Source organism: Psychrobacter sp. CX97 (genome assembly GCF_057396285.1).
In genome coordinates this window covers 57,672-173,014 of record NZ_JBXYJE010000006.1, presented here as the reverse complement: position 1 = coordinate 173,014, position 115,343 = coordinate 57,672, and the positions used below count along the sequence as shown (strand labels likewise).

The 115,343-nt window shown below is 39.4% G+C and carries 81 protein-coding genes and 4 pseudogenes (2 of these 85 cut by a window edge); 41 read left to right on the top strand and 44 right to left on the bottom strand.

Annotated elements, in window-relative coordinates; all coding sequences use genetic code 11:
* From aceE to AC2SLL_RS06685, 3 genes are all read left to right on the top strand, one after another.
* Window positions 1-736: the 3' end of a pyruvate dehydrogenase (acetyl-transferring), homodimeric type gene (aceE, locus tag AC2SLL_RS06695; RefSeq protein ID WP_486530909.1), read on the top strand. 2,090 nt of this gene lie to the left of the window's left edge; only the last 736 of its 2,826 coding nucleotides appear in the window; the start codon falls outside the window, past its left edge; it ends in the stop codon at window positions 734-736.
* A 38-nt stretch (window positions 737-774) separates the two neighbouring features.
* Entirely contained in the window at window positions 775-2,538 is a 1,764-nt protein-coding gene (locus AC2SLL_RS06690; protein WP_486530908.1) for a 2-oxo acid dehydrogenase subunit E2, read from the top strand.
* A 524-nt stretch (window positions 2,539-3,062) separates the two neighbouring features.
* The gene (locus AC2SLL_RS06685; protein ID WP_486530907.1) at window positions 3,063-4,067 is read left to right on the top strand and encodes an ion transporter; all 1,005 of its coding nucleotides are present in this window, start codon (window positions 3,063-3,065) and stop codon (window positions 4,065-4,067) included.
* A gap of 106 nt (window positions 4,068-4,173) precedes the next feature.
* On the opposite strand, the gene AC2SLL_RS06680 is transcribed toward AC2SLL_RS06685, so the two are convergent.
* The 3 genes from AC2SLL_RS06680 to AC2SLL_RS06670 form a co-directional block, all read right to left on the bottom strand.
* Complete coding sequence (locus AC2SLL_RS06680; RefSeq protein WP_486530906.1) at window positions 4,174-4,854, bottom strand: TerD family protein; 681 nt, start codon at window positions 4,852-4,854, stop codon at window positions 4,174-4,176.
* 149 nt (window positions 4,855-5,003) lie between these two features.
* Complete coding sequence (locus tag AC2SLL_RS06675) at window positions 5,004-6,065, bottom strand: helix-turn-helix transcriptional regulator (RefSeq protein ID WP_486530905.1); 1,062 nt, start codon at window positions 6,063-6,065, stop codon at window positions 5,004-5,006.
* Between the two features lie 151 nt (window positions 6,066-6,216).
* On the bottom strand, window positions 6,217-8,691 hold the full coding sequence (locus AC2SLL_RS06670; protein ID WP_486530904.1) for a Lon protease family protein: 2,475 nt from the start codon (window positions 8,689-8,691) through the stop codon (window positions 6,217-6,219).
* A gap of 219 nt (window positions 8,692-8,910) precedes the next feature.
* Here AC2SLL_RS06670 and rsmG point away from each other — a divergent pair, with 219 nt between their 5' ends.
* The 8 genes from rsmG to AC2SLL_RS06630 all read left to right on the top strand — a co-directional run bounded on the left by rsmG (window position 8,911) and on the right by AC2SLL_RS06630 (window position 18,010).
* Entirely contained in the window at window positions 8,911-9,585 is a 675-nt protein-coding gene (gene rsmG, locus AC2SLL_RS06665) for a 16S rRNA (guanine(527)-N(7))-methyltransferase RsmG (protein ID WP_486530903.1), read from the top strand.
* A 47-nt stretch (window positions 9,586-9,632) separates the two neighbouring features.
* A complete protein-coding gene (locus AC2SLL_RS06660) occupies window positions 9,633-10,403 on the top strand; it encodes a ParA family protein (protein ID WP_486530902.1) in 771 nt (256 codons plus the stop codon).
* A 286-nt stretch (window positions 10,404-10,689) separates the two neighbouring features.
* Window positions 10,690-11,802, top strand: a complete 1,113-nt coding sequence (locus AC2SLL_RS06655; protein ID WP_486530901.1) for a ParB/RepB/Spo0J family partition protein — start codon at window positions 10,690-10,692, stop codon at window positions 11,800-11,802.
* A 159-nt stretch (window positions 11,803-11,961) separates the two neighbouring features.
* Window positions 11,962-13,803: a lipid A export permease/ATP-binding protein MsbA gene (gene msbA / locus AC2SLL_RS06650; RefSeq protein WP_486530900.1), complete on the top strand. Its 1,842-nt coding sequence runs from the start codon at window positions 11,962-11,964 to the stop codon at window positions 13,801-13,803.
* Between the two features lie 217 nt (window positions 13,804-14,020).
* Window positions 14,021-15,241 (top strand): tetraacyldisaccharide 4'-kinase, encoded by a 1,221-nt coding sequence (lpxK, locus tag AC2SLL_RS06645; protein WP_486530899.1) that lies wholly within the window; start codon window positions 14,021-14,023, stop codon window positions 15,239-15,241.
* Window positions 15,242-15,334: 93 nt separating this feature from the next.
* Window positions 15,335-16,180 (top strand): 3-deoxy-manno-octulosonate cytidylyltransferase, encoded by an 846-nt coding sequence (kdsB, locus tag AC2SLL_RS06640; protein WP_486530898.1) that lies wholly within the window; start codon window positions 15,335-15,337, stop codon window positions 16,178-16,180.
* Window positions 16,181-16,273: 93 nt separating this feature from the next.
* Complete coding sequence (locus tag AC2SLL_RS06635) at window positions 16,274-17,485, top strand: DNA polymerase III subunit delta' (RefSeq protein WP_486530897.1); 1,212 nt, start codon at window positions 16,274-16,276, stop codon at window positions 17,483-17,485.
* Between the two features lie 177 nt (window positions 17,486-17,662).
* A complete protein-coding gene (locus AC2SLL_RS06630; protein WP_486530896.1) occupies window positions 17,663-18,010 on the top strand; it encodes a PilZ domain-containing protein in 348 nt (115 codons plus the stop codon).
* 208 nt (window positions 18,011-18,218) lie between these two features.
* Here the strand turns inward: AC2SLL_RS06630 and AC2SLL_RS06625 are convergent, their stop codons facing one another.
* Window positions 18,219-19,538 carry an acetyl-CoA C-acetyltransferase gene (locus AC2SLL_RS06625; RefSeq protein WP_486530947.1) on the bottom strand — a complete coding sequence of 440 codons (1,320 nt, stop codon included), beginning with the start codon at window positions 19,536-19,538 and terminating at the stop codon, window positions 18,219-18,221.
* Window positions 19,539-20,691: 1,153 nt separating this feature from the next.
* Here AC2SLL_RS06625 and AC2SLL_RS06620 point away from each other — a divergent pair.
* The 4 genes from AC2SLL_RS06620 to AC2SLL_RS06605 all read left to right on the top strand — a co-directional run bounded on the left by AC2SLL_RS06620 (window position 20,692) and on the right by AC2SLL_RS06605 (window position 25,569).
* Window positions 20,692-22,092, top strand: coding sequence for a 3-oxoacyl-ACP reductase (locus AC2SLL_RS06620; RefSeq protein WP_486530895.1), 1,401 nt, complete (start codon window positions 20,692-20,694; stop codon window positions 22,090-22,092).
* A 322-nt stretch (window positions 22,093-22,414) separates the two neighbouring features.
* Entirely contained in the window at window positions 22,415-23,320 is a 906-nt protein-coding gene (locus AC2SLL_RS06615) for a MaoC family dehydratase (protein WP_486530894.1), read from the top strand.
* Between the two features lie 128 nt (window positions 23,321-23,448).
* Complete coding sequence (locus tag AC2SLL_RS06610) at window positions 23,449-23,949, top strand: protein tyrosine phosphatase family protein (protein WP_486530893.1); 501 nt, start codon at window positions 23,449-23,451, stop codon at window positions 23,947-23,949.
* Window positions 23,950-24,204: 255 nt separating this feature from the next.
* Window positions 24,205-25,569 (top strand): serine hydrolase domain-containing protein, encoded by a 1,365-nt coding sequence (locus AC2SLL_RS06605; protein ID WP_486530892.1) that lies wholly within the window; start codon window positions 24,205-24,207, stop codon window positions 25,567-25,569.
* Window positions 25,570-25,680: 111 nt separating this feature from the next.
* Here AC2SLL_RS06605 and AC2SLL_RS06600 read toward each other — a convergent pair whose 3' ends face one another.
* The 4 genes from AC2SLL_RS06600 to lipB form a co-directional block, all read right to left on the bottom strand.
* The gene (locus AC2SLL_RS06600) at window positions 25,681-26,916 is read right to left on the bottom strand and encodes a cation:proton antiporter (protein ID WP_486530891.1); all 1,236 of its coding nucleotides are present in this window, start codon (window positions 26,914-26,916) and stop codon (window positions 25,681-25,683) included.
* Window positions 26,917-27,211: 295 nt separating this feature from the next.
* Window positions 27,212-29,116, bottom strand: a complete 1,905-nt coding sequence (gene ilvD / locus AC2SLL_RS06595; RefSeq protein WP_486530890.1) for a dihydroxy-acid dehydratase — start codon at window positions 29,114-29,116, stop codon at window positions 27,212-27,214.
* Window positions 29,117-29,407: 291 nt separating this feature from the next.
* Window positions 29,408-30,478 carry a hypothetical protein gene (locus AC2SLL_RS06590; protein WP_486530889.1) on the bottom strand — a complete coding sequence of 357 codons (1,071 nt, stop codon included), beginning with the start codon at window positions 30,476-30,478 and terminating at the stop codon, window positions 29,408-29,410.
* Between the two features lie 3 nt (window positions 30,479-30,481).
* On the bottom strand, window positions 30,482-31,318 hold the full coding sequence (gene lipB / locus AC2SLL_RS06585; RefSeq protein ID WP_486530888.1) for a lipoyl(octanoyl) transferase LipB: 837 nt from the start codon (window positions 31,316-31,318) through the stop codon (window positions 30,482-30,484).
* Window positions 31,319-31,479: 161 nt separating this feature from the next.
* On the opposite strand from lipB, the gene AC2SLL_RS06580 reads away from it, so the two are divergent.
* From AC2SLL_RS06580 to AC2SLL_RS06570, 3 genes are all read left to right on the top strand, one after another.
* Window positions 31,480-32,892 carry a coniferyl aldehyde dehydrogenase gene (locus AC2SLL_RS06580; RefSeq protein ID WP_486530887.1) on the top strand — a complete coding sequence of 471 codons (1,413 nt, stop codon included), beginning with the start codon at window positions 31,480-31,482 and terminating at the stop codon, window positions 32,890-32,892.
* A 268-nt stretch (window positions 32,893-33,160) separates the two neighbouring features.
* Complete coding sequence (locus AC2SLL_RS06575) at window positions 33,161-35,068, top strand: glycine betaine ABC transporter substrate-binding protein (RefSeq protein WP_486530886.1); 1,908 nt, start codon at window positions 33,161-33,163, stop codon at window positions 35,066-35,068.
* 58 nt (window positions 35,069-35,126) lie between these two features.
* Window positions 35,127-36,002, top strand: a complete 876-nt coding sequence (locus AC2SLL_RS06570) for an ATP-binding cassette domain-containing protein (RefSeq protein WP_486530885.1) — start codon at window positions 35,127-35,129, stop codon at window positions 36,000-36,002.
* Window positions 36,003-36,169: 167 nt separating this feature from the next.
* Here AC2SLL_RS06570 and AC2SLL_RS06565 read toward each other — a convergent pair whose 3' ends face one another.
* Window positions 36,170-36,520 (bottom strand): hypothetical protein, encoded by a 351-nt coding sequence (locus AC2SLL_RS06565; protein ID WP_486530884.1) that lies wholly within the window; start codon window positions 36,518-36,520, stop codon window positions 36,170-36,172.
* Window positions 36,521-36,674: 154 nt separating this feature from the next.
* On the bottom strand, window positions 36,675-36,842 hold the full coding sequence (locus AC2SLL_RS06560; protein ID WP_486530883.1) for a hypothetical protein: 168 nt from the start codon (window positions 36,840-36,842) through the stop codon (window positions 36,675-36,677).
* Window positions 36,843-37,271: 429 nt separating this feature from the next.
* On the opposite strand from AC2SLL_RS06560, the gene msrAB reads away from it, so the two are divergent.
* Window positions 37,272-38,969: a bifunctional peptide-methionine (S)-S-oxide reductase MsrA/peptide-methionine (R)-S-oxide reductase MsrB gene (msrAB, locus tag AC2SLL_RS06555; protein WP_486530945.1), complete on the top strand. Its 1,698-nt coding sequence runs from the start codon at window positions 37,272-37,274 to the stop codon at window positions 38,967-38,969.
* 76 nt (window positions 38,970-39,045) lie between these two features.
* On the opposite strand, the gene htpX is transcribed toward msrAB, so the two are convergent.
* From htpX to xseA, 3 genes are all read right to left on the bottom strand, one after another.
* On the bottom strand, window positions 39,046-39,960 hold the full coding sequence (gene htpX, locus AC2SLL_RS06550; RefSeq protein WP_486530882.1) for a protease HtpX: 915 nt from the start codon (window positions 39,958-39,960) through the stop codon (window positions 39,046-39,048).
* 599 nt (window positions 39,961-40,559) lie between these two features.
* Window positions 40,560-40,814 carry an exodeoxyribonuclease VII small subunit gene (gene xseB, locus AC2SLL_RS06545; RefSeq protein ID WP_486530881.1) on the bottom strand — a complete coding sequence of 85 codons (255 nt, stop codon included), beginning with the start codon at window positions 40,812-40,814 and terminating at the stop codon, window positions 40,560-40,562.
* 53 nt (window positions 40,815-40,867) lie between these two features.
* A complete protein-coding gene (gene xseA / locus AC2SLL_RS06540) occupies window positions 40,868-42,385 on the bottom strand; it encodes an exodeoxyribonuclease VII large subunit (RefSeq protein ID WP_486530880.1) in 1,518 nt (505 codons plus the stop codon).
* A 566-nt stretch (window positions 42,386-42,951) separates the two neighbouring features.
* Between xseA and AC2SLL_RS06535 the strand changes: the two genes are divergently transcribed.
* Both AC2SLL_RS06535 and AC2SLL_RS06530 read left to right on the top strand, forming a co-directional pair.
* Entirely contained in the window at window positions 42,952-44,622 is a 1,671-nt protein-coding gene (locus AC2SLL_RS06535; protein WP_486530879.1) for a fatty acid--CoA ligase, read from the top strand.
* A gap of 597 nt (window positions 44,623-45,219) precedes the next feature.
* On the top strand, window positions 45,220-46,296 hold the full coding sequence (locus tag AC2SLL_RS06530; RefSeq protein ID WP_486530878.1) for a WG repeat-containing protein: 1,077 nt from the start codon (window positions 45,220-45,222) through the stop codon (window positions 46,294-46,296).
* Window positions 46,297-46,366: 70 nt separating this feature from the next.
* Here the strand turns inward: AC2SLL_RS06530 and AC2SLL_RS06525 are convergent, their stop codons facing one another.
* The 5 genes from AC2SLL_RS06525 to AC2SLL_RS06505 form a co-directional block, all read right to left on the bottom strand.
* Complete coding sequence (locus AC2SLL_RS06525) at window positions 46,367-46,996, bottom strand: glutathione S-transferase family protein (protein WP_486530877.1); 630 nt, start codon at window positions 46,994-46,996, stop codon at window positions 46,367-46,369.
* 10 nt (window positions 46,997-47,006) lie between these two features.
* Window positions 47,007-47,684, bottom strand: a complete 678-nt coding sequence (locus AC2SLL_RS06520; protein WP_486530876.1) for a type 1 glutamine amidotransferase domain-containing protein — start codon at window positions 47,682-47,684, stop codon at window positions 47,007-47,009.
* A 120-nt stretch (window positions 47,685-47,804) separates the two neighbouring features.
* Window positions 47,805-48,854, bottom strand: coding sequence for an NADP-dependent oxidoreductase (locus AC2SLL_RS06515; protein ID WP_486530875.1), 1,050 nt, complete (start codon window positions 48,852-48,854; stop codon window positions 47,805-47,807).
* A 102-nt stretch (window positions 48,855-48,956) separates the two neighbouring features.
* Window positions 48,957-50,183, bottom strand: a complete 1,227-nt coding sequence (locus AC2SLL_RS06510; protein WP_486530874.1) for an iron-containing alcohol dehydrogenase — start codon at window positions 50,181-50,183, stop codon at window positions 48,957-48,959.
* 425 nt (window positions 50,184-50,608) lie between these two features.
* Window positions 50,609-51,316 (bottom strand): TetR/AcrR family transcriptional regulator, encoded by a 708-nt coding sequence (locus AC2SLL_RS06505; protein ID WP_486530873.1) that lies wholly within the window; start codon window positions 51,314-51,316, stop codon window positions 50,609-50,611.
* 791 nt (window positions 51,317-52,107) lie between these two features.
* Here AC2SLL_RS06505 and AC2SLL_RS06500 point away from each other — a divergent pair.
* Entirely contained in the window at window positions 52,108-52,512 is a 405-nt protein-coding gene (locus AC2SLL_RS06500) for a hypothetical protein (protein WP_486530872.1), read from the top strand.
* 79 nt (window positions 52,513-52,591) lie between these two features.
* On the opposite strand, the pseudogene AC2SLL_RS06495 reads toward AC2SLL_RS06500, so the two are convergent.
* Window positions 52,592-53,806: pseudogene (locus tag AC2SLL_RS06495) on the bottom strand (IS3 family transposase).
* Window positions 53,807-54,420: 614 nt separating this feature from the next.
* Here AC2SLL_RS06495 and AC2SLL_RS06490 point away from each other — a divergent pair.
* A complete protein-coding gene (locus tag AC2SLL_RS06490; RefSeq protein ID WP_486530871.1) occupies window positions 54,421-59,295 on the top strand; it encodes an NAD-glutamate dehydrogenase in 4,875 nt (1,624 codons plus the stop codon).
* Window positions 59,296-59,686: 391 nt separating this feature from the next.
* Here the strand turns inward: AC2SLL_RS06490 and AC2SLL_RS06485 are convergent, their stop codons facing one another.
* The 4 genes and pseudogenes from AC2SLL_RS06485 to AC2SLL_RS06470 all read right to left on the bottom strand — a co-directional run bounded on the left by AC2SLL_RS06485 (window position 59,687) and on the right by AC2SLL_RS06470 (window position 66,890).
* On the bottom strand, window positions 59,687-63,757 hold the full coding sequence (locus AC2SLL_RS06485) for an AAA family ATPase (protein ID WP_486530870.1): 4,071 nt from the start codon (window positions 63,755-63,757) through the stop codon (window positions 59,687-59,689).
* A 509-nt stretch (window positions 63,758-64,266) separates the two neighbouring features.
* Window positions 64,267-65,286 (bottom strand): alpha/beta fold hydrolase, encoded by a 1,020-nt coding sequence (locus tag AC2SLL_RS06480; protein WP_486530869.1) that lies wholly within the window; start codon window positions 65,284-65,286, stop codon window positions 64,267-64,269.
* Between the two features lie 14 nt (window positions 65,287-65,300).
* Window positions 65,301-66,140: pseudogene (locus tag AC2SLL_RS06475) on the bottom strand (ABC transporter six-transmembrane domain-containing protein).
* 210 nt (window positions 66,141-66,350) lie between these two features.
* Window positions 66,351-66,890: an REP-associated tyrosine transposase gene (locus AC2SLL_RS06470; protein ID WP_486530868.1), complete on the bottom strand. Its 540-nt coding sequence runs from the start codon at window positions 66,888-66,890 to the stop codon at window positions 66,351-66,353.
* A gap of 407 nt (window positions 66,891-67,297) precedes the next feature.
* On the opposite strand from AC2SLL_RS06470, the gene AC2SLL_RS06465 reads away from it, so the two are divergent.
* Window positions 67,298-67,444, top strand: a complete 147-nt coding sequence (locus tag AC2SLL_RS06465) for a hypothetical protein (RefSeq protein ID WP_486530867.1) — start codon at window positions 67,298-67,300, stop codon at window positions 67,442-67,444.
* Window positions 67,445-67,474: 30 nt separating this feature from the next.
* Here AC2SLL_RS06465 and AC2SLL_RS06460 read toward each other — a convergent pair whose 3' ends face one another.
* Both AC2SLL_RS06460 and AC2SLL_RS06455 read right to left on the bottom strand, forming a co-directional pair.
* Complete coding sequence (locus tag AC2SLL_RS06460) at window positions 67,475-68,665, bottom strand: hypothetical protein (RefSeq protein WP_486530866.1); 1,191 nt, start codon at window positions 68,663-68,665, stop codon at window positions 67,475-67,477.
* A 50-nt stretch (window positions 68,666-68,715) separates the two neighbouring features.
* Window positions 68,716-70,371 (bottom strand): exonuclease SbcCD subunit D C-terminal domain-containing protein, encoded by a 1,656-nt coding sequence (locus AC2SLL_RS06455; protein WP_486530865.1) that lies wholly within the window; start codon window positions 70,369-70,371, stop codon window positions 68,716-68,718.
* A 375-nt stretch (window positions 70,372-70,746) separates the two neighbouring features.
* Between AC2SLL_RS06455 and AC2SLL_RS06450 the strand changes: the two genes are divergently transcribed.
* Window positions 70,747-71,946, top strand: coding sequence for a methyltransferase (locus tag AC2SLL_RS06450; RefSeq protein WP_486530864.1), 1,200 nt, complete (start codon window positions 70,747-70,749; stop codon window positions 71,944-71,946).
* A gap of 162 nt (window positions 71,947-72,108) precedes the next feature.
* On the opposite strand, the gene cysG is transcribed toward AC2SLL_RS06450, so the two are convergent.
* The 4 genes from cysG to AC2SLL_RS06430 form a co-directional block, all read right to left on the bottom strand.
* On the bottom strand, window positions 72,109-73,575 hold the full coding sequence (gene cysG / locus AC2SLL_RS06445) for a siroheme synthase CysG (protein ID WP_486530863.1): 1,467 nt from the start codon (window positions 73,573-73,575) through the stop codon (window positions 72,109-72,111).
* A gap of 313 nt (window positions 73,576-73,888) precedes the next feature.
* On the bottom strand, window positions 73,889-74,518 hold the full coding sequence (locus AC2SLL_RS06440) for a phosphoadenosine phosphosulfate reductase domain-containing protein (protein ID WP_486530862.1): 630 nt from the start codon (window positions 74,516-74,518) through the stop codon (window positions 73,889-73,891).
* Window positions 74,519-74,601: 83 nt separating this feature from the next.
* Entirely contained in the window at window positions 74,602-75,231 is a 630-nt protein-coding gene (locus AC2SLL_RS06435; RefSeq protein WP_486530861.1) for a DUF934 domain-containing protein, read from the bottom strand.
* The gene (locus AC2SLL_RS06430; RefSeq protein ID WP_486530860.1) at window positions 75,224-76,906 is read right to left on the bottom strand and encodes a nitrite/sulfite reductase; all 1,683 of its coding nucleotides are present in this window, start codon (window positions 76,904-76,906) and stop codon (window positions 75,224-75,226) included. Before AC2SLL_RS06430 ends, AC2SLL_RS06435 begins: the two co-directional genes overlap by 8 nt.
* Window positions 76,907-77,127: 221 nt before the next feature.
* Here AC2SLL_RS06430 and sat point away from each other — a divergent pair, with 221 nt between their 5' ends.
* A complete protein-coding gene (gene sat / locus AC2SLL_RS06425; protein ID WP_486530858.1) occupies window positions 77,128-78,387 on the top strand; it encodes a sulfate adenylyltransferase in 1,260 nt (419 codons plus the stop codon).
* A gap of 223 nt (window positions 78,388-78,610) precedes the next feature.
* On the opposite strand, the gene AC2SLL_RS06420 is transcribed toward sat, so the two are convergent.
* Window positions 78,611-79,294 (bottom strand): carbonic anhydrase, encoded by a 684-nt coding sequence (locus AC2SLL_RS06420; protein ID WP_486530944.1) that lies wholly within the window; start codon window positions 79,292-79,294, stop codon window positions 78,611-78,613.
* A gap of 589 nt (window positions 79,295-79,883) precedes the next feature.
* Between AC2SLL_RS06420 and AC2SLL_RS06415 the strand changes: the two genes are divergently transcribed.
* The 4 genes from AC2SLL_RS06415 to AC2SLL_RS06400 all read left to right on the top strand — a co-directional run bounded on the left by AC2SLL_RS06415 (window position 79,884) and on the right by AC2SLL_RS06400 (window position 84,504).
* Complete coding sequence (locus AC2SLL_RS06415) at window positions 79,884-80,999, top strand: sulfate ABC transporter substrate-binding protein (protein ID WP_486530857.1); 1,116 nt, start codon at window positions 79,884-79,886, stop codon at window positions 80,997-80,999.
* Window positions 81,000-81,581: 582 nt separating this feature from the next.
* On the top strand, window positions 81,582-82,466 hold the full coding sequence (cysT, locus tag AC2SLL_RS06410; protein WP_486530856.1) for a sulfate ABC transporter permease subunit CysT: 885 nt from the start codon (window positions 81,582-81,584) through the stop codon (window positions 82,464-82,466).
* Window positions 82,467-82,611: 145 nt separating this feature from the next.
* A complete protein-coding gene (gene cysW / locus AC2SLL_RS06405; protein ID WP_486530855.1) occupies window positions 82,612-83,640 on the top strand; it encodes a sulfate ABC transporter permease subunit CysW in 1,029 nt (342 codons plus the stop codon).
* A gap of 141 nt (window positions 83,641-83,781) precedes the next feature.
* A complete protein-coding gene (locus AC2SLL_RS06400) occupies window positions 83,782-84,504 on the top strand; it encodes a sulfate/molybdate ABC transporter ATP-binding protein (RefSeq protein WP_486530853.1) in 723 nt (240 codons plus the stop codon).
* 227 nt (window positions 84,505-84,731) lie between these two features.
* Here the strand turns inward: AC2SLL_RS06400 and AC2SLL_RS06395 are convergent, their stop codons facing one another.
* On the bottom strand, window positions 84,732-86,705 hold the full coding sequence (locus tag AC2SLL_RS06395) for a bifunctional metallophosphatase/5'-nucleotidase (protein ID WP_486530852.1): 1,974 nt from the start codon (window positions 86,703-86,705) through the stop codon (window positions 84,732-84,734).
* A 392-nt stretch (window positions 86,706-87,097) separates the two neighbouring features.
* On the opposite strand from AC2SLL_RS06395, the gene AC2SLL_RS06390 reads away from it, so the two are divergent.
* Window positions 87,098-87,910 carry a hypothetical protein gene (locus AC2SLL_RS06390; RefSeq protein WP_486530851.1) on the top strand — a complete coding sequence of 271 codons (813 nt, stop codon included), beginning with the start codon at window positions 87,098-87,100 and terminating at the stop codon, window positions 87,908-87,910.
* Between the two features lie 374 nt (window positions 87,911-88,284).
* On the top strand, window positions 88,285-89,106 hold the full coding sequence (locus tag AC2SLL_RS06385) for a M12 family metallo-peptidase (protein ID WP_486530850.1): 822 nt from the start codon (window positions 88,285-88,287) through the stop codon (window positions 89,104-89,106).
* Between the two features lie 262 nt (window positions 89,107-89,368).
* On the opposite strand, the gene AC2SLL_RS06380 is transcribed toward AC2SLL_RS06385, so the two are convergent.
* Together AC2SLL_RS06380 and AC2SLL_RS06375 are read right to left on the bottom strand one after the other, a co-directional pair.
* A complete protein-coding gene (locus tag AC2SLL_RS06380; RefSeq protein WP_486530849.1) occupies window positions 89,369-90,286 on the bottom strand; it encodes a universal stress protein in 918 nt (305 codons plus the stop codon).
* Between the two features lie 234 nt (window positions 90,287-90,520).
* Window positions 90,521-90,793 carry an ArsR/SmtB family transcription factor gene (locus AC2SLL_RS06375; protein WP_486530848.1) on the bottom strand — a complete coding sequence of 91 codons (273 nt, stop codon included), beginning with the start codon at window positions 90,791-90,793 and terminating at the stop codon, window positions 90,521-90,523.
* Window positions 90,794-91,157: 364 nt separating this feature from the next.
* On the opposite strand from AC2SLL_RS06375, the gene AC2SLL_RS06370 reads away from it, so the two are divergent.
* From AC2SLL_RS06370 to AC2SLL_RS06355, 4 genes are all read left to right on the top strand, one after another.
* On the top strand, window positions 91,158-92,447 hold the full coding sequence (locus tag AC2SLL_RS06370) for an arsenic transporter (protein WP_486530847.1): 1,290 nt from the start codon (window positions 91,158-91,160) through the stop codon (window positions 92,445-92,447).
* 207 nt (window positions 92,448-92,654) lie between these two features.
* Window positions 92,655-93,164 carry an arsenate reductase ArsC gene (locus tag AC2SLL_RS06365; protein ID WP_486530846.1) on the top strand — a complete coding sequence of 170 codons (510 nt, stop codon included), beginning with the start codon at window positions 92,655-92,657 and terminating at the stop codon, window positions 93,162-93,164.
* A 109-nt stretch (window positions 93,165-93,273) separates the two neighbouring features.
* A complete protein-coding gene (gene arsH, locus AC2SLL_RS06360) occupies window positions 93,274-94,047 on the top strand; it encodes an arsenical resistance protein ArsH (protein ID WP_486530845.1) in 774 nt (257 codons plus the stop codon).
* A gap of 241 nt (window positions 94,048-94,288) precedes the next feature.
* Window positions 94,289-95,056, top strand: coding sequence for a hypothetical protein (locus AC2SLL_RS06355; RefSeq protein WP_486530844.1), 768 nt, complete (start codon window positions 94,289-94,291; stop codon window positions 95,054-95,056).
* 399 nt (window positions 95,057-95,455) lie between these two features.
* Here AC2SLL_RS06355 and AC2SLL_RS06350 read toward each other — a convergent pair whose 3' ends face one another.
* From AC2SLL_RS06350 to AC2SLL_RS06335, 4 genes and pseudogenes are all read right to left on the bottom strand, one after another.
* Window positions 95,456-95,668: a hypothetical protein gene (locus AC2SLL_RS06350; protein WP_486530843.1), complete on the bottom strand. Its 213-nt coding sequence runs from the start codon at window positions 95,666-95,668 to the stop codon at window positions 95,456-95,458.
* Window positions 95,669-95,678: 10 nt separating this feature from the next.
* Window positions 95,679-96,044 (bottom strand): annotated as a pseudogene (locus tag AC2SLL_RS06345) (Glu/Leu/Phe/Val dehydrogenase dimerization domain-containing protein); the annotation flags it as partial.
* A gap of 256 nt (window positions 96,045-96,300) precedes the next feature.
* Window positions 96,301-97,728 carry a DHA2 family efflux MFS transporter permease subunit gene (locus tag AC2SLL_RS06340; protein WP_486530842.1) on the bottom strand — a complete coding sequence of 476 codons (1,428 nt, stop codon included), beginning with the start codon at window positions 97,726-97,728 and terminating at the stop codon, window positions 96,301-96,303.
* 391 nt (window positions 97,729-98,119) lie between these two features.
* Window positions 98,120-99,013, bottom strand: coding sequence for an alpha/beta fold hydrolase (locus AC2SLL_RS06335; RefSeq protein ID WP_486530841.1), 894 nt, complete (start codon window positions 99,011-99,013; stop codon window positions 98,120-98,122).
* Between the two features lie 418 nt (window positions 99,014-99,431).
* On the opposite strand from AC2SLL_RS06335, the gene yghU reads away from it, so the two are divergent.
* Together yghU and csdA are read left to right on the top strand one after the other, a co-directional pair.
* Window positions 99,432-100,295: a glutathione-dependent disulfide-bond oxidoreductase gene (yghU, locus tag AC2SLL_RS06330; RefSeq protein ID WP_486530840.1), complete on the top strand. Its 864-nt coding sequence runs from the start codon at window positions 99,432-99,434 to the stop codon at window positions 100,293-100,295.
* Between the two features lie 900 nt (window positions 100,296-101,195).
* Window positions 101,196-102,740: a DEAD/DEAH box helicase CsdA gene (gene csdA, locus AC2SLL_RS06325; RefSeq protein WP_486530839.1), complete on the top strand. Its 1,545-nt coding sequence runs from the start codon at window positions 101,196-101,198 to the stop codon at window positions 102,738-102,740.
* Between the two features lie 434 nt (window positions 102,741-103,174).
* Here the strand turns inward: csdA and AC2SLL_RS06320 are convergent, their stop codons facing one another.
* Window positions 103,175-104,668: an L-serine ammonia-lyase gene (locus tag AC2SLL_RS06320; protein ID WP_486530838.1), complete on the bottom strand. Its 1,494-nt coding sequence runs from the start codon at window positions 104,666-104,668 to the stop codon at window positions 103,175-103,177.
* A gap of 584 nt (window positions 104,669-105,252) precedes the next feature.
* Between AC2SLL_RS06320 and AC2SLL_RS06315 the strand changes: the two genes are divergently transcribed.
* A complete protein-coding gene (locus tag AC2SLL_RS06315; RefSeq protein ID WP_486530837.1) occupies window positions 105,253-105,390 on the top strand; it encodes an aldehyde dehydrogenase family protein in 138 nt (45 codons plus the stop codon).
* Between the two features lie 332 nt (window positions 105,391-105,722).
* Here the strand turns inward: AC2SLL_RS06315 and AC2SLL_RS06310 are convergent, their stop codons facing one another.
* The 4 genes from AC2SLL_RS06310 to AC2SLL_RS06295 form a co-directional block, all read right to left on the bottom strand.
* Complete coding sequence (locus AC2SLL_RS06310; RefSeq protein ID WP_486530836.1) at window positions 105,723-106,376, bottom strand: anthranilate synthase component II; 654 nt, start codon at window positions 106,374-106,376, stop codon at window positions 105,723-105,725.
* Between the two features lie 20 nt (window positions 106,377-106,396).
* Entirely contained in the window at window positions 106,397-107,806 is a 1,410-nt protein-coding gene (locus AC2SLL_RS06305; RefSeq protein WP_486530835.1) for an anthranilate synthase component I family protein, read from the bottom strand.
* A 110-nt stretch (window positions 107,807-107,916) separates the two neighbouring features.
* Complete coding sequence (trpR, locus tag AC2SLL_RS06300) at window positions 107,917-108,204, bottom strand: trp operon repressor (RefSeq protein ID WP_486530834.1); 288 nt, start codon at window positions 108,202-108,204, stop codon at window positions 107,917-107,919.
* 327 nt (window positions 108,205-108,531) lie between these two features.
* Window positions 108,532-110,805, bottom strand: coding sequence for an ornithine decarboxylase (locus tag AC2SLL_RS06295; RefSeq protein WP_486530833.1), 2,274 nt, complete (start codon window positions 110,803-110,805; stop codon window positions 108,532-108,534).
* Window positions 110,806-111,151: 346 nt separating this feature from the next.
* Here AC2SLL_RS06295 and AC2SLL_RS06290 point away from each other — a divergent pair, with 346 nt between their 5' ends.
* Window positions 111,152-112,396 carry a DUF819 family protein gene (locus AC2SLL_RS06290; protein ID WP_486530832.1) on the top strand — a complete coding sequence of 415 codons (1,245 nt, stop codon included), beginning with the start codon at window positions 111,152-111,154 and terminating at the stop codon, window positions 112,394-112,396.
* Between the two features lie 53 nt (window positions 112,397-112,449).
* Entirely contained in the window at window positions 112,450-113,229 is a 780-nt protein-coding gene (locus tag AC2SLL_RS06285) for a M90 family metallopeptidase (protein WP_486530831.1), read from the top strand.
* 261 nt (window positions 113,230-113,490) lie between these two features.
* Here the strand turns inward: AC2SLL_RS06285 and AC2SLL_RS06280 are convergent, their stop codons facing one another.
* Together AC2SLL_RS06280 and AC2SLL_RS06275 are read right to left on the bottom strand one after the other, a co-directional pair.
* Window positions 113,491-114,858, bottom strand: coding sequence for a DUF711 family protein (locus AC2SLL_RS06280; protein WP_486530830.1), 1,368 nt, complete (start codon window positions 114,856-114,858; stop codon window positions 113,491-113,493).
* 15 nt (window positions 114,859-114,873) lie between these two features.
* A pseudogene (locus AC2SLL_RS06275) lies at window positions 114,874-115,343 on the bottom strand (aspartate/glutamate racemase family protein); it runs 253 nt beyond the window's last position.

The following is a 115,343-nucleotide window of genomic DNA, read 5'->3' as shown; positions in this document are numbered from 1 at the left end:
GCCAGAAGGTGTGGAAGAGGGTATTAAACGTGGTATGTATTTGTTAGAAGATAATAGTGAAAACCAACTTAGCACCCATGTGCAGTTATTAGGTTCTGGTGTTATTTTACGAGAAGTTCAGAAAGCAGCTCGCATTCTTCGTGATGAGTTTAACATAAGCTCGAACGTTTGGAGCGTTACCAGTTTTAACGAGCTGACCCGTGACGGTATGGCATGTGATGATTACAATCGCCTGCACCCAATGGAAGAGGAAAAAGTGCCTTGGGTAACTGAGCAGTTAGCCAAACATGAGGGTGTGGTAGTTGCCGCAACTGACTATATGCGAAATTTCTCAGAGCAGATAAGAGCTTGGCTGCCTGATAGCAGACCTTATACTACTTTGGGTACTGATGGTTATGGTCGCTCTGATAGCCGTGAGCAATTACGTAACTTCTTCCATGTTAATGCTGAACACATCGTAGTAGCAACGTTAAAACGTCTTGCTGATGAAGGCGAAGTTGAAATGAGATTGGTTAAAGATGCCATTACAAGTTTAGGTATCGATACTGATCAACCCCCAGCTTGGCAAGTACAGCCACAATTCGATCACTTCCCTGATGCTCCACCTCCAGAAGTTGTGAACCCAAATCCTGTGCCAGAATTAGTTGAAGAAGATGACGAAGAGATTCGTAGTGAAGGTCGTGCTGAAGATAAAGCCGACGCCGAGATTCTAAATGATAAAAACATTGAAGAATAATAAAAAGAAGAATAACAACTAATTGTTGGAGAAATAGCATGGAAATTAAGACCCCAGATTTGGGTGTGGATAGCGCTGAGGTAAGTGAGATCTTAGTAGCTGAAGGTGATATAATCACTGAGAATGATAATATAGTTTTATTGGAATCTGATAAGGCATCTGTTGAAGTGCCTAGTTCAGCCGCTGGTAAAATCACGAAAATCATGGTATCGGTTGGGGATACAGTAAGTGAAGGAGTGGTGCTTGTTGAAATCGACAGCGAGGTTGGAGTTGACGAAGATACAGAAGGTCACTCTGCAACCGAAAAGCCGAACGATAAGACAGAAGAACCTATCAGCCACTCTGATATGGACTCTCAGTCAAGCCTAGAAACAAAAGAACCTGATGATAGTGGTCATACTCAGTCCGATGAGACTCAATCCGGTGGCTCACATACATATTCGCTGCCAGATTTAGGTGTAGATGAAGCGCAAGTTGCTGAAATCATGGTTGCTGAAGGCGATACAGTTGAAGCAGAGCAATCTATATTACTTATAGAGTCGGATAAAGCTTCTGTAGAAGTTCCTTCACCTGTGGCAGGCACAATCGAAAAAATCTTAGTGTCAGCGGGTGACACTGTGACAAATGGTCAAGACTTTTTGATTATTCTAAGCGCTGATTCAGCCAATAGTAATCGCACCTCTGTCTCAAAGGATAGGTCTGAAGGTGAGTCTGCTATCAATAAACCCGATAGCAATACTGTTGACAATAAGGACGAAAATAAAAACGCACAAGCAGCTCAGAAACATACAAGTACTCAAGAAAAACCTAGCTCTAACAGCACAACTGCTAATCAGCAAAGTAAGCTTACTGAGGCGCAAGTTAATAAAAAATTGATAGACGTTTATGCGGGTCCTGCCGTTCGTAAAATTGCACGTCAGCTTGGTGTTGATATTACCCAAGTTGAGGGCACTGCCCCAAATAAGCGTATATTAAAAGAAGACGTCTTTAGTTATGTTAAATCTCATATACAAACGGGGGCTTCATCTAAGCCGGTCACTACTGGGATAAGTGTTGGTTCAGGTTTACCCTCACTCCCTGATATGAGTAAATCTGAGATATGGGGCGAGATTGAGACTCAAGACTTAAGCCGTCTGCAAAAGGTATCAATACCTCAGCTGAATTACAATACTTATTTGCCACAAGTAACCCAGTTTGATTTGTCAGATATTACTGAAACTGAAAAGCTGCGTGGAGAGCTTAAAGGTGAGTTCAAAGCTCAAGGTATTGGACTAACCATACTTGCTTTTATTGTTAAAGCAACCGCCTATGCTTTGACACAGCATCCAAGATTTAACAGTCATCTAAGTGATGATAATACTCAAATTCACATACGTAAGACAGTTAATATGGGTATTGCGGTTGCGACTGATGATGGCTTGATAGTTCCCGTACTTAAGGATGTTCAAAATAAAGGTATTAAACAGATTGCCATAGAAATTGGTACGCTTGCTGGTAAAGCTCGAGATAAAAAGTTAACAACAAAAGATCTGCAAGGGGCAAGCTTCACCATCTCAAGTCAGGGTAATCTTGGCGGTACGTACTTTACTCCATTGGTCAATTGGCCACAAGTCGGTATATTGGGTATATCAGAAGCATCTATGCAGCCTAGATGGAATGATGCTAAACAGACCTTCGAGCCCCGTTTGATGTTACCGTTATCATTGTCTTATGACCATAGAGTTATCAATGGCGCTGATGCAGCTGTATTTACACGGTATATTGCCAAACTATTGGCTGATCCAAGACGCATCTTGCTTTAGAGTTAGTTAATTGAATAGATATACGTAATAATATAAGCACGCTATACATCATATAATAATCCCTGTCAGCAACTGGCAGGGATTTTATGTATAGTATATATAATCTTCAAACTTATTAATCGCTACGGTATTAACCTCGTTTAGCATACAATTGTACTACTTCCACTGAGTGGTCTTGTATCGATTTTAAAGTTATTTGACTATAGGATTCAACAGTAACAGTATTTGTCACATTAATAATGATTTTAGCCGGTTTCGAGCGAATGCTTAATAAATCCTTCTTACTTTTAAAAATTAAAGCAGTAAGGAGAATGAGTATAAGCGCTATATCGGATAGGCTAAGCTTGCTCTATGAAGCTGATCCTATATTTTAAAAGGATATTAGATTATCATTAGCAGCACAATCATCTATACCTAAAAATATATTTTTAATAATTTATTATAATATACTCAGCCAAAAATCAATCTTCCGACTTTAAAGAAAAATTAAGTGTAGTTAAAAATTAACTAAATATAAGCCTCTCATGATCAACTTACGAATTTACAGAAAACTACGTAGAAGAGTTTACGATACTATCGAAAACGATGCGTATCAAAGCCCGCTAAGTCAGTTTGTTGATAAGTTTTTGATATTTTTTATTATATTAAATGTTTCTGCAGTTATTGCAGAATCAGTCGATCGATGGTATTTTCCAAATCAACATGCTTTTCAAATGTTTGAGAATATCTCAATACTTATATTTAGTATTGAGTACTGGTTACGTTTATGGGTCATTGTTGAGAAGGATATTGAAGAGACAGAGTCTACAGGAATTGAATTACCCAATTGGAAGAAGCGTTTGCTTTGGATAAAGAGCCCAGGTGCAATTATTGACTTTATCTCAATTTTCCCAGCATACATGAACTTTTTCGTTTCGGTTGATTTACGTTTCTTGCGTGTTTTAAGGTTATTTCGACTGCTTAAACTGACCCGTTATTTTGCAGCAATGCGTATTTTATTGATCGTTTTACAAAAAGAGAAAGAGTCCTTTAAGGCAGTTATATTCATCTTGATTATTATGATAGTAACAGCTTCTAGCGGTATTTACGTCGTAGAGAATCAAGCTCAGCCAGAGGTTTTTGAATCTATACCTAAGTCAATGTGGTGGGCTGTAGTTACCTTGACGACGGTGGGATATGGAGATGTCATTCCAGTCACAACGTTAGGCAAGTTCTTGGGGGCGGTTATCACTATTTTAGGCGTGGGCTTAGCCGCATTACCTGCAGGTATCTTGGCCTCTGGTTTAGCCTCTGAGCTTGAACAACGTCGGGAGATTCTAGAACAAAGGTTCCGAGAGTTGTTGCTGAGTGAAGATATGGATTTAATAAATAATCAATTTAAAATTGATAAACTTAGGCGTGAGGTTGGTCTAGATCGCCAGCAAGCAGAAGAGGTTGTTAAGCATTTATTGCGTGAGCAGCACTATGAAAATAAATTAAAAGAAATTGAGAAGCGCAATTATTGTCCCCATTGCGGTGAAAAACTCTAACGCGCATCTAACTTGTCATAGACTAATTAAATATCAATAGTATTTGGTTATTTATTTTATCAGTTGGATGTTTACTAATATTTAAAATACTACATTAAATAATATTTTAATGTAGAGAGTACTCCGTTGAAAGCTCATTGATAATTTGTTGAGTCATATTTTCCATCTTGTTGCTTTCTAGGGGTAAGTTATTAATTGTAAAGCGCCATTCAGATAATTCTCGACTCAGTGTGGCCACGTATATGGCAGAAGTATCTGTGTTCAATAAGGTAAGGTCTGTAGTATAAACCTCATTACCTTCATCGTCACTGATATACATATCTCCTCTTTCAACACTTTTAATTGAGTGCCCATTATATGAAGACGCAATAAGGGCAATGTGGGTAATATTGTTAGGTAGCTGAGGCAGTCTCAACTCTATTGTTTCTACATCAAAGCTACGATCAAATTCAGCCATATCTCCACGGTCTCTACCATCTAAGCTATCACCAAGGTGGCGAATGGCTTCAGATTCATCCCGTAATTTTTTAAACCATACCGTATCAACAACATTAAGATTTTGATCGAGTAAAATGCATGATAAGTCTATATCTAAGGGCTGTGTCTTACCTTTTAGGCGGCTAATAACTCCCTTTTTTTCTACTTTAGTGTATTTAAAGTTTAATCCAAATAGTAAGTTATGCGTATGTAGTGGCAACTCGCTTAGAAGATGACTGCCATTATCTAGTATGTTGGATCTGATATTGTTCGTATTGTTTTGCAGCGTAGAGGATACTGGTGTTGACAAGAGATGCTCCAAAGGAAGATTCAAATATAAAGGTTTTGATAATAAATTTTATTTATATCGTATTAGATTTGAGGACTATATAAAAGGGTTTGGTTTAACCTGTCAATAGACATTATGAAATTAATATACTTTCATTTAGCTCGTCATATTCAGCTATCCATACTTACCGCTTGTGCTAGTATCTGTGGTTCTATTGAGATAATGTTATTGCCAAAACTTCGCAACCACCAAACCAATTGTGAGGTTAAGTTGACCGTTGCTTCAAAGGTTTGAGTATCCTCGCCCTCTATAACCACTTGATCTTCTGATAATCGGCTTTCGAGTAGGCTTGAGCCAGACTTTCCTTTGAATACAAGTTTTATTTTTGTATTTTTGCCACGATCAGGTAAATCTCTAAACAAATGGTGCGCGAATCCCATACCTCCAGCTTCAAGGTAAGCGGTTAAATCGAAATCTATAGGAATGTTGGACAAGGTGTCTTTGACAGTTACTTTGGAAAAGCGGTGCAGGGCAAAGGTTCTGATAATAGACTCTGGATCATCAACCCTAGTTGCCAATAAATAAATGACAACGCCACGCTGTACAATAGCAAGCGGGTTTAAAACATAGTCGCCTGCTACCTCTCTATTGCGTCTTTTATATTCTGCTGAAATTTGGCGTTCATGGAATATGGCTTCATAAATTGCATCTTTGCAGTCAATATCTATATCTGGCGCAATTAAGGGCTGAGTGGGGGGTTCGATACGTACCCTATCAAGCCAGTTGTGAGTGACTTTGCTGTCTTTAAGCTGTCGTCTAGCCAAGCTGAACCAAGGGAATAGCTCTTTTAATATAGCTGGAGGTAAAAGCTGAGTTAAATTTGCTTCTACCATATTAAATGCAACGGCTTGAGAGAAGTTCATGTGCGGCAGACTTTGCACAGGTGCATCTTCTTTCCAGCGCCAGCCTTGAGGATTTGCGTTATTTTTCTCAATCGGAAAGCGTTTTGACAATGCGTTTAAATCGCGTTGTACCGTGCGAAGACTAACATCGAAGTTGGCAAGACGCAGCTGTTCATGTAAATGATGAGTGCCTCTCCAACGTGTTCGTTCTAATTGATTTAATAGCTCCCACTGCCGAGCAGTAGTCGCTGAGCTGCTTGTAGAGCTTTGACTAGAAGCAGGTTCTAACGTAGCTGATGTGGCTTTATCCGTACTTTTTATATGAGACATGCTATTGCTTTCATTTAAGTATAGGTTAATATGGATAATAGGGTCTATTTAATAGCTTTTCCAAAATAAACCAACAGATAAAACTCAATAAACCTAGTTTTTGTCATGTTTAAGTGTTTTAGTCGTTAAATTAGCTGTTGTATGGTTATGGCTAATGCTTAGATTTTGATAAAGATTTATCTGTAGTTGGTAACACCGCCTCTTCTGCTGGATTCAATTGCTCATCCCATTTTTTTAAGTTCTTAATGACTTTACCAAATAATGAGGATTTACGATAGCGTCCTTTTTTAGTGACGGCATCAATGGGCATCTCTGATAAAATTGTTAGCGCTTCACTGAGGGTACGCACGGCATAAATGTGAAACTGATTTGAGTTGACCGCCTCAATAATATCATCTCGAAGCATTAATTGGGAAATATTTGCAGCGGGCAAGATAATGCCTTGATCTCCTGTTAAGCCTTGATGACAGCACACATCGAAAAATCCATTTACTTTAGCAGTAACACCACCAACCGCTTGCACCATGCCTAATTGATTCATAGAGCCAGTAATAGCCAAAGATTGCGATATAGGAACTTCAGCCAATGCCGATAGCAACGCACAAGCCTCAGCAAGGGTAGCACTGTCTCCATCTATGTGCGCATAGCTTTGCTCAAAAGCTAAAGATGCGGTAAAGTTTAATGGGTGGAAGGGGCTAAATAGCGCCCGCAAGTAGCTATTCATAATTAGCATACCTTTAGCGTGCAAACTACCGCCTAGCTCCACATCACGTTCAATATCTAAAATATCTCCTGAACCCATACTATGCTGAACAACAGCCGTCAAACGTGCTGGCATACCAAACTCTATATCTGCATAATTAATAACCGTTAAAGCATTTATCTGTCCAACTGCCATACCAGATGTGCTAATTAACTGTTGACCATCCGTCAGCTCTTGCCAATAAAGCTCCTTGAGGTAACTTGACCGGTATTCTATGTCAGTTAAGGCGTGCTTTACGTGCGTTGATTGTACGAACTGGGACTGTTGTTGACTAGCATGGCGATTCGCCTCAAGCATGAGTTGAGTCAGTCTATCAATATGTAGACTGAGCTTATTTTGGTCTTCAACTTGTAAACTTAAATTATCCAGAACTTCAGCTTGGGCAGAGCAATGAAATGCTAAAAGATCATGTTTTTTAATGATATCTGCCATTTTTGAGACCATAGCTAATTCATTGTCTAACGTTCTCTCTACTTGATCATGAAAGTCTGCTCGTATTTTGAATACGGCGTCAAACTCATCATCAAGCTCTATGAATTTATCATATAAGTCCAAATCCCCGAGTAATATGACTTTGATATTTAGGGGTATTGGTTCTGGCATTAAAGAGACAGACGCTGTTGATGACATCTGAGGCTTAACAAACTGAATTTGTTTCAGTTGTAAGGCGCGTTTTAGGTCATGCCATGCTTCGGGATTTTTAAGCAATCGATTGGCTTCGATTAATAGGTAGCCTCCATTTGCGTGATGCAAAGCGCCAGATCGAATCATACTGACATCGGTAACCACAGAGCCTGAGCGCGTTGCATACTCAATATGTCCAAGCAGATTCAACTGATTCGGTGTATCAGCAAACACAATTGGTGCCCCATCTACTGTGGTACTAAAATTAGTTTTAGAAGCATAGCGTGGCGATCTTGCAAAATTATGACTGGACTCACTCATCTGTGATAAGTGACTAATAACCGTCACAGAATATTCAGCTGGTATTGAATTCAAATTTCTAGTGGTACTATTATAGGTGCTATTAGCAGTGTTAGCGTATTGAATAGCAATATCATAAGCGTTATGAAGCATATGATTCATAACAGTATTTAAATAGTTTTTTAGTTTTTGATTATTACTATGCGCCTTTATTAAAATCTCAAATAAAGGCAGCAAAGTATGTTTAGCAGCTGCCTGCAGCTCGACTATCCCAGTTTGAGTATGGGTTTGTGGTATCGTTTTAGGTTTTAAATTACTAAGTGCAGAGCTGTAATGTAAAGAATGAGCATTTTGCAATTGCGCCTTTAAACATTGAGTTAGCTCATTCCATATATTGAACATGCTTTCTGCTAATGCAGGTGCTGTGCTTTTTTTAACAGGGATTGCGAGAGGGAAAAGAGGGTGGCTAAAATTATGGACATAAACCCAGTCGCTTAAGATAGCTTGGGCTTTACCTAACTCTTTTAAATAATTACTAATAAAAGTACGTTTACCAAGACCATTTTCTCCAACAGCGAAAACATGATATCCAGAGGCTTTTATGTCAAAGGCTGTTTCTAGTGCTTGAATTGCGCGAGGCTGACCAAAGCCTATTGGTAATTCTGGCACCAAATCAGTTGTTTCAGGTAGAGCTTGCGGATCAGTATGTCTTTTAAGCTGTGATAAAGATACTCTACAGTTTTTTTTAACTAAATCTGTCACGTTATCTGATAATCCATCCGCACTTATTATGGCGTCCTCTTGAATGTGGTCATGTGTAGATATTGCAGTAGTCTTTTTTGATTTATAGTCTAAATATGAATTTTTGCGTTTTTTGCTCTGTTTAGTGTTTGGTTGATTGAAACTTGATTTAATTGGTTTTTTAAGTTTATCAGACATAAAATACTCTAAAATATTTATAAGATTCTATAGGCCGAGTTAAGTGATGCAAAAACACCCAGATGAATTTTGTTGAGCGATATTCAGGTGTTTAATAATTTCTAGCATCTTTAATTCGAAGTGAACGTGTTATAATCTTGCGTTCAACTGCTTAGCTTTAAATAAAACTATAAGGTAAGCTTAGCATTTTGTCTTGCTATTATTAATGTTGGAATCGACATGAGCACGGTTAAATTTGTGGTAATATCAAATCAGCTGGATGAGTTTAAGAGTATCCTATCCAAGGTAGTCAAACAACTAAAAGTTGAAATTGATGCGAGTCAGCAGCAGCAGCTTTTACTATATTTAGATAAACTGCTATTTTGGAATAAAGCATATAATCTGACAGCAATAAAAGACCCTGAAGAAGCGCTTGTAAAACATATCTTTGATTGTCTAGCCATTATACCTCATTTACATTCGGGTAGACTGCTTGATATAGGTACAGGCGCTGGGTTACCGGGGGTAATTGTGGCTATTTGTGAGCCTAAACGTCCAGTGACCGTGCTAGATAGTAACAAAAAGAAGATTAGGTTTATTAAACAGTTGGCCAGTGAGTTAAAATTAACAAACTTAACACCCATTGCCAATCGTATTGAGGATTATAACCTTGAAGAAGATAAAAAATTTGATGTGGTAACCTCAAGAGCATTTGCGAGTTTAACTGACTTTGTGAGTGCCTCAGCGCCTAGGTTAGTAGAAAATGGATATCTACAAGCGATGAAAGGCTTGGCACCAGATAACAACGATTTACAAGGTTTAAAAGAGGATTGGAACATCACTAATCTGCCCATAGCTGTGCCTCAACTTAATGAGACAAGGCATATTGTTGAGCTGTCTAGAAAAACCACCTAACTTTTATTAATTTATACTTGTTTTATTTAGGTCATGTAGAGTATTTTATGGAAATTTTGGCAGTTGCAAACCAAAAAGGTGGCGTAGGTAAGACTACTACGGCAGTCAATCTGGCATCGAGTTTGTCTGCCAGACGCAAAAAAGTGTTGCTGATTGATTTAGATCCGCAAGGTAATGCAACAACGGGAACAGGACTTGAAAAACGTACCCTTAAACTAAGTATGGCAGATGTATTATTAGAAGGTGTTAGCTTGGCTGATGCGATTGAGCGCAGTCCAGCTGGTTTTGATGTTGTCGGTTCAAATAGAGATTTATCCGGTATTGATATTACGCTAATGGGTAAAAATGATAGCCACCTTTTGCTCAAAGAGGCAATGCAATCACTTGAGGGGTACGATTATGTCATTATTGACTGTGCTCCCAGCTTAAATCTATTGACCGTGAATGCTATGGTAGCGACTCAAGGTGTCATTATTCCAATGCAATGTGAATATTATGCCCTTGAAGGTCTTGCTGATTTGTCTCAAACTATCGATAGATTAAAAGATTTAAACCCAAAGCTGCATATCAGGGGAGTGTTGAGAACCCTTTTTGATTCACGAAATACACTGGCCAATGATGTGTCAGACGAGCTTGAGACACATTTTGGCGACTTGATGTTTAAGACAATCATCCCTCGTAATGTAAGGCTAGCGGAAGCACCTGCACATGGTATGCCTGTTTTGGATTATGAAAAAAACTCGAAAGGGGCGCAGGCGTACCGAAAATTTGCTTTAGAAATAATTAAACAAAGTCGGCAGTTACCCTTAAATCTATAGCTATTACATCTATAATAGCTTTTTTAATTTGTTAAGTTCTTAAGCATTGATTTGTGAAGTTATTAAGCAATTAATTTAGAGTAAAGTGTAATTTTACTTGCAAGTTATGTGCTTTTCATTAGAATATTCAACCCCTAAATCATATCAGTCATTGATAATTGATAAGCTTAGAGTAGTCATTGATAAACACGTAATATATATGCAGGTTTAGCTTTTGGCTTTTTCATCGTTTTATATTATAGTTAGTTCTTATTTAGATTTTATATGCAGGTAGAGGATAACCATCATGGCAAAAAAGCGTGGATTAGCCGCCAACCGAGGGTTGGATGCTCTGCTTGGTTCAATTAAAAAAGAAAAAGAAATCACAGCAGTCGCTTTACGTGATGATTTAGCAACAGACGATAGCCAAGTCAATGATGCTAAACCTAAAGGCGAAGCTAAAAAATCTAAATATAAATCAACACCCTCAAAATTATCGTCTAGGCAGACGTTAAAAAATAACAAAAGCGCTGCCAATGGTCATTATAAATCTGAAAAATTTGAAGAGGTTTCCGCATCAGTTAGTAAGACCAATAGAGATAATGTAGCTGATGAAGAAATGACATTGGTACAGATGGATGTTGAACGACTCCAAGCGGGTAAATACCAACCTAGGCGTGATATGAGTGAATCAGCATTGGCTGAGCTGGCTTCTTCTATACGTCAGCACGGCGTGATGCAACCTATTGTTATTCGTCCTTTGTTATCTGGGGAGGAAAAAGTTTCTGATAAGGTTACTCATGAAATTATTGCGGGAGAGAGGCGCTGGCGAGCAGCAAAAATGGCGGATCAATCTACCATACCAGCTATCGAGCGTGCCTTGTCAGATGAGCTTGCTATAGCCCTTGCACTCATTGAGAATATTCAACGTGAAGATTTATCAGTCATTGAACAGGCAGAGGCATTACAACGTTTTCACACCGAATTTGGTATGAGCCATGCGATGATTGCTGATGTGGTAGGTAAAGCCAGAACCACGGTTTCAAATCTATTGAGATTAAATCATCTTAATGAAGTCGTAAAAACTCACCTGAGTGAAGGTCGCATTGATATGGGACATGCGCGCGCTCTGTTGTCATTATCTTCTGAACAACAGCCAATAATTGCGGAGAAGATTATTGATGCTTCAATGACGGTTCGTGAGGCAGAAAAGTTAGTAAAATCAATTTTAAATCCTGATAAAAACTCTAAAACCATTAAGCCTCGATTAGATGGTGAGGTTGAAAAATTAAGTCAAAAATTATCAGATTTTTTAGGTACGACGGTAAAGTTCAAACAAAAAAAAGGCGGTAAAGGCAGTGTTGAGATTTTCTTTCACAGCCCAGAAGAGCTTGATGAACTACTAAAACATTTTGAGTAATCTCAACAAGTGGGTTTAGTGCCTTAATCACGTTTAATTTTATATATTTTTACTTTTTAAAAAACCTCACTGGATTAAAATTGCTAGATCTAGATGCTTTGGAAGTAATTTTAAAGTCGGTTTATTTGAAATAAAGGTTTCAACAACTAAGGGCAAAAGATGCCGCAATCATCGGATACTGAAAAATCATCCACTGCCAAATTACAAAATTCATCCACTGATGACGCTAATTTAAATTCTGAGTTTATTTCATCAGTCTCTAAAGTAACCAAACCAACAACGCCCTCACAGACTGCGACCTATTTAAGGCTATTAAGTTATATCAAGCCTTATTGGTGGGCTATTTTATTAACAATTGTAGGATTTGCTATTAATTCTGCTACAGAAGTGGGCGTTGCTAAATTAATTCAATTTATAACTGACGCTATTAATAACGGTAAGCAGGCAGAGTTAAATTTATTTCCATTTTTAATTGTGCTCCTGTTTTTTGTACGTGGGGTTGGTACTTTTTTAGGTAATTATTTTTCTGCGTTAATATCACGTAATCTTGTATATAAATTAAGGGTCGAAGTATTCAATAAACTCTTAAGTCTGCCAAGTGCATTCTTTTTAGCCAATCCTTCAGGTACTATCTCATCCAAGCTCATTTTTGATGTCGAACAAGTGACAGCTGCCAGTACGGATTCATTAAAAACCCTGTTAAGAGATGGATTAACTGTCATTTCATTATTGGGTTTTCTATTGTATTCGAACTGGAAGCTCACTCTAATATTGTTTCTGGTATTGCCACCTATCCTCATTTTAATTCGTATTGCTTCTAAACGTTATCTTGATTTGTCAAAAGGTATACAGCAAACGATGGGAGATGTTAGTCACATCAGCAATGAAGTCATAAGTGGTTATCATGTTGTGAAGAACTATGGCGGCGAAGAATATGAAGCCAACCGTTTTGATCGTGCTTCCTTGAAGAATTTGAAGCAAGGCATGAAGGTGGTTGTGACCAATAGCATAAACACGCCAGCCGTTCAGCTTTTGATGGCGATAGCGATGTCAGTGGTGGTATGGTTAGCAATACGTCCTGAGGTTATGTCAGGAACCACGGCTGGTGAGTTTATAGCCTATTTGACTGCAGCAGGGTTAATCAGTAAGCCTGTACGATCATTAACAGATGTTAATCAGAAATTGCAAAAAGGCATTGCTGCTGGTCAATCCATTTTTGCGTTACTTGATGAACCAGAAGAGGAAGATTTAGGAACACTCAATCCTACTATTGGCGGCTCAATACATTTTAATAATGTTTCCGTTGAATATGAGGATGGTACAAAAGCGCTTGAAGCATTTAATTTAACTATCAATAAAGGTGAAACGGTCGCTTTGGTAGGTAGAAGTGGCGCTGGAAAAACAACCCTAGTGAATTTATTGACCCGCACACTAACTCCAACCTCTGGTCAGATTTGTATTGATGGGCAGCCAATTGAGAATATATCTTTAAATGCTTTGCGATCTCAAATTGCTGTGGTAAACCAGCAAGTGGTTTTATTTAACGATACTGTTAAACACAATATAGCATATGGTGATTTAGCAGTTAAATCCGACGATGAGATTGTCGACGCTGCCAAAGCCGCTTTTGCTCATGATTTTATAATGAAACTGCCAAAAGGGTATGACAGCCCCGTTGGCGCTGAGGGGTTACAGCTTTCTGGAGGTCAACGTCAGCGCTTGTCTATTGCCCGTGCGTTATTAAAAAATTCGCCGATACTTATTTTGGATGAAGCAACCAGTGCACTGGATAATGAGTCGGAATACTATATCCAACAAGCCTTAAATAATGTGATGGTTGATAGAACCACACTGGTTATTGCACATCGTCTAACCACCATCGAAGCTGCAGATAAAATCGTGGTTTTAGATGAAGGTCGGGTTATTGAGACTGGTACTCATAGTGAATTGATGGCAAACTCTGGACATTATGCCCAGATGTACGATAGAGACTTTACCTAAAATATGGCTGTTCAATGCATTGATGATGATGCATTTTCTTTTTAAAAGGTTGTGAATTCCGTTGAGAGAGACTAAGTTAATACTTGGATTGTTTTTAAAAATAACCTAAGCAACATAATCATTATATAAATACTTTACAAATTGCTTAAAACTATTTAAAAGTGATTAAATAACTATCATTTTTATTTAAATACTTACCTTACCAGTTGGACTCTATATGACTCCACATCAAGACTCAACATCCAATCATTCTCAATCACGATTAGAAGAAATAGGCTCAAACGTTGAGTTGAAGATGGTTAAAGCGTGGCAATCTCAAGCTTGGTGGCTGTGGCTGTTGTTACCTTTAAGTTGGATTTATGGCCTGATTGGTTATATTAAGCGTTATGTTTATAGGCTTGGTGTTTTAAAGTCATATCATGCGCCAGTGCCAGTTTTGATTGTGGGTAATATCACGGTCGGAGGTAGTGGTAAGACACCGCTCATTATTCAACTAGTACATTTTCTGCAATCTCATGGTATTAAAATTGGGGTAATTAGCCGAGGTTATGGCGGTAATGGTGAAATTATGCCGTGCATGGTTACCAGCAATAGTATGCCGCGCGACGTAGGAGATGAGCCTTACTTGATAGTGAGTGAAACAGGTGTGGCAATGAGCGTGTGTCCTAATCGGCAACTTGCTATTGAGTGTTTATTAAAAAACACTCAAGGCATTCAGCTTATTATAGCCGATGATGGACTGCAGCATTACAAACTTAAGCGCGATATTGAATGGATAGTTGTGGATAGTTCACGTGGCTTTGGAAACAAACAGCTACTGCCAACTGGGTTTTTAAGAGAGCCTATTAGCAGGCTAAAGGGGTCGACAGTCATTTATCATCATTCAGAAGCTTCCTCTATTAATAACTCATTTTCCGATAATCCATTGTCAGAAAATAGCTCTGAAATACCAGGGCAGGGTAGCGATAAGCGACAACATAGCGGAACACATCATCAAAGTAAGCTAACCATGCATTTACTGCCAGGTCATTTAATACCTTTAGAAACAGAAAATGACATTAATTCAAAAGCTGAAATAGACTTTAAATTCAATGACCGAGTAAATTTTGTTAATTCTGTTCAAACAATTAAAACGGTATATGCGGTCAGTGGTATTGGATATCCACAAAGATTTTTTAATACACTGATTGAACTAGGGTTTGAGGTCATCGCAAAACCTATGCCAGATCATCATAAATTTGTTGTGAGCGATATATTGCAATTAACGGATTATCCAATCATTATCACGTCTAAAGATGCCGTGAAAATTGCTCCGCTTGTGAGACAAAACACCGAACTTAGTCGTTTATCAATTTGGGTATTGCCTGTTACTGCAGTTTTATCTAAAGAATGTTATACGACATTGATGGCTCAATTAAAATTACTTAAAGTGGTTTAACTCGCTCACTTGTTCTAAGTATGGTTATATATACTGATTTAATAATAACTTTGAACGTGACTTTAAATATTAGAATAAATATAAGGATGTGTCATGGGTAACCAACATTCACATAACCAAGTGAATCCAGCAGTGCATATAGTAATACCTGCGCGTTATAAAAGTACCCGCTTACCAGGTAAACCTTTATTGAATATACATGGTAAGCCGATGATATTGTGGGTAGCAGAGAAAGCACAACAGGCGACATTTGCCGATGACCTTTGTATTGCAACCGATGACGAGCGAATTGCTGAAGTGTGTACTAAAGCAGGTTATGATGTGGTTATGACAGATAAGAGTCACGAGTCTGGTACGGATAGACTGGCAGAAGTGGCTAATATAAAAGGCTGGGATAAAGATGACATTGTGGTCAATATGCAAGGTGATGAGCCACTGGTACCACCCGTATTGTTGCAACAAGTTAAAGATTTATTAATGCATCAACCAGAATGTGTCATGGCAACTCTATATGAACCAATTGTTAATCATGAAGAGTTTTTACGCCCTTCTGCTGTTAAAGTGGTTACAAACCCTCTTGGACATGCTTTGTATTTTAGCCGAGCCCCTATACCTTGCGATCGTGAGCATGCTCTTGCTCTGGCCAATCAGCACCAATGTAATAATGAGAGCTTGCTACAAGATGAAAAACAATTTAGCGTGCCAAAAAATGCCAATCGACACTTAGGTTTATATGCGTATCGCGTTAAGCTGTTGCAGGATTTTGTTAAGTGGACGCCAGGTGTGCTAGAGATGATTGAGTGTTTAGAGCAATTAAGAGTGCTTGAAAATGGTGGAAAAATTGCAATAGCTCAGGCATCAATGCAGCTACCTGCGGGGGTTGACACTGAAGAAGACTTGGCAAGATTAAATTCTATGCCAATTGACGCACTTCTATAAAGCAGATTGTTGAGTGCTGTCTTTTATTAGGTCTAGGCCACATCTTAAAAGGGGGTTCATGCACAAATTTAAAGTTAAGGTGGTAGCGGGGTTATGAGTGGTTCAGAACAGTTAAGGCAAATGTCATATTTTGCCCCTTTGTTACCTTGGCAATCTAAAGGTTGGGAAGACTTAGTTGCAAGAAGCGAGCAATTACCACATGGCATGTTGTTTTCAGGTATGCAGGGAATAGGTAAACGGGCTTTTGTGTGGCGATTTGTGGCATGGATGCTGTGTCCAAATAGACAAGAAAACACCCAGCGAGCTTGCGGCCATTGCCAAAGTTGTCACTGGTTAACAACAGGCACACACCCAGATTTTAGAGTGTTACCTGAAGCCAGTTTTCCTCTGCCTATGCATCCTGACGCTCCTAGCAACGACAATTTAGACAGGCAACTTAAAAGCGTCAAGTCCAAAACGCCCTCTAATAAAAAAAGTGTCGCTCTCTCCAAAAGCGAGGATAAGAGGAGTACCTCAATTAAGGTAGATGATATTAGGGCATTGCAACCGTTTATAAGCCAAAGTAGTCTAGGACTAAAAATTTGTGTTATTGATTATGCTGAAACCATGACTATTGCTGCTGCCAATGCTTTACTCAAAACGTTAGAAGAGCCAAGTGATGGTGTCTTGTTATTTTTAATAAGTGATGCCCCTGCAAAACTATTACCAACAATTAAAAGCCGTGTTCAAAAAGTAGCAATAGATCAAATTGAGCGTGATAAAGTAATAAGTTATTTAGCCGAGACTATAAAAAGTAGAAAACTTCTTAATAACCCTCGAGATAATAAGCAGGATAACCTACCAAGCAATACGCAATATAATCGAGAAGAGGTTAATGACATTGATCTGAGTATACAAATTACTCAACTGTTAAATCTGGCTAATGGCGCACCATTAGCAGCGCTTAATATGTTAACCAGTAACTGGTATCAACATCGTAATACGTGGTTGCAAACTTGGCTAGCATTACGCTCAGCAAAACGGAGTGGAATAGCGGCAAGCGATTACTGGCAAAGTAACTTGAGCTTAACCGAATTTATTACCTTATCAGAAGTGATGTTAATGGATTTGTGTCGATGCTGCATTGGTATGCCTACGTTACAACTTGATTTAGACTTACGTAGCTATCCATCAGTTTTAGACTTGGATATTGAAACCGTGCAGTGGGTAATGAGTCAGATAGATGATATTAAAACCGCGACTTTACAAAATGTACAGGATAAAGTGGCTTACGATAAGATAATGTTAGTACTTGAAAACTTATAGTTAGAGGATTTATAGTTAAATAGTTATAAACTAATATTTGCGGATGTGCAGCTTGTTACTAAGCGCTGTGTGCAGACTGGCGTTTATTTGTTGATGCATGAGTTATGCGAATTTAGCATTAACTTAATATCGTGATGAATAAAATTTAGTATTTTATGCACACTTAAGGAGTAAGGTATGGCTTTACCCAGTCGTGGTGGTATTTTACGCTGTCATATTGAAAATTTACAATCCCTATATGCCTGCTATTTACCCTTTGTAAAAAATGGGGCAATTTTTATCCCTTCAGAACACTTACAAAATCTAGGAGATGAGGTTTTTGTTGCAGTGACTTTACCCGGCTCGCATGAGCGACTGCCCCTGCATGGCAAGGTAGTTTGGATAAACCAGCGTAATCAATCGAATAGACCTTCTGGTTTTGCAGTGCAGTTTGAAAAGGATGAAGCTGGTTTGAGAATGAAAAATGAGATTGAACGGTTATTGGCTGGAATGATTAACTCAGCTGAGCCTACTTATACCATGTAAAGCAATATCGATTAAATGTGTCACTTAGACGTTAGAATGATACTTATACAATTATTACAATCTAGTTAGGCTATTAGGACTCCCCTAGAGTAGCTTATTTAATTGGCTTATAAACATAAATAGATATTATTAAACCATTTAACCTTTCGATAGCAAAAGAGCCACTAAAATTTGTAGTGGCTCGTTTAACATGTCAATGACCTATTGATTATTTTTCAAGAATACAGGTAACCCCTTGACCACCCGCAGCACAGATTGATATCAAGGCACGACCAGATCCCTTTTGATCCAGAAGTTTAGCAGCAGTAGCAAGGATGCGACCACCAGTTGCAGCAAACGGATGACCTGCAGCAAGCGAAGAACCATTGACGTTGAGTTTGTCACGATCAATCGTACCAAGAGGGGCATCAAGACCTAAGCGTTCTTTACAGAAAGTTTCATCTTCCCATGCAGCAAGCGTTGATAAAACTTGTGATGCAAATGCCTCATGAATCTCATAAAAATCAAAATCTTGCAGGGTTAGACCAGCACGCTCAAGCATACGTGGTACCGCATAAGCCGGTGCCATTAACAAGCCTTCTTTGATACCTTTTTTACCGACAAAGTCAACCGCAGCAGTTTCTTGATGGACCAGATAAGCCAATGGTTTAAGACCATGATCTTTGGCCCATGCTTCACTTGAAAGTAGTACGCAGGATGCACCATCTGTTAGCGGTGTAGAGTTTGCTGCCGTCATCGTTGGGTTGGCATTAAGCTTACCAAACACCGGTTTAAGTGTCGCTAATTTTTCAAGAGTAGTGTCAGGTCGAAGCGTATTATCACGGGTCAGACCTTTAAAAGGGGTAATTAAATCGTCAAAGAATCCTTCTTCATAGGCACGGGCTAGGTTATGGTGACTTTTTACAGCAAGCTCATCTTGAGCTTCACGGCTAATGTTCCATTCTAAAGCAGTAATGGCCTGATGTTCGCCCATGGATAAACCAGTGCGTGGTTCGCCATTTTGAGGAGAATCAATTAAATCTTTAGGATTAATACTGGTTAAGGCAGCAAAACGTTGTTTATTATTTTTAGCCGCCCCGAGTTTAATCAGTGCTTTACGGAGACCATCCCCCACCGCAATAGGGGCGTCTGAAGTAGTATCTACTCCACCAGTTATCGCTGAATCAATAATACCTAAAGCAATCTTATTTGCAGAAGCGAACGTTGCTTGTAAGCCAGTGCCACATGCTTGAGAAATATCATAAGTTGGTGTGTGTGGATCTAGAGAAGTATTTAAGGCTGATTCACGAGTTAGACTTAAATCGCGGCTTAACTTTAAAACTGCACCTGCGACGATCTCACCAAGACGTTCACCTTGCAACTCGTAACGCTCAACTAAACCATTTAAGGCAGCGCTCAGCATATCGATATTACTCGCATCGGCGTAACTACCATTTGAGCGAGCAAAAGGAATGCGATTACCCCCTAAAATAGCCACACGGCGAAGTTGATTGCTGTGATTGCTGGCATTATCTAACGACTTAGTCATTGGTGTTCCCTTATTATTTTTATTGTTTGGTTGAGTCTCATCATAGTTGTTTCTATCATTATCTGCCGAAGCCTGCGTTTTATTTTTTTTAGGCTTATCCGCCGCACTTACTTCATTATTAGATTTGTCGCCTGTATTATCATTCACGTTATTATCAACATTATCGACATTAATCTCTTGAGTCATAGCGTTATCCTCAGTCAATGCCGTCGTCATATCGTCTATTTCAGACTGTTCTTTACTATCTTCAATAATTCTTTGCTTGGCAGCTTTATCTTCACGGATAATTTTATCGGTATTGGTATTTGAAGAGGGAGAGATTTCTTCTTGCAACTCTGCAAACCCATCTATCGTTTCAGATTTACCGTCGTTTTTTTGATCGTTAATGGTTTCATCGAGTAAAGACTTACCAGATTTCATGACCTTAGTTTCCGTTACCGCAGTTGTTTTTTTTGAAGGTTTTTTAGAGCCACTCATAAATAGTCCTTAAATATTACAAAGTTAATAGTAGTTTGCTTTGGAATTGGAATTTTGAGGTAATTTAAAAATCAGTGATTATATCTAGATTACCAACATTGATTGTCTTTGAAAAAGTCTTACCCTGATCTGTAATGACAGCGCTCTAAAAGCAATCATAAATTTGTTGATGGTATTATATGACGACAATGCATAAAATAATAACCAATGTACTGATCAATCCAATAACCAATATAATAACAATGTCCCTAAATATATTAGTATGACGACATATATTAGTATGACGACGTTATATAATAAGTGAGTTTTATGAGTTAATCACTTTCTCATAACTTATTCTCATGTTTAGGTATTTATTTTAGCACAATCATTTAACAAGACCGTCATATAACGTTACAGGTTGTAAGAGTTTTTTTAATATAGAAACACAAAATATTCGAGAAGACTAATATTCAAACTTGAGCGTCTATGCTTGTGTTGTGGCTCAATAACAATTATCAAGGAGACTATATATGACTATATATGACTATGAATGCTAATAATGCTACCTTTATTTTGAACTGGGTAGTCGTGTCTATCTCTATGTAAATTTGAGTTTAGATTTGAAAGTTGATTCAATGACCTACATTAAGACAGTAAGAATTTCATTCATTTAATTACTAAAACTGGAGACATTATGTCAGATCGTTATGGAGAGTTTGTACAGTCATCACTTGGAAAGAAAGTTGCCAAAAACCTTGGATTGCCTTTACCTATTAGATTAGACCGCTACCAAGCTGGAGAAAAAGTCGTTCGTGGTAGTATATTATTTGGTTCAGCCGCGGGGGAAGATAGTCGTTTAAGTGATTCTATTGCTAATGTCTTAAATGAATTACATGCTGATGTGTATATGGCTAGTAATGATCCGCATAGTGATTCCTTTTCTGCTATAGGGTTAAATACCAAACAAAGCAATAGTAATACTGATAAATATAAGGTGCTGTTATTTGATGCCAGTAATATTAGTCATGCGCCAGATTTGAAGGAGATGTATGATTTCTTTCATCCAGTGGCTCGTCAAGTAGAGCAATCTGGGCGTGTTATTATTGTCGGACGTCCTCCTGAAGAATGCGACCGTATTGGTAAAACATTATCACAACGTGCATTAGAGGGTTTTGTTAAATCTGTTGGTAAAGAACTTAAAAAAGGCATTACCACCCAATTGATCTATGTGAGCGAAGGTCAAGAATCGAATCTTGATTCAGCTCTACGCTTCTTCATGTCAGCACGTTCTGCATATGTATCTGGACAGGTGGTTCGTATTGGAGAGGGTAGCGCCGTCGATGTTGAATGGTCAAAGCCCTTAGCGGGTAAAACCATGCTAGTGACCGGCGCAAGTCGTGGGATTGGAGAGGCTATTGCCCGTGTTCTGGCTCGGGATGGGGCACATGTTATCTGCCTAGATATTCCAGCACAACAATCTGATTTACAAAAAGTCGCCGGTGAAATCGGAGGGTCTACTTTGGCTGTAGATATTACTGCTGATGATGCTGGTAAGAAAATTGCTGAAGCGGCTGCTAAACGGAGTGGACTAGATGGTGTTATTCATAATGCTGGGGTAACTCGTGATAAAACCTTAGCTAACATGGATGAAAATCAATGGAATATGGTTATAGACATTAATTTGCAAAGTATCGCTATGATTAATGATTACTTATTTGATCATGAAGTGCTAAATGACAATGCTCGAATTGTATGCGTATCATCCCTCTCCGGTATTGCAGGCAACTTAGGTCAAACCAATTACGCAACTTCTAAAGCGGGGGTTATCGGTTTGGTACAAGCCACTGCTAAGAAGCTAAAATCAGAAGGTAAAGGCATTACTATAAACGCTGTAGCGCCAGGATTTATTGAAACGCAAATGACGGCGGCAATCCCATTTGCAATTCGTGAGGCGGGACGACGAATGAATTCAATGAGCCAAGGTGGTTTACCTGTTGATGTTGCTGAGACCATAGCATGGCTCGCTTCTCCAGCGTCAGGCGGTATAAATAGCAACACTATTAGAGTGTGTGGACAGAGCTTGCTAGGGGCATAAAAAGGTGTAGAAAACGAGCATTAACTGGTTCAATACACAAAATAAAATTATGAGCTGTCTACTGATGGCTCATATATAAGACAAGTATAGTCAAATACCTTTTAAGACAGTTAAGGTCTTCTACAACAGTTAAGGCCTTCTCTTTGTTTGTTTTACTAAAAATGTAGTATCTACAGTCAGCTGCCTTGTAGCTGAGTCAAAAGTATTTAACTATAAAGTATTTAGTTATAAAGGTATTCGACTATAAACGTATAAAAATTCATTAGATTAATCTGTTTAATCTTTTGTATGACAACCGTATATTACATGGGAATATTCAAGAATGACTACACGTGTCTATAAAGAATTACCAAAAGCCTATACTACATATCCTAAGATTATTAAGTCCATGTTACCTATTGTTGGTAAAGCCAATAAAGGGTCAAAAGATACGCTGCCAGTGGCAACCTACAGTGTCAATAAGTTTAAGTTAGATAAACTCAATTTAAAAGATTATCGCCACATATGTGGTTTTGCAGACGATGGACTAGTGCCCCCTACTTATTTTGCTGTGTTGTCCCAAACCTTGCAAATGAATATGATGGTCAATGAACCCTTTGCATATGCTATGTTAGGTTTGGTGCACATTGAAAATTCAGTGACGCAGTATCGTCATATAGCAGATACTGAGACGATCTCAATGTCGGTTAGCTTTGCGAATCTAGCAGATCATGCAAAAGGAAAGCAATTTGACTTTGTGACTAAAGTTCACAGTGGGGAAGAGCTAGTTTGGGAAGGCACATCAACTTATTTATCTCGTCAAAAGTCTTCTAAATTATCACCTGCTACGGCAAAGCGTAGCAAGTCTAAACCTACCGCTTTTAATGTGGAAGAAGATAGTGTACTCAATTACGTATTCGAGGTGCCTGAGTCTATCGGGCGTAGATACGCCAAAGTTTCAGGTGACTTCAACTTAATTCATTTGCATCCCTTAACTGCCAAGGCATTTGGATTTCCTAAAGCTATCGCTCACGGTATGTGGTCTAAGGCAAAATGTTTAAGTTTGATGGAGTTACCCGAAGCCTTTAAGGTGGATGTTCAATTCAAACTACCTATCTTACTGCCATCTGAAGTGAAACTAATGAGTAGTAATATGTCTAAGCTTAAAAGTTTTAATGACGCTGCTTTTACTTTAGTAAATGCTAAAAAGGATAAGCCGCACTTATTGGGTAAAGTTAGTAAAATTTAATACTCCTATCTTAATAAAATAAGAATATAAGTCTTAGGCATATATTGTCGACAAAGGGCGTATCAGCATTTATGATAGGCCCTTTATTCATTTAGTTATTGAAAAACGACTTAATAGGGCGACGTCAAATGAGTGAGGATAGCAATGTGGATTCAGGTAAAGCCAACGAAACCACCCTTGATATGGCATTAAAGCAAGTTATTACAGAGGCTAAGTTTCCTGATCCAAATACAGTAGTAACGGGCGCTTTAGATGCGAATAAAATAGTTGCAATTGCTGATGCAGGTATAGAGCATATTATTAACTTGCAGCCTAGAGATGAGTTAACATTTGATGAGAAATCATACGTTGAAGCTCAAGGTATAAAGTATACGCATTTGCCAATTAAAGGCGTAAATGATCTAAAACAGGTGAACGTACTAGAGTTTGATAAAGCTTTACGTACACATCACGGTAAAAAAACATTGATACATTGCGCAACTGGTAATTTTGTTGGCGCGTGTGTAGCGTTGAGAGCAGGCTGGTTACGTGGGCGTAAAATGGATACCGCTATACAACGTGGTGTGGAACACGGGTTACAAAGTGATTTAGAAGAAGATGTACGTATGCGCTTATTAGTACCACGCTAGCGCTAAACCTAGCGGCTGACAATAATTCATGTTAAGTTAATCATATTAAGTTAATAACGGTACTCTAAGGATACACTAAGGGATAAGGGCGTTAAATAATATAAGGTAAGACACTTATTTTCAAAATAGAGGCTTGTATCACTTGTATTAGAGGGTCTTTTTGAATTTAGCGCACTAATTTAATACAGCTCAATACAGTGATACAAATCTAATGGTATAAATCCCACTATAATTTAAATATATATGAGTGACATTATGCAAGAGTTGCAAACAAAGCTTTCACAATTAATGCAAACACTTCAACTCGAAAATGCGCCATCGGGTGGATCTCTAGTCATTTTTCATGAAGGCGAGCTCATATCGGAGTGTAACATTGGGCAAGCCACAAAAAACTCACAATGGGCTGCCGATACCTTATCGCTCAATTACTCTACGGGTAAAGGTGTCTTAGTCACTTTGATACATGTTTTGGTATCCCTAGGAAAACTTGATTTTGATACAGTAATTGCTGAATATTGGCCAAGTTTTGTCAGTCGAGATTTAGATCCAGAAGCGCATGATTTAAAAAGTAAAATCACACTTAGAGATGTATTAACCCATCGTGCAAATCTATTTAATATTCAGTCTATCACTGAACAAGCAGACGATATGCTGGATTGGGAGGAAATGCTTAAAAAAATTGAGCAAATGTCTCCAGAAGTGCCTAGGAATCAGTCAGTAGAAAGCTGTTACAGTGCATTGGTATCGGGTTGGGTACTGGGTGGATTAATCGAAAAAGTAACCGAAATGCCACTCAATAAAGTGTTAAACGATTATTTGGCAAAACCCCTCGGCGTAGAAGGAGAGATGATATTTGGTGTCGAAGAAAGCCAAGTCGATAATGTTGCGACGCTGATAAAATATTTTGATGATAAACCAGGGCAAAAACAGCATCTAGATAATGCCAGTCATGCTACAAAGAGCAATAAAAGTTCAAAACCAACATTAAAGCAAGATAGTGAGGCTGTTACTAATGCTTATAAAACACTACCCAGTTATGCTTGTTGGTATGAACTGGTTAAGCAAGAAAACAATTTGAAAGATGACTTTAAGCTAACCACTGCGGATATTACCAAGTTGTATTTTGAAATGGGTAGCGTAAATCTGATTGATTATAAAAATGCACTATGGCCTTCTGGAAAAGAGCCTTTAAATTATTATGAAGATAAGGCACTCATTGCAAAAATACCCGCTGCAAATAATGTGTCTTCTGCGCGTGCCCTTGGAAAGATGTATGCGATGATTGCCAATCAAGGCAAATGGGAGGGACAGCAGTTAATTAGTCCAAATGTCTTCAATGAGTTAACCAAAGTTTATGTGACGGGTAGTGATGCGATAATGGCAGCAACAGCACCATCAAGTATGCATTGGCGATTAGGATATCATCGTCTTTTTACGCGTTGTAACTTAGCCCCTAATGCGTTTGGACATATGGGGTATAATGGTTCAACAGCATGGTGTGATGTTGATAGAAAACTGGCGGTGTCCTTTGTGCATAATTATAGAACCATCATGAGTACAGACATTCGTCAATTTGCTATAAATGAAGCTATATTGCAGTGGGTTGATGAGTACATTTAACGCATCAACCTTGTTAGCCATTATATAGTTTAGAAATTAAGATTTTTTAAATGGTTTATACTTTAAATGCCCTGTTTTTAAATGCGATGTTTTTAATGGTTAGCTCGTTAATCACAAAGTCCGTTTTATCAGAGTTGGTGCACTCATACCATGTAAAAATATTGAAACTAACACCACTATAGAACAAATAATCCATAAGCTTGTTGCCTCATCCGTACTAAATACATTTTTATTTAGTGCATAAGCAAGATAATAAAACGTTCCGATACCGCGGATGCCTAGACTAGATATGATAAAGCGTTCCCTATTGGCTAATTGGAGTCCGCTTAAACCTACCCAACCTGCCAGTGGACGCACTGCAAATAAGCATAGCAGGCTAATTGCATATACTTGCCAAGGTAGTTCAACTCCTGAGCTTAGAGCTTGGCCTAACACAATGCCAAAACAAACTAATACCAATGACATGAGCAAACCCTCAGACTGCTCGGAAAAGTCGTGAAGCTCAGTATGATATTTATTACCGTGTTCTGAACGGCGAAATGAAAAGGCGGCAATAAAGACGGCGATAAACCCATAGCCATGAATAAATTCCGCTATCCCATATGCTAATAAGGTCAATGCTATAACGACATAGCCTTGCGAAATAACCGTTTCTCTAAAGCGTCGGTTAAATACTAATCGTCCGATGCTTTTACCAACGATAACACCAATGATGGTACCCGCAATAATTTTCCATAGAACATCATATGTAAACCAATCCCATATTAGGCCAGTCGTGATGCCATCAGCTTTGCCGTAATGCTCTGCAAACTTAATGGCTAAATAAACAAATGGAAAGGCTAAGCCATCATTTAAGCCCGCCTCAGAGGTCAGTGTAAATCGTGGCGTATCTTCTGAGCCAGAATTGGGTGGTCCGACTTGAATGCTTGAGGCTAAAACGGGATCTGTAGGAGCGAGAACAGCTCCCATAAGTAAAGCTGCCCCAAGGCTAAAACTAAATACATAGTAGCCCAGTGCTGCCATGACAGCGATGCAAATCGGCATAGTGACTAATAACAGCCTAATCGTTGGTTGCCAATATTTATATTTTAGGGGAGTGTCTAGTTTAATCCCAGCGCCTACTAAGGATATTAGGACGACAAGCTCACATAATTTTTCAACTGCTATACCATTTTCGATTGGATTTAAAAAAGGTAACGACGCCCAAAAATAACCCATTGCTAAACCGAAGCTAACTTGCAGCATGGGGAGTGAGAAAGGTAAGCGTTTGAACAAAATGGGTGCAAATGCGCCAAATAAAAAAGCAATACCGCAAACTAATAAAAATCCATTATAGTTATCATTCATTATTTTTGCACCACTTGAAACAAAAGGTAGAAGTTTAAGTTAATTTAGGGTCTAAAATAGATTGCCGCTATCTTAAAAAAGCGGGTAATAATGCCTGATTTTGGCATAAATAAAAATTCTGGTTTAGTAAAAGTTTCATCGTAATCGTTGTAATTTAGTAATAGAAATGGTTTGCCAGTACTTACTCATGAGGTCACTCATAAAAATTGTATAAAAATAAAAAAGCCAGCCGAAGCTGACTTAACTCATCAAGCTTAACCTACTAAGCGCTAATACTATTATTTATGACCTAGAATCAATGTTCCACTTGACTCACATCACGCACCGCGCCAGTATCTGCGCTGGTGGTCATAGCCGCATAAGCACGTAACGCTTGACTAACGTGACGCTCACGATCAACGGGCTTCCAAGCTTTACTACCACGAGATTCCATCTTTTCACGGCGATTGGCAAGCTCACTGTCTGACACCTCTAAATTGATACTACGATTGGGAATATCAATATGAATGGTGTCGCCTTCATTGACCAGTCCAATCGCACCACCTTCAGCCGCTTCTGGGCTGGCATGACCAATTGAAAGACCTGAAGTACCGCCAGAGAAACGACCATCTGTTAATAGTGCACAATCTTTGCCCAAACCTTTAGACTTGAGGTAGGATGTTGGATAGAGCATTTCCTGCATACCAGGACCACCTTTTGGACCTTCATAGCGAATGATGACAATATCCCCCGCTACGATTCTATCAGCCAGTATGGCTTCTACTGCATCATCTTGTGATTCAAAGACTCGGGCACGACCAGTAAAGGTAAGAATGCTATCGTCGACGCCAGCAGTCTTAACCACACAACCACGCTCAGCAATATTACCAAATAGTACAGCAAGACCGCCATCGGTTGAATAAGCATTGTCTACTGAACGGATACAGCCTGATTCGCGGTTTAAATCTAAATTTGACCAAGCTTTGTTCTGTGAGAAAGCTTGGGTAGTACGTACACCACCTGGCGCCGCTATGTATAAATCACGTGCTGCTTGATGGTTTGGGTGGTCCGTATTCATCACATCCCACATCTCCAAGGCTTCTTGTAGGGTCTTGCTATGCACTGTGGGTAAGTCTGTCGTTAACAGACCTGCACGATTTAGCTCTGCTAAAATTGCAAATACACCACCTGCACGGTGTACGTCTTCCATATGATATTTTTGAGTAGCAGGTGCCACTTTGGACAAACAAGGCACACGGCGACTTAGCTCATCAATATCTGCCATTTTAAAGTCAACTTCAGCTTCATGAGCGGCAGCCAATAAATGTAAAATAGTGTTGGTTGAACCGCCCATAGCAATATCAAGGCTCATGGCGTTTTCAAAAGCGGCTTTGGTAGCGATTGAACGGGGTAGGACAGAATCATCATCCTGCTCATATCGGCGTTTGGCTAAGTCGACAATACGGCGACCTGCTTCTAAAAACAGTGCTTCACGTTTTGCATGAGTCGCAAGTAATGAGCCGTTACCGGGTAGGGATAAACCAAGTGCTTCGGTTAAGCAGTTCATAGAGTTTGCGGTAAACATACCAGAGCATGAGCCACATGTAGGGCAAGCAGAACGTTCAATTTCAAGTACATCTTCATCACTGACATTGTCATCAGCTGCATCAATCATGGCATCGACTAAATCAAGCTTACGAATGGCCTTACCCTCTTCATTAACTGGGGCATCTAAATTGTGGCTAGGTGCTAAGTCTGAAGCCAATACTTTACCCGCTTCCATTGGGCCACCAGACACAAAGATAACTGGAATATTTAAGCGCATCGCTGCCATTAACATACCGGGTGTAATTTTGTCACAGTTTGAAATGCATACGAGCGCATCAGCACAATGAGCATTGACCATATACTCTACAGAGTCGGCTATTAAATCGCGGCTGGGTAGCGAATACAGCATACCGCTGTGACCCATAGCAATCCCATCATCTACAGCAATGGTGTTGAACTCTTTTGCGACACCGCCAGCTCTTTCTATTTCTCTTGCAACCAATTGACCCATGTCTTTTAAATGAACATGACCTGGAACGAACTGGGTAAACGAGTTTGAAATGGCAATAATAGGTTTGTCAAAATCACCATCAGTCATGCCAGTAGCACGCCATAAAGCACGTGCGCCAGCCATATTCCGGCCTGAAGTAGACGTTTTAGAGCGATATTGCATAGGTCGTCCTTCTCATCAATAGGAGTTAAATGTAATAATCTATTGTAACGTATAAAACCAATTTTAATTAAAGGAAAAATTATTGCTCAAGTATAAATAAATATTATGATTAACGCGCTATAACTAACGATTAACTGAAAAATAATCAGTGTGAATGGCTAGAGTCATATAATATCACCCGTTAATCTAGATTATTGAAACTTAAAGTTTCGTGTCAACGTATTTATAAACAGATTCTTAATAAAGCGATTTAAATGTTTTGTATGGATATGAACCCGGATGCTGAAGCTGCTAAATAAGTCTTATTTTGATGGCCTCATCTAACTGAGGTAGGGTATCTATATGCGCTTCTAATAATGCTAAAGTCGCCACTGAATATGACGCGGGTAATGCTTGATAGTCGTCTAGACGGGGAATCGACATCCATTCATCTTCTAACATTATAATGAGAGGTTGGCTGTTTTTATTAAGCATAAATACATCGCCATAAAAATGCCATTTCTTCATAGAAAGTAGTAGAGCATCTTCTTTAGCCTCAGTATAAACAGGATCTCGTTGTTTTGCCGTATTGGTAAATTTCAAGCGTAATGCAATTTGTAGAGGCTCACAAAACATGACTAACGTGCCAGTAACTTTGACTTGCCAAGGTGTTTTAATCAGGTCTTCGGATAGGTGTAGGTGTTGAGCCGCTTCGTTTGCAAACATAGGTGTCTGAAACTGTTTTAACAATTGTCCTTCCAATGGGTGCAGACTTTTAATCTCTTCGTCCAAAGCATCATAATGATATATAAATGGTAGTTTTTCACTTTGCGTGAGCGTTTTATCTATAATTTTACAGTTATGTACTTGCCAACGTGTGTTTACATCAGCAATGATTTGATTAAGGATCAAGCTGTTAGAGTCTAAGCTATTAAATTCTAAGCTATTACTATTACTGAAGATATTGGAGACTTCTGTTTGCTTGTCAGAGGGTTTTTCAATTTGCTTTGGGTAGCCTTGACGGGCGTTGACCTGTATATAAGCCGCACCACTAAGATTAGCCTCTTCACTGTTTTCACTGACGTTCACTAAGTTTATGTCTATGTTGTCGCTTTGAGTAACGATATCGCTTTCGTTGTTAATAATATAGGCATTATTTTGGTTGTGTTCATAGGGCTTATGAAGCGTGTGTCTGTCGTTGGTATTAATATTAGTGTTGATATTAGTGTTGATATTCGTATTGGTATGAATATTTGCATTTGGATTATCATTATGGTTTAAGCTGGGATTTACTTGTAGGCTATGCTGATTGACGCTATGTTTATCCGAGCTATGTTTATCCAAGCTAAATTTATTCACAAAGTAATTGTTATGTATCGTCATAAACTATGTCTCATTGTCATCTTTTAATGCACGTAGTTTGATATTACCTGATTGTCGCTGCATTATATTACGAACGAGCTTTGCCGTAACCTGTAATTCAGTAACTGTACCAGCAGCTATATCAAGACCAGAAAGTGGTGGTTTAACCCAATAGGCCTTCTCATCCCCATTAGCCTTATTAATCTGAGCTAACGAACCAACGTTAGTTAAATTTACAAAGTCAGCCAGCTTAAGCATTTGCATACCGGCATAACCACAAGGGTTGATGGCATTAAATACCTTTAAATCACAAGTTAAGTTCAAAGCGATGCCATGATAGCTAAACCCGTGCTTGATTTTAAAGCCCAGTGAGGCAATTTTACCCAGCATTAAATCGTTATTATTATAAATATATACGCCCGGTGCATCTTTACGTGCCTTAGCATAAAACTGTTGCGTTGAAACATGTGACTTAAGTTCTTGATTCAAGACATCTTCGATGCTTTGTTCGGCATGAGATACTAAATTACGTACGGTCCAGCCCAGAGCTTTTAAATCAAATAAGAAATATATAACCAACTGACCTTTACCATGCCATGTGACCTGACCGCCACGGTCAGTTTTTATAATAGGGGTATTACCCCGTTGTAAGATATGCTCTTCTTTACCTGCTTGCCCTAAGGTATAAACGTCATTATGCTCTACGACCCAAAGTTCGTCAGGGGTAGAGACACCTTGCTTTTTTTTGTCAATACGATCTAGGGTAATTTGTAGCATATCGGCATGCGTACTTTGATAGTCTGCATCTATTAAGGTACGGAGACGTAATGTGTCTACAAGGTTGTCATAGATTTTTGTCATAGAGAGCACTATGCTAATAATGAACGGTTAAGCCCATAACATAACACAAATTTAGGTTTTGAATATAGGTCGTTTAGCTATTAAAAACGACTGACAAAGTTACCAGAAAAAGTGTAAATCTAGCGATCGTTAAAATCTAATTACCTGTTAAGGATAATAACATGAGTCAGCATATAATAACGACAAAAGCTCAATTACAATCACAATTTGAGCACATGCAGCGACTAACAAGAAAAAAACCGTTAAATTCATGGGATAACAGGGCGTCATTGCTCGATAGCTTAGAAACTATGCTAAGTGAAAACAAGCAGCGGTTTGCAGATGCCATTAGTCAGGACTTTGGTAATCGCAGTCAAGTTGAAACTAACTTTGCTGAGCTAGTTCCAGTTTTCCAAGCTATTACACATGCCAAGAAGCATGGCAAAAATTGGATGAAAACCCGTCGCGCTAGTATTTCAGCATTATATCGCCCTGCACATAATGAAGTTCAGCCTCAGCCTCTTGGTTTAGTAGGTATTATGGTACCTTGGAATTACCCATTATTCTTATCAGTTGGCCCTATGATTGATGCTCTAACCGCAGGCAATCGAATATTTATAAAAATGAGTGAGTCAGCACCTTTGTTTGCCCAAGCATTTGCTGAAGCGGTGGCTAAGCATTTTTCTGCCGATATGATAGCCGTTGTGGTGGGAGAGGTGGAGTTAGCCATTGCTTTTAGTGAGTTGCCATTTGATCATCTTCTCTACACGGGTTCGACTAGTGTGGGCAAAAAAATAATGGCTGCTGCTGCACCAAACCTTACCCCAGTAACCCTTGAATTGGGTGGTAAGTCTCCCGTAGTTGTGTTGAAAGATGCAAATCTTAAAAATGTGGTCAATCGCGTGATGATGGGTAAAACCCTTAATGCGGGCCAAACTTGTATTGCACCTGATTATGTATTGATTCATTCATCCCTGCATAGAAAATTTGTCGAACTTGCCAAAGAGTGGGTAAAGAAACACTATCCTAACATCAGAGATAATAATGACTACACCTATATTATCAACGACAGCCAGTTTAAGCGTGTAACAAGTTATCTTGACGAATTACCAAAAGAGAAAGTTGTTCCTTTAACAGAGTTCGAAGCCGATGCTGAAAGTCGATTAATGCCGCCGGTCATTGTCGTGAATCCTGAGACAGATTCGCAAGTTATGCAAAATGAACTCTTTGCGCCAATTCTACCGTTGGTTCATATTGATGATGTACGTGATGCCGTTGAGTTTGTTAACCGCCGTCCACGTCCCCTTGCTTTATATGTATTCGGTAAAGATAGCAATAATATTGATTATGTCCGCAACCATACGGTATCCGGTGGTGTCGCTGTGAATGAAGTTATTGTGCATGTGGCTCAAAATGAATTGCCGTTTGGTGGGGTGGGGCATTCAGGCATAGGCGCATATCATGGCAAGTGGGGGTTTGAGCGTTTTAGTCATATGAAACCTGTTTTTGTACAATCTAATCTGAATGCTATGAGTGTTATGCTGCCGCCCTACAGTCAGTTGTTTAAGAAAGGGCTGAAGCTTTTAAGTAAGTAAACTCAAACGGTGTGGATTAAAGTAAAAAACTTGGTTTCAAGTTGAGCTTTCTAAACTTAAGCCGGTGTAAAGAAAAACAAAGCCTCTACTAGATGATAGGGGCTCTTTTATAGGGTTTTGTTGCAGAATAAGGAACACTATTCGCAATTAAATATAGATAACGGTAAACTAAAAAGTGAACAGGTTTTAAATAACCCAAACATTAATAATTAATCTGGGCAGTCTTGTGCATCTCATTATAAAAATTCGACAGTGGTTGGTATTAAGCTTGATTTTTTTATCTTCACAAGTTTTTGCAGCTTGTGGAGATGATCAGTCAGCGCCAGTTAGATTTGGCTCATTGACTTGGGAGAGTGGTCAGTTTATTTCTGCTGTATTACAGGCCATTACTGAAGAAGGTTATGGGTGCGAGACGATCCTTGTACCAGGCGCTGGACCCGCATTAGAAACGGCATTATCACAAAATGATATTGATGTAATAGGCGAGCAATGGGTAGGACGTTCACCTATTATGGAAGATGCCATTAAAGCAGGCAAAGTAGACGTTATTGGAGATACGTTGAAGGGCGGTGCCACTCAAGGATGGTATGTACCCCAGTATGTATTAGAAGATAATCCTGAGCTTAAAACCTACCAAGACCTGCCTAAGTTAGCTCATTTATTTACTGATCCAGAGAGTCCGAGGCGTTCCCGTTTTCTAAACTGCCCTACCGGCTGGACATGTGAAGTTTTTAATACGCATCTCCTTAAAAATACTGGTCTAGATAAACACTATAATAACGTATTGCCAGGTACAGGTGCGGCACTTGATGCCGAGATATCTTCAGCATTTGAGCAACGCAAACCATTGCTGTTTTATTATTGGCAGCCAACAGGGCTTATGGCTAAGTATGAGTTTGCTCCGATTCAGTTTCCAGAGTACGACAGTGACTGCTGGGATAAATTACTGGATGCTAATAGTCAAACGGACTGTGTCTCTGGTTTTCCAGTATCTGAGTTAGGTATTGCCTTATCTAGCCCCTTTATTGCTAGTAACCCTGAACTTGTCGATGCGTTTAAAAAGGTTCAATTTACGCCTGACACACTTAACAATGCTATTTTGGAGATGAGTGAAAATAAGCGTAGCGGCGAGGAGCAGGCAAGGCTGTTTCTAAAACAAAACCCTCAAGTTTGGCAAAATTGGTTAAGCCCTATCGCGTCACAAAATCTTGCAAACTCACTTGGTGTGTCCATAACTGATTCAGCAATAGACAGCAATACTCATCAAAGCAACGATGCTTCATTAACTGAAACCAACAATGTTTTAGAGTGGTTTCCCGTCTGGTCATTTGAAAATTCATTAAATAATACACTGAGCTATGTTGTCCAAAATTTTGGAGATATTTTTAGGTCTATTAGTCAGGTCACGTTAACTTATCTGCTACTACCCATCGAAAAGCTTCTGAGTATGACGCCGCCATGGCTAGTGATTGCCTTTATAGGGTTGATTGGATGGTTTGCTACTCGTAAATTATGGTTTGCTATCGCCTGCGTTGTTGGGTTGTTTCTGATCGGTGCGTTTGGATTATGGGTTGCATTGGTACAGACCTTGTCTCTGCTGATAGTTTCTGTACTGATTACCATGGTCATTGGTATTCCAATTGGAATTTTAATGGCGAGTAGTCAGTTGCTGCGGCGAACCATAACACCTGTACTTGATGTGATGCAAACCATGCCAAGCTTTGTCTATCTTATTCCTGTATTAATGCTATTTGGTATTGGTAAAGTGCCCGCGTTATTTGCCACGGTTATTTATGCGTTGCCACCGCTTATTAGGCTGACGATGCTGGGTATTAATCAAGTACCTCACGAGATGGTAGAAGCCGGCCGCTCGTTTGGTAGTAATCATAAGCAGCTGTTGTTATGGATTAAGTTGCCACAAGCACTACCCAGTATCATGGCAGGAATCAATCAAGCGGTCATGATGTCACTCTCTATGGTGGTTTTAGCTTCAATGATTGGAGCACCTGGACTCGGCGAAGATGTGCTGCAATCTATTCAAACTCTTAATATCGGTCAAGGCTTACAAGCAGGAACCGCTATTGTGATTATGGCAATAATCATAGATCGTATTACTCAGGCCTTTGGTAGAGGGAGGCGTAAAAGAGATGAGCTACTCAATCATAATAAAAATTAATACGTATAACTTTCTTCAATGTCTTGATTTAAAATAAATTTTGTACAAGAGTCCTATCATGAGCCATATACATTTAGAGAATGTGAGCAAGGTGTTTAATGCGAATCCTAAGCAAGCCAGCCAAGTGCTGATTATGCTTGAGGATGGACTGACCAGCACAGAAGTACGTGAGAGGACAGGATATTCTGTAGGATTATATGATGTCAACCTCTGCATTGATAAAGGGGAGCTCCACTGTATTATGGGGTTATCTGGATCGGGTAAATCAACATTAGTGCGTCATATTAACCGATTGATTGACCCAACGGTAGGCAAGATTTGGGTGGATTGTGTTGATGAAATAGACGATTCTGAGGTCTCAGTAAATGGAAGGATAAACAATAAAAATGTTATTAATATACTGAATTTAAACGATAAAAAACTACAGAAATTTCGTCAAGATAATATCAGTATGGTGTTTCAGCATTTTGGTTTAGTACCCCATATGACGGTAGTACAAAATGTAGCTTATGGGCTAAGAGTTCGAAAAATACCCAAAGCAGAACGACATGATATTGCTCGTTACTGGCTTAATGAAGTGGGGTTAGAGAGTATTGAATCCAGTTATCCTGATGAATTGTCTGGCGGTATGCAGCAGCGGGTGGGCTTAGCACGTGCTCTAGCGGTTGATACTCCGATTATATTAATGGATGAAGCTTTTTCAGCACTAGACCCTTTAATACGTGGACAGCTCCAAGACCAGTTATTAAAGCTGCAAGAAAAACTCAATAAAACGATCGTATTTATTACGCATGACATTGATGAGGCCATAAAGCTTGGTAATAGAATAAGTGTTTTAAATGGGGGGCGTTTAGTACAAACGGGTACATTAGATCAGCTTCGCGATAGTCCAGTTGATGAGTATGTAAAACGTTTTATTATGGTCGATCATTAAACCGTTATATCCGTAGTTCTCTATGCAGGCAATGTCACTATCGTTATTAATCCATTATTCCATTATTTAATAGGCCAATAGGCCAATAGGTAAATAGGTCAATAGACTAGATTTGATTCAGTTAAATTGACACTTTATCGCTTGCTTATAAGATGGGGTTATCGAGCTCAAACTGACGAATCCAGTCTTCTAGGGTCTAGAGCGACTATGGCTAGTTTAATGACTTCAGTACTGTTTACAGCCTTAATGGTTGGGTAAATTTGCTCTCCATAGCCTGAGATATGGCAGTCACATTGCCAAGTCATGTCAAATTGTTGAGGTTGATACAATATTGTTGTTAATTCATGCTCTATCGCTTGTTCATCGGTAAAACGATATATCTGAGAAGCAACGATGGTTTCGGACATTGGTTTATAAGGAATTGGTTGATAAGGGGCAAAGCCCAAAAACTGATTGCAAACTGCCATAGCGTCATTATAAGAGCTTGCTAAATAAGAGCTTACTGAAAAGACAAACATGATAGGTTCGCTATAAAAACGGAACGGATTGTACAAAAGGTTGTCAGGTTCACTCGGAATGATTAGCACTTTGGCTTAGTCGATGAGAATCAGCTTCTATTTCAAGTAGGTTACTTGGTTTTTTTAGCTCATCCGAAACACTTTTTAAAATCATCTAGTCATTGCCATAATCTATTTTAGCTAATTCGTTCTCTGGTGTATTCGGATCATCAATTAAGCGCTGCATAGCCTCAATACGGAAATGAAGTGCGTCTTGCAAAATGTCGATAAATTTAGCGGGTAATTTAAAAATAAGCGTTGAATTCGAAGATATGTAAGCCATAATACCCTATTATAAAATCTTTAAACCTTGTAGGCTTACATTCAAATGACTTCTTTATTCAGTCGCTTATAGCCTTATATTCAGATGCTTATAGCCTTATTTAACTCAAAGCTTATTAAACCGGCCTGTACCTTTGGGATATATCCCGTAAAGTTTATGCAACTGACTACTATTTTATAAATGTATATAATATAAGCCTGTCTGTTATAAGGTCATAAGACACTACCTATCATAACTTATGATTCATAGCCTAAGATAGCGCTACTCGTATTACCCTTCTGATTTAGTGAGATTTCTATGCCAACCCAGCAAAAATTGTACTCAAAAAAAATGTACTCAAAATTGACTTCTATGCCATCTAAAACCTCATCATTGCAAAAAAAAACGCTTTCGCTAAATGCGCCATGCCAGATTGGGCTTTTTGGCGTAATGGCAATATCATTAATGGCTTGCGGGCAAATAAGCAGCGCAGACAATGGTAAAAATAATACCGCTCAGGCGACTACTGAGTTAAATCAAGGCATTACCAATAGCCGCGATATGTTGCCGAGTGAGTTATTGAATCAATTAAAAACACTTCCGCAACTAACGGCTGGTTTAGGCGATACAGGTGCGACGGTAATAGACCCTAATAAGCCAACTTTAGTGAAGTTTTGGGCAAGTTGGTGTCCACTGTGTCTGGGGACTTTAGAAGAGACAGAAAGTTGGCGAAATGATAAAGCTTTTGCAGGTTTAAATGTTATTACCGTGGCCAGTCCTGGACATTTAAATGAACAAGAAACTGCCGAATTTAAACAATGGTATTCCGGTGTGCAGGCTGATTATCCCAAGCTTCCTGTACTCATTGATGACTCTGGAAACCTCATTAAGCAATTGGGCGTTCAAGTCTATCCAAGTTGGGCTATCTTAGATAGGCAGGGTAATTTAGTACGCTTGATCAAAGGTAATCTAACTGAACGACAGGCTTATGGTCTGGCTGAAAATGCAGCAAATGACTTTAAGGATTTAAAAAATAGTAAAGCCAAGCCCGACGCTGGCAATACCGTGACAGCGACTGCAATGCCAGAAAACACAAAAAGTAAAAATGGCGTTTACTATAACTCTGAGGGCGCCCCAATAAATACCAAAACCATCTACCTTGCTGGGGGCTGTTTTTGGGGATTAGAAGCTTATATGGAGCGTGTTGATGGGGTAGTCGATGCCATTTCAGGCTATGCTAATGGTAACCCCAGCATTGCAGACCCGAGCTATGAGCAAGTGATTGCTGGCTCTGGACATGCTGAAACTGTGAAAGTAGTTTATGATGCCGATAAGATTGACTTAGAAACTCTGCTCAAGTATTACTTAAGAGTAATCGATCCTACCAGTTTGAACAAACAAGGCAATGATAGGGGCGTTCAGTATCGTACAGGGATATATTATACCGATGCCTCAGATAAGGCAGCGATAGACAAAGCCCTTCAGCAGATTAAGCCTAAATACAATAAGGCCATCGTCGTTGAAAATAAGCCTTTAAATAATTTTTCAATGGCGGAAGAGTATCATCAAGATTATTTGGCTAAAAACCCCAATGGGTATTGTCATATAGACTTAAGCTTGGCTGATGATAAAGTACAGTCTTCAGGTAGCAGTAGTGCGCCTAAATTAGCACCAGCCAATACAATCCAAGCTGCTTTAGATCCTAAGCGCTATGCAAATTTTGATAAAAATGCCCTAAAAAATACGCTGACCAAATCGCAGTATGAGATTACTCAAAAGGCAGGGACAGAACGCGCTTTTAGTCATGAATACGATCATTTATTTGCGCCAGGTATCTATGTGGATGTGGTAAGTGGTGAACCCTTGTTCTTATCCACCCATAAGTATGATTCTGGCTGTGGTTGGCCGAGCTTTTGGCAGCCCATAGACCCGCAGGTTATTACCGAGCATAGAGATATGGCGTATAACATGGTGCGTACAGAAGTGCGTTCTCGTGTGGCTGGTTCTCACTTAGGACATGTATTTAACGATGGTCCAAAAGATAAAACTGGTTTACGTTATTGTATTAACGGTGGTGCGCTACAGTTTATTCCTGTCGATAAGATGCCACAGTCTGGTTATGGCGTTTTTGTTGATAGAGTAATATAAGGTTAAAAAAATACCGCTAACCATTTAGCGGTATTTTTATAGAGATTCAAACTTCGTCATGCTAATTAAGTTTAGATTAGGCCTTACTTGGATTATATTTCTTTAAAGCGTCAATGCGATCATCTAATGAAGGATGAGAGCGGAATAAATTAGCAATGCTGAATCCCTGAGCTCGACCGGTAGAGATAGCAAAAGCTTTCATATTGTCAGGCATTTGGTCTGGAAGCTGTTCAGCAGGACGGAGGGCGTTTAGTGCGCCAATCATTTTATCTCTACTGGCCAGTTTTGCGCCCATCTCGTCAGCGCGGAATTCTCGTAAACGTGAGAACCACATAACGATAGCAGACGCTAAAAACCCAAGTAGAATATCCATGACCATACTGGTCACAAAGTAACCAATGCCAGGGCCATTGCCTTCATTTTTAAATACTGTTCTATCAACAAAACTACCAATAATACGAGCAAAGAACATAACAAAGGCATTGACCACACCTTGGATTAGTGCAAGAGTAACCATATCTCCATTTGCCACGTGACCAATCTCGTGCGCCAATACTGCTTCAACTTCATCCGGCGTCATGCTTTGCAATAAGCCTGATGAGACAGCAACTAGGGCTTTATTTTTATTCCAACCTGTGGCAAAAGCGTTTGGTTGTGAGTTATTAAAAATCCCTACTTCCGGCATATCAATTTTTACAGCTTTTGCTTGCCTTGCTACTGTATCAATTAACCATTTTTCAGTAGCATTACTCGGTGTTTCAATAACAACGGTACCCGTTGACCTTTTAGCCATCCATTTCGAGATAAACAATGACACCATTGAGCCAACCATGCCATAGATACCGCACATTATGGCTAAGCTAGTGTAATTTAGTCCACCTGCACTGTGTACACCGCCAATACCAAAAAATTTGGATAACACACCAAATACGATGCTAAAGACAACTATTACTGCTAAGTTTGTCAATAAAAATAATCCAATACGCATCATTACGCTAATTTCCTTTTAAATTTTGCAGGTAACATTATAAAAATGAGCCTAGCTGTTGAAATATATAGAGTATATCGATGGGGGGATAAATCAAAATATCAAATTAATTCTACTATTTGATGAAACAGGAGGAGCCTCATCGAATCAGTAACACCCTATTTTAATTAAATATCATCGTTAAGTTATATCACTAAATCATATTACTAACTTAAGAAACCAAACAAAATATATGACAATTCTTAGAGGTCTATCGGTCAAGTATCTTTAATTAACTGATTAGACAACCTTTTAATTAAACTTACCTTAATTAAACTTACCGATTAAAAGTGTCTGGTCGTAAAAAACACACCTATACTGAGCAACAAAAAAGCCAGCAAGAGTAGCTTAGTAAACCATGGCCAAAGCTTAAGTTTGGTAAGAGTGTCATCGCTGGTTAAATATCCGAAAAAACAGATAAGGCTTAATACAAAGGTAATCATACCCAGACCAATCGGAAGTATAGCAAGGTATAAAGTGCTTTGCATTGAGAGTACCCTTCATGTCATAAGCTTATAAATAGATAACCTCAGCGATAAATATATCGCTTAGGGTTGCTCAACTTAATTTTCACTGTTATTTAAGGTATTGCTGCTACTTTCAGTTTCAATATCTTCATTAAAAGCGGCATCAAGTGCTTGCTGAACAGCTTCAATGCGAGCTTGGCACACTTTATAGGCAGCAATGGACTGCTCGACCGTGGTCATTAAATTATCGATATCTGGTTCATTTGAGTTTTGCAGCTCTTCAGCATTATTCTTTAAAATTGCATAGGCTGCTTTAAAGGTTTTAGGGGCTATTTTTTTTCGTGATGCCATAGGGGAATCCTTATATATTGACAGTGATAAGTTTGTGTGTTTGGCAGACAAGGTCACTTAGCGTTATGAGGCGTAATATGCACGCTGGTCACTACTGCTGAAAATTGCCCATCTTTCATCATTACATTGACAAAATCGCCTTTATTAATGCTTTGGATACCGCTTAGATAAGTATTGTTATTATCTTTAACTAAGGCATACCCTTGATCTAATTGGCTGTTAGGGTGCTGAATAAGTATAAATTGTTGATAATGGCGCAACTCATTTGCGGTACTAGACACTAGCTGATAGCTATTTCTTCTTATTGAGTCATGATATAAGTTAAGGTCTGATTGGTACTTCTCAAGATTTGCGTAAGCTTGTTTTTGAATGTGATTTAAATAATTACTAGAGTTAACAGATACCTCGCGCAGTTGAAATTTAGCATGCTGTTTAACGGTATTAAAATGCGTGTCGCTCAAGTGTTGCCATCGTTGCAAGCTATGAACACTTGAGTTTTGAATGGTGCTAAATTGACGTTCTGAGGCACGATTGGCATTTAATAGTTGTTGGTGGCTCAATCGGTAAATATTATCAACATAGCTTTGCGTTTGATGCATCAGTTGCGCTAAGTGATTGATAATACCAGCGATAACTTTTGAGGGGGTGTCAAAGCTTGTGTGAGCCACTTCATCTAATATAACATTATCTCGTTCATGGCCGATGCCCACCCAAACGGGTACAGGCTGTTCAGCCACTAAGGCGGCAAGTTCATAATCATTCAAATAGGCTAAATCGCCAACAGCACCGCCGCCCCGTATGATAACCATAAGATCAGGTAGCCTATCATAGTCTTTTTTAAACGTTAACATTCCTCTGGTTATGGCATGGCGAATTTCTGTAGGTGCAGTGTTACTTTGAAACGTAGCGTAATGATAGTGAAAATGACAAGCTGAGCTTGCTTGTAATCTATCGGCATCTGCCCGAAAGTCTCCAAGACCGGCTGCCTTTTCGGGCGCTATGACTAAAACATGTTCAATATCAAAGGGGTCAGGAAGCTGCTTATTTAGGTTTAATAAACCCTCGCCGCCGAGCCGCTCAAGCATTGCCGCATATTGTCGGGCTAGGTCGCCAATGGTGTAACTTGGATCGATATCATTGATAGCAAGTGAAAAGCCATAAAGAGAATGAAAGGTAGCCGTTACGTTGAGTAACACAGTAACATCGCGCTCTAGTGGCATACCAGTCGCACGCTCAAATTTACTAAGAACTCTAGTGGCTTTGAATTTCCATAAGTTACCTCGACAACTAGCGACGACTTTACCGCTATCATCTTTTTCTGCCAGCTCAAAATAGTAATGTCCATTCTTACTTGATAAATTACGTATCTCCGCTTTGACCCAAACGCTGTGGTTAAAAGTTTCTTTTACCACAAGCTCAATAGCTGCTAGGTAATCACTGAGTCTTAAAACCGTATTTTCGAGGTCATCATCTAAAGAAGGGCTCAAGTCATCTAGGGCATAATCTTCTGAGTCAAATGCAGTATCCGCAGATGAAAGTGAGTTAAGGCGTGATAAATCTGGCTTTGGCATAAAAGGCTAATTAATATAAAAAATGGGTTATGAGAAATAAGGGTTTTAGTAAGGTAAAATTTAAATAAATGACAAAATAGTTTAATACCTTTACTTATCCCAAAGTCTTAATTCGTATATGATTTAAGTGTTAAAGAAGGTCAATAAAGGTTGCATAGTAATCATTAATTTAATATAAGTCATTAAATAAATATCAGTCATTATGTATTATAAATGAGCATACTATACTATATGGGTAGTGATTATCAGTAGTCATTTAATGAGTCACTAAACTGTAGCTTAGTCGTAGATATTTAATACATTTAACCCTTGTAACTCAAAGAAAGATGATAATATCAAATAGAATCATGGGATAATAGATACTATCTAGTAAATTAGGCGGCTTTACATCATAGTGGTAGTTCATTATGCTAATTAAACAATAAAAGGATTTTGGCGATCCTTTCGATGTACTACTGATTCAAATTGAACGTTCAAAACGAATGCTTTAAAACAGCCCGCAATCCTCTAAAGCGCTTTTTTCTATAATCAATCTAAGCTCAATTTATGAAATAATGGACTATATCATGAATATTAATTATGCCCCAGCGTCACAAGCCTATCACTTTCCCCTTACCATTAAACAACTCCTAAATCGCTGCAAGCTTACCTCACAAAACCAAGAAATTATCTTCGCTGATAAGCAGCGAATGACTTATAGCCAATTCTTTACGCGTATAGCAAAATTAGCCAATGTACTTGATAGTTTAAATCTTGAAAAAGGTGATATTATTGCCGTGATGGATTGGGATACACCAAGGTTCTTAGAAACCTATTTTGCAGTTCCAATGTCGCAATATGTTTTGCAAACTGTCAATATACGCTTATCTCCAGAAAAAGTATTGTATACCATTAATCATGCTAAACCCAAAGTTCTGCTGTTAAACTCGGAGTTCGCCCCTTTAGTAAAAGACTACCAATTTGAGAACTCATCCATTGAGCATATTATATGGCTTGATGACGATGGTGTGAGCAGTGATGGTTTTTTTGGCAATAATCAATCAAGGGTGGTTGGCGAGTATGAGGCGCTACTTAACACCGCAAGTGATACGTTTGAGTTTAAAGATTTTGATGAAAATAGCATAGCGGTTAACTTTTATACATCAGGTACTACCGGTAACCCCAAAGGGGTCTTCTTTAGTCATCGGCAGCTTGTTTTACATACATTAGCGGAAGCCGCCACTTTAGGGTCACTACCGCAAAAGCAAGGGGTGGTACTTGGAGATGTCTATATGCCAATGACACCTATGTTTCATGCGATGGCATGGGGGTTTCCGTATGTTGCGACTATGCTGGGTTTAAAACAAGTCTATCCTGGCCGATATACACCAGAGAAGTTGATGCATTTAATTGATAAAGAAAACGTTAGTATTACTCATTGCGTGCCGACGATTTTGCAAATGGTGCTTGAGCAGGCAAGGGTGGAAGGTAAAAAATTCAATGGTCTTAAAATGATTATTGGTGGTTCACGTTTGACTGAAGGACTTGCTAAAAGGGCCCTGTCAGCGGGTATTGAGGTTTATACGGGCTATGGTATGTCTGAGACTGCTCCTCTTATTAGTATTACTGAGTTTACTACTGATGACCCTGAAATGAGCTTGGAGGAAGATATAAAACGCCGTTGTTTAACAGGTAAACCGGTCATGATGGTCGAAGCTCAGGTTTGGGATAATGATGGGAATGAGCTGAAGCGGGATGGCGAACAAACTGGCGAATTAGTATTGCGTGCACCTTGGTTAACCCAAAGTTATTTTAAAAACCCCGATGCGGGAGATGAGCTTTGGGAGGGTGGTTATATGCATACCCAAGATATTGCCTTTATAACAAAAGCGGGTATGCTCAAAATTACGGATCGCCTAAAAGATGTTATTAAGACAGGAGGAGAGTGGATTTCTTCTTTAGAAATAGAAACTATTTTGTCCTTACACCCTTCAGTGGCTGATGTGGCTGTGATTGGGGTGCGTGATGCCAAATGGGGAGAGCGTCCACTTGCGGCTATTGTACTAAAGCATGATTGTCAGGACACCAAGCCTGAAGATATTAGAGCCATAGCAGAGCAAGCTGCGGCAAAAGGTATGATTCCAAAGTACGGTATACCAGAGCATTTTAAATTTGTGGCTGAATTACCTAAGACCTCAGTCGGCAAACATGATAAAAAACTTATGCGTGAGTTATATGCTGGTCAAAGCGAAATATAAGTCGTCTTTTTATTTCATTTCATTTAATTGAAGTCATATACTGAGTCTTATTGATCTTCTCCAGCGACTCTATTTCTCAAAGAGCCATTATTTCAAAAAGTCGTAGCTGAATCATGTTGCGACTTTTTTTTGTAAATCATTAAAGTTCTTAATTTGAAATGTAGCAAGCTAAATCAATTGCTGACCTCAACATCCAATTACTGCCCTATAGGATAATATATAGACTCATAGACCTATAGAAATTCAAAGGTTGATGTCTGCGATTATAGTCATCTATAGGTGTTAATGCTTATGTTTATCATTTATTGATCTTAAAAAAAGGTGCTCCATATCTCTATAATATTTCTAACATGAATCAATAATGTAGTTTTTAGGGTTTTTCATTACTCATTAGAAGGGTTTCATCTAAATAATATGGTTATAGTGTCAAATATTTGCTATTTTCTACACCTCCAGTATTAGATTAGCAGTTGTTCTAAAGTAACAGTGGTTCTAATTACTAGTGGCTCTATATTAATACGTAATGAGTAAAATCACTTGGTTTTAGAATATTTTATGACAGATTTTAAAAATACAAATTAGTTGAATGAACATTCTATGAAAACTGAATTAGCTAAAAACACTGAATTAACGCCTAAAAAACACATAATGGCGTTTAAACGCAATCGCAACTTAAAATTCGCTAAATCATTTTTTTATAGTATTGCTGCGCTTCTTTCTTTACAGGCAGTAGCGATGCCAGCACATGCCTGCAATATTCCTAAGAGTTACTATAAAAATGTGTCGTGTACCGCAAGTAGTCGGTACTTTTTAGCGGTTAAAGATTCGGGCGCACCCGTTGCCTTAATCAATAAACAGGGAAACCGAGCGGTTGATTTATCCCGCTATTCACAAGTTGATGTGAGTAAACTGAAAAACGGTATCATGCCCGTACAGCGTGCAGGTAGGGTCGGTTATGTAAATATGTCTGGTCGTGAAGTTGTGCCTGCCATCTATGATCCGATCATGCAAGATCCTAATACTCAAGGATGGGCGCGTGCAGCAAATAACGATCGAATAATCGTTAAAAAGCAAGGTGGGTTTGGGATCATTAGTGCAAATAATAACGTCATATTACCCTTTTCATCCAGTTATAAGACCATTACTGATTTTAGTGCTGGTGTTGCAAAAGTGGTCAAAGTCAACGAAACTTTCTGGATTGATACCAATGCTAGAAGAACAGCAAATCCAAATATACGCCAACCCACTACCAAGACCCCATTAGAGACTCCAAATCTAACTCAAAACTCCCAAAATAAAAGTTATCAAAATAGTGATCGCCAAGTGATACCCAATAGCTCCTTAGGGCGAAGCGAAATTTGGCAGCCTGAGAAAAGAGATGGGAAGTGGGGGTTCATTGATCGAAACGGTGTGCCAATGATTACCTTCTCATTTGAGCAAGTTACCCCCTTTTCAGAAGGTCTCGCCGGTGTGCGTTTCGGAGACAAATGGGGCTTTGTCAATTTGGCAGGCGAGTTAATAATCCCGTTTCGTTTTGAAGAGTCTGGCATTGATCGTAAAGGGACTACTGGAGAACAGCCCTTCGTTTTCAAAGAAGGTAAAGCTTGGATAGGTAATTTAAAAAATGGCAAAAAAATGTGTATCAATACCAAAGGTAATGGAGTGAGTTGTTAGCCAATAATGACTCAAAACAAAAAACAGCTCACTAGGAGCTGTTTTTTTATAAATGTGACAGTGAGTAGGGCTACTTTGAGGTATCGTACTTTTCCTCAAGTGCCATAGCTCGCTGGAAGCTGGCAAGTTTAGTCAAGCTCTGAACATAGGCTTTGATGTTCGGATAGTCCTCTAACTGGCCATGCTGGTTTAACATGATAAGGTCAAAGGACAACATAAAATCAGCACCACTTAGCTTATCGCCAACGATAAAAGATTTACCTTCCACAGCATCATTGAGATAGCTCAGTAGTTTGTCTTTTTCTTGGGCAATATATCCTGATAAAAATTCATTATCAGTTACGCCAGCTTTTTCGGTAAACAGTTCAAGTAATAGCGGAACCATTAACGAGCTTTCGGCAAATTCAATCCACTGTACATACTTACTATATTCTTCAGTTTCAGGAGCAGGGCGCAAGCTATTCGTCGCAAATCGATCAATTAATATCTGAGTAATTGCACCAGATTCAGCAATAACCTGCCCATCAAGTTCAATGACAGGAGACTTACCTAAAGGATGAATCTCTTTTAGACTATCTGGAGCGAGGTGGGTTTTTTCATCTCGCAGGTAGCTCACGACTTCATAAGGCTGTCCGAGCTCTTCTAATAACCATAATATGCGTAGTGAACGTGACTGATTGAGATGGTGTAATTTAATCATTTAGGGCTCCTTAAGATTGAAGTTTATGAATAAGTCTTTTGGCAACTTCTTCAGATGAAGCAGGGTTTTGACCAGTTACTAGTAAGCCATCTTCTACAACGTATGACTGCCAGTCAGGACCTCTTTCGTAAAGACCACCATTTTCTTTTAAGGCATCTTCTAGTAAGAAAGGAACAACATTAGTTAGGCCAACCGCATCTTCTTCCGTATTACTAAAGCCCGTTACTTTCTTGTTTTTAACTAAAAATTCGCCATCAACTTTCACGTTTTTAAGGGCGGCGGGCGCATGGCAAACAAATGCAACAGGTTTGGCTGTATTCACAAAGTCTTCAATTAAGGCAATCGATTCTTTGTCATTGGCTAAGTCCCACATTGGGCCATGACCACCAGGGTAAAATACTGCATCATAATCAGCAGCGTTGATATCTGCCAGTTTATGAGTCGTGGCTAAGTGCTCTTGAGCTGCTGCATCTTCTTTAAACCGATCTGTAGATTCAGTCTGTGCATCTGCTGAGTCACTGCTTGGGTCAAGTGGGGGTTGACCACCTGCAGGCGATGCTAACGTGATGTCAACCCCAGCATCTTTAAAGGCATAATAGGGTGCTGCAAACTCTTCTAGCCAAAAGCCCGTTTGTTTGCCTGTATCTCCAAGCTTGTCATGTGACGTTAGTACCATTAATATTTTCATAATTTAACCTTTATAATTTAACCTTCATAATTTAACGGTTATAATTAACCGTTTTTAACAAGATTGACAGTTTTATAGATTTTTGTATTACGCTTTTAAAATCTTATACACTAATAGAAGTTATTCAGGGTCAGCAACTTTTACCACTGTCTTGCCAAAGTTATTCCCCTCTAACATATCGACAAAGCCTTGAGGGGCATTACCTAAACCATCAATGATGTGTTCTTTGGTCTTAACTTTCCCTTCTGAGACCAGTGTCCCCATAGTTTGTAAAAATTGAGGGAAGTGGTCACCGTACTCTTCAAATATAATAAAGCCTTTAACGGTTAAGCGTTGTCTTAAAATCGTACTCATCAATAAGCTTAAGCGGTCCTTACCCTCTGGTAACTCAGTCTGATTATAATGAGCAGCAAGACCACAAACCGGAATACGCGCATGGGCGTTGAGTAGCGGCAATACAGCATCAAATACGCGACCACCAACGTTTTCATAATAAATATCAATACCATCTGGGCAAGCTACTGCTAGCTGCTCTTCAAAGTCATCGGCATAGTGATCGATACACTGATCAAAGCCTAACTCTTCAACCGCATATCTGCACTTATCTGCACCACCAGCGACACCGATGACCTTTAAATCATGCAATTTGCCCACTTGACCGACGGTGGCGCCCACTGGACCTGTCGCCGCTGCAACTACCAAGGTTTCACCTGTTTGCGGTTTACCGATATCCGTTAAGCCCATGTAGCCTGTAAATCCTGGCATACCTAGCACACCAAGACCGTAAGAGGGATGGCTCATATCACTGGTCAGTTTATAGACGCCTTCGCCATCACTCACGCTATAATCCTGCCACCCTGAATAAGCGATGACAATATCGCCTTGTTTGAAATTGTCGAGATTTGACTCAACCACTTGTGACACGGTAGCGCCTAGCATTACATCCCCAATTTGTAGAGGATCGGCATAGCTTTTTGCATCACTCATGCGACCCCGCATATAAGGGTCTAGCGATAGGTAAAGCGTACGCAGCAGCATTTCATTAGCCGCTGGGGTGGGAATATCAGCGCTTGTTAATTCAAAATTATCATCAGTGGGCTTACCATGAGGACGGCTGGCCAGTTTAATTTGGCGGTTGCTGTCTTTTGACTGTGAGTTTGCAAATGTCATTTTTATTATCCTAGTTAAAGTGTTTATTCTTACCAGCTGTTTTAAGAGCTATTTTATGATTTGTTTTCTGAGTTGTATTAGGATTTAAGATTAGTTTTGATCTTAAGCGTTGTCCGATGACTCGGTACCTGCTGCTCTTTGTAAGATGCGACGTGAGACGTCCAAGTCATTGGACTTATGTTCTCCCAACTTGACCATACCATGCTCTTGTAGTTGCTTTACAATAGGCTCAATCGCTGTGTCATCCAATTCAGCATCAGCTAGATCTACAGGTAGACCTAGACTTTTAAAAAATTCTTCGGTATAGCTAATAGCGTTTTCGATGATCTCATCATCGGTTAATGTGTCATCCTCTGTATTGATATTCCAGACATTATGAGCATATTGTATTAACTTCTCTTTTTTGCTCTCTTTAAGCTCACGCATGACCGATGGCAATACAATCGTTAACGTTCGAGCATGGTCAATGCCATGTAGCGAGGTAAGCTCATGACCAATCATATGAGTTGTCCAATCTTGCGGAACACCAGCACCAATAAGACCATTAAGTGCCATCGTGGCTGTCCACATGATATTTTTACGAATTTCAAGGTCATCAGGACTCTCTTTGACCGCTAAGCCCTCGCTAATGAGTATTTTAAGCAAACTCTCTGCAAACGCATCTTGTACCTTGGCATTGACGGGGTAGGTTAAATATTGCTCCATGACGTGAACATACGCATCGGCTATACCGTTCATCACTTGACGCTCAGGTAGAGTAAGGGTCTTGGTAGGGTCTAGTATTGAGAATTTTGGATAGACCAGAGGATTACCAAAGGGCAATTTAGCATGCCGCTCACTATAATTGATGACACCGCCAGAGTTCATCTCAGAGCCTGTGGCAGGTATGGTTAATACTGTACCTAAGTCCACGGCAGAATCAATATCTTTGCAATAGCTGGTCAATGCCTCCCATGCTTTATCACGAGATACACTACCATCTTCATCTTTCAACGATGACACTAATGCCACAAATTTACTGCCATCAATAACCGAACCTCCACCCACTGCTAATATGAAGTCAATATCGTACTGATTCACCATATCCGCTGCTTTCATTAGGGTAGTGAATTCAGGATTTGGCTCAATACCGCCAAACTCAAAAATCTCACGGTTACCATTAGACTCAAGTGCTGTTTTGACTTCGTCAAGAGTTCCCGTACGTTTGGCTGAACCGCCTCCATAGGTTATTAATACACGGGCATTTTCAGGCACAAGTTTCGATAATTGTTCAATCTGGCCTTCCCCAAATACGATACGGACGGGATTGTAATATTGGAAGTTATTCATGATCACCTCATAAAACAATGAATTTATATATGAATTTTAGAATGGAGTGACTCATAATACAGCTAGAATAGACCGGTCGTCTAGTAAATATGTGATAATAATTGTAACCGAGTATTGAAACTACGTATTGAAACTAAGTAATGCCTTATGTAGCGAACTATTATTCAGGGGTGTGTGAGCGATTAAAGTATTAGCTAATAGAAAATACTTTTTCTTGAAAATAATCTATTTTTGTCAAGCTCATTGAACCTACTATTTGTAGTGCGTGCACTCGCTTTTCATGATAGGTTAATTTCTAGATGGGGTATAACTTAAACCAGTATCTCTCTTTATTAAAAATCAAAATTACAATTAAGAGTTAAAAGTACAATCATGAATCAAAAGTACTTTTAGAACAGAATACACAATAAGAGGACTATTAGGAACTAAGCGCCATATCCCAAATCATGATTTGTCATTTCCCATACTTCTTCTAAAGGGTAATTAGACTGACTTGTTTTAGCAATGAGACTGGCACCAAGCCAAGCATAATACCAACGCTTCGCCAAACTATCAGCACTTAATCCGTTTATTTTAGGTATCGAATTCTCAGCCCAAGCGGCTTCAATTTGCGAGCTTATCCAATCAACGGTCTGCTTACATCCTCCGGCTAGCGCATCACGCATCGGGTCTGAGATATCGGCAACCTCACCACTAAGTTTGACCACTAAGCATTTTTCATGGTCGCATTGGTTCTGTTGCGTGTTGTACCAGAACTCAAAGTAGGTGTAGAGCTTTTGTTGCGCGCTGATGTCTTGTGAAGATATTGAATCAAGACGGTTTTTATAATGTTTGAAATACCCATTGATAACGGCTTCCCCAAAGGCTTCTTTGGAATCAAAATAATGATAGAAAGAGCCTTTAGGAACGCCTGCAGTATCCAATATTTGTTTGATACCCACCGCAGTAAAGCCTTTATTAGCAAGTAGCTGATAACCTATGGCCAATAAATGAGACTTCGTATTATTGGGAGAAGGTTGTAGAAAACCTGAATGTTTAGAGCCTAAGGATTCAGCGTGCGCCAACGCCATCTCATCTGCAGACGATTTATCGGCTTTAGAAACCTCTCTATTGGGTTCGGAGGTAGAAGACATAATGAATTATCCTATATTTAAACTAGAAATTTAGGCAAATTTACCATAAATTAAGCTACTTTAAGTTTATAAAAGTAAAATGAATCAAAAGAGCTAATAATACAAGTAGTCGAAGGTAATTTGCTAAATCAATAACTATCCTACAATCTAACATAAATGAAGCAAGGAAAACCTCGGCTATTTCGTTCTTAGATAGATTTTTATCTTGAGATTGTTTGGTCAACGAGAGTTTTCCTAAACCATGCTACATTATCCGAATGTTATTCTAACCTGACCGTGTTAAGCCTGAGGATGTAGTATTTTCCAGTATTGTGGCTAGTTTAAATTTGTGTCGTTTTTGCACATTATTATCCACCTATCCAACGATTTTTATAGGAGGCAACCAGACATTTTTAGAATTTACTCATAATTAATTTTATGTATAAAACTTAGGCAAACTTAAATACATGACTGTGCATCAGAAATCTATTTTTAAACTCATTGCAGTCAAATATTAGAATTTATTAGTAGACATAAAAATGATGAGGCTTATTACCCGTTAGAACGATATGCTATATCAGTCATCAAAAAAAATTGAAGAAGCTAAGCTTTCAAATGAGGATAAGATATTAATTACTAATGAGTTTTTATCTAATTGTTTAAAATTTGATAAAACATCAGGAAATCCTATCGAAGAAAAGAAGACTATAGAAAAACTTATTGATTTTGTTTTATATAGTGACACTTACTAAATGTCAAATAACACAGTTTCAATGTATTAACAACAGCTATCACTTCAATGAGAGAATGAAATGACACAATTTTGTTTTATTGGTGCTAAAAATCATAAAGACCTGAAAGATTTTCATTCGCAATTAATGGGCCTCTTTGATAACAGAGAGGCTCTAAAAATAGAAAAAGAAATAGACTTTATATTTCAGTTTACTTTAAACAATAATACTTGGTGTTGCTTTATAACTGATGTAAATATTCTTTCTTATAACAAAAAAGATGGATCTGAGCACTTAAACTGGATTGGAATTAGCTTTTTAAGTAAATGTAAGCAACAAGGTCAAATTTGTTTCGGTGTTGTTCAGGTAGGCCATAAAGAGAGTGAAGATGACGCTATAGCAAAGTTGAGTTCCCAAATAGTATGTAAGGATATAGAAAGTATCTTAAAAGGCATTCCTATTAAAGCTAACTCTTTTTATTGTTAAGTTTAAAGGTGATGTTATGTCTAGATTTGATGCGACGATCAGGAAATACCCCCATATTTAAAACACTAAATAAGTAGAACTAAGCTGCCATATTAAGTTTCTGAATCGGCGTAAAGCCCTCATTACCCATATTGGGTCTCTCGTTATTATAGTGATTAAGCCAAGCCTGGGCCTGCTGTCTCACTTGATCTAAACTATCAAACAACTCCTGATTAAGCCAATCATAACGTACTGTTTTATTAAAGCGCTCTACATAAGCATTTTGCTGAGGATTGCCAGACTCAATATATTCAATAACGATACCTTGCTTAGTTGCCCAGTCTTTTAAATCATTGCTGATATACTCAGGGCCATTGTCACACCTGATTTGATCAGGCTTACCACGGCATTCTATGAGCTGATTTAAACGGCGTATCACTCTTTGAGCGGGTAGTGAGAAGTCAACCTCTATGGTTAATGCTTCACGATTAAAGTCATCAATGACATTAAAGAATCTAATAGACCTACCATCGGTTAAGGCATCGTGCATAAAGTCCATACTCCAGCTTTGATTGATGTTAGCTGGCACAGCAAGCTTTTTGGGTTTGTCTCGTTTAATACGGTGTTTAGGCTTGATTTTCAGGTTTAATTCAAGCTCACGGTAGATACGATAAACTCGCTTATGGTTGTAAGGTAATCCGAGTACATTTCTTAAGTATAGAAAACATAGCTTAAAGCCCCAGTTTTTATGACTGTTTGTCAGATCAATCAACAGCCTGGCTATCTGCTCATTCTCATCCGCTGTCTTTGGCTGATAGTAATAGCAGGTTATGCTGATGTTAAAGATCAGACAGGCCAAGCGTATACTAATGGCTGTGGCTTTGATGTAATGCTCAGCAAGCTCTTTGCGCCTAGAGGGCGCTACCACTTTTTTGACAGGGCATCCTGTAAGATGTCTGATTTAAGCCTTTCCTCGGCGTACATCTTTTTCAAGCGGGCATTCTCAGCCTCTAATTCTTTAAGACGGGTAATCAGTGAGGCATCCATACCGCCGTATTTGCTTCGAACTTCGCTATCGCTACGTCTTGCATCGCTAAAACAGTCCCCCAGACTGTTTTTTAACGCTCTTCATTGTAGAAGGTACTTTGGCTAATATTACTACGAGCATAGCTCTTCGTCTTGCACTTCGGGTTACTGTCCACTGGACAGTAACTTATCCTCGCTCATCACGTAGTATGTCAGTGACTGGTACGCCTTGTTCTGCCTGTTTGAGTATATTAACGATCTGAGTGTCGGTAAATCTTGATTTTTTCATGTCGAAATCTCCTGCTAGTATTTTAGCAGTTAGTTTCTACTTTTACGTGTTATTATTTTTTGGGGTGATTACCAAGCCATCTATCTTATTGCTTTTTTTTGTTCAATCGCCTACTTATTATTATGATTGACTAGACGACTTATGAAACATTGTTAAACCCTTTAGTCTGAGAGCAACAGAAGGTAGAATTAGCATAGACAATGCATAACTAGCTGAATGATATCAATAGATAGGTTATATAAACGGTCAGAGTGTTCATAGTGGTTATCATAAACTTGTTTGCTTCACATATTTAATAGTCATTATGCGGGCTATTAAATATATATAATCCTAATACGTTTAATTCTTCTATCACAAAATCAGGGCTTGTTCTCACTGGAATTATAAGAACAAGCCCTCGTTTTGCAGTGATAGAAGTCTATGAGTTAGGATGAATTAATTTTGCCATGAAATAAGTGTAAAAAAGGCGATATAAAAAAGCAAGGTACACAAGATATAAGGGTAGATTATTAAATCGGATGAAAAACTGATTTTTATGAGCGAGATTTAGAGTCTTTAACGCATTGCCTTAGTGTCTAAAAATAATTTAAAACAAATAATATAAAGGGTTAAAAATGAAAAATAAGCATTCTCTAAGTAATGATCGTCTTAAAAATATAATAAATATTGCACAGGGATATGTCAGTAATGATAAAAACTTAGTAGAGGACTTTATCTCCGTATATTATCAAAATTTAGCACCACGAATGGCTGAAAAAGTATCAGATATAGATTTGGCGGGAATAGCGCTGCATCATTTTGTTTTATTAAAGTCTTATCAAGACAATCAGCCTGAGATTTGCTTATTTAATCCAAATGTCGAAGAGGAGCATTTCCATAGCCGTCACACGGTATTGCAACTGGTCGCTTATAATAGACCTTTTCTGGTAGAGACTTTATCAATGTGCATTGATGAGCTTGGGCTAGATGTGCATTGGATTCATAACAACATCATAGATGTTGATCGAGATGATCAAGGCGAGATTGTTTGTATTAAAGATGTACAAGATAGTGATACCCGCTATTTATCGGTCGTGCATTGTGAGATTGAGAATACTGATAGCGAGACAATGGAGGCTTTGAGAGAGCTATTAAAAGACAAAATATCGACTCTCGATACCATAGTTGGGGATTGGCAAGCTATGCGTAATAAGCTTAGCCATGTCAAAAATGAGTTAGACAAAAACCCTATTCCCGAGCTGTACCATAGTGCTGAGGAACTTAAGGCGTTCTTACAGTGGATTTTAGATGATCATTTTATATTTCTAGGGTTTAAAGAGTACCGTCTTGAAGGCGTTGAGCATTTACCAAAGCTAGATATTGATTCTGATACCGCTCTGTCTCCTGAAGTTGCACAAAGGATAGATCTCATCGCCGTTGGCAATAGTGGTTTAGGCCTGTTAAACGGAGATACTGAAGACAAACGTTCAAAAAGCTTCTCGCAGCTACCCGATAGTTTAAAGGTACTGATGACCGTACCTCGTGTTGTATTGTTATCTAAATCGAGTCAACTGTCTCCAATTCACCGTCCAGTTTATATGGATTTTCTGGGTATTCATAAATATGATGAGTCGGGACAGTTAATTGGTGAATACCGTTTTGTTGGTTTATTAACCTCACAAGCTTATCAATCAAGTGTGCAACAGATTCCTTTATTGCGTGAAAAATGCAAAAAAATTATGGAAATGGCAGATTTTCCATTAAATGGCTATAACTACCGTAAATACATGCACATCATTAATGCCTTGCCTCGAGATGATTTGTTTCAGGCAAGTACTGATGAGCTATATACCATTGTTACAGGCATAGCTCAGATTAAAGATAAAAAACGCTTGAGTTTGTTCTGCCGTGTGGACCATTATCAGCGCTTTGTGTCATGTTTGGTATATATTCCAAGTGACAAATTCAATACCGGAATGCGCCTGAAAATGCAACAAGCTTTGATTGATGCGTTTAACGGTTACTCAGCGAGGTTTACTACCGAATTTGATGAGTCTTATCATGCTCGGGTGCATGTGCATGTGCGTACTGAACCAGGCAATATTAATGCTGTAGATATAGATCATTTAGAAGATGAACTTAACGGGCTAATGGATGATTGGTCAGATCAGTATCAGCAGGTTATGGTTGAGACGCTTGGCGAAAAACAAGCCAATAGTTTACTAAAGCGTTATTTACAGAGTATTCCAGCCGCTTATAAAGAAACATTTGATGTCCGTACTGGCGCTACTGATATTAAAAGGCTGGCAAGACTCAGCAGCGATAATCCAATGATATGGAAAATCTATCAGTCTACAGGTGATGAGAAAAATCAGCTGCATTTAAAATTATACGGCTTAAATCATCCTGCCATCTTATCGAATATATTACCCATTTTAGAAGACTTTGGTGTGTCTGTTATCTCAGCTCAGACCTATGAGTTTGATGTGGCTGATCAACCGACTTGGTTGCAAGAATATGAGTTAACCCTTCGTCATGCTCAAACTATCAATTTAAAAGTGGTGCGTGAGCAGTTTGAGGACAGCTTGGCACAAATTTGGGCAGGTCGAGTTGAAAGTGACCCGCTTAATGAGTTGGTATTGGCTACCCGCTTAGATACTCATGAAGTTGTGGTTCTAAGAGCACTAATGCGTTATATTTTACAAGCAAAAGCGCCGTTCTCAAGCAACTACATTCAGCAAACTTTAGTGAAGCATGGTGATATTGCCGTGTTATTGGTTAAGTTGTTTGATACCCGAATGAATCCATCGATAGGCAATGATGACCGTAAAACTAAAGTCAGTGAACTTAAAGATCAACTTAAAAATGCACTATCAAAAGTTGAGAGCTTAGATGAAGATAGAATCTTGCAATGGTATCTTGATTTAATCAACGCTATGCTTCGTACCAACTTTTATCAGCGTGATAATGAGGGTAATCGTAAAGATAGACTGTCCTTTAAGTTTGCAGCCAGTAGGATACCCAACCTGCCCAAGCCAAAACCTATGTTTGAAATCTTTGTTTACTCTCCACGTGTTGAAGCGATACATCTGCGTGGTGGCAAAGTAGCAAGGGGCGGACTGCGTTGGTCAGATCGAATGGAAGACTTTCGTACGGAAGTCTTGGGCTTAGTGAAAGCTCAAATGGTTAAAAATGCGGTTATTGTACCGGTTGGTTCTAAAGGTGGTTTCATTGTTAAACAAAAGACACCAGCAGATGGTAGAGATGTTTTTCAAAAAGAAGGGATAGCCTGTTATCAGACTTTTTTAAGAGGAATGCTAGACATCACTGATAACCTAGTCGACGGTAAGGTAGTGCCTCCGAATAATACGGTGCGTCATGATGAGGATGACCCCTATTTGGTGGTAGCAGCGGATAAAGGTACCGCGAGCTTCTCTGATGTGGCTAATGCAGTAGCAGCTGAATATGGGTTTTGGTTAGATGATGCCTTTGCTTCAGGTGGTTCAGTCGGTTATGACCACAAAGCGATGGGTATCACCGCCCGCGGTGCTTGGGAGTCGGTAAAACGACACTTTAGAATGCTAGGCCGTGACATTCAGCATAAAGATGACTTTACGGTGGTGGGTATTGGTGATATGAGTGGAGATGTGTTTGGTAATGGTATGCTACTTTCTAAGTTCACTAAACTGCAAGCCGCCTTTAATCACCTGCATATTTTTATTGATCCCAATCCAGATTTACAGAACTCATACGCAGAGCGTGAACGCTTGTTTAACTTGCCCCGATCTACTTGGGATGATTACGACAAGTCCCTCATTAGCGAAGGTGGTGGGGTATTTTCTCGTCAAGATAAATCTATTCATATCTCAGCAGAGATGAAGTCTGCATTTGACATTGAAGACGATACCCTAACGCCAAATGAGCTGATAAATAAGCTGCTGAAAGCTCCAGTGGATTTGATTTGGAATGGCGGTATCGGTACGTATGTCAAATCCAGTGAAGAGAGCCATGCTGATGTGGGCGACCGAGCCAATGATGCCGTTAGGGTTAATGGTAAAGAAATCAGAGCCAAAGTCTTTGGGGAAGGGGGTAACTTAGGCTGTACCCAGCAAGGCCGTATTGAATATGCCCTATATGGGGGTCCAGAACAAAAAGGTGGGCAACTGTATACCGATGCTATTGACAACTCAGGTGGTGTTAATTGCTCAGATCATGAAGTGAATATAAAAATCTTATTGGGCAAGGTGGTTGAACAAGGTGATATGACCACCAAGCAGCGCAATGAGTTATTAAAAAGTATGACGGATGAGGTGGGAGACTTAGTCTTACGTCAAAATTATCTGCAGCCGCAGGCCATAGAGCTTAGCCATTTAAATGCTATGGATAATCTAACCGATCATAAGCGCATCATTAACTATTTAGAGTCCGAAGGCCGTTTGGACAGAGCCATTGAATTTTTGCCTACTAATGAGGTCATTGAGCAGCGCAGACGAACAGGAACTGGCATGACCCGTCCAGAGCTGTCAGTGATATTAGCGTATGGCAAAATGTGGGTTTATGATCAATTGTTAGCATCAGACTTACCAAATGATCCCTATTTTGTCAATGAGCTACGTAAATACTTCCCAGATGAGTTAGCAAATCGCTTTTTTGAAGAGATGACCCGTCACCGTTTACACCGTGAAATCATCAGTACCTATTTAACCAATAGTGTGGTGAACCGTCTGGGTATCGAAGCGATTTTCCGCCTATTTGAAGAGACCAATCAGTCCATTGCGACCATTATCCGAGCGTATGCGATTGCCAGAGATATTTTCCAAGTTACACAAAGCTGGAAAACGCTTGAAGCACTCGATAATCAGGTCGATGCCATCACCTTACTTGAGCTTGAGAATAGAATAAGAGACGTGCTAGAGCAAGGTATCGTCTGGTTAATCAATGCTTATGGCAGCGATTTAGAAGTGGCAAATACAGTTGATCGCTTCAAAAAAGGGGTAGAGGAATTGACCCAGCCTCAAGGCATCATTGCCACCCAGTTTGATGCAAATCTGGAGGGTGATATTGCAGATCTGAACTCGGTAGGCCTAGATCAAAGTAATTCTCAGACCTTTGCTATTCTGCCGTATGCCATCGATGCGTTAGATACCGTATTATTGGCAGAGCAATATGATTGCACGATTGATGCGGTAGCGAAGCTGTATTTCGAAGTGTATCAAAACCTGAATATCGACTGGTTGATGGATAAAGTAGAGCATCTACCTCAGCAAGATCATTGGGACAGACGTGCCCGATATGCGCTACTTAACGAGCTGTCACGCAGTATCAGACAGATGATGACCAAGTTGCTGTCAAAGGTTGAGCCTGAGCAAGCGTTACAACAGTGGCAAAATGCTCATGAGCAATCTATTGAGAGTATGGCTAATGAGATGGAAAATCTTGAAGGCACCACGGTTAGCTTGTCTGCTTTATCCGTCATGATTAGCGAGATTAATAAACTCATTAGTGAGTAGCGAGATGTTTTTTAGATTATGTAGCTAATCCTGCCATCCGCTACTATCTTGGTTTGCAAAGGGCGAACCGCTACGCTTTAACCCGTTCCTGCTTCGCGATAACGGTTTAAAGCAAGCGTATCAGCCCTTTGCTTTACCAAGTATATCCGCTACTGTCAGGGCTAAACCGCTCTACCTTTTCACGTGTAAGTCATCATTATAATGGGGAATATTAAACTGAAGGTAAAAATAGAGTTGGGGATGAGTTTTCGTTAAAATCCCCCTAAATCCCCCTTTGAAAAAAGGGGGACTTGCCACCCTTTTCAGTATTTTCCAATTGAGCAGCTAAAAGTACTGTTGATAATTCAGTTATTAATATTGCCGGCTATTAAGTTGAGATTGAGATATAAAGTTATGTTTTAACAGCATAACACCCTGCACCGCTAAGCTGACTATGACCACCCGATATCTTTTCGACCTTAATTTGAGTCAATATACGCTCTTTTAAGCTCTGTACGTGCGAGATAACCCCTATCAATTTGCCTTCTGCTTGCAGATTGGTCAAAGTATCAAGTGCAATATCGAGCGAGTCCTCATCAAGGGTGCCAAACCCTTCATCTAAAAATAGAGAATCAACACTGATATTTTGACTCGCCATTTTGGATAACCCAAGCGCCAACGCCAGACTAATTATAAAGCCTTCACCACCCGACAAATTCTTAGTACTACGAATCTCACCACCTTGATAGTCATCAATAACATTTAGCTCTAGCGGATTTTCCTCATCACGAGTAAGCAGATAACGGTCACTCATCTTTTTAAGCTGAGTATTGGCGTTACTAACCATGATTTGGAAGGTCAAACCTTGCGCAAAGGTGCGATATTTTTTACCACTTTCTGAGCCAATTAGCTCGCGTAAATTACGCCAAACTGCAAATGATTGTTGCTTCTGCTTAATTGCCTCAAGTTGTGCTTGTTGATTGGTTTTATTGACTTCATTGTCTTTAAGCTTTTGTTCAAGCGCACCAATTTGTTTATTAAGCTCTGATATTTCAACCTCTATTACTGAAAGTTTGGTCGTAAGCGTCGTCTTATCAGTTGCATCGCTTTGATCACCTTCACCAACCGCAATTAATGGATTCGCCAGTTTTTCTTCTAACTGTAGTTTGGTATCTGCAAGTCTATGCTCAGCAATTTTTAAATCACTGTCTATTTGTTGTTGTTGTCTGGCTAATACCTCACGAGTTTCACGTTCTAGCATGGCATCTTTAAACTCACTTTCATCGGCAAAATCATTATCTTTTAACAACCCATCAAACACAGTTTGTTGTTCGTCTAACTTTTCACTGGTTTCTGCTATTACTTTATCCAGTTTTAACCCTTGTTGCTTAAGTTGTTCAATACGCTGTTGGTTATCATTAAATGATTCTCTCACCTTAGATAACGTTAATCTGGCACTATCCATCGCCAAACGCAGGCGTTTATCAATGGCGTCTATATCTGCTACTTCATAAGCAGGAGCTTCTTTATTGCTGTTTTTAACATCAACACTGGGCACCTGAATATTAAGCTCACTATCCATTTTCTGATAGTGCGTTTGTCTAGTGCTCTGTAATGACTGTAGATTGTTTTTCAAATCATTAATAGCAGTAGATAAAGCATCCCGTTCACTTTGCAATTGTTCTAGCTGACCCTTTAAACCTTCAATTTTGGTAGTTAAATTACTAATGTCACTATTAAGCGACTGGCGAAGCTCGCGCTGTTGTTCATAAACTTTTTGCAGTCGTTGCATCCCTCGACAATATTCACGCAGGGGTTCTATATCCGTTTCAGGCTCTAGCTTCGTCAAAGTCTTTTTATCGGTTATTGAGTCACTTAATTGGCTTAATTCACTATCAAGCATTACCCACTTGTCGCTATCATCACTCTTATAAACGCTGGCTATGTCACGTATAGAGCGAATCAAACGCTCAATCTCCGTAATATTACCCTCAATATAACTGTCATCACTAGCAACTTGTTGATTACTCAGTTTAATCTCTGTTTCGATATCATTTATTTCTTTCGAAGCAGAGTGGGCGTTATCTTGCAGAGATTTAAGTGCCGTTTCGCTTTTGCTAATCTCCTGCATTAACGTATCGTTATCATCAAGCAAGGTATTCAACGCATCCTTGCGCGACGACAAATCTTGCATAACCTTTTGCAGCAGCGTCATTAAATCATCGGTAATCGCCTTAATCTTATCTAAATTTTCGTTTGTGACCTCATTAGTAGGTTTATCCAAAAATGAGTTTAAAGTCTTTTGCGAGTCATTGAGTTGCGTAACTAATGAATATTTATCAAAACTCTCTACAAGCTTAGGGCTAACGTTATTTAATCGTTGTTTAAAGGCCGCTATTTGTGAGGCATTATTCACGACTAATTTTGATGCTTGAGCTAACTGCTCACTTAACTGTTTTTGATAACCGTTCAGCTCATTTTTCGACGTTGCCAAATTAATTTTATCTTCAGCAATAAGCTTCTCAACATCCTTAATCTCAATCGATAATTCACCTAAACGGTTTTTAAGTTCAGAAATGGGAGAGTGCTTATCCAAACCATCCTGTGACGTGTTCTCTAACAACGGATGATTGCTCGCATAAGGATGCTCAAGCGAGCCACACAGCGGGCAAGGCTCATCGTGTTGCAACAAATCAATAAAATCTTCAAGCTTAGCGACTTGTTGTAATAGCTCTAAATTGGTCTTTTTATCCTCATACTCTGTATTCAGTCTATCTAGCGTCTGTTCATTCGTCTCAATACGCTGCTGAAACTTAACAATCTTAGCTTGACTACTCGGTAGTAAAGAAATAGACGCTTGCACTTGTGAGGTAAGCTCACTTAGCTGACTTAATTGCGCCCGCATATCATCAAGCTGTTTGCCACTTTGGTCGATATGGTTTAGTTGATGACGTAGCGATTGTACAGTTTGCCCTTGCAATAAGTTACGATGTTGTGCCTTTAAAGAGTCAACCTCTTGTTTTTTACGTTCAATTTGAGCATCCGCTTGTTGCTGGTTACTCTTGAGCGTTTCAAGTTTCTGCCTTAATTGCTCTAAGTCACTCAATGCCTGACTTCTATTTAACGCCTTATCCGCATTATTGCTTAACAAGCTTTTAATTTGCTTCCCAAGCTGATGAAAGGACTCAATATGACTGACAAGTTGCTCATGATGCGAGCGAGTAGCAAGATAATCGGTTGCTTGATCCAGCTGAGTCTGCAATTGTGCTTGATTAGTTTTAGACGTGTTTAAAGAAGCATTTAACGCATCAATATTGGTGGTTAATGTTTTATGGCGAGTCTGTTGGTCATGCAAACGCTGTTGAGTCTGCGAAATTTGACCATTGATTCCTCTTATGTCACTAATCAGAGGTTGTGCTCTCTCATACTGATCTGATGCCGTTTGCTCAGCTGATATGGCATGGTCTAAATCAGTCTTATTTTGGCTAAGTTGACCTTCAGCCTCGGTCAAATTCTTTTTACATTGATGCTGGTCTATTTTTACGTTGTCCAATTGCTGGCGATAAATCGCCAGTTGATTAAAGTCATTGCTAATCTCAAGCGCCTTGTTTGCCTTATCCAACCGCTCGGCATCCGCAGTAAATTCCAACTTTACCTTCTCAGCATTCTGCACATCTTGCTGATACTGATTTTGCTTAGCCTGCAAATCCGCAACCGCATCTAGCCACTTAATTTGTGTTTCAAACCCTGCCTGCGTGGCTTTCTTACTATCTAACTCACCACTCTTAGTGCCAATCGTTTCTCGATACTCCGCCTCGGTATCGGCATCTAAGAGCGATAAACTATTTGCCACCGCTTGCATCCGCTCCAACTCTTCCTTCTCGATACGAAACTTCTCATGCACGTTTTTAGAAATATCGGCATAAATCTGTGTACCGGTAATCTTCTCTAAAATATCAGCACGTTCATCCGCTTTCGCCTTCAAAAATGCCGAAAAACTGCCCTGCGCCAGTAAAATAGAACGGGTAAACTGCGAAAAATCCATCGACGTCAGTTCAATAATTTTCTTTTTCGTCAGCGAAGATTTTTCTTCTAATACTTTATCGCCCGCACTCGGATTATCAATATTTACCTCGGCGATCTCATGCGTCGCACTTTGCAAATTCCCATCAGACTTGCCATACGCTCGGCGTTGACCCCAACGGCAACGGTACTGAGCTCCGTTCAACTCAATCACCACTTCGGCATAGCATTCACCAGTCTGCCGTGTCATCACATCATTGGTTGAGGTAATCTCACCAAGGCGAGGGGTCGCCCCATACAGCGCCAAACAAATGGCATCCAAAATCGTGGTCTTACCTGCACCCGTCTGCCCCGTAATGGCAAAAATCCCTTCATTCACAAACGCCGAATCGCTAAAATCGATATGCCATTCGCCTTTAAGTGAGTTTAGGTTTTTGAGTCGTAGTTCGATTAGGCGCATGATAGTTTCTTAGAATTAATATTAGAAATAAGAAGTTAAAAGGGTGCTTTGAAGTTAATCAGGATTGGTAGCTCATCTCGCTTTTCGCTACTATCTGCACGATTGAGTGAGGCGAGTGGCTAAAGTTTGACGTGTCACCTGCTTCGCGCGCCACGCCAAAACCCAGCCTGAGGAGGGATAAAGCAAAGCACTGCTTTGCCCCGACGCAAGAGAAAATCTGCGATTTTCTGAAAGACTCACTCAACCGTACAGTATATCCGCTAAAATCGAGGCTAAACCGCTCCTCCGATGAAAGGTTATTGTTATTTTAAAAGGGTAATTGTTTTAGAGAGTGGGCGGTAGGGTGCGCCCAGCGCACCAATCACCATTGTGAATAAAAAGGTGCGTGGGACGCACCCTACGGGAACTAGAATTAGTTACACTCTAAAAATAATCACATTCTAAAACTTAGACAGGATAGTCAAATCTCGCTAGCTCTCAATTTAATAAACAATTGTAGTTCTAGGTATTCAATAGTTAATGACTTCATCCAAAAACCCTTTCACAATCCCTGCGGTCTCGACAGGTTTTTCAATCATCGGCATATGCCCTGCTTCCTTAATAACAGCTAGCTCACTATTAGGCAGATTATCATTAAACTTCTTAGCAACATCTAGGGGCAATAACGTGTCTTCAGCACCTTGCATGACCAGTACGGGGCAAGTTATTTTAGGCAAGCGAGGCAGTAAATCCATCTTGTCGTTTTGCGAAATAAGATATAAACCCTGCGGGAACATCAATAACTGCGCTTCACGGTTGCCGTCATAACGCAAGATACGCCCGAAGTGGTCTACATAGTCATCGGTTAATAAGTCTTTATTATAAGTCATACTATCGAGCGTGCTTTTGATGACCGCTGGGCCAATAAAGTTGCTCCCGAGCTTTTCATACCAAGCTAACTGGGTATATGAAGGACTAGCAGGGGTGACTAAGTCCGCATCGCTAAACAACGAGATATCATAGCCGTCTTCACCATTTGGTATACCTTCAGAATCTACCAAAATGAGGCTATCTACCTCACTAGGAAACTTAAGCGCCATCTCTAACGCAATACCGCCCCCGAAGGAATTACCAGCAACACTATAATGGTCTATACCCAACTTTTGCAATAATTGGTGTATTGCATCACGTTCAGTATAACGGTCATAGACATTTTTTGGATAAGTACCCGTTAAGCCATGTCCTAATAAGTCCATTGAAATAAGGCGATAATCATCCTTTAACGGTTCAATCCAGCCTTCCCAGTTGTGCAGTGACCCAAAGCCACCATGTACCATAACCAAAACGGGTGCATCAGGATTGCCCTCATCACGGTAGTGCATAGTTGCCCCTGCAAATTCACCGTCTAATGACATAAACTGGGACTGCTTATTAATATACTCGTCTGCAAGCTCGGCTTTGGTTAAATCGCCTTTATAAAAAATAGCAAAGATGATAATCACTGCAAGTACAACAAGGACGAGCAAGATTATTAAGATTTTTTTAAGCATGGTTGTCTCAATGTTTAGGCGTTAATTTGTTTTAAGCGAGTAGAGATTTCTTGCAAGCGCAAAAATTGCTGAACGTATAACGGCAACATGCCAGCACCTTCGGCAAACTGAAACACATACATCACCATTGCCATGACGGCTCCTGCTTGTATGGTTTGCCCGATGCCCACTGCTTCAATCACCGAAAATACAATTAACGCAATCATCCCGAGCCATATCACTCCAAAAATAACCGTCTCAAGGTCAGAGAGCTTGATATTCCAGCTCATAAGCTTGGTCATAAAACCTCGTACAGGCAGGGTATGACGGTTTTCTATAGCTACGACTTGTTCTTCCATCGCATTGTTATAGTGGTGGTTTAGCTTGGTGGTCAGCTTACCTGTGACAATAAATACCAGTATCATTAATGCCATTATCGCCAAGCAACCTAAAAAAATCTCAAAATCAAGAGCATATAAAATAATGACTGTGCCCACGAGACCAATCACACTGTTAATCAATTCGGGTAATTGATTTTCTAGAAACTCTACCAACTCTTTTAACATCGTGACGCGCGCATTAAGCGTGGAATTATTGGCGTCTGTATGTTGCTCAACAATCTAGGTGCTTAAATCAACATAGATTTTCGAATACACGCGGGTGTCATAAAACCGCCGTAACGTTCCCGAGATAACAACGCCAAGTCCTAAAAACCCTAAATACCAGACACCCGTACCCAGCCCCTTTAGCAAGCTATCAATCGCAAAACCAATGGTTAAAGGTAGCATGAGCATAGCACCTGCTTCGGCAAGCACCAGTATCAATGTAAGAATAATGCGCCATTGGTAACGTTTGAATATTGAAAAAAGGGTCATAAAGTCAACCTGTTATAGATGTTAATCGTTTTGCTAATTTATTAAATAAGGCTTTTTGATATTAATAATCACAGACTATGGAATGATTAATTAAAGTTAAAATAGTGCTTTTAAGGTTTGAATCTGGAACTAAATTTTAGCTAATAACCCACTACCTACCAGCAAGCGTAGGCTGGGCTTTTAGCCCAGCAAATAACTTTGAACTCAGCCTCAATCACAATCCGTAGCCAAACTATCCATAATACAATCGCATCCCCAATCAGCAGGATAACTACCATTTTTAATAAATTGATGAATGGTTGAATACTGCCAATCAGTTGGATTAGAAACATAGCCATGTTTAACAGGATTGAAATGTATATAATCTACATGGCGGTTATAATCTAAGTCATCCCTTATCTTATGTTCCCAAAATCGTCTCTGCCATATACCCCGTTCTTTTTTCATAGCTCTAGATTGAGATATAAACTCTTCGGCTGTTTTCGGTATCTGACGTGAAAAATTACCTTTTAGACCAGCTATAATCCTCGAAAAATTGGCACTATCTTGGGGCAACGTAATTATCATGTGAATGTGGTCGTGTAACACCACACAGGCATTAAGCTCAAAGGGTTGAGATTGCTTTATTTTCCTAAAGGCTTGTTTAAACTCATAGATGTGATTCGATAATAGGCTGGATCTTCTATCGTTCAAATTAATCGTGTAAAAATAACTACCGCCTTTGGTTTTGTCGCGTAGGTATGTTCTCAATAAAGACCTCTTTGATTAAATTGCTGGGCTAGAAGCCCAGCCTATGCCAACTGCGAGGTTAGTGTTTAAAATAGAAAGATAACTATCCAGTTAAATAATAAAAAATATTTAAATATAAATAACTAAATTGTTCAAATTTTGAACAAAAACTATTTTTTTGTGGCAGATTTATTTGATTGATTGAATTAATATTACTGCCGTAGGTAAGGGAGTGCACAAAACCATACCTACAATTAAATTATTTAAAATTCGTCAATTGGAGCAATAACTATGAAAATTTATCTTAACAATGGACAAGGTGCAGGATTCCCAAGTACAACTGGTAATCCTTCGGGTGGCGGGCGTGACAATAATCCACCTCGTAAATAAGTTAAAGAAATTAATACAATCGCAAAAGGATATTTATTATGAAAAGTAAAAATACGACTAAATCAAACCATCAAGCTGATATTTCAAATAATAATCAGGGAACTTCAGGTACAAACAAAACTTACGATCAAAACCAGGGCAATCGAGGTAAGCAACTTAACCCTAATCAAAAAAAGTCAAAGTAGTAACATATAATTTAGAGTAGTCAAATCAAGCTATTCCCTCAATGGGGTGGCTTGTTTTATTAAGAAATTAGACCACTCGATGCGATTATCTTTAATTGATGAATCTACTTTTTGTTCATAATAGTCAGTGATGGACTGCCATACATCATAATATTCTATATACAATTTGCAACCTTGGTTTTTTTTAGTTAGTTTATTTTCTTTATCAGCTTCGATATAAATGAGTTGAAAGTATGCATAAACAAACCATATCATACCTTCGAAACTTGGGGTAAGTCCTCCAAGATTATTCAGGTCCTCGGTTGTAATATAATCTACAAATGACTTTTGCCAGTTTTCTAATGTTTCATTAGGTTCGTTTTCAGGATGTTTCAAGAAACCTAGTAACCAATATAAGTCATCAAGGCTAGTCCATTTCCCCTCTTTCTTTCGCTTGATGAAGTCAATTAGCTTACCATCAGGATCCTCCGTATTCCAATCAATCTTACTATCTATTCCATATGTACTATTAGGCATTTCCTTCCTGGTTTTCCAATAACCTATAGTTTGTAATAATTCTATAAGAGTACGAGAAGGTATAGTAAAAGGAGTATTACTTTTCTTTATTGAAATATATCCATTTTGCTCTGAGTTGTATACCCATTTGTCAGGATCCAATTTATGCATAAATAACCAGCCAAAACTTATAGGCTTTATAAGTTCAGAATAACTATAAAAATGAATACAAGCATCAGGATGGGCTATAAAACTTAAAATCAAACAAGTATAAAAGTCATCAACTGACATAGTGTCTACTATATCGTTATTATAATAATTAAACTTAGTTTCCAAATAGTCCTTCACTTCGAAAATTATATTTTTATCAAACGGCTGATTTATATAGGCATCTACTACTTTTGCATACTCATATAGCTCAGTAAAATTTTCAGCACCAAGCGACTTTAATAGTAATTGATAAGGCTCTTTAGACATATTACCTGTAAGTAAATCAAAATCTGTGAAACTAAAATGTCTAGTATTTAGAGACGTCATTAAATCGTTGAAAATATTAGCTAATCCTATTTTTTGCCTAATGGATTCTTTAGATAGTTGTTTAAAACCTTTCATAATACTTTTTGAATCAGGAGATGCGTGCATCAATAGAGCAGTAGGTAGCATATTAATTGCGAACCTTATTTTTTCTGATTCATTATCTAGTAAGTTTATATTTCTGTCAGTCATGTTTTATCCTTATAAAGTTAAAAGGAAATGTATATAAATACTAGAATGAATTATAATTTCCCAGAGTTAACATCTTCCTGACTCGCCTCATGTAATATCTGCTGATAAGCATCCCGTAGCTCGTCCTTCTGTGACTCGGCGATTTCATGTACCGTCATACAGCGTTCAAACACTTCCATCACATTCAGGTCTTGTAGCGTCTCAGTGCTATTTTCCGACGTTAATACCTTATTATAATTATTAGTATTTTTTATTTTTAACGCTTTAAATGCGGTGCCTTCTAATAACGCCTGTACTTCCTCATTAAGATTACTAACGATTTCATTACCTTCATAGATAACTTCCAACCATATTACTTCATCTTTTGGTAGCGAGTTTATGGACTGCTCAATATGTGTCATATCTCCTTTAATCTGCATTAACTTTTGAAATGTAGGTATAGGAATGCTCATAATCTGCATCTGTTTATTTTGGTCATGGTAAACAAGCGCAGGCGAGTCGGTAACGTTTATATCAAAGCTATCTATATTAAAGCTATCTGTCTCAAAACTATCTACATTAGCTAGATCAGTTGTAATAATTTCAGTCGGGATTTCTTCAGACGATTTATGGGTATTATGTTGCTCGTTTTTACTTTCGTTAAATTCATCATCAAGATCTGCAAACAAATCATCAATAAATAGACTGTCTTGATTTTTAAGTTTAGGCTTAACCGATGTTTTTAAGGGTGTTTTTGAAGTTGATATTTCTGACGTAGATGTTTGTAAAATTGGTGTGATAGAGGTTTCATTAGGATTAGGTGTTAACTGTTGACTCTCATCAAAACGCTCATTTATAAAGTCACCAAACCGAATCAATAAAACTTGCTTTTGCTGGCGAGCCTCCCCAAAACCCATCGGAATCGGCGAACCACTATAACGAATGTGCTCACATCCACCGACACGTTGTGGTACATGCAAATGACCAAGCGCCACATAATCAAAACAGTCATCAAACATATCAGCCGATACATTACCCAAATTGCCCACATAAAGACTGCGTACCCCATCATCATCTGTGGTACGTCCACTAGAGGCAAACAGATGACCGGTAGCGATAATCGGAATATGACGTTGGTATTGTTCAGTAAGCTTATTTTGTTTGGCTTTGGCAATTTCTGCCACACCATCATAATGGGCTTTAATACCTTCAATGACTTTGCTGTCTTTATCACTATCAGATTCACCAGCTCGGCTACTGCGCACATCACGATCACGCAAATAAGGCACAGCAGTTATGATGCAACAGGGAGAGCCTTCGCTATCATTAAGGGTCAATACCTCGGCTTCTAAATCCTCACAAGCCGTTCCGACCACATGCACATTTAATGACTTTAATATATTGCTGGGCGCATCAAGAAAGGTAGGGGAGTCATGATTGCCCGCCACAATGACGATATGTTGACAGGTTGAAAGCGCAACCCGCCCCAAAAACTCATAATACAACGCCTGTGCTCGATTGCTCGGTGTCATAGTATCGAAGATATCACCTGCGACAATAAGAACATCGACTTGATAGCGGCTAATTGAGTCTTCTAACCACGCTAAAAAAGCCTCAAATTCCTCATAGCGCATCTGACCATATAATCGACGGCCCAGATGCCAATCTGAGGTGTGCAGTATGGTTAAAGGATTGGTTTCGGAAAGAGATTTATCTGAGTTCGCCATAGAGTTTGAGTTCGTCATTGAGGAAGGTACAACGCAATAAGGTTTGAAAAAGCAGTAAATTTAACAGCTAGACTGGTAACTGAAATATCATAACACAAATAATTTTAAGCGGGCTTCTGAGCAGCTCTAAGAAGTTGATACCCTATTTCTTTAACGGCTTTTTAAGAAGGTTGCTAATAGCTTTGAGTAGTTACCTTCTCGTGTGGCGAAGTTGGCTTGTCTATAATAGTCAGCGAACTACTAAACGGTTACGGCGTTAACCTCGTTAAGCCTACTCCAGTAGTACTTGCACTCGGTTGCCTTGTAACCATTTTAGACTTCTTTGACTATAGTGTATGATATGCCTATCCAATTTTTAAGTGAAAGGCAGAACAAGTGTTAGAACCAACCAAACAGTATGTAACTTGGCAAGAAGGCGATACCCAACATAAGGCACTTTGGATATCTCAAAGTAATTACGAGCCGCCAATCCGTATCGTAATAGTCGATGACACAACCACAGCAGGTGAGGCTTATCGCTTAGCCAACGCTGGCACGTCTATGCTGTGGCGAGGCGATTTTCATAATGCTAAGCAATTACTACAAGCCATCCAGCGACGTATAGATCGTGTTGAAGCGCGTAAAAAGAGTAAAGGACTTAACAAATCTGCGAAAGATATAATTGAAGGTGCGACTACGACTGATTTAAAAGAATTCTCCAACGACTTACCCAGTCTTTTTCATAAAAATCGCCAAGTTCAATCGCAACGGGCTCGATTATTAAGTCGTCTGTTATTACAGCTTGATGAAAACTATATCAGCAAGCTACGTCGTGCGCCTGATGTGAGTGCTGCTTGTACTGCGGCATTTGGCAAGATATCTGAACCATGCATGTTGTCATTCCGTGATCTACAAGGGGCGATAGGGGCGGCGCAGTGGCGTGAAAAAGGGGTGCCCATTAAGGCATTAGGACTATCCATTTACCCGCATTATGGAGTTTTTGCACCCACTCGCCAAGAATATGTGCAATTGCTGCTTGATGCACCGCTACCTGACAGTCGTAATATTGCCTATGACATTGGTACTGGCACAGGCTTACTCGCTATTGCACTTGCCAAACGTGGCTTTAATCAGATCATAGCGACGGACTTAAGCCCTCGAGCGTTGGACTGCGCTCAGGATAATTTGAATCGTTTAGAGTTAGCGAACGTGCAATTGCAACAGGCGGATTTATTTCCGACAGATGCGCCATCTGCCAATATAATTGTGTGTAATCCGCCTTGGTTACCCGCTAAGCCAAGCTCGCCGTTAGAGTATGCCGTTTATGATGCCAATAGTACCATGCTACGAGGGTTCTTAATGGGCGCAAAGCAGCATTTAGCGGAGCATGGCGAGATTTGGCTGATTTTGTCAGATTTGGCTGAGCATTTAAACTTGCGTACCCGTGAAGAACTATTAGACTGGTTTGAAGAGGCTGGTTTGACGGTAAAATACCGACTTGACACTGAGCCTACTCATGGTAAAAGCCAAGATATCACGGATCCGTTATTTGAAGCACGTAGTAAAGAATTAACATCGCTGTGGTGTTTAACTTAAATAGTCTAAGTAAAACACTGCAATTGCAGTTGTGCGAGGGACGAGCACCGAGTTGAGTCATTAAGAAAAGTGGAGCTCTGATACGCATATTTCTGAGGCTTTTAGTCTTTCGATACTGAGGCCCTGCTTTTGTTTCTTCTTAGGGTTGTTGCAGTAAGAGGCTTAAACCATATTAAGCGCATGCGCCTGCTGATCGGTATCGCTAATATGTTCGCCATACCACGCCAGATTGTCATGCAGTTTGGCAACCTCACCTACGATTAATAATGCTGGTGTTGGTAGTGGGTTGGCCTCGTGCTTGGCAACAATATTGCTAAGCGTACCCGTCATGACTTGCTGGGTTGGCAGACTGGCATGTGACACAATCGCAATCGGCGTATCTTTATCACGTCCAGCGCTTATGAGTCCTGTGGTCAAACGCTCTAATGAATGTAACCCCATATAAAAGACAATGGTCTCATTAGGGTTGGTTAAAGATTCAAAGCCATTATTCGGCTCGCCAGACTTTAAGAAACCAGTGACGAAGCGCACCGATTGTGAATGGTCACGATGGGTAAGGGGTATGCCGGTATAGCAAGCAGCAGCACCAGCAGCAGTAATACCGGGCACTACTTGATAGGGTATGCCGGCTGCACGTAACGCTTGAATCTCCTCACCACCACGCCCAAACACAAAGGGATCACCACCTTTTAGACGCACCACACGTTTGCCTGACTTGGCAGCATTGATCATCAATTGATTAATCCCTTGCTGAGCGACGGCATGGTTACTGCGTTTTTTACCCACAAATACTTTGTGCGCATCTCGGCGGCAAAGGTCTAATACCTCAGCCGATACCAGCGCATCATGATAGACAATATCGGCTTGTTGCATAAGGCGCAACGCCTTAAACGTCAAAAGTTCAGGATCACCGGGGCCAGCACCGACGATATAAACCTCTCCTATATTTTTTTTATTGTTAGACTCTGTATCCGAGGTATTGCTTGCTATCTCATTAGTAGCAGCCTCTAAATTATCTTTTAACGCCTTTTCTGCCTCACTGTCACGTCCAGAAAACATGAGTTCACTAACCTTGCCTTCAAACGCTTTTTCCCAAAACTGACGTCTGCCCGTTAGTGTCGGTATTTTTGATTTGACTTCATCTCGCATATCGCCGGCAAGCTTCGCCAGTCTGCCATAGCCTTGAGGTATTAAAGTTTCCAACCGAGCACGGGTAAGGCGTGCCAGCACAGGCGCTTTACCATTTGATGAAATACCGATAACGATAGGGTTTCTATCGACAATGGCTGGGAATATAAAGTCACACAGTGGCGGTGTATCAACCACGTTAACCGGTATGTTTAAGTCTTTACAATCTGCATGTACTCGGCGGTTTAATCTTTCATCGTCTGTACCCGCGATGACGATTCGTTTACCTTCAATATATTTTTTGTCGTACTGCGCCGTAATCAAGCTGTGTTTTTCATCAGCCAGTAGTTCACGTATCTCTTCACTGATCTCTGGAGCCAATATCGTAATAAGTGCCCCAGCACGAGACAGCAGATCCGCTTTACGCTGAGCCACTTCGCCACCACCGACAATTAATACCGGTTGATTTGTTAATTTAAAAAATAAAGGAAAGGTATCCATAATCCAAAAACTTACACTGAAAATATGTTGCCATTATGTCGTAAGAAGCGTTAACAAACATCTTAGAAGTTGATATTACTTAATTCGTATTTTTCATAACAGAGTCTGGTTTTCTATTCTTTAGGAGTTTTTGAAATTTGTTTTATCCGTGTTAAATAGCAGCATATATAAAACCGATGACTTGAATGCTATTAAGCATTAGTGGGATAAGATGAAAGATAACAAACAAAAAAAACACCGCTTACATCGAAGCGGTATTTTTATTAGCCAAATCATCATCTCTTATAAATAAATCTATTATTAAAAGCTAAAGTTACAGCTGAGTATGCAATCCACACTCGCGGTTTTCCTCAACCTTAGTGGGATCGAAGTAATCAAACTCATTGGGTAAGTCATTTTCTTCTAAGTAAGCATCTAAATCGTTGTCAGTTTTGTAGAACAACGGCGCTACTTTTAACACGCCATCTTTTGATTGGCTGAGTACGTCTAAACCCTGACGGAATTCAGTTTGATCCTTGCGAATAGCATTAAACCAAACGTCAGGTTTTAATTCACTAAGGGCACGTTTGAATGGCTCAAGTTTTACTTGCTCAGTAAACTCAGCATGTAGGGGGTTGTTAACACTTGGAATACCATTAAACGTCGCATCACGATGAGCGCTGGTTTGCTTAGGAATATATGTCACGACATTAAGATTTAAGTCTTTAATCAGCTTGTTGGCAAACTTATAAGTTGCATCAGTATTATAACCCGAGTCTACCCATAATACAGTGATGTCAGGCTTTTGCTTGGCTACTAAATGTAAGATAGCAGACTCGTACGGACGGAAGTTGGTGGTAATAATCGGATTTTCAGCTTTTGCTAACGCCCATTCTACGATTTGCTCTGGTGTCTTGCCGTTTAATTCTTTGTTAGCTTGGTCAATATTGATATCGATGCTCATAAAATGTCCTTAAGCGAAAAAATGTAAAATAGTTAATCAGTGAAATAGTTAATCAGTAAAACTCTAAAATAATCATTAAAAATTTATCTAAACATGGGTAACTGACTGGCTACGCTACCATCGTATGAGGAGGGTAGCGCACTAAATAGGAAGGGAATATCTTCTGTCATCTTCTCATCAGGAATGACGAAACTATCTACTCCCGCACGTTTTAAGTAAGCAATTTGGTCAAGACCAAACTCGCCAGCGATGCGAATTTCGCCTTTAAACCCCTGTTGACGCAGATGACGTGCTTGACTAAAGCTACGTCCATCAACAAAAGCTGGCTGAAATAAGACGATTAGGTCAAGGTTATGTAATAGTGGACGGTCTGCATCCTTACTGGCTTTAAGTAAATCATCTAATTGGTCAGTACTCACATTGGTATCTGCCCACAGTCCCATACGGCTTGAGCGCCCTGCAATGAGATCTAACAGCTCCTTTAATAATCCTTTAGGAGCGCCTGTAGTAGTGGCTTTTGTATCTGACTTAGGAGCGACGACTTCATTTAATGGCAAGATCACATCTAAGCGCTCGTCTTTGTGCAGTAGTTCACTCAGCTGAATGCTTTTAATGGATACAGATTCAGGAAGCTCAGCCGTATTAATAGCATACCAACTATCATCATTTGTCATGCTAATGGCTTCATCATTTAAGATATGATAACTACCCATATACTGCCTCCTTGAATGGTTCGATACCCACACGTTGCACGAAGTCAGCAAAGGGTTCGGGGCTATCGCCTTCAACGTGGCGCTGATTAGTATATACGTTTAAAATCTTCTTTAGGGTTGGTGCTACCTCCTCAGTGGCAACAGAGCGCCCTAAGATATTACCAAGACGAGTGTCTTCTTTTGAGCTACCACCCAAGCTGATCTGATACCAATGCTCGCCTTTTTTATCAACACCTAAAATACCGATATCTCCAACATGGTGGTGAGCACAAGCGTTCATACAACCAGACATATTCAGCTGGATATCTCCCAAGTCATATAAGTAGTCCAAATTATCAAAGTACTTCTCAATTTGCTCAGCGATGTTATAAGTAGTGGCATTGGCCAGCGCACATAAATCAAATCCTGGGCATACAATCATATCAGTAAGTGTACCGATATTAGCCCGTGCTAAGTCAAGCTCCGTTAGAGCTTGCCATAACGCATAAAGATCAGTCTCTTTAACATCTGCAAAGACTAAGTTTTGCTGATGCGTAGCACGGATCTCAGCAAAGCTGTACTCATCTGCTAGGTCAGCTAAGCGATCAAGTTGATGATCGGTAATATCTCCAGCAGGTACATATTTACCATTAACGAGACCTGATTTTAAAGAGACGATTACAGCACGATAGCCAGCAACTTTGTGTGCTACTGTATTTCGTGAATACCAGTCTGAAAAGGCCTTTTCTTCAAAGTGTTTGTTGAGCTCGGTTTTGCTGGCCAGTTCATCGATGTTTTCGTAATCGAATTCTGGAAAGTAGCTTTTAGCGGTTGCAAAGTTATCTTCTGTTAAGGTAAGCGGTCCATCTTTAGTGAACGTTTCCCATTCTTTTTCAACCAGCTTACCAAACTCTCTAGCACCCATACTCTCTACTAAAATTTTGATACGGGCTTTATATTTGTTGTCACGTCGGCCGTGTAGGTTATAGACGCGTAATATGGCATCTAAATAGCTCAATAAATGTTTCCGCGGTAAGAATTCACGTATGGTCTTACCGATAATAGGGGTACGACCTAATCCACCACCGACGATTACCTCAAAGCCAATCTCGCCTTGTTCATTTTTAATAATATGTAAGCCGATATCATGAACCTGAGTGGCTGCTCGGTCTTCTGATGTCCCGATAACAGCAATTTTGAATTTACGTGGTAAAAATGCAAACTCAGGGTGAAAGGTTGACCACTGACGAATAATCTCACAATAGGGGCGTGGATCTTCAATCTCATTGGCATTAACGCCCGCATAAGGATCAGTGGTGGTATTACGGATACAGTTTCCTGACGTCTGAATGGCGTGCATCTGCACCGAGGCCAACTCAGCAAGGATATCCGGTACTTCTTCAAGCTTAGGCCAGTTTAATTGTAAGTTAGTGCGGGTAGTGAAATGACCATAGCCTCTGTCATAACGGCGTGTAATATCTGCTAGCTTGCGTAATTGATAGCTTGCCAACAGACCATAAGGCACGGCAATACGTAACATAGGCGCATGACGTTGAATATAAAGACCGTTTTGTAAGCGCAATGGTAAATATTGCTCCTCGGGTAACTCTCCAGCTAGGTAACGACGGGTTTGATCGCGAAACTGCTCAACCCGTTCATCGACCATGGCTTGGTCCGCGTGAGTGTACTTATACATAATTATTATGCCTTTAGATAAATAAAAATCATGGCACTATACTACCTAGGCATTGTCCAATCCATAAATTCATAATAGTCATATCTATATCCAAACACAGCATAGATAAGAATAAGCAAAGTTGGTTAGTCTAGTGCAATCAAATTTTTAAAAGAGTTTAGATCATTGATTTAAGCTTATTTTAGCACTCTATAAACTCTCTATAAGTACTGGATGATGTTATGACTGAACAAAAAATAGTAAAACGCTTAGGTAAAACGAGCATCGTACCCCCGCATGGAAGCACTGAGCTAAAGCCTTTGTTGCTAGAAGGAGAAGCACTGAGTAAAGCACTTGAAGCGGCCAAATCATTACCACAAATTACCTTAACCTCTCGCGAACGGGGTGACTTAATCATGCTAGGCATTGGTGGATTTACTCCGCTAGATGGCTTTATGAACCAAGCCGATTGGAAAGGGGTTGTCGACGAGATGACCTTAAAGTCAGGCAGTAATAATGGTCTGTTTTGGCCAATTCCCATCACACTGTCAACCACTAAAGAGCAGGCAGATACCCTAGCGCCAGGTAATGACGTCGCATTGGTCGCTGAGGATGGGGAGATCATGGGGGTTATTACCGTTGAGGAAACTTATACTATTGATAAAAATCACGAATGCCAGCAAGTATTTACCACTACCGATGAGGCGCATCCGGGAGTTAAGCAAGTATTAGAACAAGGCGAGGTAAACGTGGCAGGTGCGGTTAAGGTATTTAGCCAAGGCGAATTCCCAACTTTATATCCTGATATTTATAAAACACCCGCCGAAACTCGTGCTTTATTTGAACAGAAAAACTGGCAAACCGTGGCTGCCTTCCAAACCCGTAACCCAATGCACCGCTCACATGAATATTTGGCAAAAATTGCTATCGAGATTTGTGATGGGGTAATGATTCACTCTTTACTAGGTGCTTTAAAGCCGGGCGATATTCCCGCGGAAGTGCGCCAAGAAGCCATTAAGACATTAATTGATAACTACTTTAAAAAAGATACGGTCATTCAAGCAGGCTACCCTTTAGATATGCGTTATGCAGGCCCACGCGAAGCTTTATTGCATGCGCTCTTCCGTCAAAACTATGGTTGTAGCCATTTGATTGTTGGTCGTGATCATGCCGGTGTGGGCGATTACTACGGCCCCTTTGATGCGCAAGCCATCTTTGATACTATCGATAAAGATGCGCTGGAGACCAAGCCGCTCAAGATTGATTGGACCTTCTGGTGCAATGCGTGTCAAGCAATGGCATCGACCAAAACATGCCCGCATGATGCTGAGCACCATGTAAAAGTATCGGGAACCAAGCTACGTAAGGCTTTATCAGAAGATGCTCCAGTGCCAGAGAATTTCAGTCGTCCAGAAGTGTTAGCAATCTTACGCGAATACTATGCAGGCATTGCCAAAGAAGACCGTGCTGAGATTAAGCTATCAGGTGCTTCAGCGGTTTAAATATCGTTAAAATTAATTTGACAAATTTTAAGTGGTAAGCCGCTATATTCTAAAGAGCACCCTAAAGAGCACCAAGTAACTTTAAAATACTTGGTGCTCTTTTTTACTTTTTTGCTACTGAATTGGCTTTGATTAAGTTGATCATTTAACATTTGATCATTTAACAATGGTCAGATTTAATAGGCAACCTAGACAATCATTAATATTATAACCATAAGTGCAACTATTTAACCAATAAAACATCACGTTTACCTAAAGGCTTCACGGGGCGATTATTCCCTTCATACAGTGTAGATAAGTCTACTAACTGGGTTGCAGTGATGGACTTTGGGTTTTGCATCACATACCACTGTACTTTTTCTGAGCAAGGAGGTGTTGTTAAAGATCCTTGATAGTGATAAAAGCCAGTCGCTGTTGGTAGAATTTCACTAATGTTAATATTTTTTACTAAAACCGGTTGACCTGTTTTAGCAGTAGCCTTACTACTATTAACCAAACGTTTAAAGTTTGTATCATTAGATGTATTGGTAGCATTCGGGTTTAGCATAACCCCAATCACAGCTAAATGACCATTAGCATTTGCATGTACAAAATGAATTTCAGCGGGATAGTTTACCCCAGATATTTGATGTTCACTTGGAGTATGATAATGAAATTGTTTTAAGGTATATAACTCGCCTTTAATAGTTGTTGTATTTTTATCATCTTGTGGTGTATAAACGACAGTATGGCCATTACTAATAACTTCTATATTTGATGTTGAAAAGTTTGATTTAGGGGCAGCGTCAGAGCTTTTTAATACAGTTTCAATATTAATGGGAGACTGTTCTTCGCCAATCTTACAGGTCTCATTTCCTTTGATATCACCCCAAAATTCTGGACCATTGTCTCCAAGGTAACTCCAGATAGAAACATGATTATCCGCATGTTTATTGATAACATTCTGCGTGTTTGAATGAGTAGTTGAATGAGTGTTATTTACTGTGGATGAACAGCCAATAAGGCCAATGGTAAAAAGAGTAATGGTCAGGGTGTTTAGGGTTAGATTTTTAATAACTTTGCTCCTTGAGGCTAGGGGTAAGTTTAATGCTTAAACATTAATGAATATAACTACTTCATGATAAACCTACTGATACTTTTAATATTTAACTGACGACTGAAAATATAAATACAATCAACAGTTAAATAGCTATAAACCTTTAATGCCTTAGACTAAAGACGAATATTAATATATCAGTAACACCGCATTAGCACAAAACAATCGCTCATTTTTTTCTAACAGTCTTACCTTCTGCCAGTTTAAAATGTTATGACCACAATGGCTATTTTATTAACCAGAGCCTCATTTTATTTTTCTATTTTAACTTTTAAGTAGAGCCATTCATATTCCATTTCTTCAATACGATAGCCTAACTCATCACTAAACATAAGTCATAACCCCTGTTAGCATAACCAGCATCAAAAAATATACTTCTGCCAACAAAGGACACAGAAAAATGGCAATTACATTTAATTTCAGCCAAGGCACCCTTACAAAAACCGCTAAGCTCGCTTCAATTAGCACAGTAGCAGCATTAGCGCTGGGTCTATCCGCCTGTAGCAATCAAAGTAAAGATGAGACAGCGGATAGCAATGCTGATAGTACTAAAGCAACCTCGGCAGAAGCAAAAGATATAGAGCTACTTAACGTCTCTTATGACGTAGCACGTGACTTTTATAAAGACTACAACCCTATGTTTGTTGAGCATTATAAAGCTGAACACCCTAACGTTAATATTAAAATCAAACAGTCCCACGGTGGATCAAGCAAACAAGCTCTTTCAGTTGCTAATGGCTTACAAGCTGATGTGGCAACCATGAATCAAGGCTCTGATATTGAGTTATTGCAAAAAAGAGGCCTAGTAGCTGACGACTGGACGGATGCCTTCCCAGATTACTCGGTTCCTTTTACCAGTACCATCGTGTTTTTAGTTCGTAAAGACAACCCCAAAAACATTAAAGGTTGGGAGGATTTAACTCAGTCAGGTGTGGAAATCGTCATGGCCAATCCAAAAGTGACCGGTAATGGCCGATATGCCTTTTTAGGGGCTTATGGGTATGGATTACATACTTTTAATAATGATGAAGATAAAACCAAAGGTTTTGTGAAAGACTTACTTAAAAATGTAAAAGTTTATGAAAATGGTGGGCGTGCAGCGACCACTACGTTTGTTCAACGTAATATTGGCGATGTGCTAATTACCTTTGAAAATGAGTCAAATTTAGCGGCGACAAAGTTTGGTAAAGGTCAAGTTGATATTGTTTATCCCGATTATTCGATTAAATCAGAAAGTCCAGTAGCCGTTGTTAAGACGGTTACTGACAAGAAAGGCACTACCGAAGCTGCCACAGAGTATTTAAACTACTTATGGAGCGATGCGGCTCAGCAATTGGCAGCTGATTTGTACTTACGCCCCAGTGTGCAATCTGTACTTGAGGCCAATAGTGACAAGCTACCACCAGTAGATACTTTCCGTCCGAATGATGTTTTTGGATCATGGGATGAAATTATGGACAACTTCTTTAGTGAAGGTGGCGTCTTTGATCAATTGGCGATCAATGCACCGAACTAAACCATCTTTTAATAAAAAGCTCGTTATAAAACGATAGTTGCAACATCCGGTTTTTATATAGGTTTAGCAAGACGTTTGGTTAATAATTATCTACCTTGACTAATAATAGGGCGTTTTCAGTAACGCTCTAAATTATTTCAAACCTTTAATTGACCAAGCAATCAAGTTTTAAGGGCAGGCTATTAACACAGTCTATTTATTCAACGAATGCAGTTGGGAATAAGCGGTTATCTAATAGATAACGCTTATTCCCAACTGCATTTTTTGTTGGGTAAAAGCTTATTACCTCATAAATTACAATTGTTTCAATCAGTAAGCAATAGGCTATTGAAAGTGACATAAAAAGTTCAATAAACATGTGAAGGATAAAAGGATAAATAGCGTTTGAGTATTTAACCTATTAAGTCATCTAAAAAGGGGGTACCAGAATCTAAGTATATTCCTTTTATTCACTACGATAGCCTTATTCATCATTAAACTTAATAACCGAGCCCTGTTAGCATGAGCACTACCTAAAAAGTAGCTATTTTAAAGTAGCGATATTTAAAGAAGCAATCTGAAAATCTAAGCAGTGAGACGGTAATGAATCAACCAGCCCCATCGACAGTGATAGCAGAACCTAAACGCTCTTGGCTAACAAGATTGCGTCAGCGTAATGTACTGCCAGGCTTTGGCTTATCACTGGGTATTACTGTCTTAAGCTTATCGCTTTTGGTTATATTACCTTTTGCAATGATGGCGTATACCACTACTCAAATGGGCTGGAGCGGATTTATTGGAGCAATTAGTCAGCCACAAGTGAAAGCAGCAATTATCTTGTCGTTAAAGATGTCGTTTTATGCCATGTTGACCAATATGGTGTTTGGCACATTAGTGGCTTGGGTATTGGTACGTTATGAATTTTTTGGCAAATCTTTAATTAATGCTTTAGTCGATTTACCTTTTGCCTTACCCACGGCAGTCACAGGTATTTCACTGGCCACTTTATATGCGCCCAATGGGCTTATTGGTCAGTTTTTTGACAAAGTAGGCATTCAAGTGGCATTTACGCCAATTGGTATTTGGTTGGCCTTAGTGGTGGTTAGCTTCCCGTTTATTGTTCGCGCTGTACAGCCCGTATTAGAAGAGTTATCGGTTGAATTCGAAGAAGCAGCGGCCGTATTGGGTGCCAATCGCTTGACCACCTTTCGTACTATCATATTGCCAGAGCTATTTCCAGCGCTGTTAATGGGTGCTGGCATGATGTTTGCTCGTGCTACTGGCGAGTATGGGTCTGTCATCTTTATTGCTGGTAATATTCCGATGCAATCTGAGATTTTGCCGTTAATCATCATTAGTAAACTTGAGCAATTCGATATTGAAGGCGCTTCGGCTGTTGCATTATTTATGTTGCTTATCTCTTTTGTTATCTTACTGGCGATTAACTTATTACAGTGGCATTTGTCTCGTCGAGTTGGTGCGAAATAAACGCTGTTATAAAAATTATCTGAAGGCACTGTTACCGCCAAACTTATGGCAACCTCTATAGTAGTAACAGTATTTCAGGTACGTACAGGTGCAGTTATTAAATTTAGCTAAAGTAAAGCAAATTGGGATAATCTAGGAAAGCGTTATGCAAATTTCAAATGGCTACAATTATCAAGACAATGCCGCTACTAAGGATGCACCATGGGTGCGTGCCTTATTTATCGGTGTTGCTTCGGTATTCATGATAGTCATGTTGGTTGTCCCGTTATTGGCTGTGTTTTACGAAGCTTTTAAAGGAGGCTGGGAGCTGTACCTTGCGGCATTGGTTGATCCTGAGGCCATTTCCGCTATTAAATTGACCTTAATTACAGCGGCTATAGTGTTACCCATTAATATTGTTCTGGGTATTGCCATCGCATGGCTGGTTACCCGTTATCAGTTTAAAGGTAAGCAGTTGGTAACCACATTACTGGATTTACCATTTTCAGTATCACCAGTGGTTGCCGGTCTAATGTTTGTCATGCTTTTTGGTCTCAACTCAACCATGGGTGGTTGGTTAGAATCAATGGGGATACAAGTGATATTTGCGGTACCGGGCATTGTTTTGGCTACTTTATTTGTTACCTTTCCCTTTATCGCTCGAGAGCTTATACCTCTGATGCAGTCTCAAGGCGATAGCGAAGAGCAGGCGGCATTGACTTTGGGTGCTTCAGGCTGGCAAGTATTTTGGCATATTACTTTACCGAATATTAAATGGGCACTGTTATACGGTATTATTTTGACTAATGCGCGTGCGATGGGCGAGTTTGGTGCAGTTAGTGTGGTATCCGGCCATATCCGCGGCGAAACCAATACTATGCCATTGTTAGTGGAAATTGCCTATAACGAGTATAACTTTACGGCTGCATTTGCGTTATCGAGCTTGCTGGCTGCTTTGGCATTACTGACGTTAATTGTGCAACAAGTGATGTCAAAACTACAGACTCGTAAGTACGCTAAGGGTAATGACCGTGCAGCAATTACTGCACCTGCTTTGGTCATACCTAAAGGTCATGATGCCGATAAGCCAGAGATGCCTACTATTATTGACAGTATATCGCATACGGCTTCTAGTACAGGAATAAATACTGACCAGACACGGTCAACTAAGACAAACAAAGATCAAGTCAAGTAAATGATTAAGCCACACAAATGAGTAAGGCCAATAAAGGTATAAACCTATTGTCTGTCCATTTGTCCATTGTCTTTAGATGGCTTTCATTAAAAGTACAGTTACTATAAGTGCAATGAATGCAACTTAACAAAGAGTGTAAAGATGAGCATAGATATTCATAAAATTCACAAAAGCTTTGGCAATTTTGTCGCACTGCAAGATATTTCTTTAAGTGTGCCAACGGGTAAGTTAACCACACTTCTGGGGCCCTCTGGTTGTGGTAAGACCACCTTATTACGTATTATTGCAGGACTTGAGTATGCGGACAGTGGCCGCATCTTGTTTGATGGGGTGGATGTCACAGATACCCCTGTGCAAAAGCGCCATATTGGCTTTATGTTTCAGCACTATGCCTTGTTCCGTCATAAAACCATTAGTGAGAATATTGCCTTTGGGTTGAAGCTGCTGCCAAAAGATGAGCGACCCAGCAATAGCGATATCAAAAAAAGGGTGAACCAATTACTTGACTTAGTACAATTACCCACTTTAGCTAATGCCTACCCCCATCAGTTATCTGGTGGTCAGCGTCAGCGTATTGCATTGGCTCGTGCTTTGGCAGTTAAGCCTAAGCTTTTGCTATTAGATGAGCCGTTTGGCGCACTTGACGCCAAAGTGCGCAAAGAATTACGAACATGGTTAAAAACAATTCATCACGAGTTAGGTGTGACCAGTATCATGGTAACCCATGACCAAGAGGAAGCGCGAGATGTATCCGACGAGATTGTGGTAATGAATCATGGCTCAGTAGAGCAGATTGGCGCCCCAGAGGCGCTCATTGCCGATCCTGCGAATGACTTTGTGGCAGACTTTTTAGATTTGGTATAGTAAGCTTTACTACAGTTGCAGTTAACTACGATTTTTAAACTACCAAGACTGTTTCTGGTTAATGGCTATCTTTTTACCTTCTTAGAAAAACAAAAAAACACCTGACATATTGTCAGGTGTTTTTTTATGTTATATATAAAGTCTTGTTTGCTCCACAAACGATATAAGTTCTTTTTCTTTGTTGTCACATCAGCGTTAAGTATCACGAACGGTAAATCAAGTCTGTCTTATGGGTCAAGCAAAGTACCATCCGCTGTAATAACCGTCTTGTGTGAATATTCGCTACGGTCAGGGCGTTTGATAGTGCTGACTTTATTCACATAATCAATGAAAGATTGGGTATAAAGAAGTTTGGTATCTTCCACCTTGCTCTTATCCGCAAATATTGGTCCAAGGGTTAAGTATCCATCGCGACCTTCGGCGATATAATCATTGGTAACCATGATGTAGGTTTTATTCAAATCAAGGTTAGACCATTGCCCCGTTTTACGGTCACGTGTCTCAACATTACGCACACGTTTACCTTTTTCCTGAGTCAGATCTAAATCCCAACGTAGGCCATCAGCATAAGGATGAGAGCCAGATGAGCCCCCCATCTCTAAGTGGTTAGAGATAGCATCTTCTAAAGTATCAATGACTTGTTGACCGGTTATTTCCAGATTAACCAGTGTATTACCAAATGGGAGTAGGGTGTAGGCATCGTTATAGGTCAAATCGCCCGCTGGCATTGTGGTGCGCACACCGCCCGCATTTTGTAGAGCAAAGTCCGCACGTAAAGCACCATCTAAAAATGCCTTGGCCACCACTTGGGCAATGTCACTACCACGTGCGCTAGTAGCGGTTTTTTCACATCCAGCAATGTCAGCAGAGCGTGTGGTGCCAGGCACACGAACAAGACAAAGTGCATCATCGGAATGACCAAGCTTTTTAGATAAATTATCATCTAATGCGTTAGTGTAAGTGGCGAGTACACCGGCTGCCTGTGTGTTTTCGCTATAGGGCAAGATAAGGTCTTTACTTAACAAGTCGGCCTTACCTGCTAATAACTTAGTCAGTAGGGTTTGATTGCTTTGCGCATCTAAAGGCTCAAAATCTGACTTAGCTTCGTTGTATTTTTCAAAAGTTTCAGCGACTGGAATAATGGCCGAGCCTTGGCAGTGAGTCACTTTACCTTTATCATCAAAGCCAACATCCATCAAACCTACAGCTTTGGTGTATTCCCAAGCTTGACCAATACATACCGTATCGCCATCTTTATTGGTTATCACTGTTGGATACTCGCCTTGAGCACCAAAATTATCATCTGGAGATGCGCCGTAGCGTGTGAAATCGCCCAGTAATGTGTGCGAATCACCACCAATAATAATGTCAACACCGGACAATTCAGCAGCTAATTTTTTGTCATTTTCATAGGTGTAATGCGTTAATAAAACAATGTGCTCGATACCTTTGTTTTTAAGCTCAGTGATATAGTTTTGTGCGGTTATTTTTTCATCTAAAAACTCAGTTGAGGTAAGCGGGCGTGATGAGTTTTTAGTTTTACTGGCAATATCTATGCCGATAATACCAATCTGTACACCGTCTTTAGTGGTTTTGATGGTATATGGTTTAATATAATCATCTACTTGGCTGGCGGCTAATGGTGTACCTAAGGATGGTTTCACATTTGCGCCCAACACAGGGGTTTTACAGTTGGTAGTATTGCCTTCAGTACCATTTAGCCTGTCTAAAAAGGTCTTTAATCCTGTATCACTTTCATCAAATTCATGGTTTCCAAGACTAAATGCATCAAAACAAATGGTATTCATCATGTCAGCATCTGCATCGCCTTTATAAAAACTAAAGTAACGCGTGCCTGTGATCGCATCACCTGCATGTAGCTTAAAAAAGTTACCATTTGCATAGGTATCTTCTAATGCGTCAAATACGGTTTTGATACGAGCAAACCCACCTCTATCAGCACGGTAAGTGATGCCATCAATCAAAAAGCTTTGTTTGCCCTCAGGTTCCAAATGAGAATGGTGGTCATTAATATGAGCAATGGTTAAGTTTATGGGCTCAAAGGTAGAGTTAACTTTAGTATCGGATTCGTTATCATCATCACATCCGCTTAGCAGTCCAATTGACATGAACAGAAGCGCTGAGCATAAGCTCGTTCTTAAAAATAAAAAAGGGGGTTTTTTGAGGTTGAGATTACTCATCTATATTTACCTATTCGTTATTTATGGGGTGTCATACTAGATTAATCACTGAAAGTTAGTGCGTGTATAAAGCATACAGTTTGCTCATAAAAGATGACATTACAGTTAAGCGCGGATGACAAATTGATGATTCTGTTGAATAACTAATTTAAAAACTGACGAAAAAATAACATAAAAGATTCTCAAACACTCATACGGTCACAAATTAACATAGCTCGTTAATTAATTTATAAATATATACTCTAGTCTTACAATTTAGAAATAATTTATTAGCATTATCTATACAGTTAGAAAATAAGTTCATGAACCTTCAAACACAACAAATACATTTACAGCATCATTATATATTTGGTTCATTCGAAATACGTTTTAAAACAAATTGGTGGTTACTTATGAAATTTAAAGTTATCGGACCAGTTGCAGCATTAGTAATTACTATAGGAAGCGCAGTTTTGGTTTATGGTAACCAGAATAATAACAAAGATCATGCATTAGCAAACATGAACTCGGAAGAGAACTCCGACTCATTAAGTGAACCTTCACTAGCCAACCATAATTTATCCTCCGCTATATCTCATGAAAACAAAAGTGCCGATATTGATAACGATAGCGCAACTATAATGCCTACAGACGATATGTACATTACTGAGCCTGAGCTAAAAGACAGGCTTAATGAAATACATAAGCGTCGTCCTGAATTAGACCTCAGTCTAGCGCAGCTAAAAGCGCTTATAAATAAACCAGATGCTTGGCAGGCAGATAGCTCTATAGCAAGCAAATTAGGCAACAAGTTAAAACCAGGTGATGCCGAAGACGGGAGGGTATTTATCCGCTTTGATCCTGTGAAAATTGAGACGCTTGTACCCAATGACAGATTAGAAATGCCTATCCCACATATGAATGATACCTTCACTATGGTGGTTGAAGAGGTTGACAATGATGACCCTGATATAACCGTATGGCGAGGCAAACTTGAAGATTTTGATAGCATTAATCGAGTTAATATTATTCAAGGTCATGAAAATGGTAAAACAGTAAGCCACATTGGTATTAATACTCCTGAGGGATTTTATGTTACTGATGTCTTTGATGATAAAGGCTGGATTGTACCCGGCGGTACACTGACAAACAAAGGCGGCGAAGTGATTATTCCTATAGATGAGAATGGCATTGAAGGAGAGCCTGAACAGCATGGCTTACACTAGGAGATTAATGCGCAAACTTCAGATAATTGTTAATCATAATAAGTGCAGCCAATTAAAAATTTGCTAAAAAATAACACCAATATTACTAGAAATACCAATATTACTAGATATGCACGATGAAGAACGTTAACTATGTAATAAAAAAGCTTGACTAAATAAAATATATGAGAAGTTCTTTAGAATATTTGAGTATACAAATTTAGTTAATATCAGGTAATAATGAAATGATGTCAACATCAGCTTAAAGCCGAGCTTTCATTATTATAAATATATCAAACTTATGGCGACAACTTGTCACAAGAAAGTTTTTAGGTTTTATGGCAACCAGTAAGACTTTCACTCTACTTTATTATATTCAATTAAGGGAATGGTTTATGAGTAATCGTAAAAGTATAACTAACTTAGTAGCTGGTTCAGCATTACTGCTTGGCGCCTCATCTGCATTTGCTGCTGATAACTATAATACGACCTGTCAAGATGCAGGAACCTATTGTGATGAAGTATCCCAGGAGACTATTGATCTGCTTGCCTTATATGATCAAGATACTATTGATTATTATGGTAGTGAAAAGTTTGTGACAACAATGCTAAAAGGCTGGGAGGAAGACGTTAACTCCTTTTATGCCAATAGTGGTGTAGGTTTAAAACTTCGTATTGTCGGTAAGGAGTTCTACAACTCTTCGGCAAGAACTCCTTCAGATCTATTGACTGAAATTCGCAGCAGTCGCTATGTTTATGAGCGTCGTAATGCTATTGGTGCAGATTTTGTGACGCTTATTCAAAATGTACCTGCATATAACGGTCGTTTTAAAACCTGCGGTGTTGGTTATACATCAGTGTACAAAAGTGCAGCATATAGTGTGGTTGGTGCTGACTGTGGGTCATTAACACTGGCTCATGAGATGGGTCATAACATGGGTTTATTACATTCTCGTCAGCAAGGCGATACCTCTGGTACACGTTATGCATATGGTCTTGGTCACGGTATTATGGGACGCTTCTCAACTATCATGGCCTATCCTCAGTCTTATAATACCAGAAACCAGATTGGTGTCTTCTCTAATCCAAATCTAAAATGTTCTGGATATGCATGCGGAGTGCCAGCTCAGTATTATAATAGTGCTAATGCTGTGTTAGCCATTAATAATGTCCGTCAAGAAGTTAGTCAGTTCAACCCCACCAAAACGTACTATTAAGATACGGTTAAGATAAGTGGGATTAGCGTACAGCAATCTTTTATTAAGACTGGTAGAGTCCAACGTTTAACATACCACACGTACTCTTACATTTTTTAATTAAAATAATGTTTAATCGAAATCATGACTAAAAAACCCCATTAACATATTTAATGGGGTTTTTTAATACGTTAAATACAGTACATTAGAGGACTGAGCTGATAAAAGTGTAAATAGCCCTGATTATAAAAGGGTATGTTGATGCCACCATCGGCATAGATGTTTAGCGTAGTAGCAGGGTGGGCGTCGTTGTTTTAGTTAATAACTTTGTTGTGGTGCTGCCTACAAAAAACTGTCGCCATTTGCTATGTCCATAAGCACCGATGACTATCATACTGACGTTTTTGTCTTGTTGAAATTTAGTTAGGGCTGAAACCACATCGTTATTATAATGCTTAGCATCTATAATATGCGTCGTTACATCTAACCCAGCCTCTTTCATTTGTTTTTTAGCTTTATAAAGCTCGTTCTCTTTTTGAGTGTCACTATGGCCAACCATAACAATATGTCCCTCCATAGCGGGCGAGATTTTACTCTCACAAATGATGTTTACCGCTTTTTTTGCCGTTGGACTACCATCAAAGGCAAGCATGTATGAGGTAGGGGGCTTAAAAGAATCTGAACAGACTAAAATTGGCACATGCATAGCACGAACAACGTTTTCTATCTGACTGCCAATATTTACCCCCTTATTACCTTCATAATGAGCAGATTCGCTTTGATGGTCTTGACCCCGTCTACCTAAGACAATAAGCCTTGTCTTATTGGAGAAATGCTCGATTGCTGGTAGCAGCTTACCTCGGCGTAAATGGGTGTGTACGGGTAGGGCATCATGGGTTAATGAGATATGCGATTTAGCATCGTAAACCAGCGCTTCTCCATGTTTATTAGCAATCCTTGATTGTTGTTCGTCTAATCTTGTTAATTCGTCAAGCAGAGTCCGGCGGCTATCCATACCAATAGACCCACTTAGATCATGTCTATTAGATTTAGGTACATCAATCACATGTAATAAAGCCACAGGTAAGTTCAAATGTGTCCCATACCAAGCTGCATAATCGCAAACCGACTGTGTCACATTTGAGCCATCAATACAGGCTAAAATAAGCGGGTCAGAAGACGATTTTATAGAGTTTGACATAGAGTATTCCTGTATTGCATTCCATGTTGCTATTTAATAAATTAATTAGTCAATCAATGGGGCTTTAAGTCATATGAGAAGGTGTGGCGTTAAGTGACTAGTAACTATCTAGATTTAGAACTTAACTATTAAAAACTTAGCTATTTAGATGAGAACTTATTTTGTGAGAACTGATTGGTATAGTGTATCGTAATTTTTATAGTGTAACCTAATTAGGTATAGCCGCCTAGCATATTACTTATTTTCAATCGTATTAATAACTTGCAAACACCATCTCGGCAGATCAGGGTTAAGGGCATACCACATCCAAGTACCGCGCCTTTCACTGGTTACTAATCCTGCATTTTTTAAATGGCTTAAATGGCGTGATACAGTAGGCTGAGGTTGGTTTAAATAAGTGGTTAAGTCACAAACACAAAGAGACTCACTGTCTCGAAGCAGCAAAACAAGATTTAGCCGAGTAGGGTCGCTTAACGCTTTAAAAAAGGCAGGGGCTTGCTGTGACATAAAAAGCCTATCAAATGTCTAAACATGTATATATTCGGATATGCGAATATAGTATAATTCTACTTAATAAATTTGGTGGCACTATGCCTAAGAATATATATGGCTAAAAAATAACACCAATAACACCAATAAAAGTGATGAGAAAGTTTTGTAGCTACAATCCTCGTTTGTAATTAAAAGCCTTAATAGCTAAAAATTGGTAAACAGCACTTTGGTCAACAATACTTTGGTAAACAGCATTAAGGGTATTAAAATTTTATCGGTTTTTAATTGCTTTTAATAGTAGCACACCTTCGAGTTTAAGCCCATATAGGTCAGGCTTATCGTTAGGAGGTGTAGTAATAACCCAAAAGATGATTTCATTATGTTTATTGCAGCGCTAATTTTTATTATTACTTTAGTATTCGTTATTTGGCAACCGCGTGGGCTAGGCATTGGCATTAGCGCAACAGTCGGTGCTAGTGTTGCTTTGCTCATGGGCGTTATTAGCTTTAATGACATCCCGGTGGTGTGGGATATTGTCTGGAATGCAACGTTTGCATTTATCTCTGTGATTATTATTAGCTTACTGCTTGATGAGTCTGGGTTTTTTGAATGGATAGCCCTGCATATTGCTACCATTGGGGGTGGCAGTAGCAAAAAGCTATTCGCTTTGATCGTATTATTGGGTGCCGTCGTTGCCGCTTTATTTGCTAACGATGGTGCAGCCCTGATTCTAACGCCTATTGTTATTGCCATGCTAATTCGTATGCGAATGTCTGCCGCCTCAACGCTTGCTTTTATCATGGCAGCTGGCTTTATTGCTGATACCGCAAGCTTACCTTTAGTGGTGTCAAATCTTGTCAATATTGTATCCGCTGACTTCTTTAATATCTCTTTTAATGACTATGCCAAAGTAATGGTACCGGTTAACGTAGTATCTGTATTGAGTTCTCTGGTTGTGCTGTACTATTTTTACCGTCGTGATATTCCACAATCTTATGATGTCAGTGTGCTTCCTGCGCCAAACTCTGCGATCAAAGATAGTGCAACCTTTAAGATAGGATGGGTTGTGTTGCTTGCGTTACTGGTTGGTTTTTTTGTATTAGAGCCTATGGGTATTCCTATTAGCCTTATAGCAGCAATAGGGGCGGCAGTGCTACTTGCGGTGGCTTCATTTAATAAAAAATTGCCGGTCGTTGAGGTCATTAAGGGTGCCCCTTGGCAGGTGGTTGTTTTTTCTCTAGGCATGTATTTGATTGTGTATGGTCTTAAAAACGAAGGGTTAACTCAGTATTTGACAGCTGCGTTAAATTATTTAGGCGACCAAGGATTATGGGCAGCAGCCCTTGGCACTGGTTTTATGTCAGCAGGTTTGTCGTCCATTATGAATAATATGCCTACCGTATTGATCCAATCATTAGCAATCGCTGATACAGCACAACCGGTATTGATTCAACAAGCAATGGTATATGCCAACGTCATTGGCTGTGATTTAGGGCCAAAAATAACCCCCATTGGTTCCTTAGCGACCTTACTTTGGTTACATGTACTTGCCAGTAAGGATGTACAGGTCACATGGGGCTACTATTTTAAAGTTGGCGTTGTATTAACGGTTCCCGTGTTATTTACTACACTGTGTGCATTAGTGATATGGCTAGGTATTTTGAGTTAATCGTGGGTCAATTTTGTTCGTTTGAGTCTGGGTTGTTTAAATTTTCATATGTAAATATTAAGGGGTTGGAGGCTGATTCAATCTACAAAATAGCCTAAGTAAATATTAAACTTTAATAAGATCAACTAGGCGTTATGCTCATTCAAGGTTTATGTCACGCATTTTTTTGATAATTTAACAAATAATTTTTAATAAAGGCTAATACTAATGTCAAAAGCAACTGAAACATATCCTCTAAAAGTCCTATATATTTGCACTCATAATCGCTGCCGTAGTGCCATATCTGAAGCCATTACTAATCAAAATGGCCAACATCGGCTCATAGCTAAGAGTGCAGGAAGTGCGCCGGCGGGCGAGGTGCATCCACTGACATTAAAATATTTGTCAGAATCAGGCTATTGTATAGATGGATTGACCAGCAACTCATGGGATGACAAAGATTATATGGGCGACTTTGAGCCTGATATATTAATAACGGTGTGTGACAATGCCGCAGGCGAGAGCTGTCCTGTATGGCTTGGTAAATTGCCCAATATGGTTAAATTGCATTGGGGGTTGAATGATCCTTCAAAGAATACGGATGATGAAGCACAAACCCAGAAAAACTTTGCAGAAGCTATAGCGATTATTGAGCAGCGAGTGTCAAAACTTTATGAAATAGCAGATATGCCAAATGATAAGCGTCAAAAAGCCCTATTAAAATTACAAATAGCCTAAGCAAATAAAATTATTATCCAATAAAAAATCCAATAAAAAATTCTTATGATTCCATCATCATTCAACCAAAAACCCTATATATAATCCATAATAAAAACTTTATACTCCTATGAAAAATATACCAAAAAACGCAAATTTAGCCGAAACTCTGGATCCTGAACTACCAAATATTGATGCCGAACAGTTTCGTATACCAACCATGGAGGATTTGCAAAGAGAGCACACTACCCATGCGCCCAAATTTTTATTACTTTATGGTTCGTTGCGAGAGGTATCCTATAGCCGTTTAGTGGTAGAGGAGAGCGCAAGAATACTCACTGCTATGGGCGCTGAGGTTAAGATATTAAATCCGTCTGGGCTGCCACTACCTGACGATGAGGATGATACTCACCCTAAGGTAGCAGAATTGCGTGAGTTGGTTCAGTGGAGTGAGGGTATGGTCTGGTGTTCTCCAGAACGTCATGGCGCAATGACTGGCGTTATGAAAGCGCAAATTGATTGGATTCCTTTATCAATAGGGGCTGTACGTCCAACTCAAGGTAAGACTTTGGCAGTGATGCAGGTCAATGGCGGTTCGCAATCGTTTAATACGGTCAATCAATTGCGGATATTAGGACGATGGATGCGTATGCTAACGATACCGAATCAATCTTCAGTCCCCAAAGCATTTTTAGAGTTTGAGGATGTCACTGACCCTGAGGGGAATACGGTCAAAAGAATGAGGCGGTCAGGGTATTATCTGCGTATCGTCGATGTGCTAGAAGAGCTGGTGCGATTTACTCTCTTAACCCGTGATCATGCGAAATATTTTGTAGACAGATATTCTGAACGGGTAGAGAGTGCGGAAGAATTAATGCGACGGGTTAATGAGACGGAACGTTAAACCCGCCAAAAATCGAAATATCAAAATATAAATTATAAAATAGCCTAAGCAAATAATTTTTTATACTCCAAACCTTTAGCAATCATCTATTATTAAACATGAACTACTACACATAAAACATTTATTTATAAGCGCACGACTTAATTTAAGCGAATATAGCCAATGATAGGTTATGATTAAAGGTTTTAAAATATTAAATAAATGGCTCAGTTTCTATCATTTATTCATCATACATATCATTATGAATCAATCCTTACGCAAAGTTTTTACCAACATTATCTTTGGTATATCTCTATCAAGTTTATTGATTGGCTGTGCATCTGTATCGTATGATCAATCAAATAACCTTAACTATAATAATGACTTATCTAATCACGACACCTTAAGGGGTATTGGTTATCCATCATATAAGGGGGCACGCCAAAAAGCGATTGTGCTGTTAGGAGATAACTACTCTTATAGGGTGTCGATTGGTGCCGATCATTTGCAAAAAATGACCCTGTTAGATGACAATTTTATAGATATAAAACAGCCAATTATTATATACAGATACCCTGATAAAAGCTTCCGCATGCGTTTAGCCTTTCACTACACTAAGCCCAGTCATTTGTATACATCTGAAGAGCGCTCGATACTTGCTCAGCTATGTCCGTCTATACAACATACGCAAATAGCAGGGTCTGATACAACAGACTATCCCTGCGATGCGTCGTTACAAGGGGGCATCTATACCTCTGTAACTATTAGAGCAATATCTACTATGCATATATCTTTGCCTAGCAATAATCCTACTACTCAGACCGCTACTGTCTCTACTGATATGAATGTTGATAGGTTGGCGGAAAATTATTTCTTGAAACAAGGGCAGCAAGTAGAGATAAGACAGCTCGGCTCTAAAAACTACAAAAATCAGCTAGAACATGGGGTAATTCCAATGAGTGTCGTGAAGGATGCGATAACACTGCCACTGCAAATATTAAGAATAGGCAAAATGTTAGGAGATTTGTGAAATTCAGTTAATAAAAACTCTACCATAACTGAACACACTATTTGGTATCAAATTTGGGATAAGTTTTCGCAAAATATTTGAAGGGAGTGACTAGAAAAATTCCATGCCTACAACTTAGGATAAAAGATGACGTTCTATGACTAAAATTGTCTCGCGCGTTAATTAGGTAACACCTACGAACACACCTTTCGTAAAGGCTTATAAATTTTATATCAGAGGAGAGGGGTGTAGTACCTAAAAACAAAGCCCCTAAGGTAATTTCTTAGGGGCTTATTTATGGTTTTAGATTTCAATTTAGTTTGACTGTCTGAAACATTATTTGAATCGTTTAATCTTACCGCAATACTATAAAAAACTCTAAGGCTCATTTAAACAAAATAAAATAAAACTTCAAACCAATTAGTTTAATATCCCATAGGCAATCAAAGCTTGAGCCACACGGTTATAGCCAGCAATATTTGCGCCAGACATATAATCAATCCAGTCATTACCACTAAAGCCATATTCTTCGGCAGCAGCAGTGGCATCATCGTGGATGTTCGTCATAATGATCTGCAGCTGCTCATCCACATCCTCGAAGGTACGGTATTGGCGCACAGAGTTTTGAGACATCTCCAAACCAGAAGCGGCGGATTTTATTGTCTGACTTATTAGAAGGGTCAAAGTCAGAACCCCCTTTAGCACCGCCCATTGGTAGGCCAGTTAACGCATTTTTAAAGATCTGCTCGAATCCTAGGAATTTTAAAATAGATTCGTTAACCGATGGATGGAAGCGAATACCTCCCTTGTAAGGTCCTAACGCATTACTGAATTGCACTCGCCAGCCACGGTTGATTTGGATGTTACCGTCATCATCTTCCCAATTAATTCGAAAGCTAATAATGCGATCAGGCTCAGTTAGGCGCTCGAACACCTTATATTTTGCATAATTCGGATCGCGATCATAGACAACGTCAATAGTGCTAGCCACCTCTTTGACAGCCTGAATAAATTCAGGCTGATGTGGTTAGCGCTCTTCGACTTTTCGAATGACGGCTTGCATACTTATAGGCACTGTCCTCATTGATTAAGTTTGAGTTGGATTCATAGTCATTGAATTTTCACTAATTCCAATAACTTGTAACCCATTAGATCTATTATTAACAAATTTGGAAGCTGATTGAAGATACAATTTCTTTAGCATTATACCCATTTGTATTTTATTTTTTATAATTCCAAAGTTTTTATAATCCCAAAGTAGAATGCTAATATAAACCTTGACCATCTTTGGCATTTAATCGCAAAAAGTAAAAGCCCGATATGATAGTGAGAATTCCCATTACCCAAAATGTACTCTGAAAAGCAGTCATAATATCCAATTTAATTCTATCGCTAAACACAGTCAATATCGCTGCACCAAAAGCTATGCCAAAGCTCATTGCTAATTGCTGGTTAACCGCCATCAGGCTGTTTCCGCTACTGGTTTGCTTTCCTTTTAAGTCGCCAATAGTGATGGTATTCATGGCACTAAATTGCATTGAATTACAAGCTCCCATTATGAGCAATAATGGAACATACCAGTACCAAGCCACTTGCTCATCAAGCTGAGCAAGCAACAAAATTAAAATACCAAGTAAGGTCGTATTTGCTACTAATACTTTACGATAAGAAAAACGCTGAATAATTTTGCTAACAAATGGCTTTATGCCCATAGCGCCCACGGCAATAGGAGTCAGCAACCAGCCTGCCATTGAGGGCGTGTATTTAAATCCAACCTGAAACAACAACGGTAGCAAATAGGGCACTGCACTGATGCCTAATCTGGTAAATAAATTACCTGTAATACCAACCTTAAAAGTGCGTACTGAAAACAGAGCTAAAGGGAATAAAGCGGATTGATGGTGGCGAGCATGAAACACATACCCTATTAATAGTGCCAGTCCAAATACTATTAGCATTACACCTATTAGCATCTCCTCAGGCTTTGAGACCATCTCAACTGCTAAGGTCAATAATCCCGCGGCCAAGGCAAATAATGTAAAGCCTTGCCAATCCAGGCGCCCTGTTTGTTCACGTAAATCTGGTATAAGCTTAAAACCAAGAACAAGACCCAATAGCCCCATGGGTATATTGATTAAAAATATCCAGTGCCAGCTAGTATACTGAACAATGTAACCCCCAAGCAGAGGCCCTATAAGCGGTGCTATTAAAGCAGGAATGACGGCAAAGTTCATCACAGTTAACAACTGGTTGCGGGGATAGGACTTTACTAGAATCAACCTTGCTACCGGTGTCATCATGGCACCGCCAATGCCTTGTACCACTCTAGATGCAATTAGAATATTTAAATTAGTGGACATAGCACATAGCACGGAGCCAATACAAAAAATTAATATGGCCAGCAAAAATGTCTTACGAGTGCCATATTTATCAGCTATATAGCCACTAATAGGGATAAAAAGCGCTAAGGTTAAAGCGTAACTAATAACCGCCCATTGCATTTTTAGTGGCGACTCGCCGAGTGCTTGAGCCATCACTGGCAGTGCAGTATTTAGTATAGTGGCGTCTAAAATCTGCATAAAGAGAGCAACAGCGAGAACATATGGCAGAAATTTGGTTTGAGAAGGTGTTAGTTTGAATTTGGGATAGGTATCATTCGTAAAAGATGTTGATGTTATTGATGTTTCAGACATAAGGCGACCTAAATATTTAGGTATGTTCAAATATAAACAGTGTTAACTCACTATGTTATCATGAAGATTGCTTAAACTATTTTGTATTAATGTTAGCACAGATTAATTAATCCCCTCTTACGCTAAAAGTGAAGTATTCACTGTTAAAATACTACCATTTAACAATACTTAGAACCTGTATTAACTTAGAACCTGTATTAATAAGCTAGAGTTAGAGTGTTTTAGAATAAAATGAGACACTACCAAGCACCATTAAGTTAAAAGCTTGGGTTGAATAGTCATTCTATTTAATGTTAATTTAAAGAAGTAGGGGCTTATTTTGGCAAAAATAACCAATTGTGGGTTGTGAAGAGTTGTGAAGACAGGTTCTTAGATAACAATAAATTTAGAGTTAGGTTGCTTTTTTCGACTCGACAAAATCTAAATTTTCACAAATAGTTTCAATCACTTTGTCTGGTCTTTTTACCCAAACTCCGTGCTGATTACCTTTAAGATCATCGTCGAGCTTTACCCTAACAATCTTGGAGGTGGCACAAAGATCGGCGAGTTTTTGGGTTGCTTCTAAGGGAGCAAAGTCATCACCAATGATGTTAATATATAGACCCCGACTTTTTTTATCGTCCATTTTTTGAGTTATAAAATCAAATTTATTCGTAAGAGCGATTCTGCACCAATTCTGCATCATCGTCTTGGCTTCTCGTTCACCTAATCCAATCTTGTTACCTGGCAAAAACCCGTAAATCCTTATCAAAGCTTGAATAACAGCAACTGCCTGAAAGATTCTAATTCGTCCACGACCTTCCCAGCTTTTATAATGGGTACTACCACAAGCGATACCTATGACAGGTACATTGTGAATGGCTGAATAAATAGTACCAAGATGTCCACCCAAACTATGTCCCACTAAAACGATATCGTTGTTTGGCGTATGCGCTTTGGCTTTTTCAACCAACTGATGCACAAAATGATTCACCAGTTCATCGTAGCCGTAATCAATGCCCCGTTTTATATGTGGCGTATTTTCACCGCAATTTGGATAATCGGCATAGATAACGGTAAACCCTTTTTGAGTCAAACCTTTAATAAGCTTGTCATACTTTTTTATGGTTACGCCAAGCGCATTAAGCATGATAAGGGTTGTTTTTGATGCTTTGCCGACATCACTATGTTCAGCGCTGTAATTTTCAGTGCTAGAAACATCAACAGTATAATCTGAGGAAGGGGCGCTAATATTGACGTTAACAGGGTAGGTGCCATTGGTGGTTTCAAATTGAAAATTTGTCACGATAGATTGTCCTTAATCTTATTTGAAAGTAATCATAGCATTAAAATTTTGTTAATAAAGGTTTGCGGCAGATTTTTTCATAGGGTTTATTGACCTTATATCCATCCTGTCAAAATGAGTTAATAAAGTAATGGAATTTTAGCTAATGAACTTACTAACTATTCAAAACAATTAATTTAACAAACTGTACTTTATTTCATGTATTGATAGACTATCATCCTATATATAGTGGCGATAATTAATAAACATAGGATTTACGCAACAGTGATAATTTAATGTATTTATGGGCGACTAGAGATTATTTATAGCGTCTCTGGAACTACGTAAAGCCAGCGCATATAGATGATTACCCTTCGCCACCCACCTAAATCTTGTGTAAAGGCTTAATAAAAAACAATCAGAAAAACTAGGATAAATTATGAATAATACTTCTACTAATGAGTCAGCCAATCAGACCACTACTAACAACACCGACTATACTCCGCCAAAAGTATGGCAACCCGTTGAAGGCAATGGCGGTAAGTTTGCTAATACCAATAAACCAACGGCGGGTGCAAGACAGCAACAAACCCTGCCAAAAGGCGATAACCCTCTACAGTTATACTCATTAAACACACCCAATGGTGTCAAGATAAATATCTTGCTTGAAGAATTAGCTGAATTAGGCATTAAAGGAGCGCAGTATGATGCCTTCAAGATAGATATCATGGAAGGCGATCAATTTGGCTCAGATTTTGTCGAAATTAACCCAAACTCTAAAATTCCCGCTTTGGTAGATTATACCAATCACGATGCCCCAGTGAGTATCTTCGAGTCTGGTGCAATAATGATGTACTTGGCTGAGAAATTTGAAACGTTTATTCCTTTAGCGACCGATAATCCTATAAAACGAGCCACTTGCTTAAGCTGGGTTATGTGGCAAATGGGAAGCGCACCTTATGTTGGCGGCGGATTTGGTCACTTTTATAACTACGCACCATATCCGATGCAGTACCCCATTGATAGATTTACTATGGAAACTAAGCGCCAATTGGATGTCTTGGATAAACATCTTAAGAAAAACGAATATATATTGGGTAATGGGAACGGGTTGTACTCGATTGCCGATATGATTATCTGGCCTTGGTATGGACGTTTGGCGCTTGATGAGCTGTATGACAACGCTGGAACGTTCTTAGGGGTGCAAAGTTATACGTATTTACAGCGATGGGCTAAGCAAATAGCGAGCCGTCCAGCGGTAAAAAGGGCAGTTGAATTGGAGCTACGTCCAATAACTAAGTAAATAAATCATTCATATAAGTAATTAGCGAACTGCGAAAGTGTTAAGTTTTAATCTCATATGGTATCTCGTAATCATTGTAATTGGTATAGTCGCTACCACAGCTCGTCGCGGTAGTGATACGACTAAGGCGTTGACTTTGGTCCTGTTAACGTCAGTAGTGGGATATATGATTAGGGATTATCCGCTCTCTGAATATAGTGCATACCTTTTGACAGCTCTAATTTTGTTCTTTGTTGTTGCTATAACGACTAACTATATTTTGTCCCTGCTAAATAAGTAACGCTTAAATAAAACCTAAAGTCATAATCCTCATTTTTTAAATTGCATAACTTTAAAATTCTTTATTTAAAGTTTAAAAAGATAATTTACTACATTTTTACTATTTTCTTAAATGGGTAGTAGACTAACTAGCTCGTCAAACAGTTGGGTAAAAAAGAGCAATCCTTAATGTATTAAATAGGTTAGATATCAATAGATAACTGACCCTTTGTAGTTCATGAAACTGTCACATTAATCGTTAATAATAGAGAATACTATTCTAAATGGTTGAAAATAAAACACCTATTTAAAATAGTTGTGTTATACTATGCGCCTTGCTGATTGATAACATCGCCCGCAATTGTCGTCTGGAGAAGACACCATTTAAAATTGTTGCCGATGATTTTGCTATTAGCTATTTCTTTAACACTTTGTATTAATTAATAATTTAAAAGATTAAACAGTGTTTTATAGCTAATAATTTCACGGTAACAACCACCAAAATACGTTTTTAGTTTGTACATCGGATGTACATTTTAAATAACGCTTATCTGTGTTGTGCCCTAAACTTCTAACTGTTCACTTTTTGCCTTCAGCATTGGCAAAATATTATAGTGTCAGTGATTAAATGGACACACATTTATGTCAAATTTATACAATCCTTTAGACAACGCTCTTAACAACTCTTTAGATACTGCCAATACCGATGAGCCTACTGGCGTTATCAAAACTGATGACGATTTAAGCTTTGTTGACTTAGAATTAGCCCCTGAGCTAATAGATGCGTTAACGGCTAGCGGTTATGAAATGCCAACACCTATTCAAGCCCAAGCTATCCCGCCAGCAATGGCTGGTCGTGACTTGTTGCTATCTGCACAGACGGGTAGTGGTAAAACTGCTGCGTTTGTATTGCCTATGCTTGATAAAATCATCCGTGATAAAGCGACCAATCAAGTTGTACATACTGTTATCTTAACCCCAACGCGTGAGCTAGCTAACCAAGTCAGTGATAGTGTACGTCAATACAGCTCAAAAACACGTAATATCTTCAGTGTACCCTTAGTGGGCGGCGCACCTTATGGTGGTCAAATCCGTGCGTTAAATAAAGGTGTTCAGGTTATTATTGCGACACCAGGTCGTTTTATTGATCACATGAACTCTGGTCGAATTGATTTATCACAATTAGATATTCTAATTCTTGATGAAGCCGATCGCATGCTTGACATGGGCTTTGCTGATGATATCGAAAAAGTAATGAAAGCGGCGCCTAAAACACGCCAAACCATTATGTCATCTGCTACATGGGACGGACCAGTAGGTAAGATTGCTGCTAGTTTCACTAACAACCCTGAACGCATCGCTATTAAAGTTGAAACGGCTCACATTGATGAATCTGTATATTATGCAGATGATTTTAATCATAAAAACCGTATCCTTGATAAACTTCTCACTGAAAAAGATGTCAATCAAGCGATTGTATTCGCAGCAACCAAGCGTAGCTGTGAAACCTTAGCTAAAAGCCTAAAAGAACAAGGCCATAAAGCCAGCTTTTTACACGGTGATTTACCACAAGCCAAGCGTACCCGTATTATTAATGATGTGAAAGCAGGTAAGATTACTATTTTAGTCGCTACTGATGTAGCCGCTCGTGGTATCGATGTTAGTGGTATTACCCACGTATTTAACTATGACTTACCACGTCAAACTGAAGACTACGTGCATCGTATCGGTCGTAGTGGCCGTGCTGGCCGTACCGGTATCGCTATCAACATTTGTAGCATTGACGATCGTCCACAGTTAGAAGCTATTAACCGTTATTTAAAACGTACTATGCCTATTTTAGAAATCGAAGGTATGGAACCTAAGAAAAACACCAAAGATATGAAGGTTGGTGCTGCTTCTAAGAATGGTCGTGGTGGTAATCGCCGTGGTGGTTCAGGGTCAGGTAACCGTCGTGGTGGTAACGGCGGCGGTGGCTATCGTGGCAAGACTTCAAATAGCGAAGGCGGTCGTAGTGGTAATTCAGACAGCAAGCCAGCTGGTGCAGGAGCAGGTCGTCGCTTTGGTGGCAACAAACCTGCTGGTGCAGGCGGCGGTGCAGGTAAGCCTTCAGGTAATCGTCGTGGTGGCCCATCACGTTCAGGCTCAAGCGAAGGTCGTCCAGCACGTCGCAGTAGCAACGGCTAGTTATAGGCCGTCATAAACCGTCATAAATATTAGATGAAAGTACTAGAAACAAAAAAAGACCAGATTTATTAATCTGGTTTTTTTTGCTGAATTAATTAAAGTGAAGTAAATAACGCTCTTACATTATAGTCACGGAAGTCTAAAATGGTTACAAGGCAACCGAGTGCAAGTACTAATGGAGTAGGCTTAACGAGGTTAACGCCGTAACCGTTTAGTAGTTCGCTGACTATACTTAAATTACTGAGCCTTAGGATAGTATCTGCACATAACATGACTCTGATACCAAATCAAAAAAACTAGGAACAAATACCTGCACAAAATATCGTAAGCTCAGTGGGTTAAATACTGCTAAATTATTTTTATGAAAGAGTAGGGGGGATTAAGATGACTGTCAACATTAAAGTGCAAGTTGCTATTTAACGTTAAGGTGCTATTTAACATTGAGGATAGCCTACGGCAACTTCAACCACATCGATACGTGACCCTTTTTCTCGTCCTTGTTCAGGATTAAAAGCGTGAACAGCTAGTCCACCCATTGCCGTTTCTTTATATTTGTCCATCATATCAGCACCCGTTGCCTTCATTGTAGCAATGGCTTTATCTAGTGATACATGATGCTCGCCATCTCCACGGCTTGCCAGCCTTGCGGCATTAATCGCTTTGACTGCGCCCATTGCATTACGTTCAATACAAGGAATTTGAACCAACCCGCCAATTGGGTCACAGGTTAATCCCAAATTATGCTCAATACCAATTTCTGCGGCATTAGTACATTGTGCTGGAGATAAACCCATCACATGCGCTAGACCAGCGGCGGCCATGGCACAGGCTGAACCTACCTCACCTTGGCAGCCTACCTCCGCACCTGATATTGATGCATTTTGTTTGATGATTGTCCCAATGGCGGCTGCGGTTAATAAGAACTCCCTTACTCCTTGGGGGCTATAACTTTGCAAAAAGTCACGGTAATAATGTAGTACGGCAGGAATAATACCAGCCGCGCCATTCGTAGGTGCGGTAACGACACGTCCGCCGTTGGCATTTTCTTCATTGACCGCTAATGCAAATAAATCTACCCAGTCCATCGCCATCAGTTTATCTGTATGGTGAAGCGGGTTTTCAAGCTCACGCATTAGTTGCTCATACAGCGTTTTTGCCCGACGTTTCACTTTTAAACCGCCTGGCAGAACTCCTTGTCCTTGACAGCCATTTTTAACACATTGTTGCATCACTTCCCAGACATCATCTAAATAGCTATTGATGGTATTTTCATCACGAATAGAGAGCTCATTGGCCATCATAATTTGACTAATTGTCAGATTATTTTTTGCACATAGAGAGAGCAACTCATTTGCATTGGCAAAGGGGTAGGGTACGGTTGAATCACTGGTAATGGCGACACTATCCGCTTGATGTGAGTTTGTTTCTTCTTTATAGCATTCAACTAAGGGCGTCTCAAACTCCTCTTCTGTCGCTACAAAGCCGCCACCAATTGAATAGTAGGTTTTACTTAAGCTTTTACCGCCACTGTCGTAACCACTAAAGCTTAGACCATTTGGATGATGTGGTAAGCTGGTTTGAGGATGCCATACGATATCAGTGTCATAGTCAAAAGCAATTATATTCTTATGATCCAAATTAAGCTGGTTGCTATTTAGCACTGGTGCAAGATAGTCTGGCACTTTATTGCTGTCAATGGTGTTGGCTTTAAAACCTAATAGACCTAATATACAAGCGGTATCTGTCGCATGACCTTTGCCTGTAGAAGCTAAGGATCCAAATAAATCTACTTGTATTCGTCTAATATTATGCAGCCCTAATTGCTGATCTAACTCCTCAAGAAATAAGCCAGCAGCGATCATCGGACCCATAGTATGTGAGCTGGATGGACCAATACCAATTTTGAACATATCAAATAAACTAATCATTTAAAATTATTCCAGATTTATAGATTGAAACTTTGCTTCGAAATGCATACTTATAGATAAATATTTTGATCATTATAACCAAATATTATGTGTAAAAATTATATTTTGTATAGACAATTGATATTTAAAATTATAGTGCAAATTAAAAACTTAATTGGTTGAAAAAAAATATCTTGTCATTAAACCTTCGTTAAATAATATTAATATCAGTGATAAATTTGGTATCAATTTAGCGTTCATTTGAAATTCCTATATTTGTCTAGGTTTAAAGTAATCGCTGAAACTCATGCTATTGCTCGGAACAGTACTCACTGATAAACTCCTAAATTCACAAATTTATGTTAATGTTGTTACTGATATTTTAAAAAGTTAAATTTACAGGTCGTGATATTTTCAAATACTATAAAAGTACCGATTCAAATCGGATTAAACATTCAGATAAATTTAATAACGTTGATTTTTGATAAACTTAAATTAATGAATCATGAGTTATAAATAATTACTAATTCTAATAAGGATAAATAATATGAAAGACTTTAAATTAGTTATCAACGGAAACTTAGTCGAAACATCATAGCATTTTGATGTTATTAACCCAGCAAACTGCAGTACTACCTATTGCGCCATTTGGTGGTGTGAAAGACTCGGGTTTTGGGGTTGAATTTGGCAAGGAGGGACTGGCTGAATACACATCAATTCATACCATTCATACTTATAAATAGTGTCAATAAACAGCAGAAATGCTCAAATTAATAAAGTTGTGGCTTAAGTGGGTTATTTAAATAATTAAATACTTTCCTTCTTAATAACCTACCTTTAACCGCTACTTTTTAAAAAAGGGTTGGTAGTTGATTCTACCAACCCTTTTTAGCATGTTGAGGGTAGCCAAAGCACTTAAAATCGATACAGGGCAACTGAATGAAGTTACTACCATTGTAGGATAAGTGAAGTTAACACCCTCGCAACTTATAAGTTCGCTGACTATTTGTAAATAGCTATTTATATTACTAGCATTATATTAGCAGCAAGATTAATGTTTGCTTAGAAAATCAGCTTATATCTGATTTAAAAAATTGCTTAGTAAGCGTTTTGCCCCTTCAGTCGCAAAAGATTCAGGATGAAATTGCACACCTTGTATAGGATATTGCTTATGGCGTAACCCCATAATTTCATCCCCAGATTTTGCCCGTGCGTCTAAACTCAAATCTCGGTTATCTGTATTATCAACTACTGCGGTGACCTCTAAGCAATGCGGTAAGGTCTCAGCTTTTACCATGAGGGAATGATAACGCATAATTTCAATATCTTGGGGTAATCCCTGATATACACCAAGCTCGTTATGAAAAATAGGCGAGGTTTTACCGTGCATAGGTATGCTTGCTAAAACAACATCTCCTCCAAAAACATGGGCTATGCCTTGCATACCTAAGCAAACCCCAAGCAGAGGTATAGTCGGGCCAAACTCACGAATAACCTCGGCACAGATACCGAAATAAACAGGATCATCAGGCGAACCAGGGCCGGGAGATATGATAATACGATCGTAATTTTGATCTTTAATATCTTTTAAGCTAACTTCATTATTACGTTTAACGGTAACATTGTTTTTAACCTCATCTTTATCCATTTCAGTCTGCAATATCTCGCCAACATATTGGTATAAATTAAAGGTAAATGAGTCGTAGTTGTCTATTATTAATACATTCATTGTTTGCATTCCCAAATTATTTACATAAAGCTATCGAGCACTACCTTCATAGCAGACAATTTACGTTGAATCTCTAAATACTCATCTTCTGGATTGGAATCATAGACATTACCACCACAGGTTTGAGCGTAAGCAGACTCGCCATTAATAAACAGGCTGCGAATCGGGATAGCAAAAATGCAGTCACCATTAAAATTAAATGAGCCTAATGCTCCGCCATAAGCACCTCTGCCATCTGGTTCTAGCTCATTAATAACCTTGATGGCTTCAATTTTTGGTGCGCCAGATAAAGTGCCCGCGGGAAAGTTACTTGCCAAAGCGCTAAACATATCCTCATCTGGATGCAATATGCCTACTATTTCTGATGAAATATGCTGTACATGCGAGAAGCGTTTTATGTCCATGAGGCTGCGTACTTTCACTGTGCCAAACCTAGCCACACGTCCGATGTCATTGCGATGCAAATCAACAAGCATGTTATGCTCAGCAATCTCTTTTTGATCATTTAATAGGGTTCGTGCCAGTTGACGGTCTTCTACTTCATCTTTACCACGTTTTGCTGTCCCTGCTAAAGGGTACGTCTCCATTTCACCTTGACGTAATCTAAACAACAGCTCAGGAGAAGCACCAATAATACGCTGGCTACCAAACTTTAAATAATACATGTGCGGTGATGGGTTTACTTGGCGTAGTTTCTGATAAATTGGGATATGATCTCCAACTATTTTATAATTGGATTTAAAACCAACCTCACATTGGAAGATACGTCCTGAAATAATATCTTCTTTAACCTGCATAACCGCTTTGGCATGCGCCTCACGGCTCATACCATCGCCAACAAACTCAACTGAGGGGGCAGTGTAAGTGGGCGTTTCCGCTTTTAGAAATTCTTTTACTATGTCAATGCGATTGTTCTGCTGCTCGGTGGGGTAGTAGAAATAGAAAATCTCACCCGTCATTTTATCTAGCGTTAGTCCATCTAAATAAACACCAAATTTAAAGACTTCAAAATGTTCACTTGCTTTAGCATTCAGACTCGGCTCGAAAAAGTTGACACTATCATAGCCCAAATACCCGACTAAACCGCCGGTTTGATCACGTGCAATGACGTGCTGAGGGGTAATTTCACGCAGCAATTGATAAGGATTATCTGTCTTATAATCTGTAATAACCCCTGTGGTATTATTGGCAATCCTGAGAGTATGGCGGTCGGGCGCTGCAATGGTCATGGCTGGCGCAAAACCAATGGCATGATGACGTGACATATGGCTTTCTGCACCTAAAGACTCCAGTAAATAGCAAGTCTCGAATTCGGCTTCTATACGTTTAAAAAGTTCAAAAAAATTAATATCTTCGGTTAATTTGATACGTACTGGCTTACTGGGGATTTGTATAGGAGAGGGCGTATCTTTATGAGAGTGTGTGGTCATAAATAATCCGTGGCTAAAGCAGTTATTGAATGAGTTGAAGAACGAGTCGTTGGACTCTTGGTTGAATCTGTAGTTAAAAACCAAGTACAATTCTCTAATTTTCTATTTCTCTATTGTGAACTATTACCCGTCTCACGTAAGGTCTTAAGCAATTCACTAACATCATTGTGTTGAATGGTTTTAGCGCCGCGCGAAACCGTTGCAATACCCACTCCTAGACGTTGTGATATCTCGCGTTGAGTAACCCCTTGATCTAGCAAGTCAAAAATTCTAATGCGATTGGCGATGTCTTGCTGTTCCTTATCGGTCAACAATGCTGTGAATAATGCTTTAATTTGATTCGGCTGGTCTGTCTTAGCTAAATGTTTTAATAATGTCTCGTAGGATGAATCGTTCATAAAGTGACCTTAAAAAGTGACTTTGGAAAATTAAAATATTAATTTATAAAGTAGAGATATACAATGATAATTGTACTTATATACTAGTACATAAGTACATAGATGTACACCATTAACCTAAAAAAAGTAACGGTAAACCAGAAAAGGCAATCAATGTTGATTGCCTTTTCTGGTTTACCGTATGAATAAATATAACGTTTATAGCAGGCCATCTCCGCATTTATAACAAATGATATTTTATAGGTTCTAAATAGCTGTATAGTTGCCAAAATGTCGCTGTTATCTTAAAAATACTTCATATTTAATGACAATCTATTCCTTTTTTAATCAAATATGCCCAAACGGTGTTAGAGCATCTTGTTTGTTTAAAAAGACGTCTTTATCGATCTCAGGATCTTCTTCAATATTTTTGATAGGTTTAGGTAAACCACTTGTATCTATACTCTCATCTTTAAGTACATATGCCCACGCTTGTTTGCGACCTTGAGTGTCGTACTCCCAATATACGCCTTGAACCTCTGGTTCGAACCCCGGTAAAGTGTTCACACCCTCTTGCAGTGCAAGGAAATAGTCCAGTACTGCGCCGCCCCAGACTTCTCCCGGCACAATACAATAAACACCCGGTGGATAAGGTAGTGCGCCTTCCATAGCAATACGACCCTTAATATGACTTAATGGCACCAGTTCAATATCGTTGCGTATGAAAGCATTGTGAGCATCAAAGGCACGCATTGAAAATTTAGGGAAGTGCTTTTGTTCAAACATTTGCTGTTGTAATTTATTCAACTGATGCTTGGCATAAAAGTCATGCAGACGCTGGCACAGCTCATTAATACTTAAGCCACGATATTGAGGATAGGCTCTTGCTAGCGAAGGTAAAACCTCGGTAACAGGACTATTAGCTTTAATATGGGTTTCAAAGCGTACGATACGTGCGACCAAATGTTGAAATTTGGCTAAGGTTTCAGCAGGAGTTAGTAGAAACAATATAGAGTTTAAGTCAGCCTTTTCAGGGACCACTGAACTTTCACGTAAGTAGTGCGCTAACAGCGGCGCAGGGACGCCTGTTTCTTCGTACTTACCAGTTTGTATGTCAATACCAGGGGTCGTCAATAGTAATTTGCAGGGGTCAATAAAATACTGATTATCGGCATATTGTTCGAAATCATGCCAACGTTCACCAGCTTTAAACTCAAAGAAGCGAATATCTGTTGCAATCGTTTCGGTATCGTAGTCTTGCCAAAGCTTACCATCGATAGTTGGTGGCACAAATGGCTTAATGAGGGTACACGTATCTAGCAACATTTTACGAGCCTCAATACCCCCAACCACACACTCATGCCACATGCGTTGACCGGCTTTGCCTTCGTGCATTTTTGCATTAACATCTAAAGAGGCAAATAATGGATAAAACGGGCTGGTTGAAACGTGCATCATAAACGAATTGTTGAATCGTTTATGATTGACATAGCGGCTCTGACCACTGATATGATTGTCTTTTTTATGAATTTGGGAGGCTTGTGAGAAGCCAGCTTGTTGCTTATGAACGGACTGAGTGACAATGATACCGGGATCTTCTTGGGTTAACTCAAGTAATAATGGGGAGCAATCTCGCATCATAGGAATAAACTGCTCATACCCCACCCACGCACTGTCAAAAACAATGTAGTCACAAAGATGACCTATTTTATCAACGACTTGACGGGCGTTATAAATCGTACCATCATACGTACCTAACTGAATAACCGCCACTCGAAAAGGCCGTTTGGCATCGGCTTTTTCTGGTGCTACTTCTTTCACTCTCGCTCGAATTTCTTTTTCATCGAAGCAATGTGCTGCTATTCCCCCTATCAAACCATAAGCATTACGATCCGTTTCAAGATAAATAGCCGTACCACCACTCATCGATAGAGCACTTTGATAAACAGACTTGTGATTATTGCGATCAAATAATACCAAATCACCATGGGCAACCAAAGCACCGATGGCTACTTTATTTGAAGAGGAAGTTCCATTTAGTACAAAATAAGTTTTATCCGCATTAAACACCTTCGCTGCATGTGCCTGAGCTTGATAAGCTGGGCCTTCATGTATTAGCAAATCACCCAAACCAACATCAGCATTACAAGAGTCTGCACGGAATAATGTCTCACCGAAATATTTAAAAAAACGCTTACCAGACGGATGACGCCTAAAAAACTGTCCGCCTTGATGTCCTGGGCAGTCAAAGGCCGCATTGCCATAATCGGTATATTCACGCAGTGCTTGGAAGAATGGTGGGTCTAAGGTGTCTATATAATGCGCGGCGGCAGCGTTAATCAGTTGTCCGTTATAGTATTTTTGGTCATCAGCCAATTCTAAAACACCATACACATGGGGCAGCCATTCGTCAGGTATACTATCGCCATACTTTATTACCACAAAAATAGGGATAGTAAAACCGGTATAGATGATTTCAGCATGAGTGGCAGGTAAGTCTTCCATCGTCACAACAATGGCAGCCATATCGGTAAAGTCGGTCGTGGCAATATCAACAAGAGGGTATAGTGAGTAATCGCAATTTAGAGCGTACTCTATGCCAACGCTAATGGCTACTTTCATTATATTATCCTTATTATTGATGGTTTATTATTTATGATTTTTAAGGTTAATGGATTTTAAAGACAACTATATTCATAGACTGGACAATATGAGGTAAATACTTTTGACCATTTTACGCTAAATACTTCTGGTAGTCATCGATTTGTGTGGCGTATTTAAATAAGCCAACTATTAGTATTGATTTAATAACATTCTGCAGTACTGACCGTTTTATCAGTCTTATGATGAGATCGTTCATACTTATAATAGCCAGTAAAAAGAGGCTATAGAAAACGTATTGATTGGTTGCACCCTAGCAAATGGTTATTTATACTCGCTAAATTTTGATAACGTTTGGAGCCATCTGATGCTTAAAAGCTCAACTTTAGCCATAGAAAGCTTACCCCTAGCGTTTGGTATCATAATGGCAATTATCGGACTTATCTTTTATACCCAAGGTCTGCCTAGTAAGTTTTGGCGACGATTTTATGCCGTGCTACCTGGTATCGTATTGTGCTGTTTCATCCCTGCTATTTTGAACAGTCTTGGCGTATTTGCTGCAGGCATTGGTTCGCAAATTTATGGCTTTACCGCTACTTATTTATTACCCGCCAGCTTACTGCTGATGACACTATCGATGGATGTGCCAAAAATTTTAGGATTAGGTTGGAAAGCAATAGCCATGTTTTTCGCTGCCAGTGTCGCCATTATCATTAGTGGGCCTATTAGTCTCGGCATTGCTAAATGGTTATCACCAGAGATGTTTATGGATGATACCTTATGGCGAGGATTTTCAGCGGTGGCAGGTAGTTGGATTGGCGGTGCTGCTAACCAAGCGGCTATGAAAGAGTTGTTTGGCGTCAGTGATGACTTATTTGGCATGATGATATTGGTTGACACTACCAATGCCTCATTGTGGCTACTGGCAATTCTAATTATGGCCAAACATAGTGCTAAAATTGATCGCTTTTTAAAAGCGGATACCGATAGCATAGATAAAGTAGTGGCTGCTGTTGAAAGTTACGAGAAAGAAAACGCACGACCTGCCAGCCTCAATGACTTAATGGTAATGTTTGGACTGTGCTTTGCGATGGTCGGTCTCGCTCACTTTATTGGAGGGCAAATCGCCAATTATTTCTCCCCTTACGCATGGGCGGTTCAATATAGCTTTGCCAGTTCATTTTTTTGGATGGTGGTTATCATTACCTTAATAGGGGTGGGATTTTCATTTACCAAGATTCGACGCTTGGATCATATAGGTGCCTCAAAGATTGGCACTGTCTTTATTTTTGTACTCATTGCCGCTATTGGCATGCAGATTAATCTGAATGGATTAGTATCACAGTGGCGATTATTGTTAATTGGCTTATTATGGATGAGTATTCATGTCGCAATTATATTTATGGTTGCCAGACTCATTCGAGCGCCATTTTTCTTCTTAGCGGTCGGTTCCAACGCCAATACGGGCGGAGCTTCCTCAGCACCTATTGTAGCAACAGCCTTTCACCCGTCTTTAGCCCCAGTTGGTGTATTTCTAGGTATTTTAGGCTACGCAGTGGGTACAGTTGGGGGGTATGTTAGTACTCAGTTAATGCGACTGGTGGTTGGTTAGATGACATCTCAGCTGAGACCGCTTTATGACAGTACAAGGCAGGGTATGAAATCATGTTTGATAAAATAAAAGACTGGCACGAACAGCGCATCATAGATAACAGCCCCTATAAACAGGCAGACTGGCAACAAATAGCAAAGCAACTTCCCATACTTGATAGACTCAGCGAAAATGAGCTAGAGCGCTTATTTGAACTGGCGACTTTGTTTTTACACCATAAGTCTATCCAAGGAGTTCAAGACTTTGAGGTCACTGACACCATGCGTCAATCAATCGCATTGCAAGCCTGCTTGCCAATTCTAAATTTAGGTCTTGAATGGTATAAAGGGTGGTCATCCGTCATCATCTATCCACGCTCCTATACCAGTAAGAACACTACTACAGATGAGTTTGGTATTGTGCACGAAGGTCATCAACATCGTAGTGGTGAGGCATGGCTACGGGGTCCCGTTATTCTGTCATGGAGGGAGGTCAAGCAAGCGGGGGAACTCGATGGAAATAACGTAGTAATTCATGAATTCGTGCATAAGCTTGACATGCTAAACGGTCGTGCCAACGGTTTTCCACCTATGCAATCAGGAATGAACCCTAGCGAATGGACTCAAATAATGCAAAACGGATTTGAGGATTTTAAACGGCATCCTAAAGCTGGTATAAATAGTTATGGTGCGACTAATCCTGCCGAATTTTTTGCGGTGTTGAGTGAGGTCTTCTTTGAGCGACCTACATTATTACAAGACGCATATCCTGATATTTTTGAACTTATGGTCGAGTTTTTTGGACAGAATCCGTTGAGAATGATTCACCATTTAATGAACCCGAATTCAGGATAAGGTTTAGGGCAAGGGTTGTGTAGCCAATCCTGCTTTCAGCTATATCTCCTCGTCAGGCGGGGCAGTGACTAAAGTTTGGAGCGTCTCTTGCCAGCGTAGCCACTCCAAAACTAAGTCACCGCACCCGCCTGAACGAGCAGTATACCGCTTCTATCAGGGCTAAAACGCTCTCACGGTTATAGCGAAGGCTAGGCAATAGGTTATTAAGGTTACTTATATATATAGGTTACTTAGTTAGATTATTGACAAATAATTAAACCATTAAGGCACCGCCATCACCGCACAATTACACAAGTCCTCGCTTTCAAACTGAGTCATCTCGCCATCAGACAGATTAGGTACAGGAAACACCCGAACTGTTAGGGGTTTATTAAGTCTAAACGCCATCGTACCTGTATCTCTCATTAATGCCGATAGTTTCTCGTTTGGCGTATCACCAGCAATAGGGACGGTATCGAGTCCTATACCACATACTGCGCTATAGGTTAATAATGCCCTAATATCAAAGTCATTATTAATTGTGCCTTGCGCCAATCCCGTATCTTCAGTTACCGCTAACATCAAACCTGAAAATCCAACCGCATTAATACCTTTGATAGACTTAAATACCCGAGTCAGCAGGCTAGAGGCTTCAACCGTACCCGATGCCCCAAAGAATGGTACACCAAGTAGCTTATACACCTCAACCATTGAAGCGCAGTCTTTAGAAGGTGCTGCTGAAGTATCAATACCAACGTATGTCCAATCCGTAGCTTCTGAAACTGTAGCCTCTGAATCCGTAGTTTCTGAATATGAGCACTTAGTTTGCGCTATCTCGTTTATGATATCGATATGATATTGCAGAACATAACTCATAGCATCAAAGACAAGTTGGCGTTGCTGTTGATAACTTATACTCTCTGTTAGATTGTCCTTACGAACTTGCTTATTATGATGCTCATTTACTGCCTTTAAGGTGGCAACTAATAAGTCTGGTGTCTCAAGACCAATCACAAACCCTTTATCCGTCTGTCCGCTATGATAACTTGCTGGAAAGTAGGGGATATACTCGTCGCAATTAAAATTCACCGTAAAGTTAAAGTTTCCCTCGCCACGTGGGGTAATCTTTGCGATGTGTTGCACCGTCTCGATGCAATGTTCGATCAGCTCGTTATCAAGTACACCCAAGTCATCGACTGGTACATTGACGCACGCATTGCATAAATCGCCATATTGAGCGATAAGCTGGGGCAGTAGTTTGATTTCTTGCACGGTTTTGGCTTCACCGATGGCAAAGCGAATGCGTAAATTAAGTGTACTAGTATCTTGATTTAGTTGATTCAATAATTGAGTAATTTTCTCTAAACCAATGATAGCTGATTCAATAGTGCTGGTATCTAAATACTCGCCAAAGGGGTTAGTTACAATACGAATGGATTGCACCTCATATCCTTGCAAGTGATACGCATCGGCTAAGATATTGCATTGTCTGATAGCATCAGCAAGCACATGTTCCCATGCGTCCATATCTTTCGTAAGATTGATGAAAGTGGTTACGGTTCGGACTTTGCAAAGGGTTTTATCTTTGAGAATGTCATTAATAATGTTTGATATTGAATATTGAGTTATATAATGTTGTTTGTTTGTCATAATCTGCTCACATTTTTACGAAGTTTTATTCAACAAAAAATCAACTCCAGCTTCCGCATGAATTTGTGTCGTATCAAAAACAGGAATTGGACTATCCTCAGGCTTAATTAATAGTCCAATTTCAGTACAGCCTAAAATCACACCTTGTGCACCTTGCTTAGCCAAGTCATATATTACCTAAATATAGTACTCGCGAGATTCAGCTAAGAATTGACCTTGGCACAGCTCGTTATAAATAATGTCATGAATGTTGTCTTGTGCCTTTGATTCAGGCACGAGCACCGTTAATCCTGCATCTATAAGGCGTTGTTGATAAAAGTGTGGCTCAGCTAACTCATTATTCATCGTAAATTTAGTCCCCAATAGCGCAATAGTATCTAAGCCATGAATTTTAATCGCCCTTGATGTAGCATCAGCGATGTGAATCAACGGTAACTCGACTGCTAATTGCACTTGCTCAGCAACTTTGTGCATTGTGTTAGTTG

What these genes read in the sequence shown, in the direction of transcription:
- AC2SLL_RS06375 (WP_486530848.1), bottom strand. Translation starts at nt 90,793, where the DNA reads ATGTCACAGCAAGCCCCTGCCTTTTTTAAAGCGTTAAGCGACCCTACT.
- AC2SLL_RS06385 (WP_486530850.1), top strand. Translation starts at nt 88,285, where the DNA reads ATGAGTAATCGTAAAAGTATAACTAACTTAGTAGCTGGTTCAGCATTA.
- AC2SLL_RS06400 (WP_486530853.1), top strand. Translation starts at nt 83,782, where the DNA reads ATGAGCATAGATATTCATAAAATTCACAAAAGCTTTGGCAATTTTGTC.
- msbA (WP_486530900.1), top strand. Translation starts at nt 11,962, where the DNA reads ATGCCGCAATCATCGGATACTGAAAAATCATCCACTGCCAAATTACAA.
- lipB (WP_486530888.1), bottom strand. Translation starts at nt 31,318, where the DNA reads ATGACAAAAATCTATGACAACCTTGTAGACACATTACGTCTCCGTACC.
- AC2SLL_RS06625 (WP_486530947.1), bottom strand. Translation starts at nt 19,538, where the DNA reads ATGACTAAGTCGTTAGATAATGCCAGCAATCACAGCAATCAACTTCGC.
- lpxK (WP_486530899.1), top strand. Translation starts at nt 14,021, where the DNA reads ATGACTCCACATCAAGACTCAACATCCAATCATTCTCAATCACGATTA.
- kdsB (WP_486530898.1), top strand. Translation starts at nt 15,335, where the DNA reads ATGGGTAACCAACATTCACATAACCAAGTGAATCCAGCAGTGCATATA.
- AC2SLL_RS06660 (WP_486530902.1), top strand. Translation starts at nt 9,633, where the DNA reads ATGGAAATTTTGGCAGTTGCAAACCAAAAAGGTGGCGTAGGTAAGACT.
- trpR (WP_486530834.1), bottom strand. Translation starts at nt 108,204, where the DNA reads ATGAACGATTCATCCTACGAGACATTATTAAAACATTTAGCTAAGACA.
- AC2SLL_RS06635 (WP_486530897.1), top strand. Translation starts at nt 16,274, where the DNA reads ATGAGTGGTTCAGAACAGTTAAGGCAAATGTCATATTTTGCCCCTTTG.
- AC2SLL_RS06485 (WP_486530870.1), bottom strand. Translation starts at nt 63,757, where the DNA reads ATGCGCCTAATCGAACTACGACTCAAAAACCTAAACTCACTTAAAGGC.
- xseA (WP_486530880.1), bottom strand. Translation starts at nt 42,385, where the DNA reads ATGCCAAAGCCAGATTTATCACGCCTTAACTCACTTTCATCTGCGGAT.
- AC2SLL_RS06675 (WP_486530905.1), bottom strand. Translation starts at nt 6,065, where the DNA reads ATGTCTCATATAAAAAGTACGGATAAAGCCACATCAGCTACGTTAGAA.
- csdA (WP_486530839.1), top strand. Translation starts at nt 101,196, where the DNA reads ATGTCAAATTTATACAATCCTTTAGACAACGCTCTTAACAACTCTTTA.
- AC2SLL_RS06570 (WP_486530885.1), top strand. Translation starts at nt 35,127, where the DNA reads ATGAGCCATATACATTTAGAGAATGTGAGCAAGGTGTTTAATGCGAAT.
- sat (WP_486530858.1), top strand. Translation starts at nt 77,128, where the DNA reads ATGACTGAACAAAAAATAGTAAAACGCTTAGGTAAAACGAGCATCGTA.
- AC2SLL_RS06460 (WP_486530866.1), bottom strand. Translation starts at nt 68,665, where the DNA reads ATGACTGACAGAAATATAAACTTACTAGATAATGAATCAGAAAAAATA.
- rsmG (WP_486530903.1), top strand. Translation starts at nt 8,911, where the DNA reads ATGAGCACGGTTAAATTTGTGGTAATATCAAATCAGCTGGATGAGTTT.
- msrAB (WP_486530945.1), top strand. Translation starts at nt 37,272, where the DNA reads ATGGCAATATCATTAATGGCTTGCGGGCAAATAAGCAGCGCAGACAAT.
- AC2SLL_RS06500 (WP_486530872.1), top strand. Translation starts at nt 52,108, where the DNA reads ATGACACAATTTTGTTTTATTGGTGCTAAAAATCATAAAGACCTGAAA.
- yghU (WP_486530840.1), top strand. Translation starts at nt 99,432, where the DNA reads ATGAATAATACTTCTACTAATGAGTCAGCCAATCAGACCACTACTAAC.
- AC2SLL_RS06530 (WP_486530878.1), top strand. Translation starts at nt 45,220, where the DNA reads ATGAAAACTGAATTAGCTAAAAACACTGAATTAACGCCTAAAAAACAC.
- AC2SLL_RS06510 (WP_486530874.1), bottom strand. Translation starts at nt 50,183, where the DNA reads ATGAATAACTTCCAATATTACAATCCCGTCCGTATCGTATTTGGGGAA.
- AC2SLL_RS06580 (WP_486530887.1), top strand. Translation starts at nt 31,480, where the DNA reads ATGAGTCAGCATATAATAACGACAAAAGCTCAATTACAATCACAATTT.
- AC2SLL_RS06615 (WP_486530894.1), top strand. Translation starts at nt 22,415, where the DNA reads ATGACTACACGTGTCTATAAAGAATTACCAAAAGCCTATACTACATAT.
- xseB (WP_486530881.1), bottom strand. Translation starts at nt 40,814, where the DNA reads ATGGCATCACGAAAAAAAATAGCCCCTAAAACCTTTAAAGCAGCCTAT.
- AC2SLL_RS06605 (WP_486530892.1), top strand. Translation starts at nt 24,205, where the DNA reads ATGCAAGAGTTGCAAACAAAGCTTTCACAATTAATGCAAACACTTCAA.
- AC2SLL_RS06415 (WP_486530857.1), top strand. Translation starts at nt 79,884, where the DNA reads ATGGCAATTACATTTAATTTCAGCCAAGGCACCCTTACAAAAACCGCT.
- AC2SLL_RS06310 (WP_486530836.1), bottom strand. Translation starts at nt 106,376, where the DNA reads ATGAATGTATTAATAATAGACAACTACGACTCATTTACCTTTAATTTA.
- AC2SLL_RS06365 (WP_486530846.1), top strand. Translation starts at nt 92,655, where the DNA reads ATGTCAAAAGCAACTGAAACATATCCTCTAAAAGTCCTATATATTTGC.
- AC2SLL_RS06560 (WP_486530883.1), bottom strand. Translation starts at nt 36,842, where the DNA reads ATGGCTTACATATCTTCGAATTCAACGCTTATTTTTAAATTACCCGCT.
- AC2SLL_RS06610 (WP_486530893.1), top strand. Translation starts at nt 23,449, where the DNA reads ATGAGTGAGGATAGCAATGTGGATTCAGGTAAAGCCAACGAAACCACC.
- AC2SLL_RS06350 (WP_486530843.1), bottom strand. Translation starts at nt 95,668, where the DNA reads ATGTCTCAAAACTCTGTGCGCCAATACCGTACCTTCGAGGATGTGGAT.
- AC2SLL_RS06535 (WP_486530879.1), top strand. Translation starts at nt 42,952, where the DNA reads ATGAATATTAATTATGCCCCAGCGTCACAAGCCTATCACTTTCCCCTT.
- AC2SLL_RS06505 (WP_486530873.1), bottom strand. Translation starts at nt 51,316, where the DNA reads ATGTCTTCTACCTCCGAACCCAATAGAGAGGTTTCTAAAGCCGATAAA.
- AC2SLL_RS06440 (WP_486530862.1), bottom strand. Translation starts at nt 74,518, where the DNA reads ATGAGCATCGATATCAATATTGACCAAGCTAACAAAGAATTAAACGGC.
- AC2SLL_RS06320 (WP_486530838.1), bottom strand. Translation starts at nt 104,668, where the DNA reads ATGATTAGTTTATTTGATATGTTCAAAATTGGTATTGGTCCATCCAGC.
- AC2SLL_RS06620 (WP_486530895.1), top strand. Translation starts at nt 20,692, where the DNA reads ATGTCAGATCGTTATGGAGAGTTTGTACAGTCATCACTTGGAAAGAAA.
- AC2SLL_RS06590 (WP_486530889.1), bottom strand. Translation starts at nt 30,478, where the DNA reads ATGACGATACATAACAATTACTTTGTGAATAAATTTAGCTTGGATAAA.
- AC2SLL_RS06630 (WP_486530896.1), top strand. Translation starts at nt 17,663, where the DNA reads ATGGCTTTACCCAGTCGTGGTGGTATTTTACGCTGTCATATTGAAAAT.
- AC2SLL_RS06290 (WP_486530832.1), top strand. Translation starts at nt 111,152, where the DNA reads ATGCTTAAAAGCTCAACTTTAGCCATAGAAAGCTTACCCCTAGCGTTT.
- AC2SLL_RS06525 (WP_486530877.1), bottom strand. Translation starts at nt 46,996, where the DNA reads ATGATTAAATTACACCATCTCAATCAGTCACGTTCACTACGCATATTA.
- cysG (WP_486530863.1), bottom strand. Translation starts at nt 73,575, where the DNA reads ATGGATACCTTTCCTTTATTTTTTAAATTAACAAATCAACCGGTATTA.
- AC2SLL_RS06515 (WP_486530875.1), bottom strand. Translation starts at nt 48,854, where the DNA reads ATGACATTTGCAAACTCACAGTCAAAAGACAGCAACCGCCAAATTAAA.
- AC2SLL_RS06655 (WP_486530901.1), top strand. Translation starts at nt 10,690, where the DNA reads ATGGCAAAAAAGCGTGGATTAGCCGCCAACCGAGGGTTGGATGCTCTG.
- AC2SLL_RS06565 (WP_486530884.1), bottom strand. Translation starts at nt 36,520, where the DNA reads ATGTTTGTCTTTTCAGTAAGCTCTTATTTAGCAAGCTCTTATAATGAC.
- ilvD (WP_486530890.1), bottom strand. Translation starts at nt 29,116, where the DNA reads ATGCAATATCGCTCTAAAACGTCTACTTCAGGCCGGAATATGGCTGGC.
- AC2SLL_RS06465 (WP_486530867.1), top strand. Translation starts at nt 67,298, where the DNA reads ATGAAAAGTAAAAATACGACTAAATCAAACCATCAAGCTGATATTTCA.
- AC2SLL_RS06370 (WP_486530847.1), top strand. Translation starts at nt 91,158, where the DNA reads ATGTTTATTGCAGCGCTAATTTTTATTATTACTTTAGTATTCGTTATT.
- AC2SLL_RS06390 (WP_486530851.1), top strand. Translation starts at nt 87,098, where the DNA reads ATGAAATTTAAAGTTATCGGACCAGTTGCAGCATTAGTAATTACTATA.
- arsH (WP_486530845.1), top strand. Translation starts at nt 93,274, where the DNA reads ATGAAAAATATACCAAAAAACGCAAATTTAGCCGAAACTCTGGATCCT.
- AC2SLL_RS06395 (WP_486530852.1), bottom strand. Translation starts at nt 86,705, where the DNA reads ATGAGTAATCTCAACCTCAAAAAACCCCCTTTTTTATTTTTAAGAACG.
- AC2SLL_RS06305 (WP_486530835.1), bottom strand. Translation starts at nt 107,806, where the DNA reads ATGACCACACACTCTCATAAAGATACGCCCTCTCCTATACAAATCCCC.
- AC2SLL_RS06355 (WP_486530844.1), top strand. Translation starts at nt 94,289, where the DNA reads ATGAATCAATCCTTACGCAAAGTTTTTACCAACATTATCTTTGGTATA.
- AC2SLL_RS06685 (WP_486530907.1), top strand. Translation starts at nt 3,063, where the DNA reads ATGATCAACTTACGAATTTACAGAAAACTACGTAGAAGAGTTTACGAT.
- AC2SLL_RS06295 (WP_486530833.1), bottom strand. Translation starts at nt 110,805, where the DNA reads ATGAAAGTAGCCATTAGCGTTGGCATAGAGTACGCTCTAAATTGCGAT.
- AC2SLL_RS06600 (WP_486530891.1), bottom strand. Translation starts at nt 26,916, where the DNA reads ATGAATGATAACTATAATGGATTTTTATTAGTTTGCGGTATTGCTTTT.
- AC2SLL_RS06380 (WP_486530849.1), bottom strand. Translation starts at nt 90,286, where the DNA reads ATGTCAAACTCTATAAAATCGTCTTCTGACCCGCTTATTTTAGCCTGT.
- AC2SLL_RS06315 (WP_486530837.1), top strand. Translation starts at nt 105,253, where the DNA reads ATGTTATTAACCCAGCAAACTGCAGTACTACCTATTGCGCCATTTGGT.
- cysT (WP_486530856.1), top strand. Translation starts at nt 81,582, where the DNA reads ATGAATCAACCAGCCCCATCGACAGTGATAGCAGAACCTAAACGCTCT.
- AC2SLL_RS06690 (WP_486530908.1), top strand. Translation starts at nt 775, where the DNA reads ATGGAAATTAAGACCCCAGATTTGGGTGTGGATAGCGCTGAGGTAAGT.
- cysW (WP_486530855.1), top strand. Translation starts at nt 82,612, where the DNA reads ATGCAAATTTCAAATGGCTACAATTATCAAGACAATGCCGCTACTAAG.
- AC2SLL_RS06285 (WP_486530831.1), top strand. Translation starts at nt 112,450, where the DNA reads ATGTTTGATAAAATAAAAGACTGGCACGAACAGCGCATCATAGATAAC.
- AC2SLL_RS06490 (WP_486530871.1), top strand. Translation starts at nt 54,421, where the DNA reads ATGAAAAATAAGCATTCTCTAAGTAATGATCGTCTTAAAAATATAATA.
- AC2SLL_RS06670 (WP_486530904.1), bottom strand. Translation starts at nt 8,691, where the DNA reads ATGTCTGATAAACTTAAAAAACCAATTAAATCAAGTTTCAATCAACCA.
- htpX (WP_486530882.1), bottom strand. Translation starts at nt 39,960, where the DNA reads ATGATGCGTATTGGATTATTTTTATTGACAAACTTAGCAGTAATAGTT.
- AC2SLL_RS06340 (WP_486530842.1), bottom strand. Translation starts at nt 97,728, where the DNA reads ATGTCTGAAACATCAATAACATCAACATCTTTTACGAATGATACCTAT.
- AC2SLL_RS06435 (WP_486530861.1), bottom strand. Translation starts at nt 75,231, where the DNA reads ATGGGTAGTTATCATATCTTAAATGATGAAGCCATTAGCATGACAAAT.
- AC2SLL_RS06455 (WP_486530865.1), bottom strand. Translation starts at nt 70,371, where the DNA reads ATGGCGAACTCAGATAAATCTCTTTCCGAAACCAATCCTTTAACCATA.
- AC2SLL_RS06520 (WP_486530876.1), bottom strand. Translation starts at nt 47,684, where the DNA reads ATGAAAATATTAATGGTACTAACGTCACATGACAAGCTTGGAGATACA.
- AC2SLL_RS06280 (WP_486530830.1), bottom strand. Translation starts at nt 114,858, where the DNA reads ATGACAAACAAACAACATTATATAACTCAATATTCAATATCAAACATT.
- AC2SLL_RS06480 (WP_486530869.1), bottom strand. Translation starts at nt 65,286, where the DNA reads ATGCTTAAAAAAATCTTAATAATCTTGCTCGTCCTTGTTGTACTTGCA.
- AC2SLL_RS06430 (WP_486530860.1), bottom strand. Translation starts at nt 76,906, where the DNA reads ATGTATAAGTACACTCACGCGGACCAAGCCATGGTCGATGAACGGGTT.